Source organism: Streptomyces sp. P9(2023), from assembly GCF_032436795.1.
In the GTDB taxonomy this organism is placed as follows: domain Bacteria; phylum Actinomycetota; class Actinomycetes; order Streptomycetales; family Streptomycetaceae; genus Streptomyces.
Window position 1 is genome coordinate 286978 of sequence record NZ_JAUPWM010000002.1, and the last position, 115343, is coordinate 402320.

Below are 115343 nucleotides of genomic sequence, written 5' to 3' on the forward strand. Positions count from 1 at the left end.
CCAGTACGCGGGCGCCATCACCCGTCGACTGCGTGAGCGGGTCCAGGAGCTCCTGGAAGCCGCGCAGCGCGCGTATCCGGTACGGCCCAAGGACGCGAGCGACACGTGGTGGGTGCCCGCGCACCTCGGCGGCACGGCGCCGACCCCGGCCGAGGTGAAGGACGCCGGCTGACGGCTGCCCCCTGCGCGCCGGGACGAACCCCGCGCCGAAACGTCACTCCGGGCAGCGGTACGCCCTACTCCGGGTCCCGGAGGGTGATCCGCGCCCCGGGGCTCAGCTTCTCCAGCGACTCGGCGAGCTCCGCGCCCGCCGCGAGCAGTTCCTCGCGCGTCATCGGCGCGAGCGACTCCAGCAGGAAGACCGCGTTGACGGTGTCGTCGTCGATGCGGGTGCGCGGGCCCTGGCGCCAGTTCCAGCGGCGGCAGGTGACGCCCGCCTCGTCGCACCAGACGATCTCGCCCGGCTCCGGGTGCTCCACGGTCTCCTCGCCGCCCGCCATGGTCACGAACGGCTCGTCGCCGGTTGCCCGTACGAGCCTCATGGCGCCCTGGATGCGGTCGAGGTCCTCGCCGCCGGCCGGGATGAGGTGCGCGACGCTGATCGCGTTGTAGGCGTCGACGAGCCGGTTGATCCGGGGCAGCCCGCCGTCGGCGAGCGCGCGCTTTGCCAGCGCCTCGGCGGAGTTGCGGGTACGGGAGGGCTTGGCGCCGAACGCGGAGTACGCGGCGCGCCAGGCCGCGATGTGCGGGTCCTTGTCGGGGGCCAGGCCGTCGAGCCGCTCGGCGAGGCGGCGTGCGGCGGCGTCCAGCAGGGCCGAACTCGCCTCGTCGCTGGGCCCGTTGACCAGGCCGTGGGCCTCGATGGCCAGGTGGGTGAAGCCGGGCACGAGGGCACGCACTTCGTCGGACACCGTCAGGGTGAGGGGCATCGTCGTCCTTGCGTCAGAGGTCGGTCGGCAGGCTGCGCAAGAGCTCCGGACTGTCCGGCGCCGACCGCATGGCGCTCAGCACTCCCGCATGCGGTACAGAATACAACACCGGATAGTCCACTTCATTGAACTCGGGGTCGGGCAGGAAGGCCAGCTGTTCCTGCTCCAGGGAGAACTCCGCCTCCCGACCCGGGACGCCGCCGCGGGGATCCTGCCGGTGCCAGGCGTCCGTACCGGGAAGCCTGATCGCGACCAGCCCGTGCAGCACCTCGAACTTCTGGTAGCAGAGCGCCGTCGGAATCGACTCGGCGCGCAGCAGCGCGGCGAGCGCGTGCGCCTTGGCGTGGCAGATCCCGGTGCGACGCGCGAGGACGTCGGAGGCGCGCCAGGTGACGCGGAGGTCGCCGGTGTCGCTCGAGTGCGGGATCTCGTCCCGTACGTAGGCGTACGCCGCACGGGCGTACGCGCGTACGTCAGGGTGCCGGGCGCGCAGCGCGGCGGCCGTCTCGCGCACGACGGGGTGCTCGTGGTCGACGGCCTCGTCCGCGGCGAGATAGGCGGAGAGCTCGGGGTCCTGCTGGATCAGCTCCATAGCCGGGACCCTAGGAAGACGACCGGCCGGAAGTCAATGACTTTCCGGCCGGTCGCATACTTATGCCATGAGAGGGCGCTAGCGCGCCAGCTCCTCCTTCAGCGCCTGGAGGAAGGCGTCGACGTCGTCCTCCGTGGTGTCGTACGAGCACATCCAGCGCACATCGCCCGCGGCCTCGTCCCAGAAGTAGAAGCGGAACCGCTTCTGCAGCCGGGTGCTGACCTCGTGCGGGAGCCGTGCGAAGACGGCGTTGGCCTGCACCGGGTGGAGGATCTCCACCCCGTCCACCTCCCGCACGCCGGCCGCGAGGCGCTGCGCCATCGCGTTGGCGTGCTGGGCGTTGCGCAGCCACAGGTCCTTGGCGAGCAGCGCCTCCAGCTGCACCGACACGAACCGCATCTTGGACGCGAGCTGCATCGACAGCTTGCGCAGGTGCTTCATATGGCTGACCGCGTCCGGATTGAGGACCACCACGGCCTCGCCGAACATCATCCCGTTCTTGGTGCCGCCGTACGAGATGACGTCCACGCCGACCGCGTTGGTGAACGCCCGCATCGGCACGTTCAGGGAGGCGGCCGCGTTGGCTATCCGGGCGCCGTCGAGGTGCACCTTCATGCCCTTGCCGTGGGCGTGCTCCACGATGGCCCGGATCTCGTCCACGGTGTAGACCGTGCCCAGCTCGGTGTTCTGGGTGATCGAGACGACCTGCGGCATGGCGCGGTGCTCGTCCTCCCAGCCCCAGGCCTGCCGGTCGATCAGCTCGGGGGTGAGCTTGCCGTCCGGGGTCGGCACGGTGAGCAGCTTGAGGCCGCCCATCCGCTCCGGGGCGCCGCCCTCGTCCACGTTGATGTGCGCGGACTCGGCGCAGATCACCGCGCCCCAGCGGTCGGTCAGCGCCTGGAGGGCGGTGACGTTCGCGCCGGTGCCGTTGAAGACCGGGAAGGCCTCGGCGCTCGGACCGAAGTGGCTGTGCATGATCCGCTGGAGGTGCTCGGTGTACTCGTCCTCGCCGTACGCGATCTGGTGACCGCCGTTGGCGAGGGCGATGGCGGCGAGTACCTCCGGGTGGACGCCCGCGTAGTTGTCGCTGGCGAAGCCCCGGACCGACGGGTCGTGGTGACGACGGGCGTCGGTCTTCGCGGGCAGGCCGGACGGGAGGGCCGGGGTCACGGCTTGGGGGTCAGCCACAGACGCTGTCCATTCACTTCCTGTGCGGGCCGGTCCCAGACGGCGGCGATCTCGTCGGCCAGATCGTTGACGTCGGTGAAGCCCGCGAACTTCGCATTCGGGCGCTCGGCGCGCATGGCGTCGTGCACCAGTGCCTTGATCACCAGGATGGCAGCCGCCGCCTTGGGTCCTTCCTCGCCCCCCGCCTTGCGGAAGTCGTCGCCCATGGCGAGCGTCCACGCCTCGGCCGCGGCCTTGGCCGAGGCATAGGCCGCGTTTCCGGCGGTCGGCTTCGAGGCGCCGGCGGCGCTGATCAGCACATAGCGGCCGCGGTCGCTGCGGAGCAGCGGCTCGTGGAAGGCGAGCGAGGTGGACTGGACGGTGCGGATCAGGAGCTTCTCCAGGAAGTTCCAGTCGGCGAGGTCGGTCTCGCCGAAGGAGGCGCTGCCGCGCCAGCCGCCGACGAGGTGGACCAGGCCGTCGATCCGGCCGAACTCCTTCTCGGTCTTGTCGGCCCACTCCCGGGCCGCGCCGAGGTCGAACAGGTCGACCGTGTCGCCGATGACCGTGGCGCCGCCGTGGGCGTACCGGGCGGCGTCGACCGCCTCGGCGAGCCGGGCCGGGTCCGCGTCGGCGCCGACGACGATGGCGCCGGCTTCGGCGAGGCGCATCAGCGTCGCCCGCCCGGCCGGACCGGCCGCTCCCGCGACCGCGATGACGGCACCCTCCAGCGGCCCGCCGTTCCCGTTGCCGTTCATGGTCGTCCCCTCCTCCTCCGTGACTGGGTTCACGCGGCAGCCTGCTCGGCCCGCGAAGCGTTGGCGGCGGTGATGCCCTTGGTGGAGGCGATCACGGCCTTCAGCTTCTTGGAGAGGGCCTCATAGAACATGCTGAGCGGAAACTCGTCCGGAAGCACGTCGTCCACGAGCTTGCGCGGCGGCTGCGTCAGGTCCAGGGCGTCGGGACCCTTGGCCCAGCGCGATCCGGGGTGGGGGGCGAGGTAGCTGGAGACGAGCTCGTACGCCTTGAACCAGTGGACCAGCTTCGGACGGTCGATGCCGTCGCGGTACAGCTGCTCGATCTCGGCGCAGAGCTGGTTGGTGACCTCGGGGGCCCGCTGCCAGTCGATCTTGAGGGTGTTGTCCGTCCAGCGCACCACGTCGTGCTTGTGGAGGTACGCGAAGAGGAGCTGGCCGCCCAGACCGTCGTAGTTGCGGTTGCGGTCGCCGGTGACCGGGAAGCGGAACATCCGGTCGAAGAGCACGGCGTACTGCACGTCACGCCCGTGGGCGTTGCCCTCGGCCTCCAGCTTCACGGCCTCCTTGAAGGCGGTGAGGTCGCAGCGCAGCTCCTCCAGGCCGTACATCCAGAACGGCTGGCGCTGCTTGATCATGAAGGGGTCGAACGGCAGGTCGCCGTGGCTGTGGGTGCGGTCGTGGACCATGTCCCAGAGCACGAAGGCGGCCTCACAGCGCTTCTGGTCCTCGACCATGGCCGCGATGTCCTCGGGCAGCTCGATGCCGAGGATGTCCACGGCGGCCTCGGTGACCTTGCGGAAGCGGGCGGCCTCGCGGTCGCAGAAGATGCCGCCCCAGCTGAAGCGCTCGGGGGCCTCGCGGACGGCGATGGTCTCGGGGAAGAGGACGGCCGAGTTGGTGTCGTAACCGGCGGTGAAGTCCTCGAAGGTGATGCCGCAGAACAGCGGGTTGTCGTAGCGGGTGCGCTCCAGCTCGGAGAGCCACTCCGGCCAGACCATGCGCAGCACGACGGCTTCGAGGTTGCGGTCCGGGTTGCCGTTCTGGGTGTACATCGGGAAGAGCGCCAGGTGCTGGAGCCCGTCCTGGCGGTCGGCGGCCGGCTGGAAGGCGAGCAGCGAGTCCAGGAAGTCCGGGACCTCGAAGCCGCCGTCGGCCCAGCTGCGCAGGTCGGCGACGAGCGCGCGGTGGTACTCCGCGTCGTGCGGGAGCAGCGGGGAGAGCTTCTCGACCGCCGTCACGATCCGCTCGACCGTGGCGCGGGCGTGGTCGGCCGAGGGCGCGCCCTCGGCGTCGAAGTCGATGGAGCCGTCCTTGCTCTGCCAGGGGCGGAGCTCCTCCACGGCATTCCTGAGCTCGGGCCAGGCCGGGTGCTCGATCACCGGAGCAGCGGCGGTTATCCCCCCACCGGTGGCGTCCTGCACAAGAATTTCCGTCATTACTCTTCCTCCACAGGAGAACCTCGCGTCAAGACACCGTATCCGTGTACGGATCCTCGAGACAAGAGGAGCAAGAGAAATTATCCTGCGCGACCCCCATGGTCACCGTGAATTTTCCTGTCCAGCCGGGTCGCCACAGTCGCATCCGCCGCCGCGACACAGGCCCCCGCGCGCGTACCTTCCTTCTTCCGGTGGAGTCATTAGGCTGCGCCCCGAGCCGCACCGGGAGCCCGGAGGGACCTGGGCCCGGACATCGACGGAAGCGAGAATGTCTTGAGTTTCCTCACCATCGGTCACCGCGGAGTCATGGGCGTCGAGCCCGAGAACACGCTGCGCTCCTTCGTCCGCGCCGAGCAGGCCGGGATGGACGTCATCGAGCTGGACCTGCATCTGAGCAAGGACGGCGCCCTCGTCGTCATGCACGACCCGGACGTCGACCGGACCACCGACGGCAGCGGTCCGATCGCCGACAAGACCCTCGCGGAGCTGCGTGAGCTGGACGCGGGGGACGGGGAGCGCGTCCCCGTCTTCGAGGACGTCCTCGACGCGGTGCGGTCCCCGCTCCAGGCCGAGATCAAGGACGCGGCGGCGGCCCGGGTGCTCGCCGGGGTGCTGAACCGGCGCGACCTGGTCGGCCGGGTGGAGGTCCTGTCCTTCCACGACGAGGCCCTCGCCGAGGTCGCGCGGCTGGTCCCCGGCGTCCGTACCGCGCTCGTCGCGGAGGAGTGGGGCGCGGACGTCGTGGACCGGGCGAAGGCGGTCGGCGCCGGCGCGCTCGTACTGAGCATCCGGCAGCTCACCCTGGAGACCGTCGAGCACGCCCACCGGGAGGGTCTGCGGGTGATCGGCTGGGTCGTCAACACCCAGGACCACCTGCGGCTCGCCCGCGCCCTTGAGCTGGACGGCGCGACGACCGACTATCCGGAGATCCGCCGCACCGGCCGGTTCACGGCCTGAGCCCGAGGACGCGGGTCCCGGTCTCAGACCAGCGGCTTCACCAGGAGCTCGAACTGCAGGTCGTCCCGCTGCGGGACGCCGAAGCGCTCGTCGCCGTACGGGAACGGGGTCATCCGGCCCGTACGGCGGTAGCCGCGCCGCTCGTACCAGGAGATGAGCTCCTCGCGGACCGAGATCACGGTCATGTGCATCTCATCCACGCCCCAGGTCTCGCGCACCCGGCGCTCCGCCTCCTCGATGATCCGGCGGCCGAGGCCCGCGCCCTGGAGCTCGGGGCGCACGGCGAACATGCCGAAGTAGGCGGCCTCACCCCGGAGTTCGAGCTGGCAGCAGGCGACGATCTCGTCCCCGCGCTCGACCACCATCAGCCGGCTGCCGGGCGTGGTGATGACGGCGCGCACGCCCTCCTCGTCGGTCCGCTGCCCCTGGAGGATGTCCGCCTCGGTGGTCCAGCCGCCCCGGCTGGAGTCGCCTCGGTACGCCGACTCGACGAGCGGGACGAGGACCGGGACGTCGTCCTCCACCGCGTCGCGGTACGCGATCCGGTCGGTGTCCTGGGGCGTGGCGGTGTCCATGCTGTTCGGGTCTCCCCTCGGGGCGCTGACGATTCCCCCGAGCGTAACGCCCCCGGGCGTGCTCCCCCCTGTACGCCTGTGCGCTCGCGTACGCCGGACCGGGCGTGGGCATCGACCGGGAGGACGAGACCCGGGAGGTGTGCCGTGCACGGACCGACCCTGACGGCCTGGTTGTTGCTGACGCTGTGCGGGGCGAGCACGCTCTACTGCCTGCTGCGGTCACGGCGCTGCGTGGGAGAGGAGCGCAGGACGGCGGCGGGCGAGGCGGTGATGGGGATCGGGATGACGGCGATGGCGCTGCCCGCGGCGGTACTGTCCCCGCCGTCCTGGTCGTGGGGGGTGTACGCGGCGGTGTTCGGGGTGGCGGCGCTGCACGCGCTGGTGTCGCTGCGGCACGGCGGTCACCATCCGCACCACCTGGTGGGCTCGCTGGCGATGGTCTACATGGCGTGGCCGGGCCACGGGGCGGCGCACGGCGGCCATGGGGGCGGCGGGGGCGGCGGGGCTCTGCCGCTGGTGACGGGCGCGCTGCTGGTCTACTACGCGGCGTACGTGCTGCGTTCGGGCGCGCGGCTGGTTCCGGTGGCGGGGCAGATGGCGGGTCAGGTGGCGGTCGCGGGGCCGCGAGCGGCCGTGGGACCGGCGTGGGTGGTGCGCCCCGAGTTCACGCTCGTGTGCCGATTGTCGATGGCACTCGCGATGCTGGCGATGCTCGTCGCACTGTGAGCCGGTGTGAGCCGGGGTGAGCCTCGTGAGTCGAGTGAGCCGCCGTGAACCGACGGGGCCGTGAAACCGTGGCGTACGTCACTTGGCCCGCGAGTGACGTACCCCTCAGTAGCGGGGGCTCATAGGCTGGCTCCATGTTGGTCTCCCTCGCGTTGCTCGCGCTCGGCGTCCTGACCGCCGTCGTGGCCCCACGACTGCTCTCGCGGTCCGACTGGGGAGAACGCGAGCCCGTGGTCGCGCTCTGGATGTGGCAGTGCGTGGTGGCGGCGGTCCTCCTGTGCTTCGCGCTGTCGATGACGTTCAGCGCGGCCGCCGCCTGGCACGTGGTGCGCGGCCAGGTCTTCGCTCCCGCGCCACGTCGGGTGATCGAGGCGTACGAACTGGGCACCCACCAGCCCTGGTCGGCGGCGCTCGCCGTCGTCCTGGCCTGTGGCGGGCTGTGGACCGGCGCGATGCTCACCCGGGAAATCCGCGGCGCACGGGCCCGTCGCCGGCAGCGGCGGTGCGAACTCCTCGTCCGCTCCCCGCTGTTGCCCGGCGAGGAGCCGGGCAGCGAGCGGCTCGTCGTCCTGGAGGGCGAGAAGCCCGACGCCTGGTGGCTCGCCGGGACCGCGCCCCAGTTGGTGATCACGACGGCCGCGCTGCGCCGGCTCAAGGGACGCCAGCTCGACGCCGTCCTCGCCCACGAGCAGGGACACGCCCGGGCGCGCCACGACTGGCTGCTGAACTGCTCGGGCGCGCTGGCGGGCGGCTTCCCCGGGATCCCGGTCTTCGCGGCCTTCCGCGACCAGATGCACCGGCTGGTGGAGCTGGCGGCCGACGATGTCGCCTCGCGGCGGTTCGGGCGGCTGACGATCGCGCTCGCGCTGGTCGAACTGAACGAGGAGCGCGGGGTGTTCGGCCCCGGTACGGCCCCCGGCGCGGACCTTCCCCGGCGGGTGAACCGGCTCCTCACGGCCGCGCCCCGGCTCACCGCGATGCGGCGGTTGCGGCTGACGGCGGCCGCCGCGCTGGTCCCCGTGGTGCCCGTCCTGGTGGCGTTCGTACCGGCGTTGAGGGCGCTGGGATAACCCGGACCGGGCGCACGATTCCGTATCGGCGCACGGGTCGGGGAAGATCGGCCCATGCGCTCCTCCGCCGTGGTCTCCGCCGCTCTGCTCGTGGTACTGCTCGTGCTGGTGGCGGTGGAGTGGTCCCCGCTTCTCTCGCTGGACCGGTCGGTCGCCGACGCGCTGCACCGCAGCGCCGTCGCCGAGCCCGGGTTCACCGCGCTCAACCGGATCCTGAGCGACTGGGTCTGGGATCCGTGGACGATGCGCGCGCTGGTCGTCCTCGCCGCGCTGGTGCTCTGGTGGCGGCGCGAGCGGTGGCTCGCCCTCTGGCTCGTGGGTGCGGTCCTGGTGGCGGCGGGCGTGCAGCAGGCGATGAAGGCCGCGCTCGGCCGCGCCCGGCCCGGCTGGCCGGACCCGGTCGACTCGGCGCAGTTCGCGGCCTTCCCGTCAGGGCACGCGACGACGGCGGTGGTGGGCTGCGGGCTGCTGCTGTGGGTGTTCGCCCTGCACTGGCGGGAGTCCTGGCGGGGCTGGAGCGTGCTCGCGGTGGCGGCCCTGGTGTCCGTGCTCGGTACGGGGTGGACCCGGCTCTACCTGGGCGTGCACTGGCTGTCGGACGTCGTCGCGGGCTCGCTGCTCGGCTGGTGCGTGGTGGCTGTGGCGATCATCACGTACCGCCGTCACGGCCGGGACGGACGAATCGCCGGCGGACGGGATGCCGACCGGCCGGATCCCTCGGGTCCGAACCGGAGCAGAATGGGAGAAACGACATGAAGCCGCCTGTCCTGGACGATCCCCCGCGTCGCCCAGAACAGACGGCATCCCCGCTGACCAGCCATGAAGGCGCGACAGCAGGCTGCGCTGAGTATATTGGCTGCGAGCCAGTCAACGCAGGAGTCCAGCATGTCCCCGCGTAGCCCATCGGTCAATGAAGAGCTTCGGCGACGCTCACGGGAGCGGCTGCTGCAGGCCACCGTGGAGCTCGTGTCGGAGCGCGGATACGAGGCGACGACGCTGGGCGACATCGCCGAGCGGGCCGGTTCGGCGCGTGGGCTGATCTCGTACTACTTCCCCGGGAAGCGCCAGCTCCTGCAGTCGGCGGTGCACCGGCTGATGCACCTCACGCTGGAGGAGGCGCTGGAGCGGGAGCCGCGCGCGGAGGACGGGCGGGAGCGGATGGCGCGGGCCATCGACGCGATCCTGGGCCTGGCCGTGGACCATCCCACGCTGATGCGGACGCACATGGCGGGCATCCTGCAGGCCGAGGGCTTCGTGCAGTGTCCGGAGCAGCAGCGGCTCGCGTTCCTGCTGCGGGACACGGTGACCCGGTACGGCTCGGCCGACGTCGACGCGGACTATCCGCTGCTGCGGGCGCTGCTGATGGGCGCGGTCGTGGCGGTGCTGCTGCCCGGCGCGCCGATGCCGGTCACGCGGCTGCGGGCGGAGCTGTTCCAGCGGTACGGGCTCGACTGGGAGCAGGGCATGCCGCCGGACGGAGGTCCGCCCGACGGCATGCCCTTCACGGCAGGGGTGTTACCGCCCCGGGTGCCGCGTCAGTCGTCGTCCCCGTCGCCCCGGTCGTCGTCGAAGTCCTCGAAGTAGTCCGGCTGGGTCTGGACGTTGAGCTCGTCCATCCGGACCCGCTTCGCCGGGTCCGTACGACGGTCGTCGAGCTTCAGCACGTCGAAGCCCTTGGCGATGTCGTTCGAGTAGATGTAACCGTTGTAGTAGTACGCCGACCACGAACCGCCCGTGCTGATCTGGGTGGCGGAGAGCGGCCCGCGCTCGAAGTAGGCGATCTCCTTGGGCTTGCTGGAGTCGGTGAAGTCCCAGACGGAGACGCCGCCCTGGTACCACGCCTGGACCATGAGGTCCTTGCCCTTGACCGGGATCAGCGAGCCGTTGTGGGCGACGCAGTTCTCGGTGTCCGCCTGGTTGCGGGGGATCTTGAAGTAGCTGCGGAAGACGAGCTCGCTCTTCTTGCCCTTGCCGACGATGTCGTAGATGCCGTCGGCACCGCGGTTCGGGCCCACGGCCGCGTTGCAGGTGGCCGCGCCGCCGCCGCCGAGCTCGTCGGTGAAGACGACCTTGTTCGCCTTCTGGTTGAAGGTCGCCGAGTGCCAGAACGCGAAGTTCACGTTGTCCTGGACCCGGTCGATGACCTTCGGGCGCTCCGGGTCCTTGATGTCGAAGAGGATGCCGTCGCCCATGCAGGCGCCGGCCGCGATGTCCTTGCCCGGCAGCACGGTGATGTCGTGGCAGCCGGTGGTCTTGGAGACGCCCGGGTTGGTCGGGCCGCCGGGGTTGCCGCCGCCGTCCGGGCCCTCACCGGGGAACAGGACGGGGAAGGAGACGATCGCGGCCTTCTCCGGTGCCTGGCGGGGCACCTTGATGACCGAGATGCCGTCGTGCGGCGGCTGGCAGTCCGGGAACGCGGCGTTGGGCGAGTACGAGGAGACGTAGACGTACACGTCCTTCTTCTTGGGGACCAGCGTGTTGGTGTGCGAGCCGCACGCGGTCTCGACGGCGGCGACGTACTTCGGGTTGGTGATGTCGCTGATGTCGAAGACCTTCACGCCCTCCCACGAGGACTTCTCCGAGGCGGGCTGGCTGACGCTGGCACAGGAGTTGTCGCTGCGGGAGGAGTCGGTGGACAGGAACAGGAGGTTGCCGGAGACGGAGATGTCGTTCTGCGATCCGGGGCACAGGACCTGGGCGACCGTCTTCGGGGCACGCGGGTTGCCGATGTCGAAGATGCGGAAGCCGTCGTAGTTGCCCGCGAAGGCGTACTTGCCCTGGAACGCGAGGTCGGAGTTGGTGCCCGCGAGGGCGTCCTTGGGGATGTTCACGAGGTGCTGGATGTTGTCGGTGTGGACGATCTCGTCCACACCGGGTATCTCGCCGCTCTGGATGGCGGACCGCGCGTCGGCCGCCTGCTCGGAGGAGACCGTCCCCCGCGCGGTGGTGTCACCGGGGTCGGGCGTGGCGGCGGCGGGGCCGGCCGCCAGCAGGCTGACCAGCAGTCCGGCCGCGGCGGTCGCCACGCCCAGTCCTCTGATCCGAGTGCGCGGGCTACGCGTGGTGCGCGTGGTTCGCAACGAAGTCACTCCGTCCTCCCTTGTGTCCGTTCGTGGTCGAACGGTCTGATGGACCCCGGCAGTATCGTCCTTAGCGTGCACATCTCAACAGATGGCAACACGCATGTAATCCAGGTTTTTGATCAACAACCCGTGGAGGTCGCCTTGTTGAACCGCCGTCGCATCCGCGGAGCCGTCGCCGTGGGGCTGAGCGCCGTCGCCGTACTCGCCCTGGCCTCCTGCGACTCCGAGTCCGGCAAGGACGCGTCGCCGCAGAGCCAGGGGTCCACGGGGCCCGCGGTGGTGGCACCGGGGAAGCCGGGCGAACCTGCGAAACGGATATCCCCCGCCGAGGCGTCCAAGTTGCTGCCCGACGACAAGCCCAACGCGGCGGACTTCGGCTACGCGCAGATGATGATCGTCCACCACCGGCAGGCGCTGACGATGACCGCGCTCGTTCCGGACCGGGCCGGATCGGCGCAGATCACGAAGTTGGCGGACCGGATCTCGGCGGCGCAGAAGCCGGAGATCGGCGCGTTGGAGGGCTGGCTCAAGAGCAACGGCGGCCCGCGCGAGCAGAGCGGCAGCGACCACCGAACGATGCCCGGGATGGCGACCGAGGCGCAGCTCGCGCAGCTCCGGGCGGCGAAGGGCAAGGCCTTCGACGAGCTGTTCCTGAAGCTGATGATCACCCACCACGGGGGCGCGGTGACGATGGCCGCCGAGGTGCTGGGGAACGGGAACAACGTGCTCGTGGAGGAGATGGCGAACGACGTGATCGCGCAGCAGACGGCGGAGATCAACCGGATGCAGGGGATGTAGGACCCTCGCGACGCCTCCCGTGCGGTCGCGCACCTCCCCTCCGAGGGCTTCCGGTGGGATGCTGGAAGCCTCTCGGCGGGCAGCTGCCCCGCGGCGGGAAGGAGTACGGACGTGCTTCGTGTCGCTGTCGTCGGATCCGGGCCCAGCGGGGTCTACACGGCCCAGTCGCTGGTCCAGCAGTCGGTGGTGCCCGGGGTGCGGGTCGATGTCCTGGACCGGCTGCCCTGCCCGTACGGCCTGGTCCGCTACGGGGTCGCGCCCGACCACGAGAAGATCAAGTCGCTCCAGCAGAACCTGCGGGCCGTCCTGGAGGACGAGCGGATCGCCTTCGTCGGGGACGTCGAGGTCGGCGCGCGGGGGCTGACCCCGGCCCGCCTCCTGGAGCTGTACCACGCCGTCGTGTACTGCGTGGGCGCGGCGCGGGACCGGCGGCTCGGGGTACCGGGCGAGGATCTGGCGGGCTCCTGGTCGGCGACGGACTTCGTCTCCTGGTACAGCGCGCACCCCGACGCGTTGCGGAACGGTTTCGCCGGTTCCGGCGCCGGTCTGGACGCCCGCTCGGCGGTCGTCATCGGGGTGGGCAACGTGGCGGTGGACGTCACCCGGATCCTGGCGCGGGGCGCGGACGAGCTGCGGCCCACGGACGTGCCCGAGGGCGCGCTCAGCGCCCTGGCGGCCAGCCGGGTACGCGAGGTGCACATGGTGGGCCGACGCGGCCCCGGGCAGGCCAAGTTCACGACGAAGGAGCTGCGGGAGCTGGGCGCGCTGCCGGACGCGCGGGTACGGGTGGACCCGGCGGACCTGGCCCTGGATCCCTCGTACGCCGACCCCTCGGGTCTGCCCGCGGTGAACCGGCGGAACGTGGAGGTGGTCCGCGGCTGGGCGGCGGACGGCGCGGGCTCCGGGGCGGACGCGGCGCGCGGGATCCGGCTGCGGTTCTTCCTGCGGCCCGTGGAGCTGCTCGGCGAGGGCGGCCGGGTGGCGGCGGTCCGCTTCGAGCGGACGGAGCCGGACGGCGCCGGGGGCGTGCGGGGCACCGGTCGCTACGAGGAGATCGAGGCCCAGTTGGTCCTGCGGGCCGTCGGGTACAAGGGGATCCCGCTGGCCGGACTGCCCTTCGACGAGGCGCGGGGCACGGTCCCGAACGAGGCGGGCCGGGTGCTCCGTGACGGCGCTCCGTCGTCCGGCGAGTACGTGGCCGGCTGGATCAAGCGCGGGCCGACGGGCGTCATCGGGACGAACCGCCCGTGCGCGAAGGAGACGGTCGCCTCGCTGCTGTCCGACGCGGCGGAGCTGGCCGACCGGCCGCTCGCGGGCGACCCGCTCGACGCGCTCCGGGGCCTCGGCCACGAGCCGGTCGCCTGGCGGGGCTGGCTCTCCATCGAGGACGCGGAATCGGCCCTCGGCCACTCCCTCGGCCGCGGCCGGGTCAAGATCCCGGACTGGGCGGGGCTCCGCGCGGCGGCCCGGGAGGACACACCGGGGGCGTGAGGCGCGGGCGTGAAGCCGCCGGCGTGAGGTTCGGGCGTGAAGCCGCGGGCGTGAAGCCGCGGGCGTGAGCCCCTAATCGTCCCGGCGGGCGTCCTGTACCTCCGTCGCGCGCAGGACGGTGTCCAGGAGGCCCGGGAAGAGGGCGTCGAGGTCGTCGCGGCGAAGGACGTTCATCTTGGCCGTGCCCCGGTAGACCTGCTCGATGACGCCGCTCTCGCGGAGCACACGGAAGTGGTGCGTACGCGTCGACTTGGTCACCGGGAGATCGAAGAACGAGCAGCTCAGCTCTGCGCCGTCGGCACGCGCCATATCGCTGACGATCCGCAGCCGCACCGCGTCCGAGAGCGCATGGAGCACGCCCTCCAGACGTATCTCCGCCCGCGAGGGGTGGTCGAGGACGCGGGCCTTGGTCGCGGTCGTCACAGCGGCTCCACTTCATCGGGAAGCCACCATTGTACGATAATCCTCGTAGTTTGACAGCTGCCGTACTACGACGGCTATCGTACGAGCATCCCTGAACCGCCCCGCAAGGCCCCCGCCAGAGGAGTCCGCCATGAGCGCCGCCCTGTTCGAGCCCTACACCCTCCGGTCACTGACCATCCCGAACCGGGTCTGGATGGCCCCGATGTGCCAGTACTCCGCGGAGGTCTTCGGCCCGAACGCGGGCGTCGCGCACGACTGGCACTTCGCGCACTACGCCGCCCGCGCCACCGGCGGAACGGGCCTGATCCTCGTGGAGGCCACCGCCGTCGCCCCGGAGGGCCGGATCAGCCCCTTCGACCTCGGGATCTGGAACGACACCCAGATGGAGGCGCTCCGCCGGATCGCCACCTTCCTCAAGGAGCACGGCACCGTGCCCGGCATCCAGATCGGACACGCCGGCCGCAAGGCGTCCACGAAGCGCCCGTGGGACGGCCGCGGACCGGTCGCCGCCGACGACCACGGCTGGCAGCCGGTCGCCCCGAGCCCCGTCGAGTTCGCCGAGGGCCATCCCGTACCGACCGAGCTGACGACCGATCAGATCGAGGAGATCGTCGCCCGGTTCGCCGACGGCGCCCGGCGCGCCCTCGCGGCGGGGTTCGAGGTCGTCGAGGTGCACGGCGCCCACGGGTACCTCATCGGCGAGTTCCTCTCCCCGCACAGCAACCACCGCACCGACGCGTACGGCGGCTCCTTCGAGAACCGCACCCGCCTGGCCCTCGAAGTCGTCGACGCCGTACGGGCGGTCTGGCCCGATGACCTGCCGGTCTTCTTCCGGATCTCGGCCACCGACTGGCTCGCGGACCACGGCTGGACCGTCGACGAGACCGTCCGCTTCGCGGGCCTGCTCAAGGAGCACGGCGTCGACCTGCTGGACGTCTCCAGCGGCGGCAACGGCGGCCCCGCCGACATCCCCGTCGGCCCCGGCTACCAAGTGCCCTTCGCGGCCCGTGTGAAGGCCGAGACGGGTCTGCCGGTCGCCGCCGTCGGACTGATCACCGAGAGCGAGCAGGCCGAGAAGATCGTCGCCAACGGCGAGGCCGACGCCGTACTGCTCGGGCGCGAGCTGCTCCGCGACGCCTCCTGGGCCCGCCGGGCCGCGCGCGAGCTGGGCGCCACGGCCCACGCCCCGACGCAGTACGCCTGGGCGATCTGAGCCCACCGGCGACCTCTCCCGGAACACGCCTCCGACCTGGGGAGAAGCCGTTCCGGACGCCGCTGTCAGTGGTGGGGTGCAGACTGGCCCGTATCCGCGACAACGGCGTCCTGGAGGTGTCGGCCATGCCCGACGTAGTCCTGACCGTAGGTACCCGCAAGGGTCTGTTCATCGGCCGACGGCGCGACGGCCGATGGGAGTTCGACGAACCCCATTTCAACGCGCAGGCGATCTACTCGGTCGCCATCGACACCCGCCGGTCCACGCCCCGTCTGCTCGTCGGCGGGGACAGCTCGCACTGGGGCCCGTCGGTCTTCCGCTCCGACGACCTCGGCGGCTCCTGGACCGAGCCGGCCAAACCGGCCGTCAAGTTCCCGAAGGACACCGGGGCTTCGCTGGAGCGCGTCTGGCAGCTGCACCCCGCGCCCGCGCACTCCCCGGACGTCGTCTACGCCGGGACGGAGCCCGCGGCGCTGTTCCGGTCCGAGGACGGCGGGGAGTCGTTCGCACTGGTCCGGCCGCTCTGGGAGCACCCCACCCGGTCCAAGTGGGTGCCCGGCGGAGGCGGCGAGGCCGTGCACACGATCGTGACCGACCGGCGCGACCCGGCGGCGGTGACGGTCGCGGTGTCCACGGCGGGAGTGTTCCGGTCCCGGGACGGCGGCGCCAGCTGGGACCCGTCCAACCAGGGCGTGTCCGCCGTCTTCCTGCCCGATCCGGACCCGGAGTTCGGCCAGTGCGTGCACAAGATCGCGCAGGACGCGGGCGACCTGGACCGGCTCTATCTCCAGAACCACTGGGGCGTGTTCCGCAGCGACGACGCGGGCGCGAAGTGGACCGACATCGGCAAGGGCCTGCCCTCCGACTTCGGCTTCGCCGTCGCCACGCACCCTCATCGGGCCGATGTGGCCTATGTGTTCCCCATCAACGCGGACGAGGACCGGGTGCCCGCGGGCCGCCGCTGCCGGGTCTACCGTACGAGTGACGCCGGCGTGAGCTGGGAGCCGCTGACCGCCGGGCTGCCCGAGGGCGACCACTACGGCACGGTGCTGCGGGACGCGCTGTGCACGGACGACGGAGACCCGGCGGGCGTCTACTTCGGCAACCGCAACGGCGAGCTGTACGCCAGCGCGGACGACGGCGACAGCTGGCGACTCCTCGCCGAGCATCTGCCGGACGTGCTGTGCGTACGGGCGGCGGTGATCGGGTGAAGGACTGTCACAGTGCGCCAGTAGAGTGACGGCCGTGGCAGCACGACCGTTGAATGAGATCGTCGAGCCGGGGTGGGCGCAAGCGCTCGCGCCGGTGGCCGACAACATCGCCGCGATGGGCGACTTCCTGCGCCGGGAGATCGCCTCCGGGCGCACCTACCTCCCCGCCGGGGCGAACGTCCTGCGCGCCTTCCAGCAGCCCTTCGACGAGGTGCGGGTCCTGATCGTCGGACAGGACCCGTACCCGACGCCGGGACACGCGGTGGGCCTGAGCTTCTCGGTGGCTCCGGAGGTGAGTCCGGTGCCGCCGAGCCTGGACAACATCTTCCGGGAGATGCACACCGATCTGGGGCACCCCCGGCCGTCGAACGGCGACCTGACGCCGTGGACCCGCCAGGGGGTGCTGTTGCTCAACAGGGCGCTCACCACGGCCCCGCGGAAGCCCGGGGCGCACCGCGACAAGGGCTGGGAGTCGGTCACGGAGCAGGCCATCCGGGCGCTTGCCGCCCGTGGCAAGCCCCTGGTGTCCGTGCTGTGGGGGCGTGACGCTCGCAACCTCCGTCCACTGCTCGGTGATCTGCCGGCGATCGAGTCCTCGCACCCCTCCCCCATGTCGGCGGACCGCGGGTTCTTCGGCTCGCGGCCGTTCAGCCGCACCAACGAGCTGCTTCTGCGCCAGGGGGCGCAGGAGGTGGACTGGCGGCTGCCGTGACGGCCGGCGCCCGGGGCTGGGTCGTCGGGGTCGACTCCGGGGGCTCCGGGCTGCGGATCGCCCTGGCGCGCGCCTCGGACGGGCGTGCCGTGGAGACCGTGACGTCCCGGGAGCCGGTGCGTACGGGTCCCGGCGGCATCGAGGCAGCCCATCTGCTCGGCCAGTTGCTGCCCGCCGTCGAGGCGCTGCGCGGCCACGCGGGGGCGGGCCCCGTCGCTGCCATGTCCGTCGGCGCCGCCGGGATGGCGACGCTCGGCGACGAGCTGCGGGCCGTGCTGCCGGGCGCCCTGCGGGAGGCCCTCGGCGTACGGTCGCTGGCGCTCGCGGCCGACGCCGTCACCGCGTACGCCGGGGCACTCGGACAGCGGCCCGGGGCGGTCGTGGCGGGCGGCACGGGGCTCATCGCGCTCGGCACGGACCTGACGACCTGGCGCCGGGCCGACGGCTGGGGCCATCTGCTCGGCGACTGCGGATCCGGTGCCTGGATCGGCCGGGCCGGTCTTGAGGCGGCGATGCGCGCGCACGACGGCCGGCGGGGCGGTTCGCCCGCACTGCTCGCCCGCGCCGAGGCCCGCTTCGGCCCGGCCGCCGGGCTCCCGGCCGCACTGTACCCCCGGACGGACCGGCCCGCCGTGCTGGCCTCCTTCGCGCCCGACGTGGCCGGCTGCGCCGTCGGCGGCGACCTGGCGGCGGGGGAGATCCTCCGGCAGGCCGCCGCGCACGTGGCCGAGGCCGCGGCCGCCGTGTGCCCGGCACCTGGAGCGTACGAAGTGGCCCTGACGGGGGGCCTGTTCAAGCTGGGCGACCCCCTGCTCGTACCCCTGCGCGCCGAGCTCGCCGGGCAACTGCCGCACGCCCGGCCGACGTCGGCCGCCCGGGATCCGCTCGACGGCGCGCTCGCGCTGGCGGCGGCCCTGGCCACGGACTCGCTACGGCTGCCCGTGGAGCCGAAGTTGTTGCATGTGACCACGTAATTCACGCTTCGGACAAACAGGGACAGATAACGCTCAGCTGCACCTCACCGCACTGCGCGGCGGGCAAAACCAGTAGCATGCGGCCGCATGAGCTCCCCCACTGGGCCTGCTTCCGGCCTGCCTGTACGAATGCCGCGACCCCGCCAGCCCGGACGGCACCGTCGCCCCGAACCCGCGGCGGCGCCCGAGGGCGCTCCCACCCTGGTGCTCGCCGTCCCGGGCGCGCCGTCGCCCGCCATACGCTCGCTGGCCGAAGAGGTCGTGAGCATCGCCCGCTCCGAGCTGCCCGGCCTGGAGGCAGCGATCGGCTACCTGGACGGTGACGACGCCGAGTACCCCACCCTCGCCGCTGTACTGGCACGCGCCGAGACGCTGCGCACCGAGCGGTACCAGCTGGGCGTGGCCGCCGGCCGCGAGGTCAGCCCCCCGCGGGGCCCCGCCGCCGTCGTCGTACCGCTGCTCGCCGGTCCGGACAGCGCGCTGATGCGCCGGATCCGCCAGGCCGTGATGGACAGCGGCAACGTCGCCGAGCTGACGGACGTCCTCGGTCCGCACCCGCTGCTCGCCGAGGCGCTGCACGTGCGTCTGTCGGAGGCCGGTCTGGCCCGCGCCGACCGCGCGCGGCTGTTCACGGTCGCCACGGCCGCCGACGGCATCGTGCTCGCCACGGTCGGCGGCGAGGAGGCCGTCCAGGCCGCCGGGATCACCGGCATGCTGCTGGCCGCGCGCCTGGCCGTCCCGGTGATGGCCGCCGCGCTCGACCAGGAGGGTTCGATCACCGCGATCGCCGAGCAGCTGCGCGGCTCCGGTTCGGAGCAGCTGGCGCTCGCCCCGTACCTGATCGGTCCCGAGCTGGCCGAGGGCCTGCTCGACGCGGCCGCGAAGGAGGCGGGCTGCGCCGCCGCCGAGCCGCTGGGCGCGTACCCGGCGATCGGCAAGCTGGTGCTCTCGCAGTACACGGCCGCGCTGGGCATCGCCCCGCAGCAGCCGCAGGGAGCCCCCACTCACTGAGTGGCAGGACATGGCTGAGGGGCCCGCACCGGATGCGTCCGGCGCGGGCCCTCAGCCGTACGTACGGCTCCTGGTCAGCCGAAGACCACGCAGGAGGCCGCCGGGGCGTCGACCGAGCCCGCGCGGTGCGGGACGCCGGTCTCCGGGTCGAGGTCGAACCAGGTCACGTCGCCGGAGCGCTCGTTGGCCGCGTACAGGCGGCGGCCCGAGGGGTCGAGGGCCAGGTCGCGCGGCCAGCGCCCGCCGCAGTCCACGGCGGTACGGAACTCGGCCCGCTCGCCGCTCGGATCGAGGGCGAGGACGGCGATCGTGTCGTCGCCGCGCACGGCGGCCCAGAGGAACCGGCCGTCCGGGGCGACGACGACCTCGGAGGGGTAGCTCGGGCCGCCGGCCTCGGCGGGGACGACGGCGGCCTCCCCGAGCGGCTCCAGGGTGCCCGTGCCCGCGTCCCAGCGGCAGACGGTGAGGGTGGGCTCCAGCTCGTTCAGGACGTAGGCGTACGCGCCGGAGGGGTGGAAGGCCAGATGACGCGGGCCCGTGCCGGGCTTGAGCGCGGTCTCGCCGTGGGGCCGCAGGGCTCCGGTTGCGACGTCGAGGGCGTAGATCGTCACGGAGTCGGCGCCGAGGTCCACGGCGACCGCCCTGCGCCCGCCGGGAGCGGGCAGGACCTGGTGGGCGTGCGGGCCGCTCTGGCGGTCGGTGACGGGTCCTGAGCCCTCGTGCCGGGCGACGTCGGTGGCGGCGCCGAGGGAGCCGTCCGCCGCGATCGGCAGGGTGGTGACGCTGCCGGAGGTGTAGTTGGCGGTGAGGACGTGGCCCGCGGCGACGGCGAGGTGGGTGGGGCCGGCGCCGCGTACGGACGCGGGAGCACCGAGCGGCCTGGGTACGGCGCCGGTCACGTCGAAGGCGGCCACGACGCCCTCCTCGGTCTCGGAGACGGCGTAGAGGACCGGGCCCGCGAGGGCGAGGTAGGACGGGTCGGGGAGCGCGTCCGTGGCGCCGGTGACGGTCAGGGCGCCGGTGTCCGGGTCCACGTCGGCGGCGAGGATCCCCCGGCCCCCCGCCGAGGTGAACGACCCGATGAAGGCACGTACCGGTTCACGCGCGTCTGTCCCGCCCATGGCGTCTCCCCTCTCCACCGGGGCGATCGGCCGACGGCCCCGTAGTCGGGGGCCGACGTTAGCAGGCGGTCTAGACCAACTTGGATCACACGGCGACCCAACTGGCTGGATATCGGATCCAAGATCCAGGATCCGATATCCCACATCCGATATCCGATATCCGATATCCAGTCTCAGGCCGCCGGCACCAGCGGGGCGTTCGGGGCCGTGCGGAGTGGGGCCGCCAGGTCCACAAGGGCGCGTTCCAGGCCGCACAGGTGGCCGAGCGCGGCTTCGGCGCCCGGGTGGTGCGGCAGGGCCGAGGGCGCCTCGGCGGACGCGCGGTGCGTCGGACGGGCCGGTGGGACGAGGGCGTGGACGGCCGCCTCGACGCGCCAGGAGGCGGCGGCGAGCCGGGCGTCGTGCGAGGCGTCCGGGTCGGCGGCGACCGCCGCGAGGCCCCGGATCTCGCGGGCGCAGTCGTCGAGCAGGGCGAGGACCCGGCGGGCGCGGGCCTTGCGGGCGCGCAGCGGGCTCAGCGGGTGGACGAGCGGCGCGAGCGAGAGGCGTACCCGGCCGAGCAGCACCTCGAGCTCGGCGGCGTGCGGCGCCGGGTCGGCCTCCGGGTCGCCGGCGAGACGCCGTGCCGCCGCGGTCGTGCAGGCGTGCACGCAGGTCACGGCCCGCTCGATCCAGGCGTTGGTGGCGGCGTGCGTGGTCACCGGCAGCAGGGCGACGCCGACGGCCGCGCCGAGCGCGCCGACCGCCGTCTCCTCGAAGCGCAGGACCAGCAGGCCCGGGTGGAGCACGCCGAGGAGTCCGTACAGCAGTCCGGCCATGACGGTCACGAAGAACATCATCCAGCTGTACGAGAGCGCGGCCGTGTAGAAGATCCCGAAGACGCAGACGGCGACCAGGGCGGCCGTCGGCGCGGGCGCGCCGCCCAGCGGGATCGCGATCAGGAAACCGGCGGCGATGCCGGTGACGGTGCCGACGACCCGGCGGAAGCCGCGGACCAGGGTCTCGCCGCGCGAGGCGGTGTTGACGAAGATCCACCAGGCGGTGCCGACGGCCCAGTACCAGCGCTCGTGCGAGATGAACTGGCCCGCCGCGAGCGCGACCGCGCAGGCGGCGGTGGCCTGGAACGCCTGCCGGGTGGTGGGCCGGCCGAACCCCCGGCCGGGCAGCGGGGCGGGAGCGGCGGCCGGCGGGACGCGCCGCTCGATGCACCAGGCCACGAAGCGGACCGCGCCGGCGGCGGCGAGGGCCAGGCCCACCGCCGCGTACAGCTCCGGCAGCTGCGCGGGCAGCGCGTGCAGGAACTGGATGACGAAGAACATCATGAACGCGAAGATGCCCAGCGCGTGTCCGCGCGGGCCCCAGCGGCGCGCGTACACGCCCGCGAAGACCACGAGCAGCCAGGACGCGTCGCGGAGCAGCGGCGCGCCGTGCAGCGCGGTGGCGAGGGCCAGGACGGGGAAGCCGACGGCGGGCAGCAGGGCGGTCGTCACGGCCTGGCGGCGCACGGTGGGGTCGCCGACGGTGAAGAACGCGAGCAGCGCGGCGAGGCCGCCGGTGATCGAGGCGGTGAGGGAGAGTCCGCAGAGTTCGGCCGCGCCGACCGCGAGGGCGATGCCGAGGACGGCGCGCGAGGAGACGCGCAGCCGGACGCGGCCCGGATCGGGGGCCACGAACACGAGTGTGACCAGCCGACGACCGGCCGACCGGACCTTCTTCACGACGGTAGTTCCGCCCCCGCTGCCGTACACACACCCTCTTCGCGTCATCTCGTGCCCCGGCCTGCTTGTGGCGGCCCCAGGACATGGGAAAGGCGCCGCGGTCCGGCTCCGGCCTCGTCGCCGGTCCGGCACCTGTGCGGCGCCATGTCTCGTACTGTTCCCCCAGAGAAGCACCCCGGCGCCCACTGGCTCAACCGAAGCCTCGAAGACTGTGCCATTGGTACAGTGGAACAACACTCAGAGCAGCCGGAAGGGAACCATCGGACCATGGCGGTGGACGAGCTCGACACTCGGATCCTGCGGCTCCTGCTGGAGCAGCCGCGCACCAGCGTGCGCGAGTACGCGCGGATCCTCGGAGTGGCCCGGGGCACGGTGCAGGCGAGGATCGACCGGCTGGAGCGGGACGGGGTGATCACGGCGACCGGGCCCGTCCTCTCCCCCGCCGCGCTCGGCCATCCGGTGCTCGCCTTCGTCCACATCGAGGTCACCCAGGGACATCTGGACGAGGTCGGGGACGCGCTGGCCGCGGTACCGGAGATCGTCGAGGCGTTCTCGATCACCGGTGGCGGGGATCTGCTGACGCGGGTGGTGGCCCGGGACAACGGACACCTGGAGGACGTGATCCAGCGGCTGATCCAGCTGCCGGGCGTGGTCAGGACGCGTACGGAGATGGCGCTGCGGGAGCGGGTGCCGCACCGGCTGCTGCCGCTGGTGGAGTCGGTCGGCCGGGCGTCGGCCCGAAAGGCCTGACCTCGCGGGGCCATTGACCGTAGGGGCCGGAACGGTCGGCTTGAGATGCTTGGCCCCATGAGCGCCCCGCACACTTCGGTCATCTTCGATCTCGACGGAACGCTGGTGGACAGCGAGCCGAACTACTACGAGGCCACCCGGCGGACGCTCACCGCGTTCGCCGGCGACACCGACTTCGACTGGGAGCGGCACACCGGCTACATCGGGATCGGGACCAGGGAGACGCTGGAGATCCTCGGCGCCCGATACGGGATCGAGGCGCCGGTCGAGGAACTGCTCGACGCCACCAACCGGAGCTATCTGGAACTGGCGCGCGCCTCGACGCCCGTCTACCCGGAGATGCGGACGTTCGTGGAGCGGCTGCACGCGACGGGGGTGCCGATGGCGGTGGCCTCCGGTTCGTCCCGCCCCGCGATCGAGGCGGTCCTCGGCGGCACCGGACTGGACGCGTTCCTGACGACGCTGGTCTCCGCAGAGGAGGTCGGGCGCGGCAAACCGGAGCCGGACGTCTTCCTGGAGGCGGCACGACGGCTCGGCGCGGAACCGGCGCGGTGCGTCGTGTTCGAGGACGCCCCTCCCGGCGCTCTGGCGGCGCGGGCGGCGGGCATGCGGTGCGTGGCGCTGCCGTACGTGGCGGCGACGGTGGACGATCCGGCGTTCCGGGCGGCCGATCTGCTCTTCCGGGGCGGTCAGGCGGAGTTCACGGCCGTCGCGGCGCTGCGCTGGCTGGAGCTGGACCCGGCCCGGCCCCGCTGAGCCCGGCCGCACCGGGTACGCCCTGACTCGATGGCGACGTTCCGCCGCCCGTGGGATCATTTGTACGAAGAGACATATGCCCGACGATGGCCCACAGCACTATGCGAAGAGGGCGACATGTCTGCCATCAAGGAAAGCATCGACATCTCCCGTACCCCCGAAGAAGTCTTCTCCTACGTGACCGACCCCACGCATCTGCCCGACTGGCAGGAGAGCGCCGTCAGGGTCCGCCCCCTGAGCGAACTGCCCATCGGCGTCGGCTCCAAGGTCGCCGTGACGCGGCGCATGGGGCGTCGGGAGATGACCACGACCATGCAGGTCATCGAGCTCGATCCGCCGAGGAGTTGGCACATCCACGGCATCGACGGTCCCGTACGCGGCGACATCCAGGGCACGATCGAGCCGATCGACAACGGCGAGCACTCGCGGCTCACGCTCGCGATCGACTTCGAGAGCCACGGCATCGGCAAGGTGCTGGTCCCCCTCGTCGTCAAACCCTTCGTGCGCAAGGAGATGCCGGCGAGCGAACAGACTCTCAAGGGCATCCTGGAGACGGGAGCCGCCCGTTGACCGTCCCGGCCGCCCCCGTGCGCGCGAGGACGCGGCGGGGGCGGTGGGGGAAGGCTCGGCTCAGCTGAAGACCACGGAGCGGAGCTTCAGCCGCTCCGAGGCGTGGCCTCCGTTCGGCCGCAGGCTGAAATAGTCGCCCGTGCAGTCGGAGCCGGTGAACACCGTGGCGGTGGAGGCGGTGTCGTTGCGCGGGGAGTGCGCGGGCTCGGTCGCCGGGTCCGCCACCTCGGGCAGTGTCACGCACTCGCCGCTCGGCGGGTCGACGAGGAGGACCGGGATCGAGTCCCCGGAGGCCGGGTCGTTGTAGAGGTACACGAAGTACCCCTCGGCGGCGGAGGCGGAGGGGGCGGCGGCGAAGAGCACGGCGAGGCCGCAGGCAGCGGCGGTCGCGAGGGCGCGCAGGCGCATGGACGGATTCCCATCGTTCGTCGGTGACGGCCGGAGCGGATTCCGGCCTACTCCGCCCTCCCCCGGAACGATCACGCGCACACCACCATTGACCTGCGGAAACGATCACTCATCGCCCGTTCGGATGACCTCGGGGAGTTCAGGGAGATCGGGAACGTCCGCGAACGAGTCGACGACATGGTCCGGCGCGCCCGAGGCCGACCGGTGGGTCTCGGGCAGATACTTGCCGGTCTTCACCAGGACGCCGGTGATCCCGCAGCGCTGGGCGGCGAGGACGTCGGACTCGATGTCGTCGCCCACCATCAGGGTGTCGGCGGCATCGGCACCGAGGTGCGCGAGAGCGGCCTCGAAGAAGGCCGGTGAGGGTTTGCCGGTGATCTCCGCCTCGACCCCGGCGGCCCGTTCGAGGCCGATGAGGAAGGCTCCCGTGTCCAGGTCGAGCCCGTCGGCGGTACGCCAGTACAGGTTGCGGTGCATGGCCACGAGCTTTGCTCCGTCCCGTACATGACGGAACGCCTGGTTGAGCGCCGCGTAGCCGAAGGCGTCACCGGCCCCGCCGAGCACGACCACGTCGGGCCGTACGTCCACCCCCTCTCCCACGGGTCCCTCTCCCACGAGCGTCAGGCCGGCGAGATCGTCCCCTACGTCCCCGGTGTTGAGCAGCAGACAGCGCGCACCGGGGTAGTGCTCCCGCACATGGGCCGCGGTGGCGGCGGGTGCGGTGAGGATGTCGTCGGCGGTGACGGGGAAGCCCTCGGCGGCCAGGGTGGCGGCGATGGAGGCGCGGGTGCGCGAGGTCGTGTTGGTGACCAGCGCGAGCGGGATTCCCGCGGCCCGCAGGCGTTCCATGGCCGCCACCGCGCCGGGCAGCGGCTTCCAGGAGACGGTGAGGACACCGTCGATGTCGATCAGTACCGCTCGGTCACGGGGCGTTCGGTCACGGGGCATGGGGAGGGGCCTCCACACATGCAGTCCCCGGTAGTCCGTCTCCGCACTCGGACGTCTCGGCCGTCACCGAGGGGCCTGAGTTCCGGGAGGATCTGCCGGGGGCCTGGCCAGAGCCAGCGAGTGGGTCACGCGGGTCGGCGAACGTCTTCGCCGGCGGGTGCGGCTCGCTCTGGTTTTCTGGTGTATTAGGGATTTTCCTCCTTATTTCCCCCGCGTCAAGACCCCCAGGCGTTTCATCCCCGTCAGGACCCCCAGGCCTCGAACTCGTAGATCCGTGCGGCGGGGTCGGTGGTCTGGGTGGGCTTCGTGATCTCCAGGCGTACGTAGCGGGCCGTGGCGGTCACCGGGTGGGTGGTGGTGGCCGCCGTGTTGCCGGTGACGGTGGTGACGGTCGTCCAGGGGTCGGCGGTGGAGCCGCGGACCTTGAGGGTGAAGTCTCGGGTGTTCCAGGCCGCGTCCTCGCCGCCGGCCGCCGCGTGCTTCACGGTGAACCGGTCGAGCGAGCGGGCCGCGCCGAGGTCGACCTCCAGCCACTTCGCTGCGGTTGTCGTGCACCACTTGTCGGTGGTGCCGCCGGAGACGGTGCCGTTGACCGCCTTGGCCGGGGTCTCGCTGGTGTTGCACTGACCGGACGCGGTCGCCGGGCGGCCCTGGGCGAGGTTGGACTCCGTACCGCCCGGCGCCCAGCCGACGGTCGTCGTGGCGGCCGGGGAGCGGCCGTACTCGGTGGAGACGGCCTCGACGTCGAGGGTCGTCGAGGGCTCCGTACCGGCGCGGTCGAGCCGGGGGAGGTAGAGGGCGTCGTTGGGGGTGGCGCCGAGGAAGGTACGGGTGGAGTCGGCGTTCCGCCGGTACACCTCGTAGTGGTGGACGGAGCCCGAGGCCGAGGGGGTCCAGGCCAGCCGCAGGGACTTGGCCGTGGCGCTCGTGTCGGTGGTGCCGAGGACGGTGACACCGGTCGGGGCGGCGGCGGTGTCGACGGCTCCGTCGTGGACCGCGAGCTGGCCGACGCGGATGTCGTACGAGGGAACGGAGCCGGCGGCCTCCAGGCCGATCTGGGCGATCGTCCGGCCCGCGAAGGCGGACAGGTCGAGGGTCCTGCGCTCCCAGCCGGTGCTGGTCGTCGAGCCGAGGTCGAGGGTGGTGAAGGTGGTCGGCGCGTCGGTGAAGGAGACGGCCGCCTTCAGCCGGGTGGGGCCCGCGGCCGGGGTCTTCAGGACCACGGACAGCTTGGTGTCGGCGGCGACCGGCAGCTTCGTCTGGTAGAGCCGCACGGTGTTCACCGCGTCGAGGGTGCCCGTCAGACGCAGGGAGGAACCGCCCTCGTAGGCGTCGGTGAAGTCGATGGACGGGGTCAGCTTCGAGCCGGTGGAGGTGACGAGCCAGCGGTAGGTGGGCGGCACGTCCTGGAGGGAGAGGTTGTTCCAGCCGCCCGACGAGACCCGGACGCCCCGGGAGTGGAAGAAGTCGCCCTGACCGGCGCCGAACGAGGTGACGAACGGCTTGGCGGTGATGGCGGAGGACTCGGGGACGTAGTGCGCGAGCCCCTTCCAGGCCGAGGTCGTCGTGGTGTTGGACGGGTCGCCGTTGGCGCCGACCCAGTAACGGGACTCGCGGGCGTGGGAGTCGGCCCGTCCGGAGGAGGAGTTGAAGGTCCACTCGGGCCGGTAGAGGCCGAGCGAGGTGACGTGCGGCTGCCCGGCGGGGAAGACCGAGGCCCAGGGTACGGAGGTGTTGGAGCCGTTCGCCTCGGTGTCGATGCCGGAGTACAGCTCGTACTCGCTGCGGCCGAGGTTCCGGGCGAGCGTACGGGAGGAGTTCAGCCCGGCGGCGCTCCAGCCGAAGTCCAGGAACATCGAGTCGGAGGTCCGCTGCGAACCCTCCTGCAGGAACGAGTCGTTGGCGGAGGTGAGCGAGTCCTGCCAGCTCACCGCGCCGGACTCGGTCATCGCGTCGTACCACATGAACTCGACGGGGCCGAGGGAGCGGGCGTACCGCATCTCGTTGCGCAGCTCGGTGGCGAGTGCCGCGTCGCCGCCCGCCGTCTCCTGGTTGATGAACCAGCCGTCGAAGCCGTAGTACTGGGCGACCTGGGCGAGCTTGTCGGCGACGGGGTAGGTGGATCCTGACTTCTGGGCGAAGTCGCGGACCCACTGGATCTGGCCGCCGTAGGCGGTGGGCGGGAAGAAGACGGTGCCGTAGACCTTGACGCCGTTGCGGTGGGCGGCGTCGATGACGGTCGCGTTCGGGGCGAGGATCAGGCCCTCGCTCGCGGAGCCGCCCCAGAAGACCAGCTTGTCGATGTACTGCCAGTGGCCGAAGGCGTAGTAGTGCGGGTTGGTGGAGCCCTGCGAGGGGTTGTTCGAGGTGGGGCCGAAGGAGACCAGCGAGGCGATCTTTCCTTCGCCCGCGCGGGCGTTGGCGTTGGCCTTCAGCGCGGGGTCCGAGACGCGGGGGCGCAGCGGGACGCGGGAGCGGTTGAAGCGCGCGTCGGGGTCGGTGGCCGGGTTCCAGTTCAGGATGGTGTTGGGGTGCCAGTACGAGGCGTAGGGCTGATCGCCCGCGGCGGCGGGGGCCGGCGCGGCGGCGTGTGCCTCGGGCGCGAGGGGCGTGAGCGGGGCGAGGGGTGCGAGGCCGAACAGGGCGACTATGAGCGCCGCGACCGTCAGCAGGGGGACGTGTCGTCTCATCCGATTCTCCGGTCCAGCGGGAGGGGTGGGGGGGTGCTGGGCGTACGGAAGTGCGGCGGTACGAGCGTGCGGTGCTTCGAGCCGGGAGGCTAAACGGCTTTAGTGGGACGGGTCAAGGGCCGGTGGCGCGGTGGACTCGCGGACCGTGAGGCGCGGTGTCGGGTTCTTGACGTCCCGCGCCGAGGCCGGGTCGTCGACGACGGCGAGAAGTTCGCGCGCCACCTGCTCGCCGAGGGCGAAGGTGTCGCGGGAGAGCGCGGTGAGCGAGGGATGGACGATGCGGGCGAGGGCGGAGTCGTCGAAGGAGACGATGGAGAGTTCGCCCGGGACGGCCACGCCCATCTCGGTGGCCACGCCGAGACCGGCCACGGCCATCACGTCGCTGTCGTAGATGATCGCCGTCGGCCGCTGCGGCCGGGCGAGCAGGGTGCGGGTGGCGGCGGCGCCCTCGGCGTCGCTGAAGTCGGTCGGCAGTGAGACCGCCTCGGTGAGTCCGAGCCGCCGGGCGCTGTCCCGTACGGCCCGGATACGGCGCTGGGTGTGCTGGAAGGCCGGGAGTCCGGCCAGGTGCGCGATGCGGCGGTGACCGAGGGCGGCGAGGTAGTCGACGATTCTGACCATCGCCTCCCGGTCGTCGGCCCAGACGCTCGGCAGGCCGCCGTGCCGGCCGGGCCCGCCGAGGACCATCGTGGGGACGGCGAGCTCTTCGAGGACCGGGATCCTCGGGTCGCGAACCTGGAGGTCGACCAGGACGAAGGCGTCCACCCGGTGCTCGGAGGTCCAGCGCCGGTAGACCTCGATCTCGGCCGCCGTGTCCTCGACGACCAGCAGGTTGAGGGCCGTTCCGCGCACCGAGAGTCCGGCCTGCAGTCCGCTGAGCAGCTGGCCGAAGAAGGGTTCGAGGCCGATGGTCCGGGCGGGGCGGGCGAGGACGAGGCCGACCGCGCCGGCCCGGGCTCCGCCCAGGGCGCGGGCGGCACTGTGCGGGCGCCAGTTCATCTCCTCCGCCACCCGCAGGATGCGGGCGCGGGTGGTGTCGCTCACCCCCGGGCGGCCGTTGAGCGCGAAGGACACGGCGCCCTTGGACACCCCGGCCCGGCGGGCGATGTCGGCGATCGTCGGTCTGGCCACGCGGCGCCCCTTCGGTCTCGCGCGGTGCGGGGCCGCACTGCTCCGGTCCGCGCGCACTGTCTTGACAGCGGAGTGTAGCGGGAGCATAGTCCCCCATCGCTAGACCGGTTTAGTTATGCGTTCCGTCCGCCAGAACCGACCGGGAGACTCTCACATGCGAACTAGCAGCCACTGGATTCGGCTGGCCGCCTCCGCCGTCGCCGCGGTGACCCTCGCCGGCTGCGGCCTCGGCGACCCGAGCGGATCGGACGACGCCGGCGGGGGCGGCGGGGGCGAGGTCACGGGCCAGGTCTCGCTCCAGACCTGGGCCCTGAAGCCGAAGTTCACCGCGTACATGGAGGGCGTGATCGACGCCTTCGAGAAGAAGCACCCGGGCGTCGAGGTCCAGTGGCTGGACCAGCCGGGCGACGGCTACTCGGAGAAGGTCCTCAGCCAGGCGGCCGGCGGATCGCTGCCCGATGTCGTCAATCTGCCGCCGGACTTCGCACTCCCACTGGTGAAGCAGAACATGCTGCTCGACGTGGCGGGCGCCGACCCGAAGCTGGACGCCGACTACGTCGAGGGCGGCACCGCCGCGTACCGCTTCGCCGGTCACGACGGTACGTACGGCTATCCCTGGTACCTCAACACCGACGTCAACTACTGGAACTCCGCACTCCTCACGCAGTACGGCCTGGACCCGAAGAAGCCGCCGGCCACCCTGGACGAGCTGATCACGGCGGCCAGGACCGTCAAGGAGAAGTCCAAGGGCTCGGTCTATCTGATGAGCCGCAAGCCGGGGTTGATGGACTTCGCCAACGCCGGGGTGAAGCTCATGTCCGAGGACGGGAAGACCTTCACCTTCAACACCCCCGAGGCCGCCGCGCTCCTGGACACCTACCGCGCCGCCTTCAAGGAGGGTCTGCTGCCCAAGGACGTACTGACGGAGACGTACGCGGGCAACACCAAGCTGTTCCAGTCCGGCACCGCCGCCTGGACCACGGCGGGCGGCAACTACATCACCTCGCTGGCCACGGACAACCCGGGCCTCGCGCCCAAGGTGGTCTCCTCCGCCGCGATGGGCACCCCGCCGCTGTACGTCCAGGGCCTGTCGGTCTCCCGGGCGACCAAGAACCGGGCCACCGCGCTCGCGCTCGCCCGCTGGGTCACCAACGCGGAGAACCAGGCCGCCTTCGCCCGTCTCACCAGCATCTTCCCCTCCACCAAGGCCTCCGCGGCGGACCCGTTCTTCAGCAAGAGCGACGGGACGAACGCCGGGAACGCCAAGGTCACCGCGTTCGGCTCGCTGGCGAAGGCCACGATGCTGGAGCCCGTCCAGGCCAACGACGCGATCAAGACGGTGATCAACCAGCAGATCGCCCTCGCGCTGAACGGCCAGGCCGGTTCGAAGGAAGCACTGGACACCGCGGTCGACCGTGCCAACCAGCTGCTGCAGGACTGAGCCGCGGCACGCACCGACCACCGGCCGCGAGCGGCGCCGTCCTCCCCCGGCGCCGCTCACGCTCCGCGCCGCTCCCCTCCGCTCCGCTCCCCTCCGCGCCGCTCCCCTTCGCGCCGCCCCCCATCCCGGAAGGCACCCCATGACCCACCGGCGCTGGTTCACCCCGTGGCTGCTCGCGGGGCCGGCCGTCGTCTGGCTCCTCGTCTTCAACGTGTGGCCCGCCGTGAACACGGTGATCCTGTCGTTCACCAACGCCAAGCCACTGGGCGGCGGCCGGTTCACCGGTCTCGCCAACTACGAACGCGCCCTGAACGACGACCAGTTGACCGACGCCCTGATCAACAGCATCGTCTATCTGCTCATCTGCCTGCCCCTGCTCACGCTGCTCCCCCTGCTGCTCGCGCTGCTCGTGGAGAAGCGGCTGCCGGGCATCACCTTCTTCCGTACCGCCTTCTACACCCCGGTGGTCGCCTCCGCCGTCGTGGTCGCGCTGATCTGGGGCTGGCTCCTGGACGACCGCGGCCTCCTCAACGGGCTGCTCGGCCAACTCGGCCTCGCCGACCGGCCGGTGGACTTCCTCACCGACCGCTGGCTGCTGCTCTTCAGCGCCATCGCCCTGACCGTGTGGAAGGGCCTCGGCTACTACATGGTCATCTACCTCTCCGCGCTGGGGAACGTGGGCCGCGAACTGCACGAGGCCGCCGCCGTCGACGGGGCCTCCGCCGTGCGCCGCTTCTGGCACGTCACCCTGCCCGGCGTACGGACCACGATGATGCTGGTCTCCGTCCTGATCTCGGTCTCCGCGCTGCGCGTCTTCTCCGAGCTGTACGTCCTCTCCCACGGCACCGGCGGGCCGGGCGGCCGGGACATGTCGGTGGTCATGCTCATCCAGATGTACAGCCGCGGCTTCACCGGGCACATCGGCTACGCCTCCGCCCTCAGCCTGCTGCTCTTCGTGATCACCGTCGGCCCGATGCTGCTGCTCGCCCGGCTGAACCGGAAGGCGTCCTGACCATGCCCGTACGAGCGTCCCGGGGTTTCGGCACACCCGGCCCGGCCGCGCAGGCGGTCCGCTACGCGCTGCTCGCCCTGGTCCTGCTGCTCACCACGGGTCCGTTCCTGTGGCAGCTGTCCACCTCACTCAAGGGCCCGGGCGAGGACGTGTACTCCCGTACGCCGGACTTCCTGCCGAGCGACCCGACGTTCGCCAACTACGCCCAGGTCGCCGACACCATCCCGGTGTGGACCTACGCCGTCAACTCCCTGACGGTGGCGGCGATCGCGGTGGCCGGGAACGTCGTCGGGGCCACTCTGGCCGGCTTCGCGCTCTCCCGGCTGCGGTTCCGCGGCGCGCGGCTCGTGCTCGGCCTGTTCCTGGCGACGCTGGTGCTGCCCGGGGAGGTCACGATCGTCTCCCAGTACGTGACCGTACGGAGCATGGGCCTGACGGACACCCTGGTCGGGGTGGCGCTGCCGGGGGCCGTCGCCATGCTCAACGTGCTGCTGATGTACACGGCCTTCCAGGCCGTCCCGCCCGAGCTGGACGCCGCCGCGCTCGTCGACGGCGCGAACGTGTGGCAGCGCCTGATCCATGTGGGGCTGCCGAACGTCCGGGGCATGCTCAGCGTCGTGGTGATCTTCACCTTCATCGGCGCGTGGGACGACTTCCTGTGGCCGCTGATCGTGCTCAACGACCCCGACCGTTACACGCTCACCGTGGGGCTCCAGTACCTCGACGGCACCTTCACCGCCAACCCCCGGCTGATCGCGGCCGGGACCATGATCGCCTTCCTGCCGATCGTGGCCGTCTTCGCCGCGCTCCAGCGGTTCTTCTTCAAGGGCGTCGAGGAAGGCGCCATCAAGGGCTGACCTCCGCGGTCGACCTGCCCGCATGACCTACGCAAAGGACTCGATGCCGCGCATGACCCCGCCGCTCGACGCCCCTCGCTTCGGCGTCAACTACACCCCGAGCCAAGGGTGGTTCCACCACTGGCTGGACTTCGACCTCGACCCCGTCCGCGCCGACCTGGACTCGATCGCCGCCCTCGGCCTGGACCACGTCCGGGTCTTCCCGCTCTGGCCCGTCTTCCAGCCGAACCGCACCCTGATCCGCCCGCGCGCGGTCGAGCAGTTGGTGTCACTGGTCGACGCGGCGGCCGAACGCGGCCTGGACGTCGCCGTCGACGGGCTCCAGGGCCATCTGTCCAGCTTCGACTTCCGGCCCTCGTGGACGCTCACCTGGCACCACCGCAACCTGTTCACCGACCCCGAGGTCATCGACGGCCAGGCGACGTACCTCCGCACCCTCGCCTCGGCGCTCGCGGACCGGCCGAACTTCCTCGGCATGACGCTCGGCAACGAGATCAACCAGTTCTCGGGCGACCCGCACCCCGATCCCGACCGGATCACCCCGGCCGAGGCCGAGAGCTGGCTGCGGCGCATGCTGGCCGCGTGTGAGCGAGGCGCGCCCGGGCGGCTCCATCTGCACGCCGAGTACGACGCCGCCTGGTATCTGGACGACCATCCCTTCACCCCGGCGCAGGCGGCCCGGCTCGGCGCGGTGACGGCCGTCCATTCCTGGGTCTTCAACGGCACCGCACAGCGCCACGGCCCCGACTCGGTCGCGACCGGTCAGCACGCCGCGTATCTGATCGAGCTGTCGAAGGCCTGGGCCGAGGACCCGGCGCGCCCGGTCTGGCTGCAGGAGGTGGGGGCGCCCGCCCCGCACATCGCGCCCGACCGGGCCGCCGCCTTCACGCGTACGACGGTGGCGGCGGCGCTCGACTGCCCGGACCTCTGGGGCATCACCTGGTGGTGCTCGCACGACGTGCACCGCTCGCTCGCCGACTTTCCCGAACTGGAGTACAGACTCGGCCTGTTGACCACCGAGCGGGAGGTGAAACCGGCCGGGCGGGCGCTCGCCGAGGCCGTGGCGGAGCTCCGTGACCGCGCCCGTACCAGCGCCCACCGCCCGCTCCCCCGGACCACCGCCCTCGTCCTCGACCTGCCCGAGGACTCCCTGAAACGCTCGACCTGCGCGCCGGGCGGGGCGTTCTTCGAGGCCTTCATGCGGCTCGCGGCGGACGGCGCGCGGCCGGCGGTCGTACTGGCGTCGCGGGCGTCGGACCGCGATCATCTCAGCGCACGCGGGATCACCGAGACGGTCACCGTCGACGACGTCGACGGGTCCTGACGACCACCCTCTCTTACGTGATGGAGCGACTTGCATGCATGACGACCGCACCCTGATCGAGTCCCGTCTCAAGCGCGTCCTGGAGGAGCGCGTCCGCCCTGCCGTCTATCCGGAGTCCGTCCCTCTGGAGGTGGGGATCTGGACCGCGCCCGACGAACCGGTGCCGGTGGCCGAGGGCATCGCCGCCCCGCGCACCCCGATCGCCGTCGGCGACGCCTGGGGCGCACCCTGGGGTACGAGCTGGCTCACCGTCTCCGGGGCGGTGCCGGCGGCCTGGGCGGGCCGGACGGTGGAGGCGCTGATCGACCTCGGATTCGACGCGAACATGCCCGGCTTCCAGTGCGAGGGGCTGGTCTACCGGCCCGACGGCTCACCGGTGAAGGGCCTCAATCCGCGCAACCAGTGGGTACGGGTCGCCGACCGGGCGGCCGGCGGCGAGGAGGTGCTGCTGCATGTGGAGGCGGCGTCCAATCCGGTGATCCTGGACTACCACCCCTTCCTGCCGACCGAGCTCGGCGAGAAGGAGACGGCGGGCGACACCCCGCAGTACCGGTTCGCGCGGATGGACCTGGCGGTCTTCGACGAGACCGTGTGGCAGCTGGTGATCGACCTGGAGGTGCTCGGCGAGCTGATGGCGGAGCTGCCGGTGGAGGGCGCCCGCCGCTGGGAGATCCTGCGGGCCGTGGAGAGCGCCCTGGACACCATCGATCTCCAGGACGTGAACGGGACCGCGGCCGCGGCCCGTTCACGTCTTGCCGAGGCGCTGGCCTCGCCCGCCGAGCCGTCGGCGCACCGGATCAGCGCGGTCGGCCACGCCCACATCGACTCGGCGTGGCTGTGGCCGTTGCGCGAGACGGTCCGCAAGGTGGCGCGGACGACGGCGAACATGACGGCGCTCCTGGAGGACGAGCCGGACTTCGTCTACACGATGTCGCAGGCGCAGCAGTACGCCTGGATCAAGGAGCACCGTCCGGAGGTGTACGCGCGGGTCAAGAAGGCGGTCTCGGAGGGGCGGTTCGTGCCGGCCGGGGGCATGTGGGTGGAGTCGGACACGAACATGCCGTCGTCGGAGGCGATGGCCCGTCAGTTCGTGCACGGCAAGCGGTTCTTCCTGGAGGAGTTCGGCGTCGAGAACGAGGAGGCGTGGCTACCGGACACCTTCGGCTTCGCGGGCGGACTTCCCCAGATCATCAAGGCGGCCGGTTCGAAGTGGCTGCTGACGCAGAAGATCTCGTGGAGTCAGGTCAACTCGTTCCCGCATCACACCTTCTGGTGGGAGGGCATCGACGGGACGCGGATCTTCACGCACTTCCCGCCGGTCGACACGTACAACTGCTCGATGCGCGGCAAGGAGATCGCGCACGCGGTCCGCAACTTCAAGGACAAGGGCCGGGCGCGGCATTCGATCGCGCCGACCGGCTGGGGCGACGGGGGCGGCGGCACGACCCGCGAGATGGTCGCGAAGGCGGCCCGGCTGCGGGATCTGGAGGGTTCGGCCCAAGTGCGCTGGGAGCGGCCGGCGGAGTTCTTCGCGAAGGCGGAGGCCGAGTATCCGCACGCGCCGGTCTGGGTGGGCGAGTTGTACCTGGAGCTGCACCGGGCGACGCTGACGAGCCAGGCGCGGACCAAGCAGGGCAACCGGGGCAGCGAGAACCTGCTGCGGGAGGCCGAGCTGTGGGCGGCGACGGCCTCCGTACGGTCCGGAGTGCCGTATCCGTACGAGGAGTTGGACCGGATCTGGAAGACGGTGCTGCTGCACCAGTTCCACGACATCCTGCCCGGCTCCTCGATCGCGTGGGTGCACCGTGAGGCGGAGCGTACGTACGCGGCGGTCGCCGAGGAGCTGAACGGCATCATCGGCCGGGCGCAGCGGGTTCTCGCCGGCGATCCGGTGGCGGGCGGGGAGCTTGTGTTCAACGCGGCTCCGCACGAGCGCGACGGGGTTCCGGCGGGCGGGGCGAGCACCCTGGCCCCGGCGTCGGACGGCTGCACCGCCGAGCCGCGGCCGGACGGCGGGTTCGTCCTCGACAACGGGCTGCTGCGGGTGACGGTGGACGGGCGCGGTCTGGTGGTGTCGGTGCTCGACCTGGCGAGCGGCCGGGAGACGCTCGCGCCGGGGGCGGCGGCCAATCTGCTCCAGATCCACCCCGACTTCCCGAACATGTGGGACGCCTGGGACGTCGACCAGTTCTACCGGAACACCGTCACGGACCTGACCGAGGCGGACGAGGTGGTGCTCGCCGAGGAGGGCTCGCGGGCCGTGTCCGTAAGGGTGACGCGGACCTTCGGCACCTCGCGCGCGGTGCAGACGCTGAGCCTCGCGGCGGGGGCGAAGCGGCTCGACCTGGAGACGGAGGTCGACTGGCAGGAGACGGAGAAGTTCCTCAAGACGGCGTTCCCGCTCGACCTGCACACCGACCGGTACGCGGCGGAGACCCAGTTCGGCCATCTGTTCCGCCCCACGCACACGAACACCAGCTGGGAGGCGGCCAAGTTCGAGGCGTGCAACCACCGCTTCGTCCACTTCGAGGAGCCCGGCTGGGGCGTCGCCCTGGTCACGGCGTCGACGTACGGGCACGACGTGACCCGTACCGTACGGCCCGAGGACGGCGGCACCACGACGACCGTACGGATGTCCCTGCTGCGCGCCCCGCGCTTCCCTGACCCGCACACCGACCAGGGCGTCCACCGGTTCCGGCACGCCCTGGTGCCGGGCGCCTCGGTCGGGGACGCCGTACGCGAGGGCTACCGGATCAATCTGCCCGAGCGCGTGGTGCCCGGCGGCGCGGAGGTCGTCCCGCTGGTCGCGGTGGACTCCGACGCGGTCGTGGTGAGCGCGGTGAAGCTGGCCGACGACCGGAGCGGCGACCTGGTGGTCCGGCTCTACGAGTCCCGGGGCGGGCGGGCCCCGGCGCGCCTGACCACGGACTTCGACTGGGACGGGCTGACGGTGTGCGACCTGCTGGAGCGCCCGCTCGCCGACGCGCCGCCGGGGACGGTGCGGGTCGACGACGTGGGTGCGGCACCGGGCGTGGACCTGACCCTTCGGCCGTTCGAGCTGGTCACGGTGCGTTTCGCGGGGGTCGGCCAGCGCGGGTGAAGCGCGTCGATACGGAAGTCGTGGACGTGACACCGGCCGTCCGCGCCCGCCAGGTGCGGATGGTCGGTGGCCAGCTCGGGGTGGCGGTGTTCCAGCTCGTCGGGGTCCTCGCGCGGCCAGAGCCGTAGCGCGGCGACGGCCCCGAGGAGGGCGAGCAGCCCGAGCGCGCCCGCGGCGACCGCGAGCCCGGCGCGCGCGGCCGTCCACCCGGTCAGGGGGTAGGTGAGCAGCCAGCAGCCGTGGGCGAGGGAGAACCGGGCGGCGAAGACGGCGGGCAGGTCCGCGCTGCCCGCCGAGCGCCGCAGCAGCCGCCCGCCGGGCGTCAGGACGGCAGATCCGGCGGCTCCGAGGAGCAGCCAGGCGGTGAGCAGCGCGGGCCAGGCCCAGGGGCCGGGGACGGCCGCTCCCACCGGGAGGAGGAGCAGGACACCGGCCGTGACGAAGGCGGCGGGGAGCATCAGGGTGCGGTCGCCGATCCGTTCGAGGACGCGGGGCAGCAGCAGTGCGACGGCCATGGAGCCCGCTCCGTACGCGCCGAGGGCGAGGGTGACGTCGCCGACCGGCCGTCCGAGGACCTCGCGGACCAGGACGACGGTGGTGACGAGGACCATCGCGCCGCCGGCGGCGACGACCAGGTCGAGGGCGAGGAGCGCCCGCAGGCGCGGGGTGCCCAGGACGAGCCGGATACCGAAGGCGGCTTCGGCGTAGGCGCCGCCGGTCCGTTCGGCGGCGGGTTCGGGTGCCGGTACGGGCAGGAGGACGGAGGCGACGAGGGCGGCGGAGGCCAGGAAGCCGACGGCGGTGCCGGTGAAGAGCAGACCGGCCGGGAGGAGGGTGAGCAGGGCGGCCGCGAGCGCCGGGCTGAACAGGTTCTCCAGGTCGTAGGCGAGCCGGGAGAGCGCGAGGGCCCGGGTGTAGTCGCGTTCGTCGGGCAGGACGTCGGGGACGGTCGCCTGGAACGTCGGGGTGAAGGCGGCGGAGGCGGCCTGGAGCAGCACGATCAGGACGTAGACCTGCCAGACCTCGGTGACGAAGGGCAGGGCCAGGGCGGCGACGGCGCGGGTGAGGTCCATGGCGACGAGGAGCGCGCGCCGGGGTATCCGGTCGGCGAACGCGCCGATCAGCGGGGCTATGGAGACGTACGCGACCATCTTGAGGGCGAGCGCGGTCCCGAGGACGGCGGAGGCGTCGGCGCCCGCGAGGTCGTACGCGAGGAGGCTCAGCGCGACGGTCGCGAGGCCGGTGCCGGCCAGGGCGACCACCTGCGCGGTGAAGAGGCGTCGGTAGGTGCGGTGACGCAGCACGGACAGCATGGGGCCCGCCCTCGTTCGGCTCCGGGGTCGTGACCACGGTAGCGAACATGTGCATGGTTGCGCACACGTCAGAGGGGTTCAGTCGTGCCAGGGTTCGCCGGTCACCTGGTGGTCGGCGTGGCTGATCGCCTCGACCACGAGCCGCCGCATATGGCCGTCCGGGAGCCTGTACAGGACACGCCGGCCGTCCTTCCGGTGCTGGACGAGCCCGCTGAGCCGCAGCTTGGCCAGGTGCTGGCTCACGGCCGGCCGGGCCGCGCCGCAGGCCTCGGCGAGCGCGGTGACGTCCGACTCCCCGCGCGAGAGCAACCAGACCAGATGCAGCCGGGTCGGGTCGGCGAGGAGCGCGAACACTCCGGCCGCCGCGGCGAGCTCGCGGGCGCCCGGCGTGCGCTGGTGCACCACGCTCGCAGGTGAGGACGGATCGCGTTCCGACATGGGGCCATCGTAGGCACGCGCACCACGGAGGCCCGGATACAGCAGCGCGCCCCGGCGCGCGAGGCACCGGGGCGGGCTGCTGTGAGGCTGTCGGGGGCCGTCAGAGCTTGTGCATGCCTTTGAAGGGGCTGAGGACTCGGACCTGGGTGGCTCCGAAGTCGACGAGCAGCGCCCCCGTCGACTCCTGGCCGATGATCTTCCCGAGGCCGTGACGATCGTGGGAGACGCGGTCACCGACGGCGAACTCCTTGATCACAGGATCGGCGGGAGCAGCGAAGGGGCTGGTGGACAGGTGGCGCCGGGGCGCGGATCGGTTCGTCATCGTCCTGTCAGTATGCCCCCCGTAAGGGCAGGGGCACAGACACGCAGGCCCCCCGGGATGCCGGGGGGGCCGGATCGTGATGGAGGAGCCGGCCGCCGGAATTGCCAACACACCTGCGGGAAGAGTGAGTTGATCGGTGCGATCCCGATGTTCCGGTCCGCGTCGGGGGAAGGGCTGTTCGTCGCCGGGCTCGCTCTCGGCTTCGCGCTGACGCGGTCCGGCGGCGCGGACGGGCCAGGGCGACGTCGCCTGGACCCTCGTCCCGCTGGTCGTCGCGGCGGCGGCGCTCGGCGGCGCGGCCGTCGCCTGGCTCCGGGTCGTCCGCCCCAGCCTGCTGCGGATCGCCGTCGAGGAGCGGGCCATGCTCGACGACGTCAACCGTCTGCGGGAGCTGTTCGCCCACGTCGCCGCGAGGGGCAACTGGGACCGCGCGCTGATCGCGTCGGTACGCGATCGGCTGTGCTGATCGCGAAGCCGGCGAGGATCGCGTCCCACGGTGATTCGAAGAGACGCTGGTACGGGCCGGGGCGACGGGTGGCGAGCGCGTACAGGGCCGCCGTGAGCACGACGGTAGGCAGCGCCACCCAGGTGAGCGCCATGCCCACGAGCCGCTTCATCGGAAAGATCCTCCCTCGACGGGGAAGCGGGACCAGGCCGACACGGACGTTCTCCGGCTGGTACGCGCCCAGCACGCTGAAGCACAGCCGTGCCCGGAACCCCAGCACGAGGAGGCCCGCGCCATCGCCATGGTGATCGGCGGAGGCATCTGCGCGGTGGGCGGCACGATGCCGTGGGGACTCCTGACGCCCTAGCCGCCGCTCGTGGGCCCGTTCGCGGTCTCGCCCCTGGTCTCGTCAGGCTGGAGGGCGTCGAGGACGGCGGCGAGGCCGAAGGAGAACTCGTCGGCGTAGTCGTAGCCGGCCTTCAGCACATGCTCGACGGCCAGCTCGGTGAGGTGCGGGTAGGCACCGGCGGGCATGTCGTCCAGGATCGATTCGGCGACGTCGTCAAGCTCCGCCCCGCCCTTGAACGGCAGGCTCAGCTCCTGGAGCACGAAGCCGTACAGGTAGCTGTCGATCAGCGAGACGGCGTGCGCGGTCATCGGGACGGAGAATCCGCCGGCCCGCAGCGCACCGATGACGGCGTCGTGGTGGCGCAGGGTCGCCGGGCCGGGCCGGGAGCGGGAGTCCATCAGGCCGATGGCCCAGGGGTGGCGCAGGAGGGCGGCGCGGGCGGAGTCGGCGCGGTGCCGCATGGCGGTCTTCCAGTCCGTGTCGCGCGGCGGCAGGTCGATCTCGCCGAACACCGCGTCCACCATGCCGTCGAGGATGTCCTCCCGGCCCGCGACGTGGTGGTAGAGCGACATCGCCTCGACGCCCAGCGGTTCGGCGATGGACCGCATGGTGAGCGCGGCCGACCCCTTCTCGTCCGCCACCGCCACCGCCGCACGGATCACGCGCTCGCGACTCAGCGGGGTGCGCGCCGTGGCCCCGCGCCGGCGCTTGGTTCCGTCGGGCATCCGCCCCTCCCCTTCGTACGCTCTTGACTGTCTTACAGCATAAGGCTAGCGTACCTTACAATATAAGGTCAGCACGCCGGCGAAGGGGCTGCGCCATGGGTACGGATGGGATCAGGAAGGTCTGCGTCGTCGGGGCTTCGGGGAAGCTCGGGCAGTACATGGTGCGGCACGCGCTGGAACGCGGCTACGAGGTCGTGGGCGTGTGCCGGGAGCAGAGCGTGCCCAAGCTGGCCGCGTTCGAAGGCCTGATGACGATCGTGCCCGGGCCCACGGACGACCCCGAGGTGATCCGGCGGGCGGTCGACGGCTGCGACGGGGTGCTGACGGTGCTCGCGCCCTGGGGCGTGCGGCAGTACGCGTCGGGCACGGCGCAGGCGGTGCTCGACCACGCACGGCCGGGCGCGCGGCTGGTGTTCTCCTGCGGCTGGCACATCACGCGCGACGGCAAGGACAGGTACTCACGGACCTTCCTCCTGGGCGTCCGGATCGCCGCGGCACTGGGCAAGCTCGTCCGCGCCGTCGAGCTCGACGACCAGGTGGAGGCGTGCCGGCGGGTGTTCGCGAGCGACACCCGGTGGACCGTCGTACGCGGCAGTTCGCTGGAGGAGGGCGAGAGCCAGGGCCTGCCGGTGTGGAGCCGGCACGTGGGCGACCCGGTCCTGGCGAGCGACCTGACGCGCCGGGTGGACTTCGCCCTGTTCATGGTCGAGGCGCTCACCGACGACACGCTCGTCCAGGAGGCGCCGGCGATCGTCGGCTGCCGCACGCCCAGCGCCCTCGCCCACGCCGCCGGGCTGTCCCGGGACCACGGCTAGAGCGGCTTGAGGGCGCGTTCAGTGGGCGCTCAGGGCGCGCTCAAGGCGTGTTCAGGGCAGGAATGCGTAGGCCGGGCCGTCGGGTGCGCGGTCGCGCGCGCACAGCGTCACGTCCCTCCCCTTGAGGTAGGCCAGCAGCCACTCGCCGAACGTCATCTCGTAGAGGGTCCACGCCGGACTGTCGAACTCCTGGACCACGACGCGCCAGGGCGACGAGGAGTCGTCGGGGATCCGGAGGAAGACCGCCTCGCCCGTCGTGGCCGTCGCCACCGGCATCAGTTCCCCGGGGTTCGCCCCCACCGGACTCGGCAGGAACTCCGCCATGTCCTCGTCGCGCCAGAGATCGAGATCGCCCCTGATCATGTCTCCCAGGCTGTGCAGGAGGTGACCGGCGGGGTGCTTCAGATACAGCTGCCCGTTGATCTCGACCGAGCCGTAGGCGTCGACGATCTCGCGGAAGTCCGCGGGGAACTCCATGCCGAGTTCCCGCTCCAGTTCGATCCACGGAGCCGGATCCGACCAGTTGAACCGAGCCTCGCCCAACAGGGCCGTTATCTCTGAAAGCGTTGCCACAGGCCCCTTCTAGCACGTCGCGCCGTTGCGTGTCCTGGAGTTGATCACGGACCCGGGCTCCTGGTCGTGGCCGCCGCCGCGGCCGTGCGGAGGGTGAGGGCCATCGTCAGGCCGCCGCCGGGGGTGTCCTCTGCGGTGACCGTGCCGCCCATCGCCTCCACGAAGCCCCGGGCCACCGCGAGCCCCAGGCCCACGCCGGCGCCGCGCGGGGCGTCCCCGTAGCGCTGGAAGGCGCCGAAGATGCGGTCCTTGGCCTCGTCGGGGACGCCCGGGCCACGGTCCACAACGCGCAGTTCGACGCGGTCGGCGAGGGCGCTGGCGGAGACGAGGACCGCCGCGCCCTCCGGGCTGTACTTCACCGCGTTCTCGACGATGTTGGCCACCGCCCTTTCCAGCAGGCCGCGGTCCACGGCGACCATCGGCAGGGTCTCCGGGATGTCGAGGTCCACGCTGCCCTCAGGGACTCCCGCCAGCGCCATCGGGACGACCTCGTCCAGGTCGGTCTCGCGGATGACGGCGGTGACCGTGCCGGTCTCCAGGCGGGAGACGTCCAGCAGGTTGCCGACGAGGTGGTCGAGCCGGTCGGCGCCCTCCTCGATGCCCGCGAGGAGCTCGGAGCGGTCCTCATCGGACCACTCGACGTCGTCGGCGCGGAGCGAGGTCACCGAGGCCTTTATGCCGGCGAGCGGGGTACGCAGGTCATGGCTGACGGCCGCGAGGAGGGAGGTACGGATCTTGTTGCCCTCGGCCAGCTTGCGGGCCTCCTCGGCCTCGCCGACGAGCCGCTGCCGGTCCAGTACGACCGCCGCCTGCGCGGCGAACGCGCCGAGCACGCGCCGGTCCTCGGCCGGGAGGACCCGGCCGGTGAGGGCGAGCGCCAGATGGTCGCCGACGGGCATGTCCACATCCGCGTCCTCGGGCCGGTCGGCCTGCCGGGTGCCGACCACGGCGACGCACGACCAGGGGTCGGACTCCGCGCGGCGTTCGAGAAGGACCACCGACTCCATGGCGAAGGTCTCCCGGACCCGTTCGAGCAGCGACTCCAGGCTGGTCTCCCCGCGCAGCACGCTCCCCGCCAGGAAGGACAGGGTCTCGGCCTCGGCCCGCAGCCGGGCGGCCTGCTGGGTGCGGCGGGCGGCGACGTCCACCACGGAGGCGACCGAGATCGCCACGCCCACGAAGACGACGAGGGCGACCATGTTCTGCGGGTCGGCGATGGTGAGTTCGTGGCGCGGTGGGGTGAACCAGTAGTTCAGCAGCAGCGATCCGACCGCCGCCGACGCGAGCGCCGGCCTGAGTCCGCCGAGCAGGGCGGCGGCGACCGTGAGGGTGAGGAAGAGCAGGACGTCGTTGGCGAGCCCGACGTCGGGGGCGACCCCGAGCAGCACCGTGAGCAGGGCGGGGCCCGCGATGCCGGTGAGCCAGCCCCAGATGGTCCGGGAGCGGCCGAGCCGGGCACCCCGGGCGACCGGCAGGCCGCGGCCCTTCGCCGCCTCGTCGTGGGTGACGATGTGGACGTCGAGGTCGGGGCCGGACTCGCGGGCCACGGTGGCGCTGACGCCCGGCCCCAGCACGTACTGCCAGGAGCGGCGGCGGCTCACGCCGAGGACGATCTGCGTGGCGTTGACACCCCGGGCGAACTCCAGGAGGCCGGAGGAGATGTCGTCGCCTATGACGTGGTGGAAGGTGCCGCCGAGGTCCTCGACCAGGGTCCGCTGGACCGCGAGCTCCTTCGGCGAGGCGGCGGTGAGGCCGTCGCTACGGGCGATGTAGACGGCGAGCACCTCGCCGCCCGCGCCCTTCTCGGCCAGGCGTGCGGCGCGCCGGATGAGCGTACTGCCCTCCGGGCCGCCGGTGAGGCCGACGACGATGCGCTCGCGGGAGCCCCAGATTTTCGAGACGCGGTGTTCGGTGCGGTACTCCTGGAGGTACTCGTCGACCCGGTCGGCGGTCCACAGCAGGGCCAGCTCGCGCAGCGCCGTGAGGTTGCCGGGGCGGAAGTAGTTGGACAGGGCCGCGTCGACCTTGTCCGGCTTGTAGATGTTGCCGTGGGCCATCCGGCGGCGCAGCGCCTGGGGCGACATGTCGACCAGCTCGATCTGGTCCGCCCGGCGCACGACCTCGTCGGGGACCGTCTCCTTCTGCCGTACGCCGGTGATCGACTCGACGACGTCGCCGAGCGATTCGAGGTGCTGGATGTTGACGGTCGAGACGACGTCGATCCCGGCGGCGAGGAGCTCCTCGATGTCCTGCCAGCGCTTGGAGTTCCGCGAGCCGGGCACGTTGGTGTGCGGCAGCTCGTCCACCAGCGCGACGGCGGGGTTCCTGGCCAGGACCGCGTCGACGTCCATCTCCGTGAAGGTGGTGTCGCGGTACGGAAGGGTCCGGCGCGGGACCTGTTCGAGGCCGTGCAGCATCACCTCCGTACGCGGGCGGTCGTGGTGCTCGACGAACGCGACGACGCAGTCCGTGCCGCGTTCGACCCGGCGGTGCCCCTCGGAGAGCATCGCGTACGTCTTGCCGACGCCCGGTGCCGCGCCGAGGTAGATACGGAGCTTGCCGCGTCCCATGGTGTGGTGATGCCGTTTCTTCGGAGGAGGACGGACCGGGGTGTCGGGCGACCGGATCACGCCTCGAAGCGGTAGCCCATGCCGGGTTCGGTGATCAGATAGCGGGGGTGCGAGGGGTCGCGTTCGAGTTTGCGGCGCAACTGGGCCATGTAGACCCGGAGATAGTTGGTCTTGCCGCCGTAGCTGGGGCCCCAGACCTCCTGGAGCAGCCGGCGCTGGCTGATGAGCACACCGGGGTGGCAGATCAGGATCTCCAGGAGGTGCCATTCGGTCGGGGTCAGCCGTACGTCGCGGTCGCCGCGCCGGACCTTCTTCGCCACCAGGTCGACGGTGAAATCGTCCGTGGCGACCAGGTGCGTGGCGTGCGGTACGGGCGGTGTCTCCTCGGTACGGCGGGTGGCGGCCCGCAGCCGGGCCAGGAGTTCGTCCATGCTGAACGGCTTGGTCATGTAGTCGTCGGCGCCCGCGTCGAGCGCGCGGATCTTGTCCTCGGAGCCGCTGCGGGCGGAGAGGACCAGGACCGGCGCCCGGCTCCAGCCGCGGAGGGCTCTGATGACGTCGACGCCTTCCATGTCCGGCAGTCCGAGGTCGAGCAGGATCATGTCCGGCTGTCCTGCGGCCACAAGCCGCAGGGCGGTGGCACCGTCGGGTGCCGCGTCCACCTCGTACCGACGGGCCTGGAGATTGATCACCAAGGCTCGTGCGAGCTGCGCGTCGTCCTCCACGACAAGCACCCGGGTCATCGGCGTGCTGCCTTCCTCTTGTCGTCCCCGCGCGGCGGGAGTCGGCGGGCCCAGGTCGGCCGGGCCCGCCGATCTTCCTTCAACTGCGCTAAGTTCATCAGCCGTTGGTCAGTTCCTTGAGCGCGATGTTGAGCTGGAGGACGTTGACGCGGGGCTCCCCGATGAAGCCGAGGATCCGGTCGTCGGTGTGGTCGGCGACGAGCTTCTCGACCTGCTTCACGTCCAGGCCGTTCTTCTCCGCCACCCGGTTGACCTGGAGCTTCGCGTACTCCGGGGAGATGTGCGGGTCGAGGCCGGAGCCGGAGGAGGTGACGGCGTCGGCGGGGACGTCGGACGGCTTCACCTTGTGGTCGGCGGTGGAGTTGTCCTTGACGACGGCGGCCTTGGCGTCGGTGACCCACTTGACGAGGTCGGCGTTGTCACCGGAGCGGTTGGTCGCACCCGAGAGAATCAGCTTGTACTGGGTGTTGACGCTGTTCTCCCCCAAGCCGTTGGAGGGGCGCGGCTGGAACCACTTCAGGTCCTTGTAGGTCTGGCCGATCAGCTCGGAGCCGACCACCTTCCCGCTCGCGTCCGTGATCTCGGAGCCGTTGGCCTGGCGCGGGAAGACCGCCTGGGCCACTCCCGTGACAGCCAGCGGGTAGAGCACGCCGCACACGACCGTGAGGGCGAGGAGGGCACGGAGTCCCGCCCAGAGCAACCGACCTGCGTTTCCTACGGAGTTGTTCATCGTGGTTCAGCCGATTCCGGGGATGAGGGAGAGGAGCATGTCGATGATCTTGATGCCGATGAACGGCGCGATCAGGCCGCCGAGGCCGTAGATCCCGAGGTTCCGGCGGAGCATCTTGTCCGCGCTCGTCGGCCGGTAGCGGACGCCCTTCAGGGCGAGCGGGACCAGCGCGATGATGATCAGAGCGTTGAAGATGACCGCGGAGAGGATCGCGGACTCGGGCGAGGACAGGCCCATGATGTTGAGCCTGTCCAGCGACGGGTAGGCCACTGCGAACATCGCGGGGATGATCGCGAAGTACTTGGCCACGTCGTTGGCGATCGAGAAGGTCGTCAACGCGCCCCGGGTGATGAGCAGTTGCTTGCCGATCTCGACGATCTCGATGAGCTTGGTCGGGTTGGAGTCCAGGTCCACCATGTTCCCGGCCTCCTTGGCGGCCGAGGTACCGGTGTTCATGGCCACGCCGACGTCCGCCTGGGCGAGGGCCGGCGCGTCGTTCGTCCCGTCACCGGTCATCGCGACCAGCTTGCCGCCGGCCTGCTCGCGCTTGATCAGCGCCATCTTGTCCTCGGGGGTGGCCTCGGCGAGGAAGTCGTCGACGCCGGCCTCCTCGGCGATGGCCTTGGCGGTCAGCGGGTTGTCGCCCGTGATCATGACCGTCTTGATGCCCATCCGGCGCAGCTCGTCGAACCGCTCCCGCATGCCCTCCTTGACGACGTCCTTGAGGTGGATGACGCCGAGGACGCGGGCGCCCTTGTCGTCCTCCACGGCGACCAGCAGCGGAGTGCCGCCGGCCTGGGAGATCGTGTCGTTGAGCGTCTTGGCGTCCTCGGAGACCCGGCCGCCACGCTCCTGCACCCAGGCGACGACCGAACCGGTGGCGCCCTTGCGGACCTTGCGGCCGTCGACGTCCACGCCGGACATCCGGGTCTGGGCGGTGAAGGCGATCCACTCGGCCTGGTCCAGCTCGCCCTGGTGGCGTTCGCGCAGGCCGTACTTCTCCTTGGCGAGGACCACGATGGAGCGGCCCTCGGGCGTCTCGTCGGCGAGCGAGGAGAGCTGGGCGGCGTCCGCGACCTCGGCCTCGGTGGTGCCCTTCACCGGGAGGAACTCGGCGGCCTGCCGGTTGCCCAGGGTGATGGTGCCGGTCTTGTCCAGGAGCAGCGTGGAGACGTCGCCGGCGGCCTCGACCGCGCGGCCCGACATGGCGAGGACGTTGCGCTGCACGAGCCGGTCCATGCCGGCGATGCCGATGGCGGAGAGCAGCGCGCCGATCGTGGTCGGGATGAGGCAGACCAGGAGCGCGGTCAGGACGATCATCGAGGTCTGCCTGTCGGCGCCGGCGTAGATCGCGAACGGCTTCAGCGTGACGACGGCGAGCAGGAAGACGATGGTGAGGGACGCCAGCAGGATGTTGAGGGCGATCTCGTTGGGGGTCTTCTGCCGGGCGGCGCCCTCGACCAGGTTGATCATCCGGTCGATGAAGGTCTCGCCGGGCTTCGTCGTGATCTTGATGACGATGCGGTCAGACAGCACCTTGGTACCGCCGGTGACGGCCGAGCGGTCGCCGCCGGACTCCCGGATGACGGGGGCCGACTCGCCGGTGATGGCGGACTCGTCGACGCTGGCGACACCCTCGACGACGTCACCGTCGCCGGGGATGCTGTCGCCGGCCTCGCAGACCACCAGGTCACCGATCTTCAGCTCGGTGCCGGGGACGCGCTCCTCGTTCGTGCCGACGATCCGGCGCGCGACCGTGTCGGTCTTGGCCTTGCGGAGCGTGTCGGCCTGGGCCTTGCCGCGGCCTTCGGCGACCGCCTCGGCCAGGTTGGCGAAGACGGTGGTCAGCCAGAGCCAGACGGTGATCGCCCAGCCGAACCAGTCGCCCGGGTCCTTGAGCGCCAGCACGGTGGTGACCACCGAGCCGATCAGCACCACGAACATGACGGGCGACTTGACCATCACGCGCGGGTCGAGCTTCTTGATCGCGTCCGGGAAGGACGTGAGCAGCTGCTTGGGGTCGAAGAGTCCCCCGCCGACCCGTCCGGCCGGCTGGTGCCCGCCGGACAGGTCGCCGTGCGGCGCCTTCGTCCGGGCGGGGGTGGAGGTAGCGGTAGACGTCTGCGTCACAGCGTCCTCTTGCTTCTTTACGTCGATCTTCATTGCGTCGATGTTCATGCCGCGAGCCCTTCGGCGAGCGGGCCAAGGGCCAGGGCCGGGAAGTAGGTCAGACCGGTGATGATCATGATCGTGCCGACCAGGAGGCCGGTGAACAGCGGCTTCTCGGTCCGCAGCGTGCCCGCGGTCTCGGGGACGGGCTTCTGCTCGGCGAGCGAGCCCGCCAGGGCCAGGACGAACACCATGGGCAGGAACCGGCCGAGCAGCATCGCGATGCCGATCGTCGAGTTGAACCACTGGGTGTCGGCGTTCAGGCCGGCGAAGGCGGAGCCGTTGTTGTTGGCGCCGGAGGTGTAGGCGTAGAGGATCTCGGAGAACCCGTGCGCGCCACTGTTCGTCATCGAGTTGCCCGGGGTGTCCAGGGCCATCGCCGCGGCGGTGAAGCCGAGCACGAGCGCCGGGGTGACGAGGATGTAGCAGGCCGCGTACTTGATCTCGCGGGTGCCGATCTTCTTGCCCAGGTACTCGGGCGTGCGGCCGACCATCAGACCGGCGATGAACACCGCGATGATCGCCATGATCAGCATGCCGTAGAGGCCGGAACCGACACCGCCGGGAGCGATCTCGCCGAGCTGCATGCCAAGCAGGTTGATACCGCCGCCGAAACCGGTGTTGGAGGAGTGGAAGGAGTTGACCGCGCCGGTGGAGGTCAGCGTCGTCGCGACCGAGAAGATCGCCGAGGCGCCGATGCCGAACCGGGTCTCCTTGCCCTCCATCGCGCCGCCTGCGATGTCGAAGGCCGGGCCCTTGCCCGCGAACTCGGTCCACATCATCAGGGCGGTGAAGCCGACCCAGATGACGGCCATCGTCGCCAGGATCGCGTAACCCTGTTTCAGCGAGCCGACCATGCGGCCGAACGTGCGGGTGAGCGCGAAGGGGATGACGAGGATCAGGAAGACCTCGAAGAGGTTCGAGAGCGCGTTGGGGTTCTCGAAGGGGTGGGCCGAGTTGGCGTTGAAGTAACCGCCACCGTTGGTGCCCAGCTCCTTGATGACCTCCTGGGAGGCGACCGCGCCGCCGTTCCACTGCTGCGTGCCGCCGACGCTGTCCCCATTCAAGAACTGGCCGACCTCGTGGATGCCGGCGAAGTTCTGGATCGCGCCGCAGGCGACCAGGATCAGGGCGCCGACGACCGAGATCGGCAGCAGGATGCGCACGACACCCCGGACCAGGTCGGCCCAGAAGTTGCCGAGGTCACCGGTACGGGACCTGGCGAAGCCGCGGACGAGGGCGACCGCGACCGCGATGCCCACGGCGGCCGAGACGAAGTTCTGCACCGCGAGGCCGCCGGTCTGGACGACGTGGCCCATGGCCTGCTCGCCGTAGTACGACTGCCAGTTGGTGTTGGCGACGAACGACGCGGCGGTGTTGAACGCCTGGTCCGGGTCGATCGAGGCGAAGCCGAGGGACCCGGGGAGCGATCCCTGCACCCGCTGGAGCAGGTAGAGGAAGAGGACGCCCGCCGCGGAGAAGGCGAGGACGCCGCGCAGGTAGGCGGGCCAGCGCATCTCCGTGTTCGGGTTGGCGCCGATGCCCTTGTAGATCCACTTCTCGACCCGCAGGTGCTTGTCGGTGGAGTAGACGCGGGCCATGTAGTCGCCGAGCGGCCGGTAGGCGAGGCCGAGAGCGACGATCAGCGCGAGGAGCTGGAGGACACCAGCAAGGACGGGGCTCATGTCCCCCGGAGCGGTAGCGACTGATGTCACCGTCAGAACCTCTCCGGCTTGAGGAGGGCGAGGACGAGATAGACCAGCAGGGCCACGGCCACGATCAGACCGACGATGTTTTCGGCAGTCACAGCTTGGCCACCCCCTTGGCGATGAAGGCCACCAGCGCGAAGACCGCGATCGTGGTGACGACGAAGGCCAGGTCGGCCATCGTGAGCTCCTGGATGAAGAACGGATTCTCGGACTGGACGAGCAAAGCGCTGTTCAGCGGGGTCGCGGCCGCCGTTAACGGCTTCCTGACGACACACGGCGCGCTCTTTACGCGTCCTGTACGGGGGGGGACGCAGGGGCACGGTCCTGCGCACGTCGGGTGCGGCGGCAGGCGCGGTGGCGGGTGCGTAGGAGGGCTTCGAAGGGTTACGTTCCGGGGGAAGGGATCATCGACGTGACCTGAGGGAGCCGGATGCGTGTCGCGCTTTTTCTGACGTGTGTCAACGACACGCTCTATCCCGGCACCGGGCGGGCGGTGGTACGGCTGCTCGCCCGGCTCGGCGTCGACGTCGACTTCCCGCTGGGCCAGACTTGCTGCGGGCAGCCGCAGTACAACACCGGCTACCGCCACCAGGCCGAACCGCTCGCCCGTCGGTTCGCCGAGGTCTTCGGCGGCTACGACGCGATCGTCACCCCGTCCGGCTCCTGCGGAGCGATGGTGCGCGAGCTGTACCCGCGCATGGGCGAGCGGGCGCGGGCGGAAGGACGCGGGGACGCCCTCGCCGCGACCCTCGCGCCGGTGGTGCCGAAGACGTACGAACTGACCGAGTTCCTGGTCGACGTCCTCGGGGTGACGGACGTCGGCGCGTACTACCCGCACAAGGTCACCTACCACCCCACCTGTCACGGCCTGCGCTCGCTCCGCCTCGCCGACCGGCCCCACCGGCTGCTGTCGGCGGTCAAGGGCCTGGAGCTGGTGGAGCTGCCGGGGGCGGAGGAGTGCTGTGGGTTCGGCGGCACGTTCGCGGTGAAGAACCCGGACGTGTCGGCGGCGATGGGCGCGGACAAGGTCCGCAACGCCGTCTCGACCGGCGCGGACGTGCTCTGCGCCGCCGACAACTCGTGCCTGATGCACCTCGGCGGCACGATGAGCCGGCTCGCGGTCGGCGTCCGGCCCGTCCACATCGCCGAGATCCTGGCGAGCACCGAAGAGGAGCCCTGGGCATGAGCGGGACGTTCATCGGCATGCCGTCCTTCCCGAAGGCCGCGCACGAGGCCGTACGGAATCCCACCCTGCGCGCCAACCTCCGCCACGCCACGCACACCATCCGCGACAAGCGGGCCAAGGCGGTGGCGGAGCTGGACGACTGGGCCGAGCTGCGCGAGGCCGGCAAGCGGATCAAGGACCAGGCGCTCCGCCATCTCGACCACCATCTGCTCCAGTTGGAGGAGTCGGTGGTACGGGCCGGGGGCACCGTCCACTGGGCCGCGGACGCCGACGAGGCCAACCGGATCGTCACCGACCTCGTGAGGGCCACCGGGGAGACCGAGGTCGTCAAGGTCAAGTCGATGGCCACGCAGGAGATCGGGCTCAACGAACACCTGGCGTCCGAGGGCGTTTCCGCGTACGAGACCGATCTCGCCGAGCTGATCGTCCAGTTGGGCAACGACCGGCCGTCCCACATCCTCGTCCCGGCCATCCACCGCAACCGGGGCGAGATCCGCGACATCTTCCGCGCCGAGATGGGGAATTGGGGCCGCCCGGCGCCCGAGGACCTCAGCGAAAGACCCGCCGAACTGGCCGAGGCGGCGCGCCTGCACCTCCGGGAGAAGTTCCTGCGGGCCAAGGTCGGCATCTCCGGGGCCAACTTCATGGTCGCCGAGACGGGCACGATGGTGGTGGTCGAGTCCGAGGGAAACGGCCGGATGTGCCTGACCCTGCCCGAGACCCTGATCTCGGTCGTCGGCATCGAGAAGGTGATCCCGACCTGGCGGGACCTGGAGGTCTTCCTCCAGACCCTGCCCCGCTCCTCGACCGCCGAGCGCATGAACCCGTACACCTCGATGTGGACGGGCACGACGGACGGCGACGGACCGAGCGCCTTCCACCTCGTGCTGCTCGACAACGGCCGTACCGACACCCTCGCCGACGAGGTCGGCCGCCAGGCGCTGCGCTGCATCCGCTGCTCCGCCTGCCTCAACGTCTGCCCGGTGTACGAACGGGCCGGCGGCCACGCCTACGGCTCCGTCTATCCCGGGCCCATCGGGGCGATCCTCACGCCCCAACTCCGGGGCACCGCCAGCGAGATCGACGCCTCGCTCCCGTACGCGTCCTCCCTCTGCGGGGCCTGTTACGACGTGTGCCCGGTCGCCATCGACATCCCCGAAGTCCTCGTCCACCTCCGCGAAAGGGTCGCCGAGGGAGACGGTCACCGCCTGGAGAAGGCCGCCCTCGGGGCGGCGGCGTGGGCCTTCGACCACCCCGGCGCGTACGAGACCGGGCAGCGCCTGGCCTCCCTCACCCGCCGCCTGCACCCCGCCCGCCTGCCCGGACCGGGGCGGGCGTGGACGGACACCCGCGATCTGCCCGAGGTCCCGGCGGAATCCTTCCGCACCTGGTGGAAGCGCGAGCACGACCGAAAGGAGGGATCCGCGTGAGCAGCCGAGACCTCGTCCTGCGCCGCATCCGCCAGGCCCTGAGCGACGTACCGAAGACCGACACCCCTGACGCGGAGACCGTTCCCCGCTCCTACCGTCGGGAGCACGGCGAGCGGGACACGGACGGGACGGTCGACCTCCTCGCCGAGAACCTGGCGGACTACCGGGCCGTCGTCCACCGCTGCCACCAGGACGGGGTCCCGGAGCTGATCGGACGCCTGCTCGCCGAGCGCGGCGCACGCCGGGTGCTCGCGCCGACGGGCCTGCCACCCGCGGTGCTGAGCCGTACGGACGCCACAGTCGTGGCCGAAGGGCCCGCTCTCGGCCCGTACGACCTCGACGCCGTCGACAGCGTCGTGACCGGCTGCGCGGTGGCGGTCGCCGAGACCGGCACCGTCGTCCTCGACGCCGGCCCGGACCAGGGCGGTCGCCGCGTCACGCTCGTCCCCGACCACCACATCTGCCTCGTCCACGTCCCGGACCAGGTCGTCGGCTCCGTCCCCCAGGCGCTCGAACGCCTCGACCCGACGCGCCCGTTGACCTGGATCTCGGGCCCGTCGGCCACCAGCGACATCGAACTCGACCGCGTGGAAGGCGTCCACGGCCCGCGCCGCCTCGACGTCGTCCTGATCGGCGGGTGAAAGCCCCCCGCCCCGCCCCGCGGAACGCCTCACTCCCCCGCGGCCGCCGCCAGCCGGTCGCGGGACGGGAGTACGCGGTCGGCGGGCCGGTGGACGAGGGTGAGCGGGATGGCGAGGCTGTCGCACATGCGCTTCGCGCGGGCGACCGCGCTCAGGGTCGCGGCCGTCGGCGGGTCGCCCGGCAGGTCGAGGACCACGGCGTCCGGCCGGTGGGCGTCGACGAGGGCCTGGATGAGCAGCGCGGCCGCGGCCCGGTTGGTGACGTCGAGGCCATGGTGCAGCGTGACGCGGAGCGTGCCGGCGTCGATGTGGTGGGTGAGAAGCATCGCGACCTCCAGACGGAACCTCGGGGGCGCCCGGTCGGCCGACGGCGGGACCAAGGGCAAAAAGGCAGGTTCCCGGCATTTGGCTCGGGAAAACCCTGGTCAGGCCACCTTCCTGCGGCTGGCCCCGCCCGTCGCGGCCGGCCTCGCGCGTCAGGCCTCGCGCGTCAGGCCCCGGCCGCCAGTTCTCCGAGCAGCTTCCAGGTGCGCTGCCGGTCCGCCTCACCGCCCAGGTCGGTGTCCGTGAACACCACTTCCGTCGCCCCCGCCTCCCGGTAGCGCCGGACCTCCGCCGCGACGGCCTCCTCGTCGCCGATGACCGCCAGGTCGGCGGCACGCTCGGCGCCGGACAGCTCGATGATCCGCTGGTAGGAGGGGATCCCTTCGTACGGCGCGAGCGCCTCGGCCGCCTTCTCCCGTACGGCGTCGGCGTCGGCCGTGACCACGCCGGGGATGAGCGCGACGACCCGGGGCGCCGGCCTGCCCGCCGCCTCGGCGGCGGCGGTCAGGGCCGGGACGATGTGCTCCGCAAGAGCGCGCGGCCCGGCATGGAACGGCAGGGCGCCGTCGGCGAGTTCGCCGGTGACACGCAGGGCCTGCGGCCCCATCGCGGCGACGAGCAGCGGCACGGGCGGCGTGGCGCCGGGCACCGCCGCCGGAAGCGGGGTCGTGGCGGTCAGCAGCTCGCCGTGGAAATCGGCGGCGCCCGTCTCCACGAGCTGGCGCAGTGCGGTGAGGAACTCCCGGAGCCGGGCGATGGGACGCTCGTACGGGATGCCGAAGCCGTCCTCCGTCAGCCTCTTCGTGCCGAGGGCGAGCCCCAGGTGGTAGCGGCCGCCGGTCGCGGCCTGCGCCGTCTGCGCCTGGCTGGAGACGAGGAGCGGGTGGCGGCCGAAGACCGGGATCGCGGAGGTCCCCACCTGTAATCCGGGCACCTCGCGGCCGACGATCGCGGCCAGCAGGGGAGAGTCGTACGAGAAGCTCTGGCCGAACCAGCCCGAGCGCAGGCCGGCGTCATGGGCCTCGCGCGCGAGCCGCACGGTGTCGTCGACGGTGCGTGGGTACGAGGTCGAGCTGAGCGTCACTCCGATGGTCATGACCGGTCAACAACGCTTAGGACGAAGGGCATTCCGCCGTCGCCGTCCCGGTCGGGCCGGACGTACGCCCTACGCCGGCCGCTCCGCGGTCAGGACGCCGATCTTGTCGATGCGGTGCTCGGGGTTGCCCTGGGCGTCCCGCCAGAAGTTGCCCGCCGCGTCGTCCTCGGGGGTCGCGCAGGTGGAGAGCGTGATCATCGCGCGGGTGGGCTTCTCCCCCGGCTCGCCGGGCACGGCGGCCCGTTGCTCGGCGAGCGAAGCGGCCGAGCGGAAGGACGTGGTGCGTGTCTCGACGATCGTGTACGTGTAGACGGTGCCGGCTGCGGTGACGTGCACCAGGTCCCCCTTCTCGACCGAGGGCAGCGCGCGCAGCGGCCCGCCGGCGGAGAGCCGGTGGGCGGTCACCAGATAGTTGCCGATCTCCCCCGGTCCGACACCCCCGCGCTTCCCCTGCGGGCTGGCGGCCACGCCACGGTCCTGTATCCGGGTGCCCGCCCGGTCGTCGGTGGTGCCTTCGTACGGCACGACCTTCAGATCGTCCACGCCGATCGACGGGATCGACATCTCGGCGGTCACGGAGGCCCGCGGCGACGGCTCGGATGACGCCGGCGAAGCCGGGGAGGCGGGCGCCGAAGACGTGACCGGGGCGGTCACGGGCGGCGTCGCCGCCGAGCCGCGGGGCACCCGCCGTGGCCGTGCCCGTACAGCCGCAGAGCGCGGCGACGACCGCGAGCAGGGCCACCACGGCGACGACCGGGACGCGGCACGCGCCCCGGCCTCCGGACAGGCCCCGACGAAGGGCCCCACCACCTCGGGCACCCATACCCCCAGGATGACCCACCCGCCCCGGACCGGCACCCGCTCGGCCGACACGGACGGTCGGAGCAGGTCGAGGTTCAGGGCCGTCGAAGCCCAAACCACGAAGGCCGGAAGGGGCCGGAAAGAGGCGTACAGACCACGTACACAGTCCGTCCAGCGCGCCCCTTGCAGAATGGCAAAGCCCGCCGCCCGAGCGGCCGCCGCGAGGCTGGTTCTCGCCGCGTCGGCGGTGCGCGGACCTCGTCTCGGAAATCTGATTTTCGTCCAGTGAATCCAAGGGGAAACACATGTCAGAAGTCGGCGGCTCCAAGGGTCCGACCGTATCCGGTGACCCGTTCCTGTCCACGGTGGACAGGGTGTGCGCATGGCTCGGTTCCGCGCCTGAGAAGGTGGACGCCCTGTCGGGCGATGAACGGGGCCGCGTCCTGGGCGAGGTGGCCGACATCAACGCCGCCGCTGCCGCGGGAGACAGCGGCGCCCTCTATGCGCAGCAGTACCTGCTCGACCGGATCTACCAGGTCTACACGAAGATCCCCCGGCAGCAGAGCGCCGAAGGATCTGTCGTCGTCTACGAGATAGCCCGGCTCCTGGAGACCGCCACGGCGGCCGCGCAGGACCGGCTGATCGAGCCCGGTCTGCTCGAGGACGCGCCCACGGAGCCCCGGGAGTACCTGTCCTGGCTCAAGAACACGGCGCGCAGCCACCGGGTGTACAAGCACCCGTACTACCACGAGTTCATCCGCAACAACGCCACGGAGGGCGACCTGCGGAACTACGTGATGCAGGAGTCCGTCGTGGACGGCCGCTTCGACGACCTGCTCGCCATGATGCAGGTGGGCACCGCCGGCGCCGCGAAGTTGGAGATCGCCGCCAACTTCTGGGACGAGATGGGCAACGGCAAGCCCGAGGAGGTCCACACCCACCTCTTCAACAAGATCTACGAGGTCTTCGAGATCTCGGAGGACGAGCTCGCCCGCTCGCTCACCGCCACCTCGCTGCTCAACGGCAACCTCGCGGTCATGCTGTGCCGTCAGCGCAACCTGTACGCGGAGGCCGTGGGCTTCCTCGGGATGACCGAGTGGATGGCGCCGGACCGGTTCGTGCAGGTCGTGCACGCCTGGGAGCGCCTGGGGCTGCCCGCCGTGGGGATCACGTACCACAAGCTGCACATCACGATCGACTCCCAGCACGCGCAGGGCTGGTTCCACAACGTGGTGCTGCCCGCCGCCGAATCCGCGGACATGCGGCGTGCGATCGCGCGCGGGATCCTCTGGCGGCTCAACTCCTCTGCCGCCTATCTGGACGAGCGCATGCCCTCCGTCGCCGCCTGACGTCCGACGCCATCCCTTATTCCGGAGGAGAGACCATGCCCCTCGGCAGCGAACGGTTCACCATCATCGACCTGCCGGATGTCTCGGCGGACATCCTGCCCAGCTACGACGACTGCCCGGTCGACGAGTACATGGGCAACGGCACCCGCTTCAAACGGTTCTCGCAGTACCGTCTGCGCCCGCAGGGCGACGACGGGTGGTCGTTCGAGCGGCTCGCGCACCGCGACTACACCACGTACAAGAAGTTCAACTCGGTCGGCGGCGGCATCCGCCGCGTCTACGAGGCGATCAAGGTGGACTTCACGCCGCTGATCGAGCACGGCATCCGCGAGCTCGGGCTCGACCGGTCCGAGGACTGGCAGATCAACGTCCACCAGAACCGGACCAAGGCCGACGGGGGCAAGCCCGGTCCGCTCACTCCGGAGGGCGTGCACCACGACGGGCACGAGTTCGTGATGATCGCGATCCTCAACAAGGTGAACGTCGCCGGCGGCACCACCCGGCTGTGGAATCCGGGGGCGGACGAGCCCTTCTGGTCGGGCACGCTGGAGCCCGGACAGGCCGTCCTGCTCGACGACCGGGAGCTGGCCCACGACGTCACCGACGTCCTCTCCGCCGACGGCGGCCCGGGCCACCGGGACATCGTCATCATCGCGTTCTCCCGGTGGGCGGAGAAGTGGTACGGCGAAGAGCACGACGCGGCCGCGCTGGCCGACAAGTGAGCCCGGGCGCCGCCCCGGGGCGGGGCATCACGCCCCGGGGCGGCGCCGCGCCCAGCAGCCAAGGGAGATCATCCGTGATCGACTTCTACAAATACCAGGCAGCAGGCAACGACTACTTGGTGATCGACCCCCGCCACACCGACTTCCCCGTGACCCGTGAGGCGATCCGGCTGATCTGCGACCGGCACCGGGGCATCGGGGCGGACGGTGTCCTGCACGGACCGCTGGAGCCGCCGCGACCCGGCGTCCCGGTCGCACTCGACCTGTACAACTCCGACGGTTCCGACTGCGGCAGGAGCGGCAACGGACTGCGGATGTTCGCGCTCCACCTCGCCGGGCAGGAGCCCGGCGCCTGGGCCGACGGCCGGGAGTTCACGATCCGGACGGCCGCGGGCGACTCCTCGGTACGGGTCCTGGACGCCGCCGAGGGCCGCGTGGAGGTCGGCATGGGGCGCCCCGGCTTCGACGCCGCCGATATGCCGCTGCTCCAGGAGGACGGGACGACCCCGTACGAGGGCCGGACGGTGGGCATACCGCTGACGGTGGACGGCGAGAAGCTGACCGTCAGCTGTGTGTACAACGGCAACCCGCACACCGTCGTGCCGGTGGACGAGCCGTCCGAGGAGCTGGCGCGCCGGCTCGGCCCCGGGATCGCCGGGCACCCCCGGTTCCCGGACCGCACCAACGTGCAGTTCATGCGCATGGTGGACCGCGCCGTGATGGAGCTTGAGGTCTACGAACGGGGCGCCGGTTACGTGACGGCGTCCGGCGCCAGCGCCTGCGCCGCGGTGTCGGCGGCCCGGGAACTCGGGCTGTGCGACGCCGGGGTGGAGGTCAGGATGCCCGGCGGCGCCGTGCGGATCGCCGTCGCCGAGGACGGCCGGGTCACCATGACCGGCGACGCCGAGCAGGTGGCCGCGGGCTCCTTCGCGCCCGCGCTGCGGGCCCGGCTCGACCGGCTCGCGCCGGCGGGGACCGTACGGTGAGCGTCTCCTCGCCGCGCTCGCGCGACTACCCCATCCAGCGCTGGGTGTTCGAGGACGCCGCCGGGCGCTTCGACATCGACCTGGGCGACAGCAACATGCTCCCCGGCCGCCTCGACGCCCTCTCGGTGCCGCCGGATCTCGAACTGGACTACGGACACGACCGGGGCCTCGGCGAACTCCGCCGGGCGGTGGCCGGCCTGTACGGGGACGGCGGCTCGGCCGACTCGGTCCTGATCACCCAGGGCGCCCAGCAGGCCCTGTACCTCGTCTACGCGGCGCTGCTGACGCCCGGGTCCCGGGTGATCGCCTTCCGCCCTGGCTGGCAGCAGTCCTGGGACGTACCCCCCGAGCTGGGATCCACGGTCGACCTCGTGGGATTCCGCCCGGATCTCAGCTTCGACGTCGAGGCCGCCGAGGCGGTGGCGGGGCCGGACGTGCGACTGATCGTCGCCAACAGCCCGTGCAACCCCACCGGTCGGCGCATCGCGGAGAAGGACCTGCTGGCACTGGTCGAGCTCGCCGAGCGCACGGACGCCCATCTGCTCCTCGACGAGGAGTACGCGCTCGACCTCTCGCGCTCCGCCGCCGTCGGCTCCGACCGGGTGATCTCGGTGTCCAGTCTGTCGAAGGTGTACGGCTTCCCCGGGCTGCGGGTCGGCTGGCTCTACGGTCCACCGGACGTCGTGGAGCGCTGCGCCCGGCGCAAGTTCCTGTCCACCATCTCCAACTCGGTGCTGTGCGAGACGCTGGCCTGCGACGTCCTGGCGCACCGTACGGACCATCTGCGCTCCTACCACGAGCTCACCCGCCAGGGCCTCGCCCTCGTCCGGGACTTCGCCCGGCGCAACGCGGACGCGGTGACCCTCGTGGAACCGGAGGACACCCCGTTCGCCTGGCTCTGGCTCACCACCGGTGAGGAGCCACTGACGATGTGCCGCAGAGCGCTCGATCTGGGCGTGCTGCTGATGCCCGGCGAGACGCTCGGAGCCAGTGACGGTTTCCGGATCTGCTTCGCGCGCTCCCCCGAGGCCGTGACGGAAGGGCTCAGCCGCGTGGAGCGGGTGCTCAGACCGTCCGCTCCCCCGGCCGGCTCCACCGCGGCCCGCTGACCCGCCGGGGCCCCGGTCCCCCACCACAGGGGGCCGCCGCCCCGGCCCGTCAGGAACCCCCCTGCTTTCCCCTTCTCCGCCTCCCAGGGCGATGCGCCGCGCGCTGCCCCGCCCCGCCCTGCCCCGGCGTGCTCCACCCTCCCCGCACCACCCTGCCCTGCTTCGCCATGCCCTGCCCCACCCAGCCTTGCCCGAACGGAGTCCTGTGACGATGAGCATCCACACCGCCGAGTCCCGTATCCAACTGTCCTTCGGTCAGGAGCAGTTGTGGTTCCTGGACCAGATGAGCCCCGGTGAGACCACCTACAACGTCCCGATGGCCTACCGGCTGCGCGGTGCGCTCGACACGGCCGCCCTGGAGGGCGCGCTCAACCTGCTGGTGCGGCGCCACGAGCAGCTGCGGGTGACCTTCCACGCGGCGGACGGCGTCCCGTACCAGGTCGTCTCGCCGGCCGAGGACCGGCCGCTGCCGGTCCGGGACCTTTCCGGCCTGAGCCCCGAGGAGGCCGAGGAGACGCTGCGCCAGGAGCTGCAGGCCGAGGCGGACACTCCGTTCGACCTGGCGGCCGGGCCGATCTCCCGCTTCCAGCTGTTCCGGCTCGCCGCCGACCACCACGTGCTCGGCCTGAGCTTCCACCACATCGTCACCGACGGCTGGTCCGGCGGCGTGGTCAGCCGTGAGATCGCCCAGGCCTACGCGGACCTCAGCGCCGGCCGGGAGCCCTCGCTGCCGGAGCTGTCCATCGGCTACGGCGACCACATCCAGCGGCAGCGCAAGCAGCGGGCCGACGGTGTGTGGGAGGAGGAGCTGAAGTTCTGGGAGGAGCGCCTGGCCGGTCTGGAGGCGCTCGAACTGCCCGCCGACCGGATCCGGCCGGCCGAGCCCACCCAGAACGGCGAGACCTTCGTGGTCGAGTTCCCGTCCGAACTGCTCGCCAAGGCCCGCACGTTGGCGCACGAGCAGGGCGCGTCCCTCTACATGGTGGTCGCGGCGGCCATGAACGTCGTCCTGAGCCGATACAGCGGGCAGGACGACATCGCCCTCGGGGTGCCCATGCTGGGCCGTACCGACCCCGAACTCGAAGACGTGGTCGGCCTGTTCATCAACATGACGGTGCTCCGCTGCGACCTGTCCGGTGAGGTCACATTCACCGAGCTCCTGGAGCGCATCGCCGACGCCAACCTCGACATGTACGACAACCAGGACGTGCCGTTCGACCACGTCGTGGACCGGGTGCAGACGACCCGGGACGCGGGCCGCAACCCGCTGTTCCAGATCGCCTGCCAGCTCCTCGGCGAGACGAGCACGGGCGACAGCCTGCAGCTGACGGGCCTGACGTCCGAGTCGATCACCGTCGCGACCTCCCGCTCGCGGTTCGACCTCTCCTTCAGCTTCATCGAGGGCCCCGAACGGCTGCGTCTGATCGTCGAGTTCGCCACCGACCTGTACGACCGCTGGCGCGTCGAGGCCATGATGAAGCACTTCTCGACCGTGCTCGGCGCGGCCGCGGACGCCCCCGAGACCCCGGTCTCCGAGCTGCCGCTGCTCTCCGAGGAGGAGCGCCGCGAGCTGCTCGACGTGGGCCGCGGCGCCGACTTCGAGTACACGACGGAGCCGGTGCACGCGACGATCGCGCGGATCGCCGAGGAGAACCCGGAGCTGGTCGCGGCGGTCTGCCGCGGGGTGGAGATGACGTACGGCGAGCTGATGCGGCGGGCCGGCAAGCTCGCCCGGTACATCCGCTCCCGGGGCGTGCGGCAGGAGGAGGTCGTGGCCATCGCGATGGACCGCGACCTGGACGCCCTGGTGGCGATCCTGGGTGTGATGGTGTCCGGCGCGGCCTACACGATCATCGACCCCTCGCACCCCAACGCCCGCCTGGACCACATGCTGCGCGACACCAAGAGCCCGCTGGTCATCACGCGCGCCGCGTCGGTCGGCGACCTGCCGGACTCCTGCGGCTGGGAGAGCGTCCGCATCGACGCCGACTGGGCGGAGATCGAGGCGCAGCCGGACGGCGAGCCGCTGGAGGAGTGGGCCGAGCCCACCTCCCTGGTCTACGTCCTCTACACCTCGGGCTCGACCGGGCGTCCGAAGGGCGTGATGATCGAGCAGCGCGGTCTGCGGATGTTCATCGAGGCGTACCGGCGCACGTTCGGCGAGTGGACCACCGAGGACCGGCTGCTGCAGCTGCCGGCGCTGACCTTCGACATGTCCCAGGGCGAGATTTTCGCCGGTCTGATCAGCGGTTCGGCCATGATCCTGGTGGCCCCGGAGGACGCCTCGTCCCCGGAGTCCCTGGGCGGTCTGATCCGCGACCAGCGGGTGACGTACGCGGGACTGTCCCCGGCGATCCTCTCCGTGGTCGAGGCGGGGCCGTACCCGGACCTGAAGTACATCATGGGCGGCGCCGAGGCCCTGCCGGCCGAGCTGGTCAACAAGTGGAACCTGCCGGGCCGCAAGTTCGTGAACCTGTACGGCCCCACGGAGGCGTCGGTGGCGACCACCGAGTACCTCTGCGAGCACAAGGAGTGGCAGTCCTCGCCGCCCATCGGCCGCCCCGAGTTCAGCCGGCTGCACTACGTGGTGGACAAGGAGTTCAACCTGGTGCCGGTCGGCGTCCCGGGCGAGCTGCTGATCGGCGGTGACGAGGGCCTCGCCCGCGGCTACCTCAACCTGCCGGAGATGACGGACGAGAAGTTCGTGCCCGACCCGTTCCTGGGCGAGGGCCGCGTCTACCGCACCGGAGACCTGGTGCGCTGGACCCGCGATCTGCAGATCGACTTCATCGGCCGGCTCGACAACCAGGTGAAGCTTCGCGGACTGCGGATCGAGCTCGGTGAGATCGAGTCGGGTCTGCTCACCCACCCGAAGGTCCGGATGGCGCTGGTCCTGCTGCGCGAGGACTACGGGGAGAAGCAGCTCGTCGCGTACTACACGGTCCTGGGCGACACCCCGCCGACGGTGGCCGAGCTCCGGGAGCACCTGGGCCGCACGATGCCCGAGTACATGGTGCCGACGGGCTGGGTGGAACTGACGGAGTTCCCGCTGACCCCGGCCCGCAAGATCGACCGGGCCAAGCTCCCGGCCCCGGCGTCCGGTTCGGGCGACGCGACGGCGAGCTTCGTGGCCCCGGTGACGGCGACGGAGGAGAAGGTGGCCGAGGTGTTCGGTACCGTCCTGTCCATGCCGCAGGTCAGCGCCGACGGCAACTTCTTCGAGCTGGGGGGCAATTCCTTGCAGGCGATGCGGGTCGTGAGCCGGCTCAACAAGCACTTCGGCGTCAAGGTCAACGTCCGCATGCTGTACGGCGGTGCCTCGGTCGCCACGGTCGCCGCCGCCATCGACTCGCTGGTGGAGTCCAAGGCGGGTTCACGTGGATGAGGCCTTAGGGGCGGAGCTCCCGTCCCCGCACACCCCGGGGACGGGAGCTCGCCCGGGGTCCGCGCAGAGCAGGCTGCTGCGCGCGGGCGCCGCACTGCTCGACCGCACCGATCCCGAACTGGCCCTGCTCCTCGACCGCGAGGTGGAGGAGCAGGCCATGACCCTGGCCATGGTGGCGTCCGCGAGCGTGGCCGGCCCGGCCGTCCTGGCCGCGGGCGGCGCCGCGCTGTCGAACGTGACGGCGGAGGGCTATCCGGGAGCCCGCTACCACCCCGGGGCGGCGCGGTTCGACGGTGTGGAGCGGCTGGCCGTCGCTCGGGCCCGGCAGGCCTTCGGCGCGCAGTACGCCAATGTGCAGCCGCACTCCTGCTCCTCGGCCAACCAGGCCGTCCTGGCGGCGCTGCTGCCGCCGGGCGGCGCCCTGCTCGCCCTGGACCTGGACTCGGGCGGGCACCTGACGCACGGCTCGGCCGCCTCGGTGACCGGGCACCACTACCGGGCCGTCCACCACGGCCTGGACTACAAGGGATTCATCGACTACGACCAGGTGTCCGAACTGGCCCTGGTCCACCGCCCCCAGGTGCTCATCGCGGGAGCCAGCGCCTATCCACGGGCCCTGGACTTCGCCCGGTTCCGGGCGATCGCGGACTCCGTCGGGGCGTACCTGGTGGCCGACATCTCGCACATCGCGGGTCTGGTGGCGGCCGGGGAGCACTCCAGCCCCATCGACCTGGCGCACGTCACCACCACCAGCACCTACAAGCAGCTGGGCGGGCCGCGCGGCGGGCTGATCCTGATCGGCGCGGAGCACCGGACGCCCGGTCCCGACAGCCGCCGTACGCCGCTCGCCCGGCTGATGCAGCGCGCGGTCTTCCCGCAGACCCAGGGAACGCCGAGTCCGGCGTCGATCGCCGCCAAGGCGCACGCGCTGAAGCTGGTCACGGAGCCGGGGTTCCGGGAGACCATGCGGCTGGTCCGGGACGACGCGGCGGCGCTCGCGGACGCCCTGGACGAGTTCGGCTACCGGGTCCTGACCGGTGGCACCGAGAACCACATGGTGCTCCTCGACATCTTCGACCGGGGCTTCACCGGGGTGGTCGCCGAACGCGCCCTGGAGGCGTGCGGCATCCTCACCAACCGCAACCGCATCCCCAAGGACACCAAGGCCCCGCTGGTCGCCAGCGGGCTGCGGCTCGGCACGAACGTGCTGGCGCAGCGGGGCATGGGGCCCGACGAGATGCGGGTCTGCGCGGGGCTGTTCCGCGAGGTGCTGAACGCCACGACGGTGCTCGGCGACACCGAGTTCCGTACCGACCCCGTGGTGCGTGACCGGGTCGCGGCCGCGGTGGCCGCCCTGTGCCGCGCCCACCCCCTGCCCTTCGGCGCCGGCCCCACCCCCGCCGCCTCCGCCGGAACCCCCGACCGCGAGACAGGAGTGAGGTCTTGAGCGCGAACAGCGACCCCGTACCGACTCCCCCGCTGTCGCCCGGAGCGGCGCCGCCGGCGCTGCTGCCGGCCGACCGGCCGCGCATGCCCGGAGCCACTCCGGACCGCACCGCCTCCGCCCGGGTGCGGCTCGGTCCCTCGGCCCGTACGGCCCCGGAGGACGTACTCCTGGCCGGATTCACCGCGCTCGTCCACCGCTGGAGCGGACAGTCCGAATTCGGCTTCGTCGCCCGAACACCCCGTGCCGGCACGCCCTTTGGCGGCACGGCCTTCCGGATGAGCCGGACCGTCTCCGGAACGGAGACCCTGACCGCCCTCGCGGCCGGCGAACCCGACGACCGGCGGGAGCCGCTCGGGCCCTCCGCCCGGCAGGACGAGTTCGAGCTGCTCCTCCACCCGCCCGGCGCGGCCGACGACGGCCCGCCCGGTGTGGAACTCCGGTACGCCCCCGAGCTGTTCGACCACGACACCGTGGGCCGGATCCTCGCCTCCTACGTGACGCTCCTGGAGGACGGGCTCGCCCACCCCGACCGGCCGGTGTCCCGGCTGCGCCTGCTCCCCGACGACGCCCTGCGCCGGATGCTCGTCGAGTGGAACGACACGGCCACGGATCTGCCGTACGAGACATGCCTGCACACCGCGTTCGAGGACCGCGCCACCGCCTCGCCCGGTGCCTACGCGCTGGTCGGCGCCGACCGGACCTGGACGTACCGGGAGGTCAACGAGGCGGCGAACCGGCTCGCCCACCGTCTGCGGGAGCTCGGCGTGGGCCCCGACCGGCGGGTCGGCATCTGCCTGGAGCGGTCCGCCGAGCTGCTGATCACCGTGCTGGGCGTGCTCAAGGCGGGCGGCGCGTACGTGCCGCTCGACCCCGACTACCCGCGGCAGCGCCTCGCCACGATGGTGGCCGGCACCGCGTGCACGGTGGTCGTCAGCCGGAGCGGCCCGGCCGACAGCCTCCCGCCGGCGGACGACGGTGACGGACCGGGTACGCCCGCGCTCCTCCTCGACCGCGACGCGGCGCTCCTCGCCGGGTACGGCACGGACAACCCCGAGGGCGGCGCGACGCCCGACGACCTCGCGTACATCATCCACACCTCGGGCTCCACCGGCGCCCCCAAGCCGATCGCGCTGCGCCACCGCGGGGTGATGAACAACATCGCGGACCTCAACTCCCGCTTCGGCGTGGGCCCGGGCGACCGAGTCCTCGCACTTTCCTCGCCCAGCTTCGACATGTCCGTGTACGAGTTCCTCGGGCTGACGACCGCGGGTGGCACGGTGATCCTGACCGAGCCGGAACGCGCCAAGGACCCGGAGCACTGGGCCGACCTGCTCGCCACCCACCGCGTCACCGTCTGGAACTCGGCGCCCGCACTCCTGGACATGGTCGTCGACCACCTCGAAGTGACCGGCGCGGAGCCGCTCGGCGATCTGCGGCTGGCCCTGCTCGGCGGCGACTGGATCCCCGTCTCGCTGCCGGACCGGGCCCGGGCGGTGGCCCCCGCGCTGCGCTTCGTCGCGCTCGGCGGGGCGACCGAGTCCTCGATCCACTCCACGATCCACGAGGTGACGAAGACCGACCCTCGGTGGACGAGCATCCCGTACGGGCGCCCCATGGCCAACCAGCGCACGTACATCCTCGACGAGGCGCTCCAGCCGGTGCCGCCGGGGGTTCCCGGCGAGCTGCACCTGGCGGGCACCGGGCTCGCCCGGGAGTACCTCGGACGGCCGGAGCAGACGGCGGAACGGTTCTTCACCTGGTCCTGCGGCGAGGTGTCGGACGAGCGGCTCTACCGGACGGGCGATGTGGCCCGCTACGGCCCGGACGGTCTGATCGAGCTGCTGGGCCGGGCGGACTTCCAGGTCAAGCTGCACGGTCTGCGGATCGAGCTCGGCGAGATCGAGGCCGTGCTGCGGGCCCACGACACCGTCCGGGAGGCGGTCGTCGCCGCGCACCCCGACGGCGCGGGCGACCGGCGGCTGGTCGCCTACCTCGTCCCCGAGGCGGGCCGGACCGTGGAACCCGCGGCGGTCGGTGAGCACGCCGCCCGGTCCCTGCCCGGGTTCATGGTGCCCGGCACGGTACTCGTCCTGGACGACCTGCCCCTGACGCCCAACGGCAAGGTGGACCGGAAGGCCCTGCCGGCGCCGCCCGAGAGCCTCGGCGAGCCCGACGCGGCCTGGACCGCCCCGGCCACGGAGACCGAGCGGACGGTGGCCGGGGTCTTCACAGCCGTGCTCGGCACCACCATGATCGGCACGGACAGCGGCTTCTTCGCGGTCGGCGGCAACTCGCTGCAGGCCATGCGCGCCGTCACCCGGCTCAACAAGCACTTCGGGATCCGGGTGAACGTCCGTCTGCTGTACGGCGGGAGCACCGTCAGCGGCATCGCCGCGGCCATCGACGAGCGCCTCGCCCGCACCTCGAAAGGAACATCCGCACCGTGACAGCATCCTCCGTCGGCAGTCTCGTCCCGCTCCGGGCCGAGGGCGACCTGACCCCCCTCCACTGCGTCCATCCGGTCTCCGGATCGCCCTACTGCTATTCGGCGATGGCCCACCAACTCTCCACCGGGAACCCGGTGTTCGGATTCGAGTCCCCCGGCTTCGACGGGATGTCCGAGCCCGCCGCGTCGATCACGGAGCTGGCCGAGCTGCACACGGCCGCGCTCCGGGCGGCCCGCCCGCACGGCCCTTACCAGCTGCTCGGCTGGTCGCTCGGCGGCGTCGTCGCCTACGAGATGGCCCGGCTCCTCGCCGCCGAGGGCGAGGAGGTACCGCTGCTCGTCATCGTCGACGCGGCGCTGCCCGGGACGCAGGCGGTGCCGCCCGACGACCAGATGGCCCGCTTCTTCCTGTACGACTTCCTCGGCGTGACCCCGGACCGGGCGCCGGGCATCGACAAGGCGCTCGCGGGCCTGGCGCCCGGGGCGCAACCGGCCGACATCTTCGCGGCGGTGGAGCGCGACGGCGTCGTACCCGAGGAGTTCGACGCGGAGTTCCTGGCGGAGCGCTTCGCCCTCTTCTCCGCCCACGTCCGGGCCCTGGGCCGGCACCACCTCGACGCGGTCCACCCCGGGCCCGCGATCCTGATCAAAGCCGCGGAGTCGGTGGAACGGCTCCTCGACTGGAGTCCGTACGTCGGCCGGCTCACCGTGCACACCGCGCCGGGCGACCATCACTCCGTGTGGCAGGGCCCGGGTCTCGACGCGATCAGCGGCATCGTCGACCGAGCCCTACGAGAGGCGAATCAAGCATGACGGAGCACGGCACGTCCACCGCCTCGGCCTCCCCGGCCGAGGCGGAGGCCCCACCTCGGTCGCTCTGGCGCGACCGGGACTTCATGGTGTTCTGGGCGGGCGAGGCGCTCTCCCTCTACGGCACCCAGATCACCCATCTCGCGCTCCCGCTGACCGCCGTCCTGGTCTTCGAGGTGGGGGCCGGGGAGCTGGGCATGCTGCGCTTCGCACAGCTGGTTCCCTTCCTCGGGCTCGCCCTGCTCTTCGGGGTGTGGGTGGACCGCAGACGCAAGCGGCCGGTGATGCTGGGCGCCAACCTGGTGCGGATGGTCCTGATAGGCCTGGTCCCCGTCCTCTACGAGCTGGACCTGCTCACGCTCCCGGTGCTGTACGCGCTGGCGCTCGGGGTCGGGGTGGCGACGGTCCTCTTCGACGTCAGCTGGATGTCGTACGTCCCCGTCCTCGTGAAGGACCGGCGCAGCCTGCTGGAGGCCAACACCAAGCTCAACGCCACCCTGTCGTCGGCGGACATCGCCGGACCGGGTCTGGCGGGCACGCTGGTGAGCGCGTTCTCTGCCCCGTTCGCGATGACCGCCAACGCCTTCTCGTACGCCCTGTCGGTGGTCTCGCTGCTCCTCATCAGGAAGCCCGAGCCCGCCCCGGAGGCGCCCAAGGAGAAGCGGCAGCTGAAGGCCGAGCTCTCGGAGGGCCTGCGCTGGGTCTTCGGCAACCGCTGGCTGCGGGCGATGGGCCTGGTCGGCTGCTCCTGCAACTTCCTCCTCACCATGGTGCAGTCGCTGTTCCTGCTGTACGCCGTGCGCGACCAGGAGCTGTCCGCCGCGGCGGTCGGGTTCGTCATGGGCGCGGCCGCGGTGGGCGGTCTGCTGGGCGCGCTGGTGTCGGGCGCGGTGGTACGCCGGCTCTCGGTGGGCACCACCTACCGGCTGTCGGTCTCGATCATCTTCCTCGGGCCGCTGCTCATCCCGGCGGCGGGCGGTCCGCGCTGGCTGCTGATCGGCTTCTTCGTGGCCTCCTTCTTCATGGAGTACTTCGGCGCCAGCGTGTCGAACGTGCTCATCGTGAGCCTGCGTCAGACCGTCACGCCGCAGCACCTGATGGGCCGGATGACGGCCGCGATGCGGATGCTGCTGTACGGCGGCGGGGCGCTCGGCGGGCCCGTCGGCGGTCTGCTGGCGGCGCTGGCGGGGCTGCACGGGGCGCTGTGGATCGCGGGCCTGTTGTCGGCCGCGATGCTGGTCCCGATCTTCCTGTCCCCGGTCGGCCGGCTGCGCGAGATGCCGACCGGGCCCGAGGACGCCTCCCTCACCGCGCGGTGAGGTCCGTCCGCCGCGGGCTGTCGTCCCACTTCCGGAAGGCGGCCCGGCGGAGGACGGCGGCGCGCCGCAGCACGACCGCGTAGGCCTCCCCCGTGTCCTTGGCCGGCGGCGGCTCGGGGGCGGCGTCCGGGGGCATCACGTCGGCGGTGGTCCGGTCCGCGGTGGGCCGGGAGGCGGGCGTCACGTCCGGCTGCGGATCGTTCAGCTGTGGCTCGTCCGGCTGTGGCTCGTCCGGCTGTGTCCTGCCCAGGCGGGCGAGTGCGGCGCGGCGGCTGAGCATCGGCTCGCGCTCGGCGCACTCCGCCGCGTAGATCCCCAGGAGGTCGTGCAGCCGGTACCGAGGCCCGTGCTCCTCCAGGAAGTGGTGGGCGACCAGCACGTCGAGGAGCCGGCCTGCGGTGGCCCGGTCCGTGTCCGCGAGCGCCGCGGCGAGGGGGACGGTGATCGGCGCGTCCTTGCACAGGCCCAGGAAGCGGAACATCCGCGCCGCTTCCGGGGACAGCGCCTGGTACGAGGTCTCGAACGCGTCCCGGACGCTGGCCAGGGCGTCGTCGCCCACGGTGAGCCGGTCGAGCCGGCCGCTCTCCGTCGTGTACTGCTCCACCAGCGTCTGCAGCGGGACCTCTGGGTTGGCGAGGAGCCCCTCGGCGGTGATGCGCAGTGCCAGCGGCAGCCCGGCGCAGAGGGCCGCCAGCCGGCGGGCGGCCTCCGGGTGGCCCACGAGCCGCCCTTCGGAGAGCGTCGTGAGCAGCTGGGCCGCCTGCTCGACGGCCAGCGGGCGCACGGTGACCGTGCGCGCTCCGTCGCGGGCGGCGAGTCCGGCGAACCGCTGCCGGCTCGTGGCCACCACGCAGGACGCGCCGCGCGGGATCAGGGGTCGCAACTGGTCCACGCTCAGGGCGTCGTCCAGGACCACCAGCATCCTCTTGCCGTAGAGCATGCTCCGGAAGAGGGTGGACCGGCCGGCCAGGTCGCGCGGGATCCGGGGGGTGTCGGCGCCGAGGCTGGTGAGGAGCTGCAGCAGCGCGTCCGAGGCGCTGAGCGGTCGGCCGCGCAGTCCGTTGCCGCAGAGGTCCACGTAGAGCTGACCGTCGGGGAAGCGGTGCGCGAGCCGGTGACCCAGTGCGAGGACGAGCGCGGACTTGCCGACTCCGGCTGGTCCGTCGACGACGATCACCGGGGTGCTCGGCTGGGCCGACTCGTCGTCGAGGAGACCTTCGAGGTGCGCGAGTTCGAGGTCCCGGCCGGTGAATCCGCGTACCACGGGCGGGAGTTGCGCCGGTACGGGAACGGCAGCGGCTGCCATCCCCTGCCGGGCGCCGGGGGCCGAGCTTCCGCCCGGGAGGCGTAACTCCCGTTGCCCGGCGAGGATCCGCCGGTGCAGGTCCTGCAGTTCGGCCCCGGGTTCGATGCCCAGCTCGCGGCGGAGCAGCTGGCGGGTCTCGGTGTAGACGGCGAGGGCGTGCGCCTGGCGGCCGGCGTGGTAGAGCGCCAGCATCAGCAGCCAGCGGACCTTCTCGCGCAGCGGCTCCTCGACCGCGGCCCGCGAGAGCGCGTCGACCGCCTCGGCGTACCCGCCGGTCGTCAGGAGGACGGAGGCCCACTCCTCGACCGCGGTCAGCCGCAGGTCCCGCAGACGTACGCCTTCGGTGGCGGCGAAGGGCCCCGGCACCCCGGCGTACGCCTCGCCCCGCCAGAGCGCGAGGGCGTCCTCGTAGAGCCGTAACGTCGTCGCCGCGCTGCCGCCCTCGCGGGACCTGCGGGCGTGGCTGTGCCGTTCGACGAAGAGGGTGGCGTCGACGTCGGCCGGGTCGAGCCGGAGGCAGTAGCCGCCGGGTTCGGAGGAGAGCACCGTACTGGCGGCCCTGCTGCCGCGCCCCGGCTCCAGGGCCCGGCGCAGCCGGGCGACATAGGTGTGGACGCCGTTGGCGGCCGTCTGCGGGGTGTCGCTGCCCCAGAGGGCGCTGGTGATGGTCTCGCCGCTCACGACCTCGCCCGCGCGGCTGGCGAGCAAGCTCAGCACGGCCCGTTGTTTGGGCGAGCCGAGCGCGACCTCCTCACCGTGTCGCCAGGCCCGTATCGGTCCCAGGAGCTGGATGCGAAGAGATTCCCCCGTGCAGGTCATGATCCCGTTCACCCCTCAGGGTCGCGTGCTGTTCATGCCGGTCCCCGGTGGTGGCCGTTCGGGCCCCGGGCTCCGCGACGGCGACGAGTTGCGCCGCGTGTCGCGCGTTCATGAAGAGCCGGTGTGTCCGCCTGCGGCGGGCCGGCGCGGGCGGAAGGCGCGCCCGGGGGCTCAGGGCATGCCCGGCCTGTGGGGGTGGTGGGGGGTAGCTGGTGGCATGGCCGCGAATCTAATCCCGTCACCAGGGCGACACCAGACCCTTCAGGGAGCATCGGGCGTACTCCGAAAGGCGTATGCGTGCCGCCTTGCGGAGGGCCGCTTCGCCACGAGCTGCTGCTCAGAGGGTTGCTTGCCCTTCCCGGCCGGGTCGATCAGGCGCGCCTCCACGGCCTTGTTGACGGCTCCGATGCGCGAGGCGGCGCCGAGCTTCTCGAAGATGTTGCGCAGGTGCCGCTTCACCGTCGCCTCGGTGATACCCAGTTCGTTGGCGATCTGACGGTTGCTCAGCGCGCTCGCGACATGGGTGAGCACTTCACGTTCGCGCGGCGAGAGCGAGTTGCCGGCTCCGCCCTGGAGGGCGGTCCCGGGGGTCGCGCTGCACGGCAGGGCGATCATGAGCTGCGGGTCGCGCGCCATGACGCCCCGGATGGCGGAGAGCAGCGAGGCGCGTGGGGCGCTCTTGTGCAGATAGCCGTGGGCCCCGCGGGCGAGCAACTCCTGGACGAGCGGCGGATGGTCGTGCATGGACAGCATCAGCACCCGCAGCAGCGGGAAGCGGGCGGTCAACTCGCCGACCACGGTGGGCGCGTGGTGGTCGGGCATCTCCACGTCGAGCAGGACGACGTCCGCCGCGGTGCTCGCCACCAGGTCGCCGAGGCCCACAGAGGTGTCCGACTCGGCGACGACCCGCAGGTCGTCCTCCGCGTTGAGGAGCTGGCACAGGGCGTCGCGCAGCATGGAGTGGTCGTCGACGGCGACGATCCTGATCGGCTCGCCGGTCCGGGCATGCCTGAGGTCATCGGGACTCCACATGTCACTCCTCCCCGATCGGCACCGAGAACGCGAGGGTCGTGCCGTGTCCGGGGGCGCTCCGGATCTCCATACGGCCGCCGAGGAGGCGGATCCGTTCGGCCACGGAGGCGAGGCCGTTGCCGAACTCCTGGTCCGGCGGGAGCCCGACCCCGTCGTCGCTCACGGACGCCCGTACGCGACGTCCGTCACCATGGGCCTGGGTGTCGCCCGGGGTGTCGCCCCGTACGTCGACGGTCACCCGGGAGGCCCGGGCGTGGGCCAGGGCGTTGCGCAGGCCTTCGCGCAGGACGAGGAAGAGGTGTTCACCGACGGCGTCCGGCAGGGGCTCGTCGACGTCCTCGACCCGGATCTCCACCACGGGACGGTCGATCGCCATGGCGGTGACGAAGGCGGACAGGGCCACCCCGAGGGCGCCGGCGGAGTGCGCGCCCGCGCGGAGTTCGGTCACGATGTCCCGGGTGCTCTGCATCGTCTCCAGGATCGCCTGCTTCAGGGCGTCCAGCCTCGGGTTCGTCGACGACGAGACGTTCTGGGTCAGTTCGTAGAGTTCCAGCTGGCGCAGGGCCAGGCCGGCCGCGCTGCCGACGCGGTCGTGGATCTCCCTCGCCATCGCGTCACGGCTCGCCCGGGTGGAGTCCCGTACGACGTCGAGCAGGTGCAGGTCGTAGCCGTCCGCCGCCTCCTCCAGGGAGCGGGTGACCGCCGATTGCACCCGCGCCAGCAGCCTCGTCCGGGCGGGGTCGTCGTACGAAACGGGGGTGCGGGACCGCTCCAGGAACTCGGCGACGAGCTGAACCAGCACGGCCCCGGCGCGTACGGCGTGGACCGGCACCGCGCCCTGGGCGATCCGGGCCGCCGCGGCGGTTCTCGTGGATCTGTCGGGCGGCGCCCCCTCGCCGTCCCCAGGCCCCCCGGCCTCCTTGGGCTCCCCGGCCTCCTCCGCCTCCTTGGGCTCCTCGCGCTCCCTGGCCTCCCCCGCCGCGGGCTCCGGCACGTCCCGGCATTCCGTCAGGATTCTCCGCGCCTGGTCACGACAGGCTTTCCAGGATTCCGTATGGGTTCCCAGCGGATTCCGTTGATCGATGAGCCTGCTCCGATAAGCGTCGAGTAACTCCGGCTCCCAGGCGATGAATTCCGCAACCAAACCCTCGTCCTCGACACACGGGGTCCACCCTGACATTCCCCGCGCCGACATGTCGGACACGCCTCCCCCACCCCCTTTACCCACCCCCCGCCACCGGCTCCCTCATCACCGAGACGGCGCAAAACGGCGAGAAATACCGGAGATCGTCATGATCATGCCGTACGAGCTAAAGGACGTCAAGGGCTCCGCACACTGGAATCCATGCCCTCCAGCCCCTTTGACCGGTGACGCAAATCCGCCGAAAGAACTCGGACAGCCACGAACATCCGGTATATCGGGTTCCGGCCGACACCAAGGGGGGCCGAACGCGGGCCGAGTGGCAGCCGAACGCCCGCGGAACACCATGGCCCAGGACGGCATGACCGAAACGGAAGATGTCCCACCGGGTCACGAACGGGCCGGTCCATTGATTTACGGCTGAACGGCCTTTTCCGGCCGAGCCGGACGGCCGTGAGCGCCGCGGCGAGCGCCACGCCGGAACTCCTGTATAGAGAGACCGGTAGGCGCGGTCCACCTCGAACTTCTCCTTTGAGCCAACTCCCCCGGCACCGAACCGTCATGCCTTGTGTTGTCGCATTCCCGCGCCATAAGGTCACGGCGGCCTCGAATTCGATTGCCCGGTCGCACATCACACCCCGCCGATACCCTCCCGAAAGCCGGTGGAATATGTCGCCGCTCGACGCCCTGAGCCGCAGGACCAGAGTTCCCGTCCGCACGCTGCGGTCCTATCAGGATTTGGACCTCCTGCCGACGCTGTCCGACTACGACGAATCACATGTGCGCAGAGTTGCACTGGTAAAGGCCCTCCTCGATATCGGCGGACTTCCGCATGCCGAGGTACACCGGCTGGTGCGCCGCGTGGTGGAGGAGCGGCCGGAGGCGAGCGAGCTCCTGCGGCTCACCCAGTACGCGTTACCGACACCCGGTTCCGCGTCGCCCGATCAGGAGTGGGAATGGGCTCAGGCCTGGCTGTCCGGCCTGATCCGGAGCTGGGGCTGGCAGGTGGGCCCCGACAACCCGGCGTGGCAGACGCTCTGTCAGGTCGCCATCGCCTGTAGATCGCTCGATCACCAGGATATTCCGCGGTTGTTCCATGCCTATGCCGAGAACCTGGAGGCGATTGCCCGGCTGGAGATGCAAATCCTCAGGGAACAGGACGACCCGGAAAGCGCCGCCACCCGGCTGGTGACGGTCACCGCACTGGGCGACATCGCCCTGTCCGCGATGCGCCGGCTCGCCCACGAGCATTTCCTCTCGTCGACGGAGAGCGACGCCGAGCACGCGGCGCCCCGGACGCGCTGACCGCCGGGCCGCCCGGCCACCACCCGCCGCACCGCCGCCGACGCGCATGCGCGCACCACCCCGAACGCAGGACATCCACCCTCGCCGTCTCCACAGGATTACTACATCTGTGCGTGAAATGCTCCGAGTTGAGGCACATCTGTTCACAGAACCTCCCAGAGATCGCAAGCTTCCCCCCCAACCTCGTTCGTACCGGGAAGGACCTCTGTGGACGCTTCACCTCGGAGAGCCGTGGCCACTCTGGCCGCAGCCGCTCTCGCCACCCCGCTCCTGCTGGTCTCGGCCTCGCCCGCCACCTCCCAGCAGGACCGGCCGGGCAAGGACGCCACGAAGCTCGCCAAGTCACTTGTCCGGGAGGCGTCCGCACAGGGCGCCTTACGCCACCTGGAGCGGTTCCAGGCGATAGCCGAATCGGCCGGCGGCCATCGGGTCGCCGGCTCGCTCGGCCACGACGCCTCGGCCGCCTACGTCCACCAGCAGCTGAAGAAGGCCGGGTACCTCGTCTCGTACCAGAGGTTCGACTTCGTCTACACACAGACGCTGGCCGAGCAGCTCTCCGCCCTCACGCCCACCCCGTACGACATCGAGATCAAGGCCCTGACGTACACCAGGTCGACTCCGGTCGGCGGCGTACGGGCCGAGGTGGCGGCCGTCCCGGTCGATGCCGACGGCACCACCGGCTGCGAGCCCGGCGACTACGCCCCCGGTGCCTTCACCGGGAGGATCGCGCTGATCAAGCGCGGTGGCTGCACCTTCGCCGTCAAGCAGGAACAGGCCGCCGCCGCGGGCGCGATCGGCGCCCTCATCTACAACAACATCGACACCGGATACGGCCCGCTGTCGGGCACCCTCGGCGAACCCGCCGCGGCCAGGATCCCCACCGGCGGCATCACCAAGGCCGCGGGCGAGAAGCTCGCCGCCGACCTCGCCCAGGGTCCGGTGAACCTCTCCTTCGAGATCCGCCAGCTCCAGGAGAAGCGTTCCACCAACAATGTGATCGCCGAGACCAGGGGTGGTGACCCGGCCAACACGGTGATGTTCGGCGCCTCCCTCGACTCGGTCCTCGCGGGTCCGGGTATCAACGACAACGGCTCCGGCTCCGCCGGCCTGCTCGACGTCGCGCTGAAGCTGGCCAGGAAGGAGAAGAACCCGCGCAACAAGGTGCGCTTCGCCTGGTGGTCGGCCGCGGAGAGCGGCCTGTTCGGCTCCCACCACTACGTCGCGAACCTCACGCCGGCCGCGAAGCGCGAGATCCGGCTCTACCTGAACTTCGAGTTGATCGCCTCCACGAACAACGGCCTGTTCGTGTTCGACGGCGACAACTCGGACGGCGCCAACTCCCAGACGGCGCCCGCCGGTTCGGAACTGCTCGAGAACGACATCGCCGCGTTCCTCGGCAAGCGCGGACTTCCGCACGCCGGCACCCCGTTCGTCTCCCGCTTCAACCACGGCCCGTTCGTCGACGCCGGCATCCCCGCCGGGGGGACGTACGCGGGCGCTGAGGCGCTCAAGACGCCAGCCCAGGCGGAGAAGTTCGGCGGCACGGCGGGGGTGGCGTTCGACCCGAAGTACCACGGGCCCGGCGACACGGTCGACAACATCAGCATGACCGCGCTCGACACCCACATCGACGTCATCGCCCACGCGGTCGGGACGTACGCCCACGACCTCGGCTCCCTCAAACTGTCGGCGCTTCCCGCGCGGACGGACGACCGTCATGCCGCCGAGCACGCCGGGAGCGGCGACGCACATGTCTACGGCGTGACCCGGTAGTTCGGGCGTACCCACGTCTACGGTGTGATCGAACGGTGCCGGAGGACGGGAACAGCCCGGGGAACGGGAGCAGCCCGGGGAACGGGAGCAGCCCGGAGAACGGCACCCGACGAGCCACCCCACCCACCCGCGCGACAAGAGAGCCGAGGCCATGCCCATCGACGTCACCGCCCTGCGGGCCCACTTCCCCTCCCTCGACAACGGTCTCGCCTTCTTCGACGGACCGGGCGGCACGCAGACCCCGCGCCCGGTCGCCGACGCCATCGCGGCGACGCTGACCGGGCCCCTCTCCAACCGGGGAACGGTCAGCCCGTCCGAGCTCAACGCCGAGCGGTCCGTCACGGAGTTCCGTGACGCCTACGCCGACCTGCTCCGCACGCCCGCGAACAGCATCGTCCACGGCCGCAGCGCCACCCAGCTCACGTACGACTTCGCCCGCCTGCTCGCCCGGGGCTGGAACGCCGGGGACGAGATCGTCGTCAGCCGCCTCGACCACGACTCCAACGTCCGCCCGTGGGTCCAGGTCGCCGAGCGCGCCGGAGTGACCGTCCGCTGGATGGAGATCGAGCGGGAGACGGCGGAACTGGACCTGGACTCGTTCGAGCGGGCTCTCACGCCCCGTACCCGTCTCGTGGCCGTCACCGGGGCCTCGAACGTGCTCGGCACCAAGCCGCCGCTGCGCCGGATAGCCGACCGGGCCCACGAGGTCGGGGCCCTGGTGTACGTGGACGGGGTGCACTACGCGGCGCACGAACTCGTGGACGTACCCGCCCTGGGGGCGGACCTGTTCGTGTGCTCGCCGTACAAGTTCCTCGGCCCGCACTGCGGCGTGCTGACCGGAGCGCCCGAGCTCCTGGAGACCCTGCGTCCGGACAAGCTCCTGCCGTCGTCCGACGCCGTCCCGGAGCGCTTCGAGTTCGGCACGCTGCCGTACGAGACGCTGGCGGGCGCCACCGCCGCGGTCGAGTTCCTCGCGGCGATGGACCCCGGCCCGGCGACCTCGCGCCGGGAGCGCCTTGCCGCGTCCTTCCGCTCCCTGCACGAGCACGAGCGGACGCTGCGCACGCGGCTGGAGGAGGGCCTTCGGGACCTGGGCGACGCCGTGACCCTGCATTCGAACGCCCAGGACCGCACGCCGACGCTCCTGATGACGCTCGAAGGCCGCGACGCCCGCGAGGCGCAGATCCACCTGGCCGCTCGGGACGTCCTGGCGACGGCGGGCCAGTTCTACGCGTACGAGCCCTTCACCGCCATGAAGTTGGAGGGGCCGGCGCTGCGGGTGGGCCTGGCGCCCTACAACACGACGGCGGAGGTGGACCGATTCCTGGAAGGCCTCGCCGCCTTCCTCTGACGTTCCCTCGCCCTACTTCTCGCGGCGCAGGGTGGCGGAGAGGTGGTGTTGCAGGGGCTCGCCCACGGCCGCGAGGTCGTGGGCGAAGTCGAGCGTGTCCGCGTCCGTCAGGGTGTAGCGGCGGCGGGTGGCGTTCACCTCCTTGGCCGTGGGGGTGAGCGCCACCGCGTGGCTGCCGAGGTCGACGGTGCCGGCCTCGGCGCCGCCGACCAGGATCTCCGCGATGCCGGTGGGCTGGGTGACCAACGCCTCGACGCGTCCCTCGGGTTGGAGTCGCCACCAGCCGCTCTCCCGGGCCGAGGGCCGCAGCGGCGCACCGTCCGCGTCGAGGAGCCAGGCGCGCGCCTCGTAGTGGAGGAAGGGCCGCCCGTCGTGGCTGAAGGTGACCTCCTGCGCGTACGTGAACTCCGCGTCGAGCGTCGGATATCCGCCCCGGCCCCGGCCGGCCCACCTGCCCAGCAGGCCGAGCACCGGCGCGAGCAGCTCGTGCGGGGCGGGGCGGTCGTCCGGGCGCAGGGCGTCGGGGTACGGGGGCTTCTGGACGGCGTCGGACATGATGTGCGCTCCTGGGTCGCGGGCGGTGCCGGTTGGCAGCTTAAGGCGGACGCGCGGACCGTCCCGGCATAGGCTTCGCTCGGCATGGACATCGCGGGGGACGGGCGGGGGCGGACGTACATGAACGCTGGGACGGCACAGCGGTGGGGGTCGAGCCTCGACGCTGTCGTGGTGTACGCGCAGGGCGCGATCTGCCGGCGCCTGGCCCGGGGCAGCGTGCCGCCCGACGGCCGGGTGCGGGTGACGGGGCTGCCCCGCGCGCTGGACCCGGGGTCGCTGCGGGCCCGGGTCCCGGGGGCGCCCGGGGTGCGCGTCGCCGAGGCCCGTGTGGAGGTCGAGGCCGAGCCGCTCGGCACCGGCGACCCCGACGCGCTGCGGCGCGAGGCCGAACGGCTGCGGGACGCCCACGCGGCGGCGGAGGGCCGCCGGGACCGGCAGTTGAGCCTGATCGCCGAGGTCCGGGCGCTCCACCCGGTACCGCCCGCCCGCAAGCGCGAGGACCCGCACCGTCGTACCCCGGTCGACGCGTGGCTGGAACTCACCGACTTCGTGGACGAACGGCTGACCGCCCTGCACACCCGCCTCGCCGAGCTGGAGGAGGCGCTGCGCGAGGCCGAGCACGCCCTCGACGTCGCCCTCGACCGGCTCGCGCGCGCCTCCACCGACGCGCCCGCCGCGCATGTCGGGACCACGGTCTGCGCGGTCCTGACGCTCACCGGCACCACCCCGACCGAAACGGGTGAGGTGGAAGTGGAGGTGGAGTACGGGGTGCCGGGCGCCGTCTGGGTGCCGACGTACCGTCTCACGCGCCGTCAGGGCGAGGGCAGTGGCTGTCTCGTGCTACGCGCTTCGGTCGCCCAGCGGACCGGCGAGGACTGGACGGGCGTACGCCTCGCGCTCGCCACCGCCGATCTGCGGCGCCGCACCGATCTGCCGACGCTGCACTCGATCCGGATCGGACGCCGTCAGCCCGCCCCGGCGCCGTCCGGCTGGCGCGAGCCCCCGTCCGGTCTCGGCGACCTCTTCTCCGGATTCGACGCGGCAGGCCCCTCGCCGGCCCGCGCTCGCGGGGCGACAGCGGTGGGGGCGGGCGCCGCGCCCGGTCCCCTCGCCCCTCCGCCGCCACCGGTGGGCTACGGCGCGCCGCCCCCCGCGCCCGGTGGTGCGTACGGCGCCGCGATGCCCGCGCCGGCGCCGCCGACCGGACCGCAGCCGCCCGGCTCGCGAGCGCGCGGCAGGACGGGTGCGGGCGGCGGATCGTTCGGCGGAGCCCCCGCCGCGATGGCACCCCCCGCCATGGCACCCGCGGGCATGGCGCCCGGCTCGGCCCTTCCCCCGCCGCCCGCACAGTCGGCCTCACAGCCGGTCGAGCCCGTGGCCGGTCCGCCCCGGCCGAGCGGCGCCGAGCTCGACTACGCCGCCCTCGCTCTGTGCGGCCCCGGCGAGCCGACCGCTCGCAGGGGCCTGCTCTTCCCGGACGCGCCGTTCGACCCGCTGGCGGCCGAATACCGCCGCCGCGCCGAGGCGGTGGCCGGACTACGGCTGCCCGGGCACGCCGTACGGCCCCGCGAGTCGGCCGGCTCGTTCGACCACCGCTTCGACGCCGCCGCCCGCGCCGACATCCCGTCGGACGGCTCCTGGCACACCGTCACCGTGGGCGAGATCCCGGTCGGCCTGCGGACCGAGTACCTCTGCGTGCCGTCCGTGGATCCGACGGTGTACGCGACGCTGGTGCTCGCCAACGCCACCGACCAGGCCCTCCTGGCCGGCCCGGTCGAGGTCACCGTCGACGACGACTTCCTGCTGACCGCGGCGCTGCCGACGCTCGCCCCCGGCGGTGTACGCCGGGTGGGGCTCGGACCCGCCGAGGGCATCAGGGTCACCCGCCGGACGAACCTGCGCGAGTCGACCTCGGGCCTGCGCAACACGACGACCGTGCTCGACCACCGCGTGCACGTGGAACTGGCCAACCGGCTCACGCATCCCGTCACCGTCGAGGTCCGCGAGCGGGTGCCGGTCACCTCCGAGCCGGACGTACGGATCGAGGAACGGGCCGACTGGACGGCACCCGACGAAGCGCCGGACGCACGCGGAGGGCCCGATGCGGGCACCGGCGCCGATGCGGCGGGCATCGCACCCGATCGGCACGCGCCTGGCACGCGCGTGTGGCGCCTTGAACTGGCCGCCGGGGCCACCGCCGCCCTCGACGGCGGCTACGAGATCCGCATCCCGACCGGCAAGGCCCTGGTCGGCGGCAACCGCAGGAGCTGACACACCCATGTCCACGGCCCCGAAGCCGATCGCCCTCCCCGTCACCGCCGTCACCTGCCTGGAAGACCGCGCCCATGTCGAGCGCACCGCCGTGCTCGACCTGGCGGCGGGCGTCCAGCGGCTGCGCCTGGGTCCCATCAGCGCGCTCGCCGTCGACCGGACCGTGCACGCCGAACTGACCGCCGATCACCGCGCGACCGTCCTGGACCTACGGATCGTCCGCGACTGGACCCCGCGCGGGCCGCTGCCGTCCGCCGACGACTCCGCGCTGCGGCGGCGCGTCGACGCCCTCGAAGCGGAGGGGGTCGAACTGGAGCGGCGGCGCGACCGTCTGCGTACCCGCCTCGACCTGCTCGGCCGTCTCGCCGCCGATCTGCTGCGGGAGGTCGGCGAGGGCGCCGGCTTCGGGGAGACCGACCGGGCGCGCTGGGCCCGCGAACTGGACCGGGTCGACGGCGAACGCGACAGCTGCGGCGAAGAACTCCGCACCGCCGAGGCACGGTTGAAGACACTCGCCACCGAACTCGGGGAAACCCAGCGGGCCATGGACCTGGCCGAGGACGGACCCACGGAGCTGGTCGGCCATGTCGAGCTGACGGTCGAGTCCGAGGCCCCCGGGCCCGTCGGACTGCGGCTGAGCCACCTCACGCCCTGTGCGCTGTGGCGCCCCGCCTACCGGGCGGTGCTGGACGGGGACTCGCTGACCCTGGAGACCGACGCGATGGTGTGGCAGCGCACCGGCGAGGACTGGTCGGACGTACGGCTGACCCTGTCGACGGCGCGGTCGGCACGGGCCACCGAGCCGCCGCGCCTCGGCGAGGACCGGCTGACGCTCAAGGACCGTTCGGCGGCGGAGCGCCGCACGGTCGAGGTCGAGCTGCGCGAGGAGGAGATCGGCGCCCTGGGCCCGGCGCCGGTGCTCGGCCTGCCGGGGGTGGACGACGGCGGCGAGACGCGGGTGCTGCGGGCCCCCGCGCCGGTCTCGGTACCCGGCGACGGCCGCGCCCACCGGATACCGCTCTCCGCCTTCACCACGGCGGCGCGCAGCGAGTACGGCTCCGCACCGGAGCTGTCCCCGCTGGTCACCCAGGTGGTGCGGTTCGACAACGCCTCCGGGCACGTACTGCTCGCCGGCCCCGTGGACCTGGTCCGCGCCGGCGGTTTCAGCGGGCGCGGCACGCTCGACTTCACCGCCCTCGGCGCCCCCGTCGAGCTGGCCTTCGGCAGCCATGACGACTACCGGGTGGTCCGGCAGACCGAGGAATCGCGCACCTCCACCGGACTGACCCAGCGGACCGTGGTCACCCGCTCGGTCAGGCTGCACGTGTCGCGGTTCTCCGCCCCCGGGGAGCAGGGCGAACGGATGGTCGTCCTCCGCGAGCGGATCCCGGTCTCCGAGGTCGAGGCGGTGGAGGTCCGCCTCCACAAAGACGCGTGCTCCCCGCCGCCCGACGCGGTGGACGCCGAGGGCATCGCCCGCTGGACCCTCCCCCTCCCGCCCGGCGGCCACCGCACGATCACCCTGGTCTACGAACTCTCGGCGAGCTCCAAGGTCACCGGCCTCTGAGTGCCCGGCCCACGGGCACGGCCAGCATCGTGGCCAGGTGGTCCGCGCCGTGCCGGGAGAGCGTGCGCCAGTGGCCGGTGAAGGTGTCGATCCGGCGCCCGTCGACCATCGGCCCGGGGACCCGCAGGGAACTGGTGAAGGTGCCGCGCTCCGGGTCGGGGACGATGACGCACTCGTCGAAGTCCAGCCACCGGCCCGTCAGCGGGAACCACATCTTGTAGGTGCTCTCCTTGGCGCTGAACAGCAGACGGTCCCATGCCACGGCGGGGTGTGCCGCGGCGAGCCGGTCCAACGACTCCCGCTCCTCCGCGGACGTCACCTTCTCCCTGACACCCGCGGGAAGCGGAAGGTTCGGCTCGGCGTCGATGCCGATCGCGGCGAAGGACGTGGACCTGGCGACCGCCGCGGCGCGGTATCCGTCGCAGTGGGTCATGCTGCCGACGACTCCCGCGGGCCACGCGGGTGCGCCCGAGGGGCCGCGCGGAATCGGCCGGGGCGACACACCGATACCGGCCAGTGCCGTACGGGCGCACAGCCGGACGGTGGCGAACTCCCGCCGACGCTTGCCGACCGCGCGCGCCACGACCTCAGCCTCCTGCGGATAGAGGTAGGGCTGTGGCGGGTCGGTGAACAGCTCCGCGACGGTGACGCCCGGAGTCACGTCCGCCAGCAGAGCGGCGTCGGCGGCACCGGCGCTCGTGCCCGGGCCGCTGGCGCGCCCGGTGAGGGAGACAGGGTGAGGATCCATGGTGTCAGAGGCACCCCGCGGTCTGTGTCCGGTGGTCCTCGGACAGCGCGGCGAACGCGGCCGAGACGGCGATGAGTTCGTGCACCTCGGCGTTCATGTCGGGCGCTGAGGGAGAGGCCACGCGTACGGCGTGCAGTGCTGTGCCGGGGTCCTCGACGTCCGGTTTCAGCGCCAGGGCGGCGGCGATGTGCCGTACGAGCTGATCGGGCCGGCAGCGGGCGAGGTCGGTGTCGGGCGCCACGCACGCGAGGTACGGGCTCAGCCGCACCAGACCGTCGCGGCATTCGATGAAGCGGCGGTAGAACCGCGCGTGCGTGCGGCGCAGCCGGAGGCCGTCCCACCAGGAGGCGGACGGTCCCTGGTTGAGGACCAGTTCCGGATAGGCGGTGACGAGGGCCGTCCACAGGGGGGTGAGCTGCTGGTACATCCGGCGGTGCCGTGCGACCGACCGCAGGTGGGTCAGCAGTTGCGCGCCCCCGGAGAGGAAGATGCCGACCAGGACGGCGCCGAGCGCCACATCGGTGAGCGCTCGGATCACCGTGCCGAAGAGACGGTACGAGCCGGGAGACTCGCTGCGTACGGCCACCCAGACCGCCCGGCCGGCCGAGGTGGCCGCGAGGCCGAACAGGCCGCCCGTCATGACCCGCAGGCTGGGAGCCAGGTGCCGGGAGGCCATGCTGGTGTAACGCAGCGCCCACAACCCCGACGTGAGGTACGCGTAGACGAAATAGCCGTTGCCGATGAGGTAGAAGGACGTGATGGCGGGCTGCGACATGTGCGGAGTGGACAGGGTGTGGCCCCGCAGCTCCGGCGGCGTGGCCAGCATGGTGAGGATCAGGGCGGCCAGCACGGCCGCCAGCAGCCCGGTGTGCAGGCACAGGCGCCGCCGGTAGGCGGCGGGTGCGCCGGTGGCGGCGAAGAAGAGGACGAGCGCGCCGAGGCCGCACATGTACAGCCAGTTGAAGGCGACCTTGACGACGCCGACCGCGCTGAGCGCGCCGCCGACTTCGGGTAGGCCCAGGAGGTTGCCCATGGTGAGCAGGAACAGCGCGGCGACCAGCAGCCGGAGCACCCGGTCGTGCGGGGCACGGGCCAGGTCGAAGCCCTTCCAGACGAGACCGGTGATCAGCATGACGGTCACCGCCAGATGGAGGATCACGTCCACCCCCAGCGCGAGCCCAGCGCGGAGCGCAGCGGGTCGAGAGCGGGGGCCTCGCAGGAGCGTGCGGTGGTGTGGTCGATGACCACGGCCCACTCCTGGATGATGGTCGCGACCAGCTCGGCCTCGCGTTCGTAGTCCTCCGTGTAGCTGGTACGACGGAGCCTGCGAGTGATCAGGTTGCGGGGGTAGTCGGGGCCGCCCAGGCCGAGCAACTCCTCCTGCGTGTCCGAGTGGTCCTCGTGATCGGCGAGGATGTGGCCGACCTCGTGCAGGATGATGTGGTCCTGGTGCACGCGGGTCGTCTCCTTCTGGTAGAAGATGTTCTCCTCGTCCGTGCGCGACACCCACACCCCGAGCGGGCCGGGTACCGGCAGCGCCCAGGGGATCAACCGAATCGACTTTCCCCTGTGTTGGCCGAGTCTGAGACACAACTCGTCCACCCGCAGCGGTGGTTGCATGTCGAGTTGGCGCAACAGGCTTCTGCAGTAGCGGCGGAGCGCGCGCTCGCGTATGGCCACGGCGTCCTTCCTCAGGCTTGGGTGCCGGGGTCGGCGGATGCGTCCTGATCCAGGAGCTCAATCATCTTGAGCAACTGTTCCCGCATCGTAGGCGTCATCGCGCCCGCCCTCATGGCGATCTTCCGCACCTGACTGCTGGCCAGGCGCTGGCGGAGCAGCTCGTCCTCGGGGTCCGCCTCCGCCACCAGCGACTGGATGGTGATGGGTGCCGCTCCCGGCGCGCGGTGGTCGTCGAAGAATTTCACCAGTCCCTCCAGGACGCTCAGGGTCGGGTTCGTGTGTGAGCCGTTGCGCAGCATCGCGAGGTAGCTCCGCGACAGCGTCGCCGCGTGGGACGGGTCGGCGGTGACCGCTTTGGCCACCTGGGCCGTCGAGTACTCCCGCTGCCTGCCGTGCGCGTCACCCCACCGCACCATCGCGAACAGCTTGTTCAACCGCTCGGCCAGCGACTGGCCGCGGTCCTGCGCATCACCCGCAGACAATGTTCACGCTCCTCGGTCTCGGATCGTCCGTCGTCCCCTGCTCGCCCACTGGCTACGGACAGTGATCACGACCACTGTGTCCGTGAGGCGCCGAGTGCTAATATGTTGGACACTCTACTAACGCCATTGACACTCCCTGGCAAGTCGCGTCATTCCGGGGGCTGTTGATGGCGCGTCGTCGCCGGTCCGCAGGTCGGGTCTCGAGTGCGTGATGAGGGGTATCGATGTCCGATGGCTTAGTCGGTGGTACGGGGGTCGAGGAGCACCGGCGTCGCCGGACGGCGTCCGTGCCCATCAACTCACTGCACATCTCGGGGTCTCCACGGATCGCGGGGGAGAACGCCCGGTACATCCGGACCCTCGCCGGCTCGGACATTCCGCTGCCGCCCATCATCGTCCACCGCGCCACGATGCGCGTCGTGGACGGCGTCCACCGCCTGCGCGCGACGCTGCTGCGGGGCGAGAAGTCCATCGAGGTCCGCTTTCTCGACGGAACCGCCGAGGACGCCTTCGTGCTTGCCGTGAGCTTGAACACCCGGCACGGGATGCCGCTTTCGCAGGCCGACCGGACCGCAGCCGCCGCCCGCATCCTCGGAAGTCACCCGCACTGGTCCGACCGCCGGATCGCCGAAGTCATCGGCCTTTCGCCCACCACGGTCGCCACGCTGCGCAGCCGTTCAACCGGTCAGGGTGCGCAGTTGAACGCCAGGGCGGGCCGCGACGGCCGAGTGCGTCCACTCGCCGCCGATGCGGCGGAAAGGCGTCGGCGGGCGGCACGGTTCATCAGCGTCAGGCCCGATGCGTCCCTGCGCGAGGTCGCCGCCGTGGCCGACGTCGCCGTGGCGACCGCCCGGGACGTACGGGAACGCCTGCGGACCGGCGAGGATCCGCTGCCACCGAAACTGCGGGCCGCCGAACGGCGAACCGCACCCGCGGAGTGCGCGCGGCCCGTGGCGCGACAGGCGCAGACTCCGCCCGAGGAAGAGGGCGGGGCAGCCGTCACCGGAGCCCGGGTTCCCGGGGCGGGCCGGCGGGTGGTGCGGCTGCCGCAGCGCTTCGCGCACCAGGCCGCGCCGAATCTGCGCAAGGACCCCTCGCTCCGCTTCACCGAGGCCGGGCGGACCTTGCTGCGGCTGTGGAGCGCGCACGCCATGGACGCCGACCGCTGGCGGTGGCTGGCCGACAGCGTGCCCCCGCACCGCCTGGCCGACGCGGTCTGGGCCGCCGACCAGTGCGCCGTGCAGTGGCGGCGTTTCGCCGAGGACCTCCGCCTCCGCGTCGCGGAGAACCGCGACCGGGCCGGCTGACGCGAGCCGTCCGCCCGCCGGGCCGGCCTTCGCTTCCCCCCCGCCCTTCAACTCCGCGCGCCTTCACCTCCGCACGCCTTCACCTCTGTGCCGCTCTCACCTCACGTGTACGGCTTTCCTCCGTACGCCCCGACGCCCTCGAATTGTCCATCCGGGCATTCCTTACGGGCGGGGCGCCGAATGTCGCACGCCCGCGCATCCTTCCCGTACACCACGGTGTTCAAGTTCTTCCCGTCACGGGTGTCGGGCCACTTCCCGGGCACGGAAACCCGCTCTCTGCCGCCGCACGGCCGACTTGTGCATCGTTAAACATTGATACCGTGAGACGGACTTCACGACGCCCGGCCTTGATTGGCGGCAAATCAGTTCGTGTACGTTGAAGCAGTTACGCCAGGCCGATCTCTTCACGCCACCCGTCGGCGAATTGACCACGCCGTCAGAATTGGGGGGGGCGCTGGATTCGTTGCGAGCAATGGGGGATGTAGTGAACGTAACACAATGCGGTGATAAAGGGGCCGCTCCGATCGCGCCGGGATGGCGCAATACCGCTGGGCACACCGCGTGGGACGACACGGCGACGGGAAAGGGGGTTCGCGCCCCGTGGCGGACGACGGCACTGCGGCGGGACACCGTCGTCTACTCGCCCGGCGTCCTCATGCGGGACGAGGGCGACCGCATGCTGCCCGAGCTGCGTGCCGCGGTGCGGAGCATCGAGCTGGCGAACCTCGGCGTGAGCCGGTCGACGGTCACCGAACAGACCGAACGGGTCCTGGAGTCGGACGGCGTTCGCAGCGAGGTGCACTGCGCGTGGCTGGCGATTCTGGCGCTGCACTACACCGGCGACCTGGTCTCGGCGGACGCGCAGTGCGAACGGCTCGCCCGCGACCCCGTGTGGGCGGCATCGCCCCGGCGCCAGGACCTCCTGACGCTGCTGCGGGCCCGCAGCAGCCTGATGTCCGGCGACGCCGTCCGGGCCTCCGACCTGCTCAAGTCGGTACTCTCCCGGCGGACGCCGACGTTACCGACCTGCCTGGCGGTCGCCTGGCTGATCGAGGCACTGGTCGACCTGGGCGAGTTCGACCAGGCGCACCAGATGCTCCTGGAGCACGGATTCGCCGGCCGGCTCAGTCCCCATCTGCCGGACCGGGTGCACGTACTGGCGGCCCGGGGGGCGCTGCACATGGCCGTCGGACGGTTCCGGCACGCCATCGACGACTACACCGCCTGTGGCCGCATCCTGACCGCCTTCAACGTCATCAACTCCGCAGTGGTCTCCTGGCGTTCGAAGGCCGCCTTCGGAGCGCTCGCCGTGCAGCGGTACGACCTCGCGCTCGCGCTGGCCGAGGACGAACTCATCGCGGCGCGCAAGTGGGGTTCGGCGCGCGGCATCGGCACGGCGCTGCACGCCGTGGCCATGGCGCGCAGGGACGAGACGTCGACGGGCCTGCTGGAGGAGGCCGTGCAGCTGCTCGACCTGGGGCAGGCCCGTACCGAGATGATGCAGGCGCTCTACGACCTGGGGTCGATGCAGGTGGAGCGCAAGGACGTGGCGGGCGGGCGTAGCCGGTTCGAGGCCGCCGGCGAGGTGGCGCGCGAGTGCGGCAACGCCTTCTGGGCGGAACGTGTCAGGCCCGCCCTGGAGCGCCTGGGCGACTACGACGGCAGCCGCGCGCTCACCCGGCAGGAGCTCAAGATCGCTCAGCTTGCCCGCGCCGGATACAGCAACAGGCGGATAGCGGAGACGCTCTTCCTGGCCGTGCGGACGGTCGAGTTTCATCTGTCCGGGGTGTACCGGAAGCTCGCGATCTCCGGTCGACAGGAACTGGTCACGGCCCTGGGGTAGTCGCATCGTGGCCGAAACCCGTGCCGTTGCCGTGGCGCCGCTCACCCGTACCGGGGTGAGCGGCGCTTTCGCATTCCCAGGCCACGTTTCCGGCCGACGTTCCAAGCCCACGTTCCCAGTCCACGTTCCGGGCCACGTTCCGGGCCACGTTTCCGGGCCACGTATCCGGCCCGTAACAGACCTGTGTTCCTGAGCGAAAATCCACGGGCGAGCCGCAATGCGGGCGCAATGACCCGGCGGCAGCCCTGCAATAAACCTGCGGGAGGCCCGCAATGGAACCTGCGGGCCTCCCGCAGGTTCCCCAAGAACCGCTTGTCCACGGGTTGGTGCGGATGCCAGGCTCGGATCAATGCAGCAGGGCTTCACCATTGAGGCCGCCGTAATTGACCCATATCGAGGCGGGTATTGGCATGCTTCAGCAGAACACGACCAAGCGCATCGGATATTGGCTTCTCCATCTGCATCAGCTTTTCGACGAAGCCACCCGCCGGGCACTGTCGGGCGAGAACCTCGACCGGCGGCAGTGGCAGGTGCTGCACGCCATCAGCATCGAGGTCGACACCGTCGCCGCCATCGACGCGGCGTTCGCCCCCTTCCTCGCGGTCGACCGGGTGGAGTCGTACGGCCCCGTCGTGACGGAGTTCGCCGAGCGTGGCTGGGTCACGGTGGACGGCGACACCGTCTCCCTCACCGAGGAGGGCGACGCGGCCCACGCCAAGGCCGAGGTGCGGGTGAACTCCCATGCGGCGACATCGCTCGCCGGTATCTCCGAGCCCGAGTTCCTCGCCGCCAACGACGTACTGGCGCGGATCGCGCACAACCTCGAGAACAAGTAGCCCGGATCTTCCCAGGAGATACGTATGGACGCTTCAGTCATCGTGGTCGGTGCCGGGCCCTCGGGTCTCATGCTGGCCGGCGAACTGCGCCTGGCGGGCGTCGATGTCATCGTGCTCGACCGGCTGCCCGCACGGACCGGGGAGTCGCGTGGCATCGGGTTCACCATTCGCACCATGGAGGTGTTCGACCAGCGGGGCCTGCTGCCCCGCTTCGGAGAGATCCAGACCAGCGAGGCCGGACACTTCGGCGGACTGCCGCTCGACCTGGGGCTGTTGGGCTCCGCCCACGCATCCGCGAGGACCGTGCCGCAGTCCCTGACCGAGGCCGTGCTGGAGAGCTGGGCCCGTGACCTGGGCGCCGACATCAGGCGCGGACACGAGTTCACCGGCTACGTCGAGGACGCCGACGGGGTGACCGTCACGGCCACCGGCAGCGACACCAACCTGCGGGCCCGGTATCTGGTCGGCTGTGACGGTGGCCGCAGCCGCGTCCGCAAGGCCGCCGGCTTCGACTTCCCCGGAACCCCCGCCACCACCGAACTCTTCCTCGCCGACATCCGCGGAGCGGAACTCTCGGACCGCATGACGATCGAGCGGACCGACCGCGGCCTGGTGATGGTCGCGCAGCTGCCCGGCGGCATCCACCGGGTCATCGTCGGCGAGCGCGGTGCGACGCCGCTGCCCGAACGGCGCACCGTGCCACCGGAGTTCAGCGAGGTTGCCGATGCCTTCAAGCGCCTGACGGGCAGCGACATCTCCGCGGCCGAACCGGTCTGGGTCAGCGCGTTCAGCGACGCGGCCCACCAGGTCGACGAGTACCGGCGCGGCCGGGTGCTGCTGGCCGGCGACGCCGCGCACATCCACCTCCCCGCAGGCGGGCAGGGCATGAACACCAGCGTCCAGGACTCGGTGAACCTCGGCTGGAAGCTCGCCGCGGTGGTGCGCGGCACGGCGCCCCCGGCACTTCTCGACACCTACCACGACGAACGCCACGAGGTCGGCCGCAGACTGCTCGCCAACACCCGGGCCCAGAGCATGCTCATCCTCGGCGGCGAGGAGGCGGGACCGGTCCGCGACATCCTCGGCGACCTCCTGGCCTTCCCCGAGGTCGAGCGTCAGCTGGCCGCCCGGGTCAGCGGCCTGGACATCCGCTACGAGGTGGGCGGCGGCCCGCACCCCCTCCTGGGCGCCCGGATGCCGCAGCTCCGGCTCACCCACGCCGACAGGAGCACCAGCAGCAGCGAACTGCTGCGGACCGGACGCGGACTGCTCCTGGACCTGGCGGACAACGCCACCCTGCGCGGCCGCGCACAGGGCTGGACCGACCGGGTCGACGTGGTGACGCCCTCGTCCCACGAACGCGGGGACCACGAGCTCGGGGACACCGGCGTGCCGCCCGGCACGGCCGCACTCCTGCTGCGCCCCGACGGCCATGTCGCCTGGGCCGCTCCCGGCTCCCACTCCGATCTGCCGATGGCACTGGCCCGCTGGTTCGGGCCCGCCCGACGAGTACGAAAAGGGGAATGATGCACAGCACACTGATCGTGGCCAGGATGGCACCCGGCTCCGCCGACGACGTGGCCGAACTGTTCGGCGCCTTCGACGGGACGGACCTGCCCGACCGTATGGGCACCCGGCGCCGCCAGCTCTTCCAGTTCCGCGGCCTCTACTTCCACCTCCAGGACTTCGACGAGGACAACGGCGAGGGGCTGATCGAGGCAGCCAGGACCGACCCCCGCTTCGTCGGGATCAGCCAGGACCTGAAGCCGTACATCGAGGCGTACGACCCCGCCACCTGGCGCTCGCCCAAGGACGCCATGGCGAGTCGCTTCTACGAATGGACGGCCTCATGAGCGGCACATCCGGCCGTCGGGTCGTGATCACCGGGGTCGGCGTGACCGCCCCCGGCGGGCAGGGCACCAAGGGCTTCTGGAAACTGCTCACCGACGGACGTACGGCCACCCGTCGCATCTCCTTCTTCGATCCTTCCCCGTTCCGTTCGCAGATCGCCGCCGAGGTCGACTTCGACGCCGGGCTGTCCGGTCTGACCCCGCAGGAAGTCCGCCGGATGGACCGGGCCGCGCAGTTCGCGGTGGTCACCGCGCGCGACGCGGTCACCGACAGCGGTCTGGAGTTCGAAACCCTCGACCCACGGCGGACGGGCGTGACGATCGGCAGTGCGGTGGGGGCGACCACCGGCCTCGACCAGGAGTACCGCACGGTCAGCGACGGCGGCCGGCTGGAACTGGTCGACCACGCGTACGCGGTGCCCCATCTGTACAACCACATGGTGCCCAGTTCCTTCGCGACCGAGGTCGCCTGGGCCGTGGGCGCCGAGGGGCCGAGCGCCGTGGTCTCCACCGGCTGCACCTCGGGCCTGGACGCGGTGGGTTACGCGGCGGACCTGATCAGGGAGGGCTCCGCGGACGTGATGGTGGCGGGGGCGAGCGACGCGCCCATCTCACCGATCACCGTGGCGTGCTTCGACGCGATCAAGGCCACCACCCCCCGCAACGACGACCCCGAGCACGCCTCACGGCCCTTCGACGCCAGCCGGAACGGCTTCGTCATGGGCGAGGGGTCCGCGGTGTTCGTCCTGGAGGAACTGCGGAGCGCCAGGGCCCGCGGTGCGCGGATCTACGCCGAGGTCGCCGGCTTCGCGACCCGCTCGAACGCGTTCCACATGACCGGACTGCGCCCCGACGGCGCCGAGATGGCCGAGGCCATCCGGGTCGCCCTCGACGAGGCCCGGCTGAACCCCGAGGACATCGACTACATCAACGCCCACGGCTCGGGCACCAAGCAGAACGACCGGCACGAGACCGCGGCGTTCAAGCGCAGCCTGCGCGAGCACGCCTACCGGACGCCGGTCAGCTCCATCAAATCGATGGTCGGGCACTCGCTCGGGGCCATCGGCTCGATCGAGATCGCCGCGTCGGTGCTCGCGATGACCCATGACGTGGTGCCGCCGACGGCCAACCTGCACCACCCGGACCCCGAGTGCGATCTGGACTACGTGCCCTTGACCGCACGCGACTGGAAGACCGACGCGGTCCTCTCGGTGGGCAGCGGCTTCGGCGGATTCCAGAGCGCGGTCGTCCTGGCCACCCCCGAGCGGGGCGACCGATGAGCGCCACCGCACTGGTCACCGGCCTCGGCATCGTGGCGCCGACCGGTCTCGGCGTCGAGGAGTACTGGTCGGCCACCCTCGCGGGCCGCAGCGGGATCAGGCGGGTCACCCACTTCGACCCCACGCCCTACCCGTCCCGGCTGGCCGGCGAGATCGACGGGTTCGAGGCCGCGGAGTACCTGCCCAGCAGGCTCCTTCCGCAGACCGACCGGATGACCCGGCTCGCCCTGGTCGGCGCGGACTGGGCGTTCGAGGACGCGGGTGTGGTGCCGTCCGAGCTGGCCACGTACGACGTCGGAGTGATCACCGCGAGCCACTCCGGGGGCTTCGAGTTCGGCCAGAACGAACTGCGGGCGCTGTGGAGCAAGGGCGGACAGTACGTCAGCGCGTACCAGTCCTTCGCCTGGTTCTACGCGGTGAACAGCGGCCAGATCTCCATCCGTGGCGGACTGCGCGGACCCAGCAGCGTCCTGGTCAGCGATCAGGCCGGGGGCCTCGACGCGGTCGCACAGGCCCGCCGGCAGATCCGCAAGGGGACCAGCATGGTCGTCTCCGGCGCGGTCGACGCGTCGATCTGCTCCTGGGGGTGGGTCGCGCAGATGGCCGGCGGCCGGCTGAGCACCTCCGACGACCCGGCCCGGGCCTACCTGCCGTTCGACGACCGGGCCGCCGGACACGTGCCGGGAGAGGGCGGGGCCCTGCTCGTCGTCGAGGACGCCGAGCACGTGAAGCGGCGCGGGGCCCCGCGGGTGTACGGCGAGATCGCCGGGCACGCGTCCACGGTGGACCCGAAGCCCGGCACCGACCGGGCGCCCACGCTGCAGAACGCCATCGAACTCGCCCTGGGCGACGCGGACATGGTCCCCGACGACATCGACGTCGTGTTCGCCGACGCCGCCGCCGTACCCGAGCTTGACCGGGCCGAGGCCGAAGCGATCACCAAGGTCTTCGGACCGCGTGGAGTGCCGGTGACCGCACCGAAGACGGCGACCGGGCGGCTGTACTCCGGTGCCGCCCCTCTCGACCTCGCCGCCGCGTTCCTGTCGATACGCGATCAGGTCATCCCCCCGACGGTCGGCAGCGTTTCGGCCAGGCCCTACGAGATCGACCTGGTGACCGGCGCTCCGCGCCCCACCGCGCTGCGCGGCGCACTGGTCCTCGCCCGCGGCCACGGCGGCTTCAACTCCGCGATGGTCGTGCGCGCCGCCGGCCACCGTCACGTATGACCCGCCCATCTTCGACAAGCCCCCTGTGATTCGTAGGAAAGGACTCCCCATGACCACCCAGGAATTCACCCTCGACGCCCTCAGGACCACGCTGCTGGAGGGCGCGGGCACCGACGAGAACGTCGACCTGAACGGCGACATCCTCGACTCGTCCTTCGAGGACCTCGGCTACGAGTCGCTGGCGATGCTGGAGACCGTCGGCCGCATCGAGCGCGAGTACGGCATCGGCCTGGACGAGGAGGCGGTCGCCGCGGCCGGCACCCCCCGCCTGCTCATCCAGCTCGTCAACGACCACCTGTCCGCCGCCCGGACCGCCTGATCGGGGACCGAGATGACTGACAGCACTGCCAGGATCGCCCTGGTCACGGGAGCCACCAGCGGCATCGGCCTCGAGTCCGCGAGGCTCCTCGCCCAGCAGGGACACCGGGTCTACCTCTGCGCCCGCGACGCGAGTGCGGTCGCCCAGACCGTCAAGACCCTGCGGAACGAGGGCCTCGACGTGGACGGCAGCACCGCCGACGTCCGCTCCGACACGGACATCGAGGCCGTGGTGCGGGCGGCGGTGGCCCGGTTCGGGACGATCGACGTCCTGGTCAACAACGCGGGCCGCAGCGGCGGAGGGGTGACCGCGGACATCGCCGACGAGCTGTGGGACGACGTCATCGCCACCAACCTCACCAGCGTGTTCCGGGTGACCCGCGAGGTGCTCAACGCCGGCGGCATGCGCGGGAAGAAGCGCGGCCGGATCATCAACATCGCGTCCACGGCGGGCAAGCAGGGCGTGGTGCTCGGCGCCCCGTACTCGGCGTCCAAGCACGGGGTGGTCGGCTTCACCAAGGCGCTCGGCAACGAGCTGGCACCGACCGGGATCACCGTCAACGCGGTGTGCCCCGGCTACGTCGAGACGCCGATGGCGCAGCGCGTACGGCAGGGCTACGCGGCCGCGTACGACACCTCCGAGGACGCGATCCTGGAGAAGTTCCAGGCCAAGATCCCGCTCGGCCGGTACTCCACCCCCCAGGAGGTCGCCGGGCTCGTCGGCTACCTCGCCTCCGACGTGGCGGCGCCGATCACCGCGCAGGCGATGAACGTCTGCGGCGGCCTGGGCAACTTCTGACCCCGGCCGCACCCCTCGACGCATCGAACAAGGAGAGAGCTGTGCCCGAGAAAGCCGGCCGAGAGGTCGAACACGAGATCACCGTATCGGCCCCCGCCAAGGACGTGTACCGGCTCCTCGCCGAGGTGGAGAACTGGCCGAGGCTGTTCCCGCCGTCGGTCTACGTCGACGTCCTGGAGCGCGACGGGTCCCTGGAGCGCATCCGCATCTGGGCCACCGCCAACGGCGAGGCCAAGAACTGGACGTCGATCAGGGAGCTCGACCCGGACGGGCTGCGCATCGAGTTCCGGCAGGAGGTCTCCGCGCCGCCCGTGGCATCGATGAGCGGCACCTGGATCGTCGAACCGCAGGGCGACAACACCTCCCGACTGCGGCTGCTGCACGAGTACCGCGCGATCGACGACGACCCCGAGGGGCTGGCCTGGATCGACGAGGCCGTGGACCGTAACAGCCGCGCCGAGCTCCCCTCCGTCAAGGCGGGGCTCGAAGAGGTCACGCGGGCCGCGGAGCTCACGCTGTCGTTCGTGGACACCGTCACGGTCGACGGCTCCGCCAAGGACCTCTACGACTTCGTCAACGAAGCCGACCGGTGGACCGAGCGGCTGCCGCACGTCAGCGAGGTGAAGCTGACCGAGGACACCCCGGGCCTCCAGGTCCTGCGCATGGAGACCCTCACCAAGGACGGCTCGGCGCACACCACGGAGTCCGTCCGGGTCTGCTTCCCGCACCGCAAGATCGCCTACAAGCAGACCACCCTGCCCGCCCTGATGAACCTGCACACCGGGTACTGGCTGTTCGAGGAGGGCGCCGACGGCGTCACCCGCGCGAGCTCGCAGCACACGGTCGTGCTCAACGCGGAGAACATCACGAAGGTCCTCGGGTCGGACGCCACGGTCGCCGAGGCCAGGGCGTTCATCCGCGACGCCCTGGGCAACAACAGCCGGGCCACCTTGGAACGTGCCAAGGACTACGCACAAGCGCGGCGCTGAGCGATGCCCGCCCAGTCGCCTCGTGGCGCTCCGGACACCGACGTGCTGGTCGTCGGCGCGGGCCCGGTCGGGCTGCTCCTCGCCGGCGACCTGTGCGCGCACGGGGCACGGGTCGTGGTGGTGGAGCAGCTGACCGTACCCATGACCGAATCACGCGCCTCCACCCTGCACGCCCGCACGATGGAGGTGCTCGCCGAGCGTGGCGTTCTCGACCGGCTCGGTCCGCTCCCGGACGGCGGCCCGGGGCACTTCGGCGGTATCCGGCTCGACCTGACCGAGGCCGATCCGGGCCATCCGTACGCAGGTCAGTGGAAGTGCCCGCAGATCCGGCTGGAGGCGGTGCTCCACGAGCGGGCCGTCGAGCTGGGCGCGCGGGTCCTGCGCGGGCGGCGGCTGGTCGGCCTGACCGACCGGCGTGACCGCGTGGTGGTGGAGACCGTCTCGTCGGACGCGGTGGCAGAGAAGCTGAGCGGTTCCTACGTCGTCGGCTGCGACGGCGGGCAGTCCACCGTCCGGCGGCTTGCCGGCTTCGAGTTCGCCGGCCGGGACGCGACCCGCGAGATGCTGCGGGCCGACGTCGCGGGGATCGACATCCCCGGCCGCCGGTTCGAGCGCCTGCCGGCCGGCCTCGCCACCTCGCACCGCTGGCCGGACGGCAGTACCCGGGTCATGGTGCACGTCTTCGGCGCCGAGCCCGGAACCCGTACCGGTGAGCCCGCGTTCGAGGAGGTCGTACAAGCCTGGGCGAAGGTGACCGGCGAGAACATCGGCCACGGCCGACCACTGTGGCTGAACGCCTTCGACAACACCGTTCGCCAGACGACCCGTTACCGCAAGGGCCGCGTACTGCTCGCGGGCGATGCCGCCCACGCGCAGATGCCGGTCGGCGGCCAGGCCCTCAACCTGGGCCTGCAGGACGCCGCGGCGCTCGGCCGGCGCCTCGCCGGGCAGCTCCACGGCCCGGCGGCCGGGGACACCGCGGCGCACGGCACCTGGGCCATCGGCCCCCGGGCGGCCGGCGCCCCGCCGGCCGGGGACGTACTGGACGGCTACCACCTGGAGCGCCACCCCGCGGGGGCCGCCACCCTCACCAACATCCAGGCCCAGTCGACCCTGTTGCTCGGAGGGCACGAGGTGGAGCCACTACGGGAGCTCTTCACCGACCTCATGCGGCTGGGCTCCGTTCGCCGACGGCTCGCCCGCATGATCAGCGGCCTCTCCTCCCCCGCTCCTCCGACGACCTCGACCACCGCGACGAACTCCACGACCACGACGACGACTTCGAAGAACAGGAACCTCGCCATGGGCAAGCTTGCCAACAAGACAGCGCTGGTCACCGGATCCAGCCGGGGAATCGGACGGGCCACCGCCCAGCGGCTGGCCGCGGAGGGCGCGCTCGTCGCCGTGCACTACGCGTCCAACGGGGACGCCGCACAGGAAGCCGTCGAGCTGATCGAGAAGGACGGCGGCCGGGCCTTCGCCGTCCGGGCCGAACTCGGTGTCCCCGGCGACGTGCACGAGCTCTTCCTCGGCCTGGAGCGCGGGCTCAAGGAGCGGACCGGCAGTGCCACGCTCGACATCGTGGTCAACAACGCGGCCGTCACCACCCCGGCCGGGGTACAGCCGGAGGACGTCACGCCCGAGGAGTTCGACCGGCTCTTCGCGGTGAACGCCAAGGCCCCGTTCTTCATCGTGCAGCGCGCGCTGCCGCTGCTCTCCGACGGCGGCCGCGTCATCAACATCTCCTCGGGCCTCACCCGGTGCGCCAATCCCGACCAGGTCGCGTACTCGATGACCAAGGGCGCGATCGAGCAGATCACCCTGCACTTCGCCCGCCACCTCGCCCCGCGCGGGATCACCGTCAACAGCGTGGCGCCCGGCATCACCGACAACGGCGGCCCGGTCTTCGACATCCCCGAGGCCGTGGAGCAGATGGCCCAGCTGTCGGCGTTCAAGCGGGTCGGGGAGGCGGTGGACGTCGCGGACGTGGTGACGTTCCTGGCCACCCACGAGGCCCGCTGGATCACCGGGGCCTTCATCGACGCCAGCGGCGGCACCCTGCTGGGCTGACCGCGCCGGCATCCGAGACGAGCAGGAGGACCGGTGACGACCGTGCAGGCATCGCCGAACATCACCGAACAACTGGCTGAGCTCAAGGAGTTGAAGAGGGTCGCCCGGACCGGCACCGATCCCCGGGCCACCGAGCGCCAGCACGCCAAGGGCAAGCTGACCGCGTACCAACGCATCGACCTCCTGCTGGACCCGGGGAGCTTCACCGAGGTCGAGCAGCTGCGGCGGCACCGGGCCACCGGATTCGGTCTGGAGGCCAGACGACCGCACACCGACGGTGTGGTGACCGGCTGGGGGGCCGTCGAGGGACGGACCGTGTTCGTCTACGCGCACGACTTCCGGATCTTCGGCGGCGCCCTGGGCGAGGCGCACGCACAGAAGATCCAGAAGGTCATGGACATGGCCATCGCTGCGGGATGCCCGCTGGTGTCGCTGAACGACGGCGCGGGCGCCCGCATCCAGGAGGGCGTGAGCGCCCTCGCCGGATACGGCGGGATCTTCCAGCGCAACACCCGGGCCTCCGGGGTCATACCGCAGATCAGCGTGATGCTCGGCCCCTGCGCGGGCGGAGCCGCCTACTCACCCGCGCTGACCGACTTCGTCTTCGCGGTCCGCGGGATCTCGCAGATGTTCATCACCGGCCCGGACGTGGTCCGTACGGTCACCGGCGAGGAGGTCTCGCAGGACGGCCTCGGCGGGGCCGACGTCCACGGTGGCACCTCGGGCGTCGCGCACTTCGTCTACGACGACGAGGAGACCTGCCTCGCCGAGGTGCGCTGGCTGCTGTCCATGCTGCCTGGCAACAACCGCGAACTGCCGCCCGCCACCGTCACCGACGACCCGGCTGACCGCAGGGTGGACCGGCTCCTCGAACTGGTGCCGGTCGACGGCAGCCGGCCGTACGACATCCGCGAGGTGATCGCCGAACTCGTCGACGACGAGGACTACATGGAGGTGCACGCCCGGTGGGGCGCCAACCTCGTCTGCGCACTGGCCCGGCTCGACGGCCAGGTGGTCGGCGTGGTCGGGAGCCAGCCCGCCGCGCTGGCCGGCGTCCTGGACATCACGGCGAGCGAGAAGGGGGCCAGGTTCGTCCAGTTCTGCGACGCCTTCAACATCCCGCTGCTGACGCTGGTGGACGTGCCCGGCTTCCTGCCCGGCGTGGACCAGGAACACGGCGGCATCATCCGGCACGGCGCCAAACTCCTGTACGCGTACTGCAACGCCACCGTGCCGCGGATCTCCGTGGTGCTGCGCAAGGCGTACGGCGGCGCGTACATCGTGATGGACTCCCGCTCCATCGGTACGGACATGGCGCTGGCCTGGCCCACCAACGAGATCGCGGTGATGGGCGCCGAGGCGGCCGCGGACGTGGTGTTCCGCAGGGAGATCGCCGCGTCGGACGACCCCGTGTCCACCCGCGAGCAGAAGATCAAGGAGTACCGGCGGGAGCTGGTACACCCCTACTACGCGGCCGAACGCGGCCTGGTCGACGACGTGATCGACCCGGGCGACACCCGCTCCGTCCTCATCCGCTCCTTCGCGATGCTGCAGCGCAAGGACGTCGACCTGCCGCGCCGCAAGCACGGCAACCCGCCGCAGTGAGCGCCGTGACCGGCGGGCCGGTCCCGGCCCTCCTGCGGATCGAGAAGGGCGACCCCGACCCGGCGGAGCTCGCCGCGGTCACCACGGCCCTGCTCACCCGCCTCACCGCCGTAGCTCCACGGGCGGAGGGGCAGGACCGGCCCCGGGCCGCCTGGCGCCGCCCCGAACGGTCCCCGGGCTTCCGGGGGCCCAGGACCTGGCAGGACCACAGGACCCCGCAGGACCACAGCAGTTGAGCACGCCAACGACGAACGGAATTCAGAGCATGGATGTCGGAATCCTCTTCGATCTGCGCAACCCGGACGCCTGGCACCGGCCGTGGGCCGATCACTACGCGCGCTCGCTGGAATTCTGCGAGGAGGCGGACCGGCGCGGCGCCGGCGGCGTCTGGTTCACCGAGCACCATCTCTTCGAGGACGGCTATCTGCCGCAACCGCTGGTGTTCGCCGCGGCGGCCGCCGCCCGGACGCGCCACTGCACGATCGGGACCGCGGTGGTCCTGCCCAACCTGCGCAAGCCCGCCCAGCTCGCCGAGGACGCCGCGGTGGTCGATCTGATCAGCGGCGGACGCCTCGAACTCGGCGTCGGGGCCGGCTACCGGGTCCCCGAGTACAACCTCTTCGACGCCGAGTTCGACGGCCGGATCGGCCGGGTCGAGCAGAACATCCGGGAGGTACGCAGGCTGTGGGCCGAGGGCGGCATCACCCCCGCCCCCCTGCAGAGCCCGGTGCCCGTGTGGGGCGGGTTCTACGGCCCGCGCGGCGCGCGGATCGCGGGGCGCCTCGGCATCGGGCTGCTGCACATCAACCACGCGATGTACGAGCACTACCTGACGGGCCTGGCCGAGGGCGGCCACGATCCGGACATCGCGCGCGTCTCCGACCTGCTGCCGGTGATCCTGGCCGACGACCCCGAGGCCGCCTGGCCCCGGATCGCCCCCCATGTGGTCCACCAGATGAACTCCTACCGCACCGGCTCCGTGGAGGGCACCGGCCACTCCGCCCCGCCGCTGCTGAAGGTGGAGGACTTCCCCGAGAAGCGGGCCGACGACGGCTCCTGGTCGACGCTGGAGATCCTCACGCCCGAGGAGGCCGCCGTACGCATCCACCAGCGGACCGAGGGCCTTCCGGTCGAGCACCTCATCTTCTGGGCGAGCATCGCGGGGATGCCGGACGACCTGGTGGCCCGGCACATCGAGCTGGTCAGCGAGCGGCTACCGAAGCTCCTCGCCGAGGCGCGGGCCGGTGGGTGAGGCCCAGGTCGCCGAGGCAGTTCCCGGCCGTGAGGCGACGGTGCGCCGGCACTGGCCGCTGCTCGTCGTCCTCTCGGGGAACATGCTCCTGGATGCCATCGAGGTCTCGGTGGTCCTGGTGGCACTGCCGGCGATCGGCACCGACCTGGGACTGACGCTGTGGTCGGTGCAGTGGTTGATGACAGGCTTCGCCCTCGGCTTCGCCGCGATGCTCCTGCTCGGCCCGGTGCTATCGGGCCGGTGGGGGCTGCGACGCGTCTACCTCGCGGCGATGCTGCTCTTCGCACTCGCCTCCGTCGTCGGCGGCCTGAGTGACGACACGGCGCTGCTGATCGCCTCCCGGGTGGTGAAGGGGGCGTGCGCGGCGCTGACCGCCCCCGCCGGGCTCGCGCTGATCGGCACCACGTTCCCGAGCGGTCCGCAGCAGCGCCGGGCGGTGTCGGTCTACTCGCTGTTCGGCGCGGCCGGGTTCACCGCGGGGCTGCTGCTCGCCGGGGCGCTGGTCGCCGACAGCTGGCGCTGGACGTTCCTGCTACCGGCCCCGGTGGCCCTTGTGCTCCTGGTATGGAGCCTGTGGGTGATTCCCGCTCCGCCCGCCGCCCACTCCGTACCGAAGAAGCCGGTGCGGCCGACCGCGGCGGCCCTGCGCAACGGCCCTCTGGTACGGGCGACGCTGGGGGCGGCCGCCCTCAACGGGTCGTACATCGGACTCCTGCTGGTGGCCACGTTTCGCGCGAGCGGTGACTTCGGCTGGCAGCCGTGGCAGATCGCGCTGGCCCTGCTGCCCGCGAGTGTCCCGCTGGCGTTGTCGGTCCCGTTCGCCGGGCGGCTGGTCCAGCGGTACGGCACCCCGCGGCTGATCGCCGCCGGGGCGTGCTGTGCCCTGGCGGGGCAGTTGTACGGTCTGCTTCACCCGGAGCCGCTCCCGTACGCGACCGGTCTGCTGCCGACCCTGCTCCTGGTGGAGGCCGGGTTCGTGCTCTCCTTCGCGGCCCTGAACATGCAGGCGACCCAGAGCGTCGAGCCCGCGCTGCGGGCCGCTGCCGTGCCGCTCTACCAGACGGGTGTCCAGCTCAGCAGCGTCCTCATGCTGCCGCTCGTCGCAGGGCTCGCGACCCTGACCGAGAGCTTCAGGACGCCCCTGCTCGCGACCTCGCCGGCCGCCGCGCTGGGCGTCGCGGCCGCGGTGACCGGCCTGCGCGAACGGGGGCGTTGACCGGGTGCCGGCGCGTGGGGCGGACACCCGGTCGACGTGCTCAGGACGCCAGCAGCTTCTTGGTGAGGGCGTCGAGCCGCAGAGCGTCGCCCTCGTGGAAGGAGAAGTGCCGGGGGTCGAGCCGCCGGCCTTCGAAGAAGGCGCTCAGCGGCTCGGCCGGAGGTGTGTCGAGGGCCGCGACGATCGGCGCGATGCCTGCCTCCACCGGCTTGGCATACCGCAGCATCTCCTGGACGCGGGCGGCGGTGGCCGGTTCGAAGTCGCCGGCGAACCCGGTCGCCGTACCGCCGGGGAAGTCCAGCACGTAACGGGTCCGGTAACCCCGGCTCTCCTGGGCGAAGGAGACGCCGAGGAGGTCGTTGAGCTTTCCGCCCTGGAACATGGCGGCCCAGCCGTCGTAGCCGCGTTCCAGTCCCAGGTCGTCCCAGTAGATCTGGCCGGCTTCCACGCCCGGCCCCGCCACGTTCATGATGACCGGCTCGGGAGCCTTCTCCAGGAGGTCCACCAGGCCGTACCCGAGCAGGTAGCGGCTCAGGTAGTACAGCGCGAAGTTGTGCTCGAAGCCTTCGGACGTCACGCGGCGGAAGGAACGGAAGAACCGCGCGCACAGCACCAGCGCGTCGACGACGGAGAACTGCTCCGCGATCTCAGCGACGACGCGCTTGTTCTCGGCCACCAGGCTCAGGTCGGCCCGCATGAAGAAGGCATGCTGCCTGGCGCCGAGTTCGTCGGCCGCGGCGAGAAACCTCTTCCCTTTCTCCGGGTTGGGGCCGATGACGACCACGTTGTCCCCGCGCCGCAGATAGGTGTACGCGAGCGCCTCTCCGATTCCGGAGGTGCCGCCCGAAATAACCATGGTCTTCACAGATGTCTCCCTGACAGGAAAGAAGGGTCTCTTCATGAGCAACGCATCGGATCAGGATGTGGCCCGCATGGTGGCGCAGCTCACCGAGCGGGTCGAGGAACTGGAAAGCATCCGCGCATTGGAGAGGTTGCGCACGGAGTTCCATCGCTGCCTCAACAATGCCGAATGGGAAGCTCTTGGCGCCCTTTTCGCCGACGACGCCCTGCTTGACTACGGGGAGTTCGGCCAGGCGCACGGCTCCGCGGGCGTCACCGACTTCTACAGCGCGTTGCCGAAGAAGATTCTGGAATTTCAGCGCGGCGCCTCGGAGATCAACTTCAAGAACTTCATACAAGGGCACCAGGTGGAGCTCACCGGCAAGGATTCCGCCAAGGGGGTGTCCTTCTTCGAGGAGAAGATCCGCTTCGACCGGGCGAGCGAGATCCACCACAGCACCGGTCAGTTCACCGACACCTATGTCCGCCGCGACGGACGCTGGTACTTCGCCGGGGTCGAGCTCGACCACTACTGGGTGGTGCCGAACAACGACGACTGGCGCTGGCCCTGGTGATCCGCCCGGCGCGTGGAGCCCTGCCGTGACCGGTGCCCGCAGGCCCCCGAGGCGTGACCTCGGGGGCCGTGCCGTGCGGGCCGTCACCCCCGCGCGGCTTCCTTCCGCGGTACGGGAGCGGCTTCGGACGCCGGTTCACGCCGGCGCAGGGCGGGGAGCATGGCGAGCACCCCGAGTACGGCGAAGATCAACGGCACCACCAGAGCGAGTCGCAGCCCGTGCAGGAACTCACCGGGAGAGCTTCCGGTGTTCGCGGCGTTGACCGCGGTCACCACACTGAGACCCAGTGCCGGACCGATCTGGAACGAGGTGTTCACCAGACCGCCGGCCACACCCTGGTCCTGTACCGGGACGCTGTCGGCCGCCGCCATGGTCAGCGGTCCGTACGCCAGTGAGAAGCCCACGCCGATCAGGAGGAAGGCCGGCAGCAGCAGCGCGACGTAGCCGGAGTCCGCCGAGAGGAACTGCAGCAGGGTGTACGCCAGGACGGCCGAGACCAGCCCCGCGAGAATCACGCGTTCCACACCGAAGCGGCCGACCAGCGGCGCCGCGATGCGGGTCGAGAGCGCGGCGGCGACCAGCCCGACCGGGCTGACCGCGAAGCCGGTCTCCATCGCCGACCAGCCGCGGAACTCCTGGAGGTACAGCGTCATGGTGAACAGCACGCCGATCCAGGCGCCGATCAGCGACATCGCGCCGATGTTGGCTCGCACCAACGCGGGGGACCGCAGGATGTCCAGCCGCACGAGGGGCTTCGCGACCTTGCGCTGGATCACGGTGAACACCACGAGGAGAATCACGGCGGCCACCAGCGAGCCCAGGGTGCGCACCGAGGTCCAGCCCGCCTCGGGTGCCTGGACCAGGGTGAACACCACGAGCAGCATGGTCGCCGTGACGGTCACCGCACCGGCGATGTCGAAGTCCTTCGCGCCGCCGTCGGGACGGGCCGAGCGCGGGATGAACGTGAGGCCGGCCAGGAACGCGGCGAGCCCGACCGCGGCCGGGGCGAAGAACACCCAGCGCCAGTCCAGATCGGTGAGCAGGCCGCCGATGACCATGCCGAGCGCCATGCCGGTGGCGCCGGTCGCGGTGAAGATCGACAGGGCCTTGTTGCGGATGTGGCCCTCGGCGAAGCTCGTGGTGATGATCGAGAATCCGGCCGGAGCGCTGAACGCGGCACCGACGCCGGTCACGAAGCGCGCCGCGATGAGCACCGTCCCGTTCGGAGCGGCGCCGCCGACCACCGAGCCGACGACGAAGACCATGAGCGAGATCAACAGCATCCTGCGCCGCCCGAACAGGTCGGCGGCGCGCCCGCCAAGCAGGAGGAATCCGCCGAAGCCGACCACGTACCCGGTGATCACCCACTGCAGGGAGCTGGTCGACATGTCGAGCGTGGAGCCGATCGCCGGGAGCGCGACGCCCTTCATCGAGACGTCGAGGGCGTCGAGGAATAACGCGCCGCAGAGGACGGCCAGCATGGCATAGGCCTTGGGGGTCAACGACGTGAACGTCGCCTGCGCCGGGGGTGGAGCGGACATGGTGCCTCCCGTGGGGCGGACCGATCGGTCCGGAATGAGGATGGACCCAGCATGACCATGCGTGTGACGGGATGTCAATGAGCTGCCCCGGAAGGGTGGACCGATCGGTCCGCCCGCTCCCCCTTGGGTGGGACCGATCGGTCTGTTAACCTTCGAAGCCATGGCGCGCAAACCCACGTCCGACGCACACGACCGCATCCTGGATGCGGCGGCCGACCTGTTCGACCGTTTCGGCGTGCACGCCGTCGGAATGCAGCAGATCATCGACGAGCTCGGCTGCGGAAAGCAGCTCCTCTACCGCGAATTCGCCAGCAAGGACAAGCTGGTCGTGGCGTACCTCCAGCGCTCCACCCAGGACTGGGACAGGACTCTGGAAGGCGCCGTGAAAGCCGCGGACACCCCGGAGGAGCAACTGGTCGAAGTGGTCCGTGCGGTGCAGCTGATGGCCCCCGGCACCCGCGGCTGTTCGCTGCGCAACACGCATGCCGAGTTTCCCCAGCCCGATCATCCCGCGCACCGGATCTCGGTCGAACACTTCAGGACCGTTCGGGAACAGCTCCGCGAGTTGGCACGGCGCACCTCGGCCGCACATCCCGACCGCCTCGGCGACCGGATCATGCTGATCATCGACGGTCTGTACGCGAGTGGTTCGGTCCTCGGGGCGAACGGCGCGGCGGCGGAGGCAGTGGATTTCGCCCGGGACGTGATTCGGTTCGAGACCTCCTTGGCATTGCACTGAAGCGTCGAAAACCTGTGGGCCTCCCGTAGGGACACGGTGCATATCCGCAGCGTTACGGTGACAACCCTTGCAGCTGAATCCCGAGGGAGAACACCGTGAACCAGCACAAGCCCGTCGCGTTGATCAGCGGAGCCAGCCGGGGAATCGGCGCGGCGACCGCGCGGGAATTCGGGCGGCGCGGATATCACGTCATCGTCAATTACCGCAGCAGCGCCGACGCCGCCAAGGCCGTGGTCGCGGCGATCGAGGAGGAGGGCGGTTCGGCCCAGGACGCCCAGGCCGACGTCTGCGACGGCGACCAGGTCGCCGCGCTGGTCGAGGCGGTGCGGGAGGAGCACGGCCGCATCGACGTACTGGTCTGCAACGCCAATACGGTCAATCCCTCGTTCCTGCCGCTGACCGAACTCTCCTGGGACGCCTTCGCGGAGAAGGTCAACGGCGAGCTGTCCGGCGTGTTCTTCCTCAGCCAGCGCATTCTGGCCGTCATGCGCGAGCAGCGGTCGGGGCGCATCGTCTTCATATCGAGCACCGCCGCGGACTCCATCGGCATGGCCGTGGCGCACTCCACCGCCAAGGCCGCGCTCAACACCTTCAGCCGCCATGTCGCGGGCATCGGCGCGCAGTACGGCGTCACGGTGAACACCATCGCGTTCGGCGCGGTGCGCACGGAGTCCTCGGGGCAGGGTTTCGGCGAGGCCCTCCAGACCTATCTGACGGACCGCTCCGTGCTCAACCGACTCGTCGAACCCGAGGACGCGGCACGGGCCGTCGCGCTGTTGGCCGACGCCGACTTCGGCGCCGTGGCGGGCCAGCTGATCCGGTTGGACGGGGGGTACGACATTCTGGATCAGCAGCTCCACCCGCTGACGAGCCACTTCGCCTGACGGCTGGCGGGCGGGCGTCCCAGGGGGCCGGAGGCGCGTCTCATCGCCTCCGGCCGTGGGCCGCGGCATACCCCCTTGGCTACTTCTGAGTCACCTCTATGGTCGGGTACCGTCCGGAGCTGGTTAGTCCGCTTCTAGCTCCCGCCCCGTCTCGAGGACCCATGCCTGCCACCGAAGTCCGCGCTCTCAGTGCCCATCGGCCGTCTCGCATACCGTGCGGCGGAGCTCTGGTCCCTTGAGATTCCGGATCAGACGCCCGGCCGACCCGCCCACGGTCCCGTACCCGGAGGATCCCGCACCCACCGCGGCCGTGGACACCGCCCAGCCGGAGGTCGCCGAGGCGCCCTTGTCGGACCACGAGATAGCGCTCATACGCGCCTCCGTCGCGGTGGTCGAGCCACTGGCCGCGGACATGACGGTCTATTTCTACGCGATCCTCTTCACCCGCTACCCCGAGGTGCGGCCGATGTTCCCGCCGGGGATGGACACCCAGCGCGGCCGGCTGTTGCGCGCGCTGCTGCGCATCGTCGACCTGGTCGACGATCCGGAGAACCTGGTCCGCTTCTGCGGACACCTCGGGCGTGACCATCGCAAATTCGGCGCCCTCCGGGAACATTTCCCCGCCGTGGGCGAATGTCTCCTCGCCTCTCTGGCCCGCTACGCCGGACCCGCCTGGACCGCGGACATCGCCGCCGCGTGGACGAAGGCGTACGGAGCAGTCGCCGACGTCATGATCAGCGCGGCCGAGCAGGACGCGACGGTACGGCCCGCCGTCTGGCCCGCCACGATCGTGCACCTCGTCCCCTGCGGGCCCGGCATCGCCGAGGTCACCCTGCGTCCCCACCTGCCCTACGAGTACGCCGCCGGCCAGTACGCCAGTATCGAGACCCCCTGGCACCCCAAGCAGTGGCGCTACTACTCCCCCGCCAACGCGCCCCGCGAGGACGGCACCCTCACCTTCCACGTACGGGCGGTGCCCGGTGGCCCGGTCAGCAACGCGCTGGTGCACCGGGCCGCGGTCGGCGATGTGGTCCACCTCGGCGCGCCGATGGGCGACATGGTGCTGGACGCCGCCGTCCACAGCGACCTGCTCTGCGTGGCCGGCGGCACCGGCCTGGCCCCCATCCGCGCGCTCATCGAAGACGTCGCTCGACGCGGCGGCCGGCACCAGGTGAACCTCTTCATCGGCGCCCGCACCGGTGCCGAGCTGTACGGGGTGGACGACATGCTGCGCATGGCCCAGCGGCATCACTGGCTGACGGTCAGGGGCGCGGTCTCCGACGAGTACATCCCCGGGATCCGGGGGTCCCTGCCGGAGGTCCTGGCCGAATACGGACCGTGGTACCAGCACGACGTCTTCCTCAGCGGTCCCGCCCCGATGGTCACGTCGGCCAGGCAGACGCTCACTCACGGCGGCACGTCGCCGGACCACATCCATCACGACCCGTTCGACACCCCCGTCCTGACCACCCCCTGAGCCACGGAGCGGCTAAGCGCGGTCCCGACCCGCGGAGTCGGACGGTCCGGCGGACACGTCATGCTTGTTCTCGCCGGCGGGTTCCTCCACGGCGGGCACACCGGAGGAAGGAAGCAGCTGCGGAATGCCGTCGACGATCGGATAGCGGCGGCGCAGGCGCGGATTGTAGAGAGCGCCCCCGAGCTCGTCGAGGATCAGCGGCCCCTTGTCGAGCGGGCAGGCGAGGATCTTCAGCAGCGGGTTGTCAGGCTTCATGGCCGGGTTCCTTCGGAGGTGGGGGTAGCCGCGTCGTGTCGCGGCAACGTGAGCAGAACCGTCAGTGCGAGCACGGTGCCGCCGAGACGCAGTAACAGCCGCAACAAGTCGTCGGGCAGCGGTTCGTCGAACGCGATCGTGCCGCTCACGATCGTGAACACACAGGTCACCGTCGAGCACACCGGGACGATCAGGGACGCCCGGCAACGCTGTAGCGCCGTCTGCGACAGCACCAGTCCGCTGACCCCTGTCAGCAGGAGGAGGTACGGGTACGGGGAGGCGAGCAGGGCGGGCACGGAGCCCGCGAGGTCCGAGGTGTCCAGATGCCCGGAGACGCCCTTGATGGCGAGCGAGCTGACGCCGTAGATCAGACCGACCGCGACCGCGTAGGCCACTCCGGAGGTCGGCTGCCGATGGCGCCGGCGGCCGCGCCGCTCCGCGGCCGTGTAGAGCACCAGCCCGGCCGCGAGGGTCGGCACGCACAGTGCCAGCAGGATGCCCGTGGGCGCGCTGCGGCTGATCTCCTCGCTGGTCCCGTACAGCGATGCCACCACCATCACCAGCGCCAGACCGACGACAGCCACCGCACGCCGCTCACGGCCGGAGGGGCGCTCACCGAGCACCACCGACGAGAGCACCAGCAGGAGGACCAGACCGGACAGGAACAAGCCCTGCGCGGCGGCGATGGGCAGTGTGCGGTAGACGGCCAGCTGCGCGGCGAACCCCAGGGCCAGTGCCATGGCCCCGCAGATCCACAAGGGCCTGCTGGCCAGCAGGATCAGGGCCCGCCCCGGCTGTGCGGCGCTGAGCGGCGGCATGCCGGCCAGCGCGCGCTTCTCCAGGACGAAGCCGGTGCTGTACAGGACGTTCGCCACCAGCGCGGCGGTCACACCCCACACCACGGCTACACCTTCCTCGCATGCACGAGGAGGATGGAAGCGAGGGACGGCAGCCCACAGGCCAGGCGGTCCAGTGGGCGGAGCGGGCGCGGCACTCCGTGGAACGGCGCACCGGCGACCGACACCACCTCGAACCCGGACGCCGCCACGAACTCGCGCAGCGCGCGCGCCGTGTACAGCCTCAGATGGCCGACCACCTCCCTGCCCGGTCGGCCGTGGATGCGGCGCAGGCTCACCTCGGAGAACACCGGCTGGACTCCGGCGAGCAGCAGGGCGCGGTTGTACCAGGCGCCGAGGTTCGGCGTCGAGACCATCAGATGCCCACCGCGTCGCAGCACCCTACGCAGTTCGTCGAGGGCACTGTCGGGGTCGACAAGGTGCTCGACGACCTCGCTGAACAGCACGGCGTCGGCACTGCCGGACGCGAACGGCAGCCCGCTGCCGGTCAGTTCGCCGCGGACGACCTGGCTCAGGCGCGGCGCCGCCCGGCGCAGCGCGTCCTGCGACCAGTCGATCCCCACGATGCGGTGCCCGTCCAGGACGCGGGCTGCAGTCGCGCCGGCCGAGCCGTCCCCGCAGCCCACGTCGAGCACGGTCGCGGCCGGGCGGCCGGGCCCGACGGGGCCGAGCGCATCGGCCAGCATCCGGGCCTGGCGCAATGTACGGGCTTCCCCGGAGGCGACGGGAACGGCGGGGTTCTCGTAGAAGTCCCGCAGCCCGGGGACCGGCCGGCTCAGCGAAGTCACCGCCGCCTCGGGCGACTTCCCGGTTGCTGCGGAGCCGCTGGTGGAGAGGGTCATGACAGCCTCTTGTGGTTGTCCTGGGTGGAGCGGGCTCCACCTGATGTCGGGTCGGGATGCGGCGTCTCGCGGTGGTACGGGCCGCCCGGGCCCCATGCGTGATCCCGGGCCGGAGTGGCCTCGGCGTCCGCGGCGGTGGCGTCCACCTCCCGGATTCCGGCTCCGGGCCCCGCCCCCGGAGCATTCGCCCCGGCCGGGGTGAGAGACGTCACCGAAAGCGATTCCTCGAACAAGCCCACCAGGTCCGCACCGGCCGCGTCACCGAGCAGCGCCCGCGACCAGCGCAGCGTCACATGCAGTCGCCCGCCGGTGGAAGCCGCCGCCACGCTCAGCCCGCGCGGCATCCGCGCCGGTGCGGAGAACCACACTGCCGTCGCCCGGCCGGCATCGCCGAAGTCCAGCGCGTACGGCACGCGTCCGATGTTGGTGACCAGTGCCGTCGACATCCAGGGCGCCGCCGCCCGCCGTGCGCCACGGGTGAGCATGCCCCGGATGCCGACCGGGAGCAGCGGTGCGGTCAGCAGACTCGCGCCGGCACCCAGGGGGGCGCCATGGGACGACTTCAGCGCGTGGGTGCGCCGAGCGGTGGTACGCAACAACCGGGCCACAGCTGCCGGGTCCGGCCGCTCACCGAGCAGCAGCTCCGTGTCGCGCGGGTCCTCGGAGGTCATGGCCACCTCGACAAGCCGGGTTCCGTTGCCCATCGGCATCTCCGTGCTGCGCGACCGGTCGTCCACGGGCATCGTGATCCGTACCGGACCGGCCGGCCGGCCTTGCGAGACGTTCCAGCGGCCCACCATCAGCGACGTGGCAACCAGCAGTTGGTCGTTGACAGTCCAGGGCGGGAGGTCTCCTGTCCGCGCCGCACGCCGCGGAACGGGCAGGTCCGCCTGCAGCATCCCGTTGCCGACCGCGAGGGCACGTACCGGTCCGGGGCGGGAGTCCGGCGCGACGCGTACGGGGCGAGCACGTACGGCGCGGCCGGTGCCGCCGGTCCCGCTCGGAGCCGGACCCGCGCGCCCAGGCCGGACCCGCCCGGTGGCCGGGAGGCCGGCCACACCGCCGTACTGTTCGGCGGTCGTGGCGAGCACCCGCAGCCCCGACGGCGCGTCGAGGGCCGTGTGATGCATCGTCAGGAGCAGCACGGTCCCGGTCTCCGAAGCCACGCCCGCCGCCGACGGCTCCGGGGCAGCCGTTCCCCCGTCCTCCTCGACGACTTCCAGGCGCATCGGTGGCGACAGGGTGAGCGGCGGGCATTCGCTCAGTGCGCGGGCCCGGGCCCTGGCCAACGCGTCGGGGCCCCGCCCCGCGAGGGTCACCGGGTCGCTGTCCGGTTGACCGGTCAGCTCCCACGCGAAGGACCGCCGGTTCCGACGGCCGGGCACTTCCCGCATCAGCACCCTGGGGTGCGCCAGCAGCGCCCGCCGGAAGGCGGCCCGCAGCCGTGCCGGGTCCAGTCGTCCGGGCAGATGGACCTCGATGTGTACGCTCTCCGGTTCGTCGTCACTGAGACAGTGCCGCGACACCTCATCGACGGTCGGAAAGGGAATCCGGACCCTGCCGGGAGGGGTCGCGGTCCTCCTCCCCCCGGCGGCGGTCCACGGCGCGATCACGAGGGGCCACCGCCTTCCGGCCGCCGAAGGGGCGGCTCGGGCCGGTGCCCGTCGCCGGTGCTTCGGGGCCGGGCCGTGACCACCGGTCCGGCTTCCGACGCGTCGGAATCGTCGTGGTCTTCATGCCCGTCGTCATGCCCACGCCCGGCGGCCACGGACGCCGGCCTCACCGCCGTCACCAGCGCGGCGGACAGGGCCACCAGGGCGAGCACCTGAGCGAAGCCGCTGAACGCGCCCTCCCCGGTGGCGACCGGCTCCCCGGCGCCGACGGCCGCGACAAGGCCCGCTCCGGCCATCGCCGCCGCCGCGGCAGGCACCAGCAGGGCCGGCCGGAACCGTGCCGCCACGGCGAGTACGGGCACGGCCAGGGCCAGCGGCCCCGCCGCCACCGCGACGACACCGGTCAGCGCCAGTGTTCCGAGCAGCATCCCCGGGGGCGACGGTTCGGGCAGCTCCTCGCCGGTCCCGCCGTCGTAGCGTCGGCGGCCCACGAAGGCCAGGGCGACCAGCCCGACGAGTGCGATCGCACCGCCGATCAGGGCTGCCCTGTACGGCCCGGAGGGCTCGAACTCCATGGTCACCGTGCCGGACGCCCCGGCCGGGATCACCCAGGCCTGCTGCCAGCCGTCGAGGCGCACCGGCTCCAGCTCCTTGCCCTCCAGGGTGGCCTTCCAGCCGTCGTTGGCGTTCTCGTAGGTCCGCAGGTACGCGGCCTCGCCCGAGCCGGCCGACACCGAGACGGTCCGGCTGTCGTCGGTCCACCGGGTGACGGTGGCCTCGCGACCCGCCGCTCCCGCCAGTTCCTGCGGAGTGCCCCGGGTCAGCGTGACGTCGGTGATCGCCAACGGGCCCGCGTCACCCGCCTCCACCTCGTGATCGCCGGGCGGAAGTTCCAGGGTGCCGTCCTTCTCCTCGCCCGCGCAGAGGGCGACGGTGACCGGGCGCCGCTCGGTGAGGTCCCGGACGAGCCCGGAGACCTTCGTCTTGTGCAGGACACCGCCCACTGCGAGGTCCGGGCCCTCACCGCACGGCAGCGAGAAGCGCGCGGACGGCTTCGGTCGCGGCACCCGCAGATCGGCCAGTGCGGGAACGTGCACCTCGCTCAGCCCGACCGGCAGCTGCAACTGCGCGTTCGCCACCGGATTGTGGACGGTGAGTGGGGCGACCCTGCTCATGGTGATGTCGAGCCGGTTCGTCTCGATCGCCGGGAAGCGGACCCGCCCGTTCTCGTCCACGTCCGCCACGGCGGCGCCATCCGGGGAGCTGATCATCACCTGCTCGGGCCGGGTGGACACCCCGCCCGCCGGCGCGAGGATGATCTCGTCGATCTTCTTCTTCTCGGGCCAGCTCAGGCGGACGACCGGCCGGTCGCCCGCTATCCAGGCGGTCGTCAGATCACCGTCGACCAGGTTGCGGGCGCCGAGTGACGTGCCGTTGCGGCTGGTGGAGTCCACGGTGGCCGTCACCCGGTTCTTCGATCCGGGAGCCGAGCGGTCCAGAAGTTCGTCCAACGGGCCGCCGGGTACCGCGACGGCTCGCGCCGACACCTTGTACTCGCCCGGTTGCTGGGTACTGACCCGCCGGTGCAGTCCCACCTCGGCCGATGCGGGCGACAGACCGCCCGCGTCGGTGCCCCGGTGCAGGGAGTACACGCTCGCCGCCGCATCGGTGCGCTCCGCATCGGCAGGTAGCACCAGCATGCGCGTCACCTGCACGTCCGGAATCGACACCTCGGAGAAGCCGGCCCCGGACAGACCCGGCCGCGCCTGTTGCGCGGCAACGACGGTGATCTTCATCCAGGATGCCTCGCCGGAAGGAGCCCTGACGGTCTGCGGCAGGCCGTTCGTCTGCAGCGGGCTTTCGGCTGAACCGCGGTCGGTCTCGATCCGCACCTGCGTGGGCGCCGCGCGCATGGCGTCGCCCGGCAGGGGCGTCAGCTGGAGGGAGGCCGGGATGTCGGTCGGCCGGGAGAAGTCCACCTTGAGCCACTGGCCGGCCGGCCGGCCCGGGCTGCCCTCGGCCCAAGCGGTGTCCGGGTTGCCGTCGAAGGCGTTCACCGGGTCGTACTGCGGCAGGTGGAACAGCCAGTTGCCACTGCTGGATGCCGTCACTGACTCGGCGCCGCGCAGCACCGCCGTCGTCTGATGATCGGTGCCCTCCCACGGCAGGATCTGCTTGGGCTTCTCCCCCGGGTTCTGCAGGCTGCCGGAGTGATTGCGCTCGTCCGCCGTGTAGGTGTACGAGGTGTTGTTGTTGACCAGGCCGAACCGGGTGTCGGCTCGGCGCAGCCCGTCCGCGACCGCCTTCACCGGTGCGACGACGCCCTGGGGAAGCCTGTCCCCGGCCAGTACGGCCGGCCGCTCGGCCATCGAGGGGTCGGCGGACAGCTGGAGCAGCGCCTCGGGTCCGCCGCTGACCACGGCCGTGTCGGCCACGGCCGAGACACCGACCCTGTCGGGCCTCCCGTCGCGGTCCTGCGGCTCGTAGATCTCCACGGCCTGGAGCCGCGGGTAGAGCCCCTGCACCTGGAGCGGGGTGTCGGCGGCGATGCGTCCGCCGGTCACCGGCGGGCCGAACCCGGCGACCTTGCGGTAGCCGGACGACTCCAGGGTCCGCTTCACCGTCTGTGGCGGGACGTAGCCGATCTGGTCGGGGTCGAGGTCGTTGCGGACGACCACCTCGTGCATGCCGGCCCGCGCCAGGTACGCCCGAAGGCCCGGAACCTCGGTGCCGGACAGCAGCGCCTGCTCGACGGCGTCCGTCATGCGGCGTGCTCCGGGAGTACCGAAGGGGACGAAGTCCCGCTGCGCCCAAGGGGTATCGGCCAGCACGTCGAACGGCTGGTCGATGGGGGAGCCCCAGGTGTAGATGCCGTGCGCCGTCGCCGGGACGACCAGTGCCCGGCTGTTCGGGGCGTTGTCCTCGAGCCAGCCGGCGGCCTTCTCCCAGTGGGCGGGCAGCTTGGTGAACGCCCCGGGCTGCAGGATCGAGCCGTTGACATACGGGAGCGCCAGGCCGGGCAGTACCAGCACCGCCGCGGTCACGGGCACCCAGCGGAGACCGCGTAGTGCACGAGAACCTCTGCTCACGGAGAGCACGGCTGTCAGATGGGCCAGTCCGAGGGCGAGCGCGAGGGCCAGTCCCGGCTGGAACTTGTAGATGTTGCGGAACGGCTTCAGCGGCCCGTTCAGCCAGTCCTGGACGACACCGTGGAACGGACCGCCGATGGCTCCGCCGTACCCGGCGAGCGCGATCAGGACGACGGCCAGGACGGTCAGCAGCAGCCAGCGGCGCTCGGGCAGGTCCCGCCGGGCCAGGCCCGCCAGCCCCAGCGCCGCGGCGAACGCCGAACCGAGAACGGTGATGACGGAGGTCGCGACGGTCCAGCCGGCCGGCAGCCATGCGTCACCGAAGTTCAGGTAGGCCACCCAGTTGCCGGCGCCGCGCAGCAGCTCGGTCGCCGACATGGTGGCGGTCGTGGTGTCGGCCTGCTCGACGTACGGCATGAAGTCCTCGCCGTAGATGCCGAGCAGGAGCAGCGGCGCCACCCACCAGACGGTGGCCAGCACAACTCCCGGTATCCACCAGCCCAGCAGCGCGCGTCGGCGCCGGCCGGACGGGCGGCTGAGCAGGTACAGACCCACGGGCAGCAGCGCGGCCAGTGTCGAGGCGGCGTTCACGCCGCCCATGAAGGGGATCAGCAGGGCCGAACGCGCGGCGGCCATCCGGTGGCTCAGCGTCGCGGAGGTCAGCGGCAGCAGCACCCAGGGCAGCAGGGCGCCGGGCAGCGCGGCGGCGGAGGTCGATCCGATGACGATCGTGAAGGTGGGCCACAGCGCGTAGACGACCGCACCGACGACCCGGGACGCGGGCGTCCCCAGGCCCAGCCGTTCGGCGAGCCTGAGCGCGCCCCAGAAGGCAGCGGTCACGATGAGCGACAGCCAGAGCCGTTCGGCCAGCCACACCGGCACCTGGAGCAGGTCCATGAGCGCGTAGTAAGGCAGTGCCGGGAAGGCGTAGCCGATGTACTGGTTGGCTATGCCGCCCAGGCCCACGTTTCCGTTCCACAGCGAACCGAGGTCGCCGATGAAGCGCCAGGGGTCGAGGGCGACGCCGAGTTTGGTCTCGAACGTCATCTTCCCCGGTGACACCGCGAGGAACGACACCAGCACGACGGCCCAGAAGCCGAACAGCA

General features: G+C 71.6%; 101 protein-coding genes and 1 pseudogene (2 of these 102 only partly in view). 58 read left to right on the forward strand and 44 right to left on the reverse strand.

What is annotated here, in order from left to right:
* Window positions 1-172, forward strand: the end of a protein-coding gene (locus tag Q5762_RS03805) for a lysophospholipid acyltransferase family protein (protein WP_315890472.1). Its footprint begins 551 nt before the window's first position; only the last 172 of its 723 coding nucleotides appear in the window; its start codon lies off the left edge, out of view; its stop codon occupies window positions 170-172.
* Window positions 173-236: 64 nt separating this feature from the next.
* Here Q5762_RS03805 and Q5762_RS03810 read toward each other — a convergent pair whose 3' ends face one another.
* The 5 genes from Q5762_RS03810 to Q5762_RS03830 form a co-directional block, all read right to left on the reverse strand.
* Window positions 237-929 carry a phenylalanine--tRNA ligase beta subunit-related protein gene (locus tag Q5762_RS03810; protein WP_315890473.1) on the reverse strand — a complete coding sequence of 231 codons (693 nt, stop codon included), beginning with the start codon at window positions 927-929 and terminating at the stop codon, window positions 237-239.
* A gap of 13 nt (window positions 930-942) precedes the next feature.
* A complete protein-coding gene (locus Q5762_RS03815; RefSeq protein WP_315890474.1) occupies window positions 943-1521 on the reverse strand; it encodes a transglutaminase domain-containing protein in 579 nt (192 codons plus the stop codon).
* Window positions 1522-1599: 78 nt separating this feature from the next.
* A complete protein-coding gene (locus Q5762_RS03820; RefSeq protein ID WP_315890475.1) occupies window positions 1600-2709 on the reverse strand; it encodes a low specificity L-threonine aldolase in 1110 nt (369 codons plus the stop codon).
* Window positions 2688-3446, reverse strand: a complete 759-nt coding sequence (locus Q5762_RS03825; protein ID WP_315890476.1) for an SDR family oxidoreductase — start codon at window positions 3444-3446, stop codon at window positions 2688-2690. The genes Q5762_RS03820 and Q5762_RS03825 overlap by 22 nt, the downstream gene beginning before the upstream one ends.
* A 29-nt stretch (window positions 3447-3475) precedes the next feature.
* On the reverse strand, window positions 3476-4882 hold the full coding sequence (locus Q5762_RS03830; RefSeq protein WP_315890477.1) for a DUF6421 family protein: 1407 nt from the start codon (window positions 4880-4882) through the stop codon (window positions 3476-3478).
* Window positions 4883-5155: 273 nt separating this feature from the next.
* On the opposite strand from Q5762_RS03830, the gene Q5762_RS03835 reads away from it, so the two are divergent.
* Window positions 5156-5839 carry a glycerophosphodiester phosphodiesterase family protein gene (locus Q5762_RS03835; RefSeq protein ID WP_315890478.1) on the forward strand — a complete coding sequence of 228 codons (684 nt, stop codon included), beginning with the start codon at window positions 5156-5158 and terminating at the stop codon, window positions 5837-5839.
* A 23-nt stretch (window positions 5840-5862) separates the two neighbouring features.
* On the opposite strand, the gene Q5762_RS03840 is transcribed toward Q5762_RS03835, so the two are convergent.
* Complete coding sequence (locus Q5762_RS03840; protein ID WP_315890479.1) at window positions 5863-6414, reverse strand: GNAT family N-acetyltransferase; 552 nt, start codon at window positions 6412-6414, stop codon at window positions 5863-5865.
* A 144-nt stretch (window positions 6415-6558) separates the two neighbouring features.
* Here Q5762_RS03840 and Q5762_RS03845 point away from each other — a divergent pair, with 144 nt between their 5' ends.
* The 4 genes from Q5762_RS03845 (at window position 6559) to Q5762_RS03860 (ending at window position 9794) form a co-directional block, all read left to right on the forward strand.
* The gene (locus tag Q5762_RS03845; protein ID WP_315890480.1) at window positions 6559-7140 is read left to right on the forward strand and encodes a DUF5134 domain-containing protein; all 582 of its coding nucleotides are present in this window, start codon (window positions 6559-6561) and stop codon (window positions 7138-7140) included.
* 134 nt (window positions 7141-7274) lie between these two features.
* Window positions 7275-8210 carry a M56 family metallopeptidase gene (locus tag Q5762_RS03850; RefSeq protein ID WP_315890481.1) on the forward strand — a complete coding sequence of 312 codons (936 nt, stop codon included), beginning with the start codon at window positions 7275-7277 and terminating at the stop codon, window positions 8208-8210.
* A 54-nt stretch (window positions 8211-8264) separates the two neighbouring features.
* Window positions 8265-8966 (forward strand): phosphatase PAP2 family protein, encoded by a 702-nt coding sequence (locus tag Q5762_RS03855; RefSeq protein ID WP_315890482.1) that lies wholly within the window; start codon window positions 8265-8267, stop codon window positions 8964-8966.
* A gap of 129 nt (window positions 8967-9095) precedes the next feature.
* On the forward strand, window positions 9096-9794 hold the full coding sequence (locus Q5762_RS03860; RefSeq protein WP_315890483.1) for a helix-turn-helix domain-containing protein: 699 nt from the start codon (window positions 9096-9098) through the stop codon (window positions 9792-9794).
* Here Q5762_RS03860 and Q5762_RS03865 read toward each other — a convergent pair.
* Complete coding sequence (locus tag Q5762_RS03865) at window positions 9746-11299, reverse strand: hypothetical protein (protein ID WP_315890484.1); 1554 nt, start codon at window positions 11297-11299, stop codon at window positions 9746-9748. The two genes, Q5762_RS03860 and Q5762_RS03865, sit on opposite strands and share 49 nt — an antisense overlap.
* Window positions 11300-11434: 135 nt before the next feature.
* Here Q5762_RS03865 and Q5762_RS03870 point away from each other — a divergent pair, with 135 nt between their 5' ends.
* Window positions 11435-12091 carry a DUF305 domain-containing protein gene (locus Q5762_RS03870; protein WP_315890485.1) on the forward strand — a complete coding sequence of 219 codons (657 nt, stop codon included), beginning with the start codon at window positions 11435-11437 and terminating at the stop codon, window positions 12089-12091.
* A 111-nt stretch (window positions 12092-12202) separates the two neighbouring features.
* Complete coding sequence (locus Q5762_RS03875; protein WP_315890486.1) at window positions 12203-13582, forward strand: FAD-dependent oxidoreductase; 1380 nt, start codon at window positions 12203-12205, stop codon at window positions 13580-13582.
* A gap of 72 nt (window positions 13583-13654) precedes the next feature.
* Here Q5762_RS03875 and Q5762_RS03880 read toward each other — a convergent pair whose 3' ends face one another.
* Entirely contained in the window at window positions 13655-14005 is a 351-nt protein-coding gene (locus tag Q5762_RS03880) for a helix-turn-helix transcriptional regulator (protein ID WP_315890487.1), read from the reverse strand.
* A gap of 130 nt (window positions 14006-14135) precedes the next feature.
* Here Q5762_RS03880 and Q5762_RS03885 point away from each other — a divergent pair, with 130 nt between their 5' ends.
* The 5 genes from Q5762_RS03885 to Q5762_RS03905 all read left to right on the forward strand — a co-directional run bounded on the left by Q5762_RS03885 (window position 14136) and on the right by Q5762_RS03905 (window position 19126).
* A complete protein-coding gene (locus tag Q5762_RS03885) occupies window positions 14136-15218 on the forward strand; it encodes an NADH:flavin oxidoreductase/NADH oxidase (RefSeq protein WP_315890488.1) in 1083 nt (360 codons plus the stop codon).
* Window positions 15219-15343: 125 nt separating this feature from the next.
* Window positions 15344-16429: an exo-alpha-sialidase gene (locus tag Q5762_RS03890; protein ID WP_315890489.1), complete on the forward strand. Its 1086-nt coding sequence runs from the start codon at window positions 15344-15346 to the stop codon at window positions 16427-16429.
* Window positions 16430-16463: 34 nt separating this feature from the next.
* The gene (locus Q5762_RS03895; protein WP_315890490.1) at window positions 16464-17141 is read left to right on the forward strand and encodes a uracil-DNA glycosylase; all 678 of its coding nucleotides are present in this window, start codon (window positions 16464-16466) and stop codon (window positions 17139-17141) included.
* A complete protein-coding gene (locus Q5762_RS03900; RefSeq protein ID WP_315890491.1) occupies window positions 17138-18115 on the forward strand; it encodes a BadF/BadG/BcrA/BcrD ATPase family protein in 978 nt (325 codons plus the stop codon). Before Q5762_RS03895 ends, Q5762_RS03900 begins: the two co-directional genes overlap by 4 nt.
* 87 nt (window positions 18116-18202) lie before the next feature.
* On the forward strand, window positions 18203-19126 hold the full coding sequence (locus Q5762_RS03905; protein WP_315890492.1) for a hypothetical protein: 924 nt from the start codon (window positions 18203-18205) through the stop codon (window positions 19124-19126).
* A gap of 74 nt (window positions 19127-19200) precedes the next feature.
* On the opposite strand, the gene Q5762_RS03910 is transcribed toward Q5762_RS03905, so the two are convergent.
* Together Q5762_RS03910 and Q5762_RS03915 are read right to left on the reverse strand one after the other, a co-directional pair.
* Entirely contained in the window at window positions 19201-20247 is a 1047-nt protein-coding gene (locus tag Q5762_RS03910; protein ID WP_315890493.1) for a lactonase family protein, read from the reverse strand.
* 173 nt (window positions 20248-20420) lie between these two features.
* Window positions 20421-21923 carry an FUSC family protein gene (locus Q5762_RS03915; protein ID WP_315890687.1) on the reverse strand — a complete coding sequence of 501 codons (1503 nt, stop codon included), beginning with the start codon at window positions 21921-21923 and terminating at the stop codon, window positions 20421-20423.
* Window positions 21924-22232: 309 nt separating this feature from the next.
* On the opposite strand from Q5762_RS03915, the gene Q5762_RS03920 reads away from it, so the two are divergent.
* From Q5762_RS03920 to Q5762_RS03930, 3 genes are all read left to right on the forward strand, one after another.
* Window positions 22233-22715, forward strand: a complete 483-nt coding sequence (locus Q5762_RS03920) for an Lrp/AsnC family transcriptional regulator (protein WP_315890494.1) — start codon at window positions 22233-22235, stop codon at window positions 22713-22715.
* 57 nt (window positions 22716-22772) lie between these two features.
* On the forward strand, window positions 22773-23471 hold the full coding sequence (locus Q5762_RS03925; protein ID WP_315890495.1) for an HAD family phosphatase: 699 nt from the start codon (window positions 22773-22775) through the stop codon (window positions 23469-23471).
* 117 nt (window positions 23472-23588) lie between these two features.
* Complete coding sequence (locus Q5762_RS03930) at window positions 23589-24041, forward strand: SRPBCC family protein (RefSeq protein WP_315890496.1); 453 nt, start codon at window positions 23589-23591, stop codon at window positions 24039-24041.
* 60 nt (window positions 24042-24101) lie between these two features.
* On the opposite strand, the gene Q5762_RS03935 is transcribed toward Q5762_RS03930, so the two are convergent.
* From Q5762_RS03935 to Q5762_RS03950, 4 genes are all read right to left on the reverse strand, one after another.
* Entirely contained in the window at window positions 24102-24449 is a 348-nt protein-coding gene (locus tag Q5762_RS03935; protein WP_315890497.1) for a hypothetical protein, read from the reverse strand.
* A 105-nt stretch (window positions 24450-24554) separates the two neighbouring features.
* The gene (locus Q5762_RS03940; RefSeq protein ID WP_315890498.1) at window positions 24555-25397 is read right to left on the reverse strand and encodes an HAD-IIA family hydrolase; all 843 of its coding nucleotides are present in this window, start codon (window positions 25395-25397) and stop codon (window positions 24555-24557) included.
* A gap of 242 nt (window positions 25398-25639) precedes the next feature.
* Window positions 25640-28087, reverse strand: a complete 2448-nt coding sequence (locus tag Q5762_RS03945; RefSeq protein ID WP_315890499.1) for an endo-beta-N-acetylglucosaminidase — start codon at window positions 28085-28087, stop codon at window positions 25640-25642.
* Window positions 28088-28186: 99 nt separating this feature from the next.
* On the reverse strand, window positions 28187-29218 hold the full coding sequence (locus Q5762_RS03950; protein WP_315890500.1) for a LacI family DNA-binding transcriptional regulator: 1032 nt from the start codon (window positions 29216-29218) through the stop codon (window positions 28187-28189).
* A 154-nt stretch (window positions 29219-29372) separates the two neighbouring features.
* Here Q5762_RS03950 and Q5762_RS03955 point away from each other — a divergent pair, with 154 nt between their 5' ends.
* From Q5762_RS03955 to Q5762_RS03975, 5 genes are all read left to right on the forward strand, one after another.
* Entirely contained in the window at window positions 29373-30659 is a 1287-nt protein-coding gene (locus tag Q5762_RS03955; protein WP_315890501.1) for a sugar ABC transporter substrate-binding protein, read from the forward strand.
* A 139-nt stretch (window positions 30660-30798) separates the two neighbouring features.
* Window positions 30799-31671, forward strand: a complete 873-nt coding sequence (locus tag Q5762_RS03960) for a sugar ABC transporter permease (protein WP_315890502.1) — start codon at window positions 30799-30801, stop codon at window positions 31669-31671.
* 2 nt (window positions 31672-31673) lie between these two features.
* Window positions 31674-32528: a carbohydrate ABC transporter permease gene (locus tag Q5762_RS03965; RefSeq protein WP_315890503.1), complete on the forward strand. Its 855-nt coding sequence runs from the start codon at window positions 31674-31676 to the stop codon at window positions 32526-32528.
* 22 nt (window positions 32529-32550) lie between these two features.
* Window positions 32551-33852: a glycosyl hydrolase gene (locus Q5762_RS03970; protein WP_315890504.1), complete on the forward strand. Its 1302-nt coding sequence runs from the start codon at window positions 32551-32553 to the stop codon at window positions 33850-33852.
* Between the two features lie 34 nt (window positions 33853-33886).
* Complete coding sequence (locus Q5762_RS03975) at window positions 33887-36952, forward strand: glycoside hydrolase family 38 C-terminal domain-containing protein (protein ID WP_315890505.1); 3066 nt, start codon at window positions 33887-33889, stop codon at window positions 36950-36952.
* Window positions 36953-37047: 95 nt separating this feature from the next.
* Here the strand turns inward: Q5762_RS03975 and Q5762_RS03980 are convergent.
* From Q5762_RS03980 to Q5762_RS03995, 4 genes and pseudogenes are all read right to left on the reverse strand, one after another.
* Window positions 37048-38265 (reverse strand): annotated as a pseudogene (locus Q5762_RS03980) (MFS transporter); the annotation flags it as partial.
* A gap of 78 nt (window positions 38266-38343) precedes the next feature.
* Window positions 38344-38703: a metalloregulator ArsR/SmtB family transcription factor gene (locus Q5762_RS03985; protein ID WP_315890506.1), complete on the reverse strand. Its 360-nt coding sequence runs from the start codon at window positions 38701-38703 to the stop codon at window positions 38344-38346.
* 100 nt (window positions 38704-38803) lie between these two features.
* Window positions 38804-39025: a hypothetical protein gene (locus tag Q5762_RS03990; protein ID WP_315890507.1), complete on the reverse strand. Its 222-nt coding sequence runs from the start codon at window positions 39023-39025 to the stop codon at window positions 38804-38806.
* Window positions 39026-39833: 808 nt separating this feature from the next.
* Window positions 39834-40544 carry a TetR/AcrR family transcriptional regulator gene (locus Q5762_RS03995; RefSeq protein WP_315890508.1) on the reverse strand — a complete coding sequence of 237 codons (711 nt, stop codon included), beginning with the start codon at window positions 40542-40544 and terminating at the stop codon, window positions 39834-39836.
* A gap of 95 nt (window positions 40545-40639) precedes the next feature.
* On the opposite strand from Q5762_RS03995, the gene Q5762_RS04000 reads away from it, so the two are divergent.
* On the forward strand, window positions 40640-41359 hold the full coding sequence (locus Q5762_RS04000) for an NAD(P)H-binding protein (protein ID WP_315890509.1): 720 nt from the start codon (window positions 40640-40642) through the stop codon (window positions 41357-41359).
* 51 nt (window positions 41360-41410) lie between these two features.
* Here the strand turns inward: Q5762_RS04000 and Q5762_RS04005 are convergent, their stop codons facing one another.
* The 8 genes from Q5762_RS04005 to Q5762_RS04040 all read right to left on the reverse strand — a co-directional run bounded on the left by Q5762_RS04005 (window position 41411) and on the right by Q5762_RS04040 (window position 50076).
* A complete protein-coding gene (locus tag Q5762_RS04005; protein ID WP_315890510.1) occupies window positions 41411-41932 on the reverse strand; it encodes an SMI1/KNR4 family protein in 522 nt (173 codons plus the stop codon).
* 44 nt (window positions 41933-41976) lie between these two features.
* The gene (locus tag Q5762_RS04010) at window positions 41977-44502 is read right to left on the reverse strand and encodes a sensor histidine kinase KdpD (RefSeq protein WP_315890511.1); all 2526 of its coding nucleotides are present in this window, start codon (window positions 44500-44502) and stop codon (window positions 41977-41979) included.
* Between the two features lie 56 nt (window positions 44503-44558).
* Window positions 44559-45245 carry a response regulator gene (locus Q5762_RS04015; RefSeq protein WP_315890512.1) on the reverse strand — a complete coding sequence of 229 codons (687 nt, stop codon included), beginning with the start codon at window positions 45243-45245 and terminating at the stop codon, window positions 44559-44561.
* Between the two features lie 97 nt (window positions 45246-45342).
* A complete protein-coding gene (locus Q5762_RS04020; RefSeq protein ID WP_315890513.1) occupies window positions 45343-45975 on the reverse strand; it encodes a potassium-transporting ATPase subunit C in 633 nt (210 codons plus the stop codon).
* 6 nt (window positions 45976-45981) lie between these two features.
* Entirely contained in the window at window positions 45982-48138 is a 2157-nt protein-coding gene (kdpB, locus tag Q5762_RS04025) for a potassium-transporting ATPase subunit KdpB (protein WP_315890514.1), read from the reverse strand.
* A gap of 11 nt (window positions 48139-48149) precedes the next feature.
* Entirely contained in the window at window positions 48150-49829 is a 1680-nt protein-coding gene (gene kdpA / locus Q5762_RS04030; RefSeq protein ID WP_315890688.1) for a potassium-transporting ATPase subunit KdpA, read from the reverse strand.
* Window positions 49830-49861: 32 nt separating this feature from the next.
* Window positions 49862-49951 carry a K(+)-transporting ATPase subunit F gene (kdpF, locus tag Q5762_RS04035; protein WP_315890515.1) on the reverse strand — a complete coding sequence of 30 codons (90 nt, stop codon included), beginning with the start codon at window positions 49949-49951 and terminating at the stop codon, window positions 49862-49864.
* Window positions 49948-50076, reverse strand: a complete 129-nt coding sequence (locus Q5762_RS04040; protein WP_315890516.1) for a hypothetical protein — start codon at window positions 50074-50076, stop codon at window positions 49948-49950. The genes kdpF and Q5762_RS04040 overlap by 4 nt, the downstream gene beginning before the upstream one ends.
* Before the next feature lie 207 nt (window positions 50077-50283).
* On the opposite strand from Q5762_RS04040, the gene Q5762_RS04045 reads away from it, so the two are divergent.
* From Q5762_RS04045 to Q5762_RS04055, 3 genes are read left to right on the forward strand one after another with little or no spacing between them, the layout of a single operon-like run.
* Entirely contained in the window at window positions 50284-51039 is a 756-nt protein-coding gene (locus Q5762_RS04045) for a (Fe-S)-binding protein (RefSeq protein ID WP_315890517.1), read from the forward strand.
* Window positions 51036-52469 (forward strand): LutB/LldF family L-lactate oxidation iron-sulfur protein, encoded by a 1434-nt coding sequence (locus Q5762_RS04050; RefSeq protein WP_315890518.1) that lies wholly within the window; start codon window positions 51036-51038, stop codon window positions 52467-52469. The genes Q5762_RS04045 and Q5762_RS04050 overlap by 4 nt, the downstream gene beginning before the upstream one ends.
* Window positions 52466-53110: an LUD domain-containing protein gene (locus Q5762_RS04055; RefSeq protein ID WP_315890519.1), complete on the forward strand. Its 645-nt coding sequence runs from the start codon at window positions 52466-52468 to the stop codon at window positions 53108-53110. Before Q5762_RS04050 ends, Q5762_RS04055 begins: the two co-directional genes overlap by 4 nt.
* A 29-nt stretch (window positions 53111-53139) precedes the next feature.
* Here the strand turns inward: Q5762_RS04055 and Q5762_RS04060 are convergent, their stop codons facing one another.
* The 3 genes from Q5762_RS04060 to Q5762_RS04070 form a co-directional block, all read right to left on the reverse strand.
* A complete protein-coding gene (locus Q5762_RS04060) occupies window positions 53140-53436 on the reverse strand; it encodes a hypothetical protein (RefSeq protein ID WP_315890520.1) in 297 nt (98 codons plus the stop codon).
* Window positions 53437-53600: 164 nt separating this feature from the next.
* Window positions 53601-54530, reverse strand: a complete 930-nt coding sequence (locus Q5762_RS04065; RefSeq protein WP_315890521.1) for an LLM class F420-dependent oxidoreductase — start codon at window positions 54528-54530, stop codon at window positions 53601-53603.
* Window positions 54531-54599: 69 nt separating this feature from the next.
* Window positions 54600-55184 carry a class E sortase gene (locus tag Q5762_RS04070; RefSeq protein ID WP_399494384.1) on the reverse strand — a complete coding sequence of 195 codons (585 nt, stop codon included), beginning with the start codon at window positions 55182-55184 and terminating at the stop codon, window positions 54600-54602.
* Between the two features lie 452 nt (window positions 55185-55636).
* On the opposite strand from Q5762_RS04070, the gene Q5762_RS04075 reads away from it, so the two are divergent.
* From Q5762_RS04075 to Q5762_RS04115, 9 genes are all read left to right on the forward strand, one after another.
* On the forward strand, window positions 55637-56680 hold the full coding sequence (locus Q5762_RS04075) for an iron-containing redox enzyme family protein (protein WP_315890523.1): 1044 nt from the start codon (window positions 55637-55639) through the stop codon (window positions 56678-56680).
* A gap of 35 nt (window positions 56681-56715) precedes the next feature.
* Window positions 56716-57402 (forward strand): 2OG-Fe dioxygenase family protein, encoded by a 687-nt coding sequence (locus tag Q5762_RS04080; protein ID WP_315890524.1) that lies wholly within the window; start codon window positions 56716-56718, stop codon window positions 57400-57402.
* 74 nt (window positions 57403-57476) lie between these two features.
* Window positions 57477-58388 (forward strand): diaminopimelate epimerase, encoded by a 912-nt coding sequence (gene dapF, locus Q5762_RS04085; protein ID WP_315890525.1) that lies wholly within the window; start codon window positions 57477-57479, stop codon window positions 58386-58388.
* Window positions 58385-59497, forward strand: a complete 1113-nt coding sequence (locus Q5762_RS04090) for a pyridoxal phosphate-dependent aminotransferase (protein ID WP_315890526.1) — start codon at window positions 58385-58387, stop codon at window positions 59495-59497. The genes dapF and Q5762_RS04090 overlap by 4 nt, the downstream gene beginning before the upstream one ends.
* Window positions 59498-59708: 211 nt before the next feature.
* Entirely contained in the window at window positions 59709-62882 is a 3174-nt protein-coding gene (locus Q5762_RS04095; RefSeq protein WP_315890527.1) for an amino acid adenylation domain-containing protein, read from the forward strand.
* On the forward strand, window positions 62875-64329 hold the full coding sequence (gene glyA, locus Q5762_RS04100) for a serine hydroxymethyltransferase (RefSeq protein ID WP_315890528.1): 1455 nt from the start codon (window positions 62875-62877) through the stop codon (window positions 64327-64329). The genes Q5762_RS04095 and glyA overlap by 8 nt, the downstream gene beginning before the upstream one ends.
* Window positions 64326-66776, forward strand: coding sequence for an amino acid adenylation domain-containing protein (locus Q5762_RS04105; protein WP_315890529.1), 2451 nt, complete (start codon window positions 64326-64328; stop codon window positions 66774-66776). The genes glyA and Q5762_RS04105 overlap by 4 nt, the downstream gene beginning before the upstream one ends.
* Window positions 66773-67588 (forward strand): alpha/beta fold hydrolase, encoded by an 816-nt coding sequence (locus tag Q5762_RS04110; RefSeq protein ID WP_315890530.1) that lies wholly within the window; start codon window positions 66773-66775, stop codon window positions 67586-67588. The genes Q5762_RS04105 and Q5762_RS04110 overlap by 4 nt, the downstream gene beginning before the upstream one ends.
* Entirely contained in the window at window positions 67585-68904 is a 1320-nt protein-coding gene (locus Q5762_RS04115) for an MFS transporter (protein ID WP_315890531.1), read from the forward strand. Before Q5762_RS04110 ends, Q5762_RS04115 begins: the two co-directional genes overlap by 4 nt.
* On the opposite strand, the gene Q5762_RS04120 is transcribed toward Q5762_RS04115, so the two are convergent.
* The 3 genes from Q5762_RS04120 to Q5762_RS04130 form a co-directional block, all read right to left on the reverse strand.
* Window positions 68891-70927, reverse strand: coding sequence for a BTAD domain-containing putative transcriptional regulator (locus tag Q5762_RS04120; RefSeq protein ID WP_399494389.1), 2037 nt, complete (start codon window positions 70925-70927; stop codon window positions 68891-68893). The two genes, Q5762_RS04115 and Q5762_RS04120, sit on opposite strands and share 14 nt — an antisense overlap.
* A 363-nt stretch (window positions 70928-71290) precedes the next feature.
* On the reverse strand, window positions 71291-72061 hold the full coding sequence (locus Q5762_RS04125) for a response regulator transcription factor (protein ID WP_315890533.1): 771 nt from the start codon (window positions 72059-72061) through the stop codon (window positions 71291-71293).
* 1 nt (window position 72062) lies between these two features.
* The gene (locus Q5762_RS04130; RefSeq protein WP_315890534.1) at window positions 72063-73055 is read right to left on the reverse strand and encodes an ATP-binding protein; all 993 of its coding nucleotides are present in this window, start codon (window positions 73053-73055) and stop codon (window positions 72063-72065) included.
* Between the two features lie 816 nt (window positions 73056-73871).
* Here Q5762_RS04130 and Q5762_RS04135 point away from each other — a divergent pair.
* The 3 genes from Q5762_RS04135 to Q5762_RS04145 all read left to right on the forward strand — a co-directional run bounded on the left by Q5762_RS04135 (window position 73872) and on the right by Q5762_RS04145 (window position 77631).
* Complete coding sequence (locus Q5762_RS04135; RefSeq protein WP_315890535.1) at window positions 73872-74507, forward strand: MerR family transcriptional regulator; 636 nt, start codon at window positions 73872-73874, stop codon at window positions 74505-74507.
* A gap of 231 nt (window positions 74508-74738) precedes the next feature.
* Window positions 74739-76280, forward strand: coding sequence for a M28 family peptidase (locus tag Q5762_RS04140; protein WP_315890536.1), 1542 nt, complete (start codon window positions 74739-74741; stop codon window positions 76278-76280).
* Between the two features lie 151 nt (window positions 76281-76431).
* Window positions 76432-77631 carry a cysteine desulfurase-like protein gene (locus Q5762_RS04145; protein ID WP_315890537.1) on the forward strand — a complete coding sequence of 400 codons (1200 nt, stop codon included), beginning with the start codon at window positions 76432-76434 and terminating at the stop codon, window positions 77629-77631.
* 12 nt (window positions 77632-77643) lie between these two features.
* On the opposite strand, the gene Q5762_RS04150 is transcribed toward Q5762_RS04145, so the two are convergent.
* Window positions 77644-78186 (reverse strand): FABP family protein, encoded by a 543-nt coding sequence (locus Q5762_RS04150; RefSeq protein ID WP_315890538.1) that lies wholly within the window; start codon window positions 78184-78186, stop codon window positions 77644-77646.
* Between the two features lie 120 nt (window positions 78187-78306).
* Between Q5762_RS04150 and Q5762_RS04155 the strand changes: the two genes are divergently transcribed.
* On the forward strand, window positions 78307-80457 hold the full coding sequence (locus Q5762_RS04155; protein ID WP_315890689.1) for a DUF4139 domain-containing protein: 2151 nt from the start codon (window positions 78307-78309) through the stop codon (window positions 80455-80457).
* Between the two features lie 7 nt (window positions 80458-80464).
* Complete coding sequence (locus tag Q5762_RS04160) at window positions 80465-82024, forward strand: mucoidy inhibitor MuiA family protein (protein ID WP_315890539.1); 1560 nt, start codon at window positions 80465-80467, stop codon at window positions 82022-82024.
* Here Q5762_RS04160 and Q5762_RS04165 read toward each other — a convergent pair.
* The 4 genes from Q5762_RS04165 to Q5762_RS04180 are packed head-to-tail and all read right to left on the reverse strand — an operon-like array spanning window position 82011 to window position 84934.
* On the reverse strand, window positions 82011-82772 hold the full coding sequence (locus Q5762_RS04165; RefSeq protein ID WP_315890540.1) for a 4'-phosphopantetheinyl transferase superfamily protein: 762 nt from the start codon (window positions 82770-82772) through the stop codon (window positions 82011-82013). The genes Q5762_RS04160 and Q5762_RS04165 overlap by 14 nt on opposite strands.
* 4 nt (window positions 82773-82776) lie before the next feature.
* The gene (locus Q5762_RS04170) at window positions 82777-83931 is read right to left on the reverse strand and encodes an MAB_1171c family putative transporter (RefSeq protein WP_315890541.1); all 1155 of its coding nucleotides are present in this window, start codon (window positions 83929-83931) and stop codon (window positions 82777-82779) included.
* Window positions 83928-84452, reverse strand: coding sequence for a hypothetical protein (locus Q5762_RS04175; protein ID WP_315890542.1), 525 nt, complete (start codon window positions 84450-84452; stop codon window positions 83928-83930). Before Q5762_RS04175 ends, Q5762_RS04170 begins: the two co-directional genes overlap by 4 nt.
* Window positions 84453-84463: 11 nt before the next feature.
* Window positions 84464-84934, reverse strand: a complete 471-nt coding sequence (locus Q5762_RS04180; RefSeq protein WP_315890543.1) for a hypothetical protein — start codon at window positions 84932-84934, stop codon at window positions 84464-84466.
* Window positions 84935-85158: 224 nt separating this feature from the next.
* Here Q5762_RS04180 and Q5762_RS04185 point away from each other — a divergent pair, with 224 nt between their 5' ends.
* The 15 genes from Q5762_RS04185 to Q5762_RS04255 all read left to right on the forward strand — a co-directional run bounded on the left by Q5762_RS04185 (window position 85159) and on the right by Q5762_RS04255 (window position 101525).
* Window positions 85159-86241, forward strand: a complete 1083-nt coding sequence (locus Q5762_RS04185) for a ParB/RepB/Spo0J family partition protein (protein WP_315890544.1) — start codon at window positions 85159-85161, stop codon at window positions 86239-86241.
* A 655-nt stretch (window positions 86242-86896) separates the two neighbouring features.
* The gene (locus Q5762_RS04190) at window positions 86897-88084 is read left to right on the forward strand and encodes a LuxR C-terminal-related transcriptional regulator (protein WP_315890545.1); all 1188 of its coding nucleotides are present in this window, start codon (window positions 86897-86899) and stop codon (window positions 88082-88084) included.
* Between the two features lie 410 nt (window positions 88085-88494).
* Window positions 88495-88920: a hypothetical protein gene (locus tag Q5762_RS04195; protein WP_315890546.1), complete on the forward strand. Its 426-nt coding sequence runs from the start codon at window positions 88495-88497 to the stop codon at window positions 88918-88920.
* A gap of 24 nt (window positions 88921-88944) precedes the next feature.
* On the forward strand, window positions 88945-90447 hold the full coding sequence (locus Q5762_RS04200) for an FAD-dependent monooxygenase (protein ID WP_315890547.1): 1503 nt from the start codon (window positions 88945-88947) through the stop codon (window positions 90445-90447).
* Complete coding sequence (locus Q5762_RS04205) at window positions 90447-90773, forward strand: TcmI family type II polyketide cyclase (RefSeq protein ID WP_315890690.1); 327 nt, start codon at window positions 90447-90449, stop codon at window positions 90771-90773. Before Q5762_RS04200 ends, Q5762_RS04205 begins: the two co-directional genes overlap by 1 nt.
* Window positions 90770-92050, forward strand: a complete 1281-nt coding sequence (locus tag Q5762_RS04210) for a beta-ketoacyl-[acyl-carrier-protein] synthase family protein (RefSeq protein WP_315890548.1) — start codon at window positions 90770-90772, stop codon at window positions 92048-92050. Before Q5762_RS04205 ends, Q5762_RS04210 begins: the two co-directional genes overlap by 4 nt.
* The gene (locus Q5762_RS04215) at window positions 92047-93276 is read left to right on the forward strand and encodes a ketosynthase chain-length factor (protein WP_315890549.1); all 1230 of its coding nucleotides are present in this window, start codon (window positions 92047-92049) and stop codon (window positions 93274-93276) included. The genes Q5762_RS04210 and Q5762_RS04215 overlap by 4 nt, the downstream gene beginning before the upstream one ends.
* A gap of 49 nt (window positions 93277-93325) precedes the next feature.
* Entirely contained in the window at window positions 93326-93595 is a 270-nt protein-coding gene (locus tag Q5762_RS04220) for an acyl carrier protein (RefSeq protein WP_315890550.1), read from the forward strand.
* Window positions 93596-93607: 12 nt separating this feature from the next.
* Window positions 93608-94393: an SDR family NAD(P)-dependent oxidoreductase gene (locus Q5762_RS04225; protein WP_315890551.1), complete on the forward strand. Its 786-nt coding sequence runs from the start codon at window positions 93608-93610 to the stop codon at window positions 94391-94393.
* Between the two features lie 41 nt (window positions 94394-94434).
* Entirely contained in the window at window positions 94435-95382 is a 948-nt protein-coding gene (locus Q5762_RS04230; RefSeq protein ID WP_315890552.1) for an aromatase/cyclase, read from the forward strand.
* Window positions 95383-95385: 3 nt separating this feature from the next.
* Window positions 95386-97452 (forward strand): SDR family oxidoreductase, encoded by a 2067-nt coding sequence (locus Q5762_RS04235; RefSeq protein WP_315890553.1) that lies wholly within the window; start codon window positions 95386-95388, stop codon window positions 97450-97452.
* 60 nt (window positions 97453-97512) lie between these two features.
* Complete coding sequence (locus tag Q5762_RS04240; protein WP_399494451.1) at window positions 97513-99057, forward strand: acyl-CoA carboxylase subunit beta; 1545 nt, start codon at window positions 97513-97515, stop codon at window positions 99055-99057.
* Window positions 99054-99293, forward strand: a complete 240-nt coding sequence (locus tag Q5762_RS04245) for an acyl-CoA carboxylase subunit epsilon (RefSeq protein ID WP_315890555.1) — start codon at window positions 99054-99056, stop codon at window positions 99291-99293. The genes Q5762_RS04240 and Q5762_RS04245 overlap by 4 nt, the downstream gene beginning before the upstream one ends.
* 29 nt (window positions 99294-99322) lie before the next feature.
* Window positions 99323-100309: an LLM class flavin-dependent oxidoreductase gene (locus Q5762_RS04250; RefSeq protein WP_315890556.1), complete on the forward strand. Its 987-nt coding sequence runs from the start codon at window positions 99323-99325 to the stop codon at window positions 100307-100309.
* Window positions 100302-101525: an MFS transporter gene (locus tag Q5762_RS04255; protein WP_315890557.1), complete on the forward strand. Its 1224-nt coding sequence runs from the start codon at window positions 100302-100304 to the stop codon at window positions 101523-101525. Before Q5762_RS04250 ends, Q5762_RS04255 begins: the two co-directional genes overlap by 8 nt.
* A gap of 40 nt (window positions 101526-101565) precedes the next feature.
* Here Q5762_RS04255 and Q5762_RS04260 read toward each other — a convergent pair whose 3' ends face one another.
* Window positions 101566-102381 carry an SDR family NAD(P)-dependent oxidoreductase gene (locus Q5762_RS04260; protein ID WP_315890691.1) on the reverse strand — a complete coding sequence of 272 codons (816 nt, stop codon included), beginning with the start codon at window positions 102379-102381 and terminating at the stop codon, window positions 101566-101568.
* A 43-nt stretch (window positions 102382-102424) separates the two neighbouring features.
* Between Q5762_RS04260 and Q5762_RS04265 the strand changes: the two genes are divergently transcribed.
* A complete protein-coding gene (locus tag Q5762_RS04265; protein WP_315890558.1) occupies window positions 102425-102940 on the forward strand; it encodes a nuclear transport factor 2 family protein in 516 nt (171 codons plus the stop codon).
* 83 nt (window positions 102941-103023) lie between these two features.
* Here Q5762_RS04265 and Q5762_RS04270 read toward each other — a convergent pair whose 3' ends face one another.
* Entirely contained in the window at window positions 103024-104481 is a 1458-nt protein-coding gene (locus Q5762_RS04270; RefSeq protein ID WP_315890559.1) for an MFS transporter, read from the reverse strand.
* A gap of 160 nt (window positions 104482-104641) precedes the next feature.
* On the opposite strand from Q5762_RS04270, the gene Q5762_RS04275 reads away from it, so the two are divergent.
* The 3 genes from Q5762_RS04275 (at window position 104642) to Q5762_RS04285 (ending at window position 107581) form a co-directional block, all read left to right on the forward strand.
* Window positions 104642-105220, forward strand: a complete 579-nt coding sequence (locus tag Q5762_RS04275; RefSeq protein WP_315890560.1) for a TetR/AcrR family transcriptional regulator — start codon at window positions 104642-104644, stop codon at window positions 105218-105220.
* Window positions 105221-105315: 95 nt separating this feature from the next.
* On the forward strand, window positions 105316-106104 hold the full coding sequence (locus Q5762_RS04280) for an SDR family oxidoreductase (protein ID WP_315890561.1): 789 nt from the start codon (window positions 105316-105318) through the stop codon (window positions 106102-106104).
* Between the two features lie 235 nt (window positions 106105-106339).
* Complete coding sequence (locus Q5762_RS04285) at window positions 106340-107581, forward strand: globin domain-containing protein (RefSeq protein ID WP_315890562.1); 1242 nt, start codon at window positions 106340-106342, stop codon at window positions 107579-107581.
* Between the two features lie 12 nt (window positions 107582-107593).
* Here Q5762_RS04285 and Q5762_RS04290 read toward each other — a convergent pair whose 3' ends face one another.
* The 5 genes in view from Q5762_RS04290 to Q5762_RS04310 are tightly spaced (at most 2 nt apart) and all read right to left on the reverse strand, a layout consistent with a single transcriptional unit that may run on beyond the window.
* On the reverse strand, window positions 107594-107836 hold the full coding sequence (locus Q5762_RS04290) for a Trm112 family protein (RefSeq protein WP_315890563.1): 243 nt from the start codon (window positions 107834-107836) through the stop codon (window positions 107594-107596).
* Window positions 107833-108738 (reverse strand): DMT family transporter, encoded by a 906-nt coding sequence (locus tag Q5762_RS04295; protein WP_315890564.1) that lies wholly within the window; start codon window positions 108736-108738, stop codon window positions 107833-107835. The genes Q5762_RS04290 and Q5762_RS04295 overlap by 4 nt, the downstream gene beginning before the upstream one ends.
* A 2-nt stretch (window positions 108739-108740) precedes the next feature.
* Window positions 108741-109535 (reverse strand): class I SAM-dependent methyltransferase, encoded by a 795-nt coding sequence (locus tag Q5762_RS04300; RefSeq protein ID WP_315890565.1) that lies wholly within the window; start codon window positions 109533-109535, stop codon window positions 108741-108743.
* Window positions 109532-111148 (reverse strand): condensation protein, encoded by a 1617-nt coding sequence (locus Q5762_RS04305; RefSeq protein ID WP_399494404.1) that lies wholly within the window; start codon window positions 111146-111148, stop codon window positions 109532-109534. The genes Q5762_RS04300 and Q5762_RS04305 overlap by 4 nt, the downstream gene beginning before the upstream one ends.
* Window positions 111145-115343, reverse strand: the 3' portion of a protein-coding gene (locus tag Q5762_RS04310) for an alpha-(1->3)-arabinofuranosyltransferase family protein (protein WP_315890567.1). Its footprint extends 88 nt past the window's final position; only the last 4199 of its 4287 coding nucleotides appear in the window; its start codon lies beyond the right edge, outside the window; it ends in the stop codon at window positions 111145-111147. The genes Q5762_RS04305 and Q5762_RS04310 overlap by 4 nt, the downstream gene beginning before the upstream one ends.

Excerpts from the sequence above, each read along its gene's own strand:
- Q5762_RS03810 (WP_315890473.1), bottom strand. The coding sequence starts at position 929 with ATGCCCCTCACCCTGACGGTGTCCGACGAAGTGCGTGCCCTCGTGCCC.
- Q5762_RS03815 (WP_315890474.1), bottom strand. The coding sequence starts at position 1,521 with ATGGAGCTGATCCAGCAGGACCCCGAGCTCTCCGCCTATCTCGCCGCG.
- Q5762_RS03825 (WP_315890476.1), bottom strand. The coding sequence starts at position 3,446 with ATGAACGGCAACGGGAACGGCGGGCCGCTGGAGGGTGCCGTCATCGCG.
- Q5762_RS03830 (WP_315890477.1), bottom strand. The coding sequence starts at position 4,882 with ATGACGGAAATTCTTGTGCAGGACGCCACCGGTGGGGGGATAACCGCC.
- Q5762_RS03840 (WP_315890479.1), bottom strand. The coding sequence starts at position 6,414 with ATGGACACCGCCACGCCCCAGGACACCGACCGGATCGCGTACCGCGAC.
- Q5762_RS03850 (WP_315890481.1), top strand. The coding sequence starts at position 7,275 with ATGTTGGTCTCCCTCGCGTTGCTCGCGCTCGGCGTCCTGACCGCCGTC.
- Q5762_RS03855 (WP_315890482.1), top strand. The coding sequence starts at position 8,265 with ATGCGCTCCTCCGCCGTGGTCTCCGCCGCTCTGCTCGTGGTACTGCTC.
- Q5762_RS03860 (WP_315890483.1), top strand. The coding sequence starts at position 9,096 with ATGTCCCCGCGTAGCCCATCGGTCAATGAAGAGCTTCGGCGACGCTCA.
- Q5762_RS03885 (WP_315890488.1), top strand. The coding sequence starts at position 14,136 with ATGAGCGCCGCCCTGTTCGAGCCCTACACCCTCCGGTCACTGACCATC.
- Q5762_RS03890 (WP_315890489.1), top strand. The coding sequence starts at position 15,344 with ATGCCCGACGTAGTCCTGACCGTAGGTACCCGCAAGGGTCTGTTCATC.
- Q5762_RS03905 (WP_315890492.1), top strand. The coding sequence starts at position 18,203 with ATGAGCTCCCCCACTGGGCCTGCTTCCGGCCTGCCTGTACGAATGCCG.
- Q5762_RS03910 (WP_315890493.1), bottom strand. The coding sequence starts at position 20,247 with ATGGGCGGGACAGACGCGCGTGAACCGGTACGTGCCTTCATCGGGTCG.
- Q5762_RS03920 (WP_315890494.1), top strand. The coding sequence starts at position 22,233 with ATGGCGGTGGACGAGCTCGACACTCGGATCCTGCGGCTCCTGCTGGAG.
- Q5762_RS03925 (WP_315890495.1), top strand. The coding sequence starts at position 22,773 with ATGAGCGCCCCGCACACTTCGGTCATCTTCGATCTCGACGGAACGCTG.
- Q5762_RS03930 (WP_315890496.1), top strand. The coding sequence starts at position 23,589 with ATGTCTGCCATCAAGGAAAGCATCGACATCTCCCGTACCCCCGAAGAA.
- Q5762_RS03935 (WP_315890497.1), bottom strand. The coding sequence starts at position 24,449 with ATGCGCCTGCGCGCCCTCGCGACCGCCGCTGCCTGCGGCCTCGCCGTG.
- Q5762_RS03940 (WP_315890498.1), bottom strand. The coding sequence starts at position 25,397 with ATGCCCCGTGACCGAACGCCCCGTGACCGAGCGGTACTGATCGACATC.
- Q5762_RS03945 (WP_315890499.1), bottom strand. The coding sequence starts at position 28,087 with ATGAGACGACACGTCCCCCTGCTGACGGTCGCGGCGCTCATAGTCGCC.
- Q5762_RS03955 (WP_315890501.1), top strand. The coding sequence starts at position 29,373 with ATGCGAACTAGCAGCCACTGGATTCGGCTGGCCGCCTCCGCCGTCGCC.
- Q5762_RS03960 (WP_315890502.1), top strand. The coding sequence starts at position 30,799 with ATGACCCACCGGCGCTGGTTCACCCCGTGGCTGCTCGCGGGGCCGGCC.
- Q5762_RS03965 (WP_315890503.1), top strand. The coding sequence starts at position 31,674 with ATGCCCGTACGAGCGTCCCGGGGTTTCGGCACACCCGGCCCGGCCGCG.
- Q5762_RS03970 (WP_315890504.1), top strand. The coding sequence starts at position 32,551 with ATGACCTACGCAAAGGACTCGATGCCGCGCATGACCCCGCCGCTCGAC.
- Q5762_RS03975 (WP_315890505.1), top strand. The coding sequence starts at position 33,887 with ATGCATGACGACCGCACCCTGATCGAGTCCCGTCTCAAGCGCGTCCTG.
- Q5762_RS03985 (WP_315890506.1), bottom strand. The coding sequence starts at position 38,703 with ATGTCGGAACGCGATCCGTCCTCACCTGCGAGCGTGGTGCACCAGCGC.
- Q5762_RS03990 (WP_315890507.1), bottom strand. The coding sequence starts at position 39,025 with ATGACGAACCGATCCGCGCCCCGGCGCCACCTGTCCACCAGCCCCTTC.
- Q5762_RS03995 (WP_315890508.1), bottom strand. The coding sequence starts at position 40,544 with ATGCCCGACGGAACCAAGCGCCGGCGCGGGGCCACGGCGCGCACCCCG.
- Q5762_RS04000 (WP_315890509.1), top strand. The coding sequence starts at position 40,640 with ATGGGTACGGATGGGATCAGGAAGGTCTGCGTCGTCGGGGCTTCGGGG.
- Q5762_RS04010 (WP_315890511.1), bottom strand. The coding sequence starts at position 44,502 with ATGGGACGCGGCAAGCTCCGTATCTACCTCGGCGCGGCACCGGGCGTC.
- Q5762_RS04015 (WP_315890512.1), bottom strand. The coding sequence starts at position 45,245 with ATGACCCGGGTGCTTGTCGTGGAGGACGACGCGCAGCTCGCACGAGCC.
- Q5762_RS04020 (WP_315890513.1), bottom strand. The coding sequence starts at position 45,975 with ATGAACAACTCCGTAGGAAACGCAGGTCGGTTGCTCTGGGCGGGACTC.
- kdpB (WP_315890514.1), bottom strand. The coding sequence starts at position 48,138 with ATGAAGATCGACGTAAAGAAGCAAGAGGACGCTGTGACGCAGACGTCT.
- kdpA (WP_315890688.1), bottom strand. The coding sequence starts at position 49,829 with ATGAGCCCCGTCCTTGCTGGTGTCCTCCAGCTCCTCGCGCTGATCGTC.
- Q5762_RS04045 (WP_315890517.1), top strand. The coding sequence starts at position 50,284 with ATGCGTGTCGCGCTTTTTCTGACGTGTGTCAACGACACGCTCTATCCC.
- Q5762_RS04050 (WP_315890518.1), top strand. The coding sequence starts at position 51,036 with ATGAGCGGGACGTTCATCGGCATGCCGTCCTTCCCGAAGGCCGCGCAC.
- Q5762_RS04060 (WP_315890520.1), bottom strand. The coding sequence starts at position 53,436 with ATGCTTCTCACCCACCACATCGACGCCGGCACGCTCCGCGTCACGCTG.
- Q5762_RS04065 (WP_315890521.1), bottom strand. The coding sequence starts at position 54,530 with ATGACCATCGGAGTGACGCTCAGCTCGACCTCGTACCCACGCACCGTC.
- Q5762_RS04075 (WP_315890523.1), top strand. The coding sequence starts at position 55,637 with ATGTCAGAAGTCGGCGGCTCCAAGGGTCCGACCGTATCCGGTGACCCG.
- Q5762_RS04080 (WP_315890524.1), top strand. The coding sequence starts at position 56,716 with ATGCCCCTCGGCAGCGAACGGTTCACCATCATCGACCTGCCGGATGTC.
- Q5762_RS04095 (WP_315890527.1), top strand. The coding sequence starts at position 59,709 with ATGAGCATCCACACCGCCGAGTCCCGTATCCAACTGTCCTTCGGTCAG.
- Q5762_RS04115 (WP_315890531.1), top strand. The coding sequence starts at position 67,585 with ATGACGGAGCACGGCACGTCCACCGCCTCGGCCTCCCCGGCCGAGGCG.
- Q5762_RS04125 (WP_315890533.1), bottom strand. The coding sequence starts at position 72,061 with ATGTGGAGTCCCGATGACCTCAGGCATGCCCGGACCGGCGAGCCGATC.
- Q5762_RS04135 (WP_315890535.1), top strand. The coding sequence starts at position 73,872 with ATGTCGCCGCTCGACGCCCTGAGCCGCAGGACCAGAGTTCCCGTCCGC.
- Q5762_RS04145 (WP_315890537.1), top strand. The coding sequence starts at position 76,432 with ATGCCCATCGACGTCACCGCCCTGCGGGCCCACTTCCCCTCCCTCGAC.
- Q5762_RS04150 (WP_315890538.1), bottom strand. The coding sequence starts at position 78,186 with ATGTCCGACGCCGTCCAGAAGCCCCCGTACCCCGACGCCCTGCGCCCG.
- Q5762_RS04155 (WP_315890689.1), top strand. The coding sequence starts at position 78,307 with ATGAACGCTGGGACGGCACAGCGGTGGGGGTCGAGCCTCGACGCTGTC.
- Q5762_RS04160 (WP_315890539.1), top strand. The coding sequence starts at position 80,465 with ATGTCCACGGCCCCGAAGCCGATCGCCCTCCCCGTCACCGCCGTCACC.
- Q5762_RS04165 (WP_315890540.1), bottom strand. The coding sequence starts at position 82,772 with ATGGATCCTCACCCTGTCTCCCTCACCGGGCGCGCCAGCGGCCCGGGC.
- Q5762_RS04185 (WP_315890544.1), top strand. The coding sequence starts at position 85,159 with ATGTCCGATGGCTTAGTCGGTGGTACGGGGGTCGAGGAGCACCGGCGT.
- Q5762_RS04190 (WP_315890545.1), top strand. The coding sequence starts at position 86,897 with ATGCGGGACGAGGGCGACCGCATGCTGCCCGAGCTGCGTGCCGCGGTG.
- Q5762_RS04195 (WP_315890546.1), top strand. The coding sequence starts at position 88,495 with ATGCTTCAGCAGAACACGACCAAGCGCATCGGATATTGGCTTCTCCAT.
- Q5762_RS04200 (WP_315890547.1), top strand. The coding sequence starts at position 88,945 with ATGGACGCTTCAGTCATCGTGGTCGGTGCCGGGCCCTCGGGTCTCATG.
- Q5762_RS04205 (WP_315890690.1), top strand. The coding sequence starts at position 90,447 with ATGCACAGCACACTGATCGTGGCCAGGATGGCACCCGGCTCCGCCGAC.
- Q5762_RS04210 (WP_315890548.1), top strand. The coding sequence starts at position 90,770 with ATGAGCGGCACATCCGGCCGTCGGGTCGTGATCACCGGGGTCGGCGTG.
- Q5762_RS04215 (WP_315890549.1), top strand. The coding sequence starts at position 92,047 with ATGAGCGCCACCGCACTGGTCACCGGCCTCGGCATCGTGGCGCCGACC.
- Q5762_RS04220 (WP_315890550.1), top strand. The coding sequence starts at position 93,326 with ATGACCACCCAGGAATTCACCCTCGACGCCCTCAGGACCACGCTGCTG.
- Q5762_RS04225 (WP_315890551.1), top strand. The coding sequence starts at position 93,608 with ATGACTGACAGCACTGCCAGGATCGCCCTGGTCACGGGAGCCACCAGC.
- Q5762_RS04235 (WP_315890553.1), top strand. The coding sequence starts at position 95,386 with ATGCCCGCCCAGTCGCCTCGTGGCGCTCCGGACACCGACGTGCTGGTC.
- Q5762_RS04250 (WP_315890556.1), top strand. The coding sequence starts at position 99,323 with ATGGATGTCGGAATCCTCTTCGATCTGCGCAACCCGGACGCCTGGCAC.
- Q5762_RS04260 (WP_315890691.1), bottom strand. The coding sequence starts at position 102,381 with ATGGTTATTTCGGGCGGCACCTCCGGAATCGGAGAGGCGCTCGCGTAC.
- Q5762_RS04265 (WP_315890558.1), top strand. The coding sequence starts at position 102,425 with ATGAGCAACGCATCGGATCAGGATGTGGCCCGCATGGTGGCGCAGCTC.
- Q5762_RS04270 (WP_315890559.1), bottom strand. The coding sequence starts at position 104,481 with ATGTCCGCTCCACCCCCGGCGCAGGCGACGTTCACGTCGTTGACCCCC.
- Q5762_RS04275 (WP_315890560.1), top strand. The coding sequence starts at position 104,642 with ATGGCGCGCAAACCCACGTCCGACGCACACGACCGCATCCTGGATGCG.
- Q5762_RS04290 (WP_315890563.1), bottom strand. The coding sequence starts at position 107,836 with ATGAAGCCTGACAACCCGCTGCTGAAGATCCTCGCCTGCCCGCTCGAC.
- Q5762_RS04300 (WP_315890565.1), bottom strand. The coding sequence starts at position 109,535 with ATGACCCTCTCCACCAGCGGCTCCGCAGCAACCGGGAAGTCGCCCGAG.